At 67.3% G+C, this 114,035-nt stretch carries 98 protein-coding genes, 1 tRNA gene, 2 pseudogenes and 2 riboswitches (1 of these 103 only partly in view); of the genes and pseudogenes, 44 read left to right on the forward strand and 57 right to left on the reverse strand.

Translation table 11 applies throughout. The features are described from left to right. Positions 1–94: 94 nt before the first annotated feature. Positions 95–1,999 (reverse strand): DEAD/DEAH box helicase, encoded by a 1,905-nt coding sequence (locus tag ACFRJ8_RS09210; protein WP_377985806.1) that lies wholly within the window; start codon positions 1,997–1,999, stop codon positions 95–97. Between the two features lie 343 nt (positions 2,000–2,342). After that, the gene (locus tag ACFRJ8_RS09215) at positions 2,343–2,672 is read right to left on the reverse strand and encodes a hypothetical protein (RefSeq protein ID WP_377985807.1); all 330 of its coding nucleotides are present in this window, start codon (positions 2,670–2,672) and stop codon (positions 2,343–2,345) included. A 285-nt stretch (positions 2,673–2,957) separates the two neighbouring features. On the opposite strand from ACFRJ8_RS09215, the gene ACFRJ8_RS09220 reads away from it, so the two are divergent. The 3 genes from ACFRJ8_RS09220 (at position 2,958) to cycA (ending at position 6,092) form a co-directional block, all read left to right on the forward strand. After that, positions 2,958–3,647, forward strand: coding sequence for an SAM-dependent methyltransferase (locus ACFRJ8_RS09220; protein WP_377985808.1), 690 nt, complete (start codon positions 2,958–2,960; stop codon positions 3,645–3,647). 215 nt (positions 3,648–3,862) lie between these two features. Further along, entirely contained in the window at positions 3,863–4,039 is a 177-nt protein-coding gene (locus tag ACFRJ8_RS09225) for a CsbD family protein (protein ID WP_377985809.1), read from the forward strand. A 553-nt stretch (positions 4,040–4,592) separates the two neighbouring features. Further along, positions 4,593–6,092, forward strand: a complete 1,500-nt coding sequence (gene cycA / locus ACFRJ8_RS09230) for a D-serine/D-alanine/glycine transporter (RefSeq protein WP_377985810.1) — start codon at positions 4,593–4,595, stop codon at positions 6,090–6,092. A gap of 132 nt (positions 6,093–6,224) precedes the next feature. Here the strand turns inward: cycA and ACFRJ8_RS09235 are convergent, their stop codons facing one another. Continuing rightward, complete coding sequence (locus ACFRJ8_RS09235; RefSeq protein ID WP_377985811.1) at positions 6,225–7,691, reverse strand: MFS transporter; 1,467 nt, start codon at positions 7,689–7,691, stop codon at positions 6,225–6,227. Positions 7,692–7,885: 194 nt separating this feature from the next. Next, entirely contained in the window at positions 7,886–8,917 is a 1,032-nt protein-coding gene (locus ACFRJ8_RS09240; protein ID WP_377985933.1) for an Lrp/AsnC family transcriptional regulator, read from the reverse strand. A gap of 185 nt (positions 8,918–9,102) precedes the next feature. Between ACFRJ8_RS09240 and ACFRJ8_RS09245 the strand changes: the two genes are divergently transcribed. After that, positions 9,103–10,368, forward strand: a complete 1,266-nt coding sequence (locus tag ACFRJ8_RS09245; RefSeq protein ID WP_377985812.1) for a M20 family metallopeptidase — start codon at positions 9,103–9,105, stop codon at positions 10,366–10,368. 24 nt (positions 10,369–10,392) lie between these two features. Beyond that, positions 10,393–11,682: an MFS transporter gene (locus ACFRJ8_RS09250; protein ID WP_377985813.1), complete on the forward strand. Its 1,290-nt coding sequence runs from the start codon at positions 10,393–10,395 to the stop codon at positions 11,680–11,682. A gap of 78 nt (positions 11,683–11,760) precedes the next feature. Here ACFRJ8_RS09250 and ACFRJ8_RS09255 read toward each other — a convergent pair whose 3' ends face one another. Further along, on the reverse strand, positions 11,761–13,023 hold the full coding sequence (locus ACFRJ8_RS09255; RefSeq protein WP_377985814.1) for an MFS transporter: 1,263 nt from the start codon (positions 13,021–13,023) through the stop codon (positions 11,761–11,763). A gap of 95 nt (positions 13,024–13,118) precedes the next feature. Between ACFRJ8_RS09255 and trmB the strand changes: the two genes are divergently transcribed. Beyond that, positions 13,119–14,075 carry a tRNA (guanosine(46)-N7)-methyltransferase TrmB gene (gene trmB, locus ACFRJ8_RS09260; RefSeq protein WP_377985815.1) on the forward strand — a complete coding sequence of 319 codons (957 nt, stop codon included), beginning with the start codon at positions 13,119–13,121 and terminating at the stop codon, positions 14,073–14,075. A 103-nt stretch (positions 14,076–14,178) separates the two neighbouring features. Beyond that, the gene (locus ACFRJ8_RS09265) at positions 14,179–14,985 is read left to right on the forward strand and encodes a DUF1206 domain-containing protein (protein ID WP_377985816.1); all 807 of its coding nucleotides are present in this window, start codon (positions 14,179–14,181) and stop codon (positions 14,983–14,985) included. 76 nt (positions 14,986–15,061) lie between these two features. On the opposite strand, the gene ACFRJ8_RS09270 is transcribed toward ACFRJ8_RS09265, so the two are convergent. Both ACFRJ8_RS09270 and ACFRJ8_RS09275 read right to left on the reverse strand, forming a co-directional pair. Beyond that, positions 15,062–15,745 (reverse strand): zf-HC2 domain-containing protein, encoded by a 684-nt coding sequence (locus ACFRJ8_RS09270; protein ID WP_377985817.1) that lies wholly within the window; start codon positions 15,743–15,745, stop codon positions 15,062–15,064. After that, a complete protein-coding gene (locus ACFRJ8_RS09275) occupies positions 15,742–16,242 on the reverse strand; it encodes a sigma-70 family RNA polymerase sigma factor (protein WP_377985818.1) in 501 nt (166 codons plus the stop codon). Before ACFRJ8_RS09275 ends, ACFRJ8_RS09270 begins: the two co-directional genes overlap by 4 nt. A gap of 186 nt (positions 16,243–16,428) precedes the next feature. Here ACFRJ8_RS09275 and ACFRJ8_RS09280 point away from each other — a divergent pair, with 186 nt between their 5' ends. Further along, positions 16,429–16,959: a hypothetical protein gene (locus tag ACFRJ8_RS09280; RefSeq protein WP_377985819.1), complete on the forward strand. Its 531-nt coding sequence runs from the start codon at positions 16,429–16,431 to the stop codon at positions 16,957–16,959. A gap of 115 nt (positions 16,960–17,074) precedes the next feature. On the opposite strand, the gene ACFRJ8_RS09285 is transcribed toward ACFRJ8_RS09280, so the two are convergent. Then, positions 17,075–17,995: a hypothetical protein gene (locus tag ACFRJ8_RS09285; RefSeq protein WP_377985820.1), complete on the reverse strand. Its 921-nt coding sequence runs from the start codon at positions 17,993–17,995 to the stop codon at positions 17,075–17,077. 196 nt (positions 17,996–18,191) lie between these two features. Here ACFRJ8_RS09285 and ACFRJ8_RS09290 point away from each other — a divergent pair, with 196 nt between their 5' ends. After that, positions 18,192–21,644 carry an SNF2-related protein gene (locus ACFRJ8_RS09290; protein WP_377985821.1) on the forward strand — a complete coding sequence of 1,151 codons (3,453 nt, stop codon included), beginning with the start codon at positions 18,192–18,194 and terminating at the stop codon, positions 21,642–21,644. A 48-nt stretch (positions 21,645–21,692) separates the two neighbouring features. Here ACFRJ8_RS09290 and urtE read toward each other — a convergent pair whose 3' ends face one another. From urtE to ACFRJ8_RS09325, 7 genes are all read right to left on the reverse strand, one after another. Continuing rightward, positions 21,693–22,385 carry an urea ABC transporter ATP-binding subunit UrtE gene (gene urtE / locus ACFRJ8_RS09295; protein ID WP_377985822.1) on the reverse strand — a complete coding sequence of 231 codons (693 nt, stop codon included), beginning with the start codon at positions 22,383–22,385 and terminating at the stop codon, positions 21,693–21,695. Then, entirely contained in the window at positions 22,385–23,188 is an 804-nt protein-coding gene (gene urtD, locus ACFRJ8_RS09300; RefSeq protein ID WP_377985823.1) for an urea ABC transporter ATP-binding protein UrtD, read from the reverse strand. Before urtD ends, urtE begins: the two co-directional genes overlap by 1 nt. Continuing rightward, entirely contained in the window at positions 23,185–24,375 is a 1,191-nt protein-coding gene (gene urtC / locus ACFRJ8_RS09305) for an urea ABC transporter permease subunit UrtC (RefSeq protein ID WP_377985824.1), read from the reverse strand. Before urtC ends, urtD begins: the two co-directional genes overlap by 4 nt. Then, positions 24,372–25,256, reverse strand: coding sequence for an urea ABC transporter permease subunit UrtB (gene urtB, locus ACFRJ8_RS09310; RefSeq protein WP_377985825.1), 885 nt, complete (start codon positions 25,254–25,256; stop codon positions 24,372–24,374). The genes urtC and urtB overlap by 4 nt, the downstream gene beginning before the upstream one ends. A 43-nt stretch (positions 25,257–25,299) precedes the next feature. Next, positions 25,300–26,565, reverse strand: a complete 1,266-nt coding sequence (gene urtA / locus ACFRJ8_RS09315) for an urea ABC transporter substrate-binding protein (protein WP_377985826.1) — start codon at positions 26,563–26,565, stop codon at positions 25,300–25,302. A gap of 321 nt (positions 26,566–26,886) precedes the next feature. Further along, the gene (locus ACFRJ8_RS09320; protein ID WP_377985827.1) at positions 26,887–27,387 is read right to left on the reverse strand and encodes a hypothetical protein; all 501 of its coding nucleotides are present in this window, start codon (positions 27,385–27,387) and stop codon (positions 26,887–26,889) included. 9 nt (positions 27,388–27,396) lie between these two features. Beyond that, positions 27,397–29,331 (reverse strand): primary-amine oxidase, encoded by a 1,935-nt coding sequence (locus tag ACFRJ8_RS09325; protein WP_377985828.1) that lies wholly within the window; start codon positions 29,329–29,331, stop codon positions 27,397–27,399. A 118-nt stretch (positions 29,332–29,449) separates the two neighbouring features. Between ACFRJ8_RS09325 and ACFRJ8_RS09330 the strand changes: the two genes are divergently transcribed. Beyond that, positions 29,450–30,040 (forward strand): TetR/AcrR family transcriptional regulator, encoded by a 591-nt coding sequence (locus ACFRJ8_RS09330; RefSeq protein ID WP_377985829.1) that lies wholly within the window; start codon positions 29,450–29,452, stop codon positions 30,038–30,040. A 143-nt stretch (positions 30,041–30,183) separates the two neighbouring features. After that, positions 30,184–31,155: a helix-turn-helix domain-containing protein gene (locus tag ACFRJ8_RS09335; RefSeq protein ID WP_377985830.1), complete on the forward strand. Its 972-nt coding sequence runs from the start codon at positions 30,184–30,186 to the stop codon at positions 31,153–31,155. A 148-nt stretch (positions 31,156–31,303) separates the two neighbouring features. On the opposite strand, the gene ACFRJ8_RS09340 is transcribed toward ACFRJ8_RS09335, so the two are convergent. Beyond that, complete coding sequence (locus ACFRJ8_RS09340) at positions 31,304–32,317, reverse strand: isopenicillin N synthase family dioxygenase (RefSeq protein ID WP_377985831.1); 1,014 nt, start codon at positions 32,315–32,317, stop codon at positions 31,304–31,306. A 204-nt stretch (positions 32,318–32,521) separates the two neighbouring features. Next, positions 32,522–34,174: pseudogene (locus ACFRJ8_RS09345) on the reverse strand (APC family permease); the annotation flags it as partial. Between the two features lie 115 nt (positions 34,175–34,289). Here ACFRJ8_RS09345 and ACFRJ8_RS09350 point away from each other — a divergent pair. Continuing rightward, positions 34,290–35,699, forward strand: coding sequence for an aldehyde dehydrogenase family protein (locus tag ACFRJ8_RS09350; protein WP_377985832.1), 1,410 nt, complete (start codon positions 34,290–34,292; stop codon positions 35,697–35,699). Here ACFRJ8_RS09350 and ACFRJ8_RS09355 read toward each other — a convergent pair. Continuing rightward, positions 35,689–37,869, reverse strand: a complete 2,181-nt coding sequence (locus ACFRJ8_RS09355) for an elongation factor G-like protein EF-G2 (RefSeq protein ID WP_377985833.1) — start codon at positions 37,867–37,869, stop codon at positions 35,689–35,691. The two genes, ACFRJ8_RS09350 and ACFRJ8_RS09355, sit on opposite strands and share 11 nt — an antisense overlap. Positions 37,870–37,960: 91 nt before the next feature. Beyond that, positions 37,961–38,359 (reverse strand): hypothetical protein, encoded by a 399-nt coding sequence (locus ACFRJ8_RS09360; RefSeq protein ID WP_377985834.1) that lies wholly within the window; start codon positions 38,357–38,359, stop codon positions 37,961–37,963. Between the two features lie 413 nt (positions 38,360–38,772). Between ACFRJ8_RS09360 and ACFRJ8_RS09365 the strand changes: the two genes are divergently transcribed. From ACFRJ8_RS09365 to ACFRJ8_RS09375, 3 genes are all read left to right on the forward strand, one after another. Further along, a complete protein-coding gene (locus tag ACFRJ8_RS09365) occupies positions 38,773–40,131 on the forward strand; it encodes an NAD(P)H-dependent oxidoreductase (protein WP_377985835.1) in 1,359 nt (452 codons plus the stop codon). Positions 40,132–40,208: 77 nt separating this feature from the next. Continuing rightward, positions 40,209–40,949 carry a FadR/GntR family transcriptional regulator gene (locus tag ACFRJ8_RS09370; protein ID WP_377985836.1) on the forward strand — a complete coding sequence of 247 codons (741 nt, stop codon included), beginning with the start codon at positions 40,209–40,211 and terminating at the stop codon, positions 40,947–40,949. A gap of 90 nt (positions 40,950–41,039) precedes the next feature. Continuing rightward, positions 41,040–42,365 (forward strand): MFS transporter, encoded by a 1,326-nt coding sequence (locus ACFRJ8_RS09375; protein WP_377985837.1) that lies wholly within the window; start codon positions 41,040–41,042, stop codon positions 42,363–42,365. A 111-nt stretch (positions 42,366–42,476) separates the two neighbouring features. Here ACFRJ8_RS09375 and ACFRJ8_RS09380 read toward each other — a convergent pair whose 3' ends face one another. The 6 genes from ACFRJ8_RS09380 to ACFRJ8_RS09405 form a co-directional block, all read right to left on the reverse strand. Next, positions 42,477–42,899 (reverse strand): heat shock protein transcriptional repressor HspR, encoded by a 423-nt coding sequence (locus ACFRJ8_RS09380; protein ID WP_377985838.1) that lies wholly within the window; start codon positions 42,897–42,899, stop codon positions 42,477–42,479. Positions 42,900–42,914: 15 nt separating this feature from the next. Continuing rightward, positions 42,915–43,898: a DnaJ C-terminal domain-containing protein gene (locus ACFRJ8_RS09385; RefSeq protein ID WP_377985839.1), complete on the reverse strand. Its 984-nt coding sequence runs from the start codon at positions 43,896–43,898 to the stop codon at positions 42,915–42,917. Between the two features lie 326 nt (positions 43,899–44,224). After that, a complete protein-coding gene (locus ACFRJ8_RS09390; protein WP_377985840.1) occupies positions 44,225–44,899 on the reverse strand; it encodes a nucleotide exchange factor GrpE in 675 nt (224 codons plus the stop codon). Between the two features lie 2 nt (positions 44,900–44,901). Continuing rightward, entirely contained in the window at positions 44,902–46,776 is a 1,875-nt protein-coding gene (gene dnaK, locus ACFRJ8_RS09395; protein ID WP_377985841.1) for a molecular chaperone DnaK, read from the reverse strand. Positions 46,777–47,099: 323 nt separating this feature from the next. Beyond that, the gene (locus ACFRJ8_RS09400) at positions 47,100–47,564 is read right to left on the reverse strand and encodes a hypothetical protein (RefSeq protein WP_377985842.1); all 465 of its coding nucleotides are present in this window, start codon (positions 47,562–47,564) and stop codon (positions 47,100–47,102) included. 91 nt (positions 47,565–47,655) lie between these two features. Further along, positions 47,656–48,462 (reverse strand): TetR/AcrR family transcriptional regulator, encoded by an 807-nt coding sequence (locus tag ACFRJ8_RS09405; protein ID WP_377985843.1) that lies wholly within the window; start codon positions 48,460–48,462, stop codon positions 47,656–47,658. 124 nt (positions 48,463–48,586) lie between these two features. Here ACFRJ8_RS09405 and ACFRJ8_RS09410 point away from each other — a divergent pair, with 124 nt between their 5' ends. From ACFRJ8_RS09410 to ACFRJ8_RS09420, 3 genes and pseudogenes are all read left to right on the forward strand, one after another. Continuing rightward, positions 48,587–49,549 (forward strand): NAD-dependent epimerase/dehydratase family protein, encoded by a 963-nt coding sequence (locus ACFRJ8_RS09410; RefSeq protein WP_377985844.1) that lies wholly within the window; start codon positions 48,587–48,589, stop codon positions 49,547–49,549. 57 nt (positions 49,550–49,606) lie between these two features. Further along, a complete protein-coding gene (locus ACFRJ8_RS09415) occupies positions 49,607–51,187 on the forward strand; it encodes a hypothetical protein (RefSeq protein ID WP_377985845.1) in 1,581 nt (526 codons plus the stop codon). 81 nt (positions 51,188–51,268) lie between these two features. Further along, a pseudogene (locus tag ACFRJ8_RS09420) lies at positions 51,269–51,406 on the forward strand (epimerase); the annotation flags it as partial. 25 nt (positions 51,407–51,431) lie between these two features. Here ACFRJ8_RS09420 and ACFRJ8_RS09425 read toward each other — a convergent pair. After that, complete coding sequence (locus tag ACFRJ8_RS09425; RefSeq protein WP_377985846.1) at positions 51,432–53,666, reverse strand: MMPL family transporter; 2,235 nt, start codon at positions 53,664–53,666, stop codon at positions 51,432–51,434. A 228-nt stretch (positions 53,667–53,894) separates the two neighbouring features. Between ACFRJ8_RS09425 and ACFRJ8_RS09430 the strand changes: the two genes are divergently transcribed. Next, a complete protein-coding gene (locus tag ACFRJ8_RS09430) occupies positions 53,895–54,443 on the forward strand; it encodes a MarR family winged helix-turn-helix transcriptional regulator (RefSeq protein ID WP_377985847.1) in 549 nt (182 codons plus the stop codon). Between the two features lie 14 nt (positions 54,444–54,457). Here the strand turns inward: ACFRJ8_RS09430 and ACFRJ8_RS09435 are convergent, their stop codons facing one another. Continuing rightward, positions 54,458–55,828 carry an APC family permease gene (locus ACFRJ8_RS09435; RefSeq protein ID WP_377985848.1) on the reverse strand — a complete coding sequence of 457 codons (1,371 nt, stop codon included), beginning with the start codon at positions 55,826–55,828 and terminating at the stop codon, positions 54,458–54,460. Positions 55,829–55,977: 149 nt separating this feature from the next. Here ACFRJ8_RS09435 and ACFRJ8_RS09440 point away from each other — a divergent pair, with 149 nt between their 5' ends. From ACFRJ8_RS09440 to ACFRJ8_RS09455, 4 genes are all read left to right on the forward strand, one after another. After that, complete coding sequence (locus ACFRJ8_RS09440; protein ID WP_377985849.1) at positions 55,978–56,793, forward strand: class I SAM-dependent methyltransferase; 816 nt, start codon at positions 55,978–55,980, stop codon at positions 56,791–56,793. 129 nt (positions 56,794–56,922) lie between these two features. Then, on the forward strand, positions 56,923–57,375 hold the full coding sequence (locus tag ACFRJ8_RS09445) for a hypothetical protein (protein ID WP_377985850.1): 453 nt from the start codon (positions 56,923–56,925) through the stop codon (positions 57,373–57,375). Positions 57,376–57,546: 171 nt separating this feature from the next. Continuing rightward, positions 57,547–58,098 (forward strand): dihydrofolate reductase family protein, encoded by a 552-nt coding sequence (locus ACFRJ8_RS09450; RefSeq protein ID WP_377985851.1) that lies wholly within the window; start codon positions 57,547–57,549, stop codon positions 58,096–58,098. A gap of 61 nt (positions 58,099–58,159) precedes the next feature. Next, positions 58,160–58,783, forward strand: coding sequence for a LysE family transporter (locus ACFRJ8_RS09455; protein ID WP_377985852.1), 624 nt, complete (start codon positions 58,160–58,162; stop codon positions 58,781–58,783). A 49-nt stretch (positions 58,784–58,832) separates the two neighbouring features. Here ACFRJ8_RS09455 and ACFRJ8_RS09460 read toward each other — a convergent pair whose 3' ends face one another. After that, on the reverse strand, positions 58,833–59,759 hold the full coding sequence (locus ACFRJ8_RS09460; protein ID WP_377985853.1) for a PaaX family transcriptional regulator C-terminal domain-containing protein: 927 nt from the start codon (positions 59,757–59,759) through the stop codon (positions 58,833–58,835). 200 nt (positions 59,760–59,959) lie between these two features. Between ACFRJ8_RS09460 and ACFRJ8_RS09465 the strand changes: the two genes are divergently transcribed. The 3 genes from ACFRJ8_RS09465 to ACFRJ8_RS09475 all read left to right on the forward strand — a co-directional run bounded on the left by ACFRJ8_RS09465 (position 59,960) and on the right by ACFRJ8_RS09475 (position 63,692). Further along, positions 59,960–61,333 carry an MFS transporter gene (locus ACFRJ8_RS09465; RefSeq protein WP_377985854.1) on the forward strand — a complete coding sequence of 458 codons (1,374 nt, stop codon included), beginning with the start codon at positions 59,960–59,962 and terminating at the stop codon, positions 61,331–61,333. A 134-nt stretch (positions 61,334–61,467) separates the two neighbouring features. Next, positions 61,468–63,213: a CocE/NonD family hydrolase gene (locus ACFRJ8_RS09470; protein WP_377985855.1), complete on the forward strand. Its 1,746-nt coding sequence runs from the start codon at positions 61,468–61,470 to the stop codon at positions 63,211–63,213. Further along, positions 63,210–63,692 (forward strand): DUF3237 domain-containing protein, encoded by a 483-nt coding sequence (locus ACFRJ8_RS09475; RefSeq protein WP_377985856.1) that lies wholly within the window; start codon positions 63,210–63,212, stop codon positions 63,690–63,692. The genes ACFRJ8_RS09470 and ACFRJ8_RS09475 overlap by 4 nt, the downstream gene beginning before the upstream one ends. A 132-nt stretch (positions 63,693–63,824) precedes the next feature. Here ACFRJ8_RS09475 and ACFRJ8_RS09480 read toward each other — a convergent pair whose 3' ends face one another. From ACFRJ8_RS09480 to ACFRJ8_RS09505, 6 genes are all read right to left on the reverse strand, one after another. Next, entirely contained in the window at positions 63,825–65,417 is a 1,593-nt protein-coding gene (locus ACFRJ8_RS09480; protein WP_377985857.1) for a long-chain fatty acid--CoA ligase, read from the reverse strand. A gap of 41 nt (positions 65,418–65,458) precedes the next feature. Beyond that, on the reverse strand, positions 65,459–66,844 hold the full coding sequence (locus ACFRJ8_RS09485; RefSeq protein ID WP_377985858.1) for an MFS transporter: 1,386 nt from the start codon (positions 66,842–66,844) through the stop codon (positions 65,459–65,461). 53 nt (positions 66,845–66,897) lie between these two features. Continuing rightward, positions 66,898–67,353, reverse strand: coding sequence for a MaoC family dehydratase (locus ACFRJ8_RS09490; protein WP_090952699.1), 456 nt, complete (start codon positions 67,351–67,353; stop codon positions 66,898–66,900). Between the two features lie 64 nt (positions 67,354–67,417). Then, on the reverse strand, positions 67,418–68,617 hold the full coding sequence (locus ACFRJ8_RS09495; RefSeq protein ID WP_377985934.1) for an acyl-CoA dehydrogenase family protein: 1,200 nt from the start codon (positions 68,615–68,617) through the stop codon (positions 67,418–67,420). 100 nt (positions 68,618–68,717) lie between these two features. Beyond that, the gene (locus tag ACFRJ8_RS09500; protein ID WP_377985859.1) at positions 68,718–69,611 is read right to left on the reverse strand and encodes an amidohydrolase family protein; all 894 of its coding nucleotides are present in this window, start codon (positions 69,609–69,611) and stop codon (positions 68,718–68,720) included. 2 nt (positions 69,612–69,613) lie between these two features. Further along, the gene (locus ACFRJ8_RS09505) at positions 69,614–70,549 is read right to left on the reverse strand and encodes an SDR family NAD(P)-dependent oxidoreductase (protein ID WP_377985860.1); all 936 of its coding nucleotides are present in this window, start codon (positions 70,547–70,549) and stop codon (positions 69,614–69,616) included. 123 nt (positions 70,550–70,672) lie between these two features. Between ACFRJ8_RS09505 and ACFRJ8_RS09510 the strand changes: the two genes are divergently transcribed. The 4 genes from ACFRJ8_RS09510 to pabB all read left to right on the forward strand — a co-directional run bounded on the left by ACFRJ8_RS09510 (position 70,673) and on the right by pabB (position 74,408). Beyond that, a complete protein-coding gene (locus tag ACFRJ8_RS09510; protein ID WP_377985861.1) occupies positions 70,673–71,176 on the forward strand; it encodes a MarR family winged helix-turn-helix transcriptional regulator in 504 nt (167 codons plus the stop codon). After that, positions 71,173–71,721 (forward strand): NUDIX domain-containing protein, encoded by a 549-nt coding sequence (locus ACFRJ8_RS09515; RefSeq protein WP_377985862.1) that lies wholly within the window; start codon positions 71,173–71,175, stop codon positions 71,719–71,721. The genes ACFRJ8_RS09510 and ACFRJ8_RS09515 overlap by 4 nt, the downstream gene beginning before the upstream one ends. Positions 71,722–71,796: 75 nt before the next feature. Next, positions 71,797–72,357, forward strand: a complete 561-nt coding sequence (locus tag ACFRJ8_RS09520; protein ID WP_377985863.1) for a low molecular weight protein-tyrosine-phosphatase — start codon at positions 71,797–71,799, stop codon at positions 72,355–72,357. Beyond that, positions 72,354–74,408 carry an aminodeoxychorismate synthase component I gene (pabB, locus tag ACFRJ8_RS09525; protein WP_377985864.1) on the forward strand — a complete coding sequence of 685 codons (2,055 nt, stop codon included), beginning with the start codon at positions 72,354–72,356 and terminating at the stop codon, positions 74,406–74,408. The genes ACFRJ8_RS09520 and pabB overlap by 4 nt, the downstream gene beginning before the upstream one ends. A 59-nt stretch (positions 74,409–74,467) precedes the next feature. Here the strand turns inward: pabB and cls are convergent, their stop codons facing one another. Then, on the reverse strand, positions 74,468–75,898 hold the full coding sequence (gene cls / locus ACFRJ8_RS09530; protein WP_377985865.1) for a cardiolipin synthase: 1,431 nt from the start codon (positions 75,896–75,898) through the stop codon (positions 74,468–74,470). A gap of 139 nt (positions 75,899–76,037) precedes the next feature. Here cls and ACFRJ8_RS09535 point away from each other — a divergent pair, with 139 nt between their 5' ends. After that, complete coding sequence (locus tag ACFRJ8_RS09535) at positions 76,038–77,000, forward strand: aminodeoxychorismate lyase (RefSeq protein ID WP_377985866.1); 963 nt, start codon at positions 76,038–76,040, stop codon at positions 76,998–77,000. Positions 77,001–77,789: 789 nt separating this feature from the next. Here ACFRJ8_RS09535 and ACFRJ8_RS09540 read toward each other — a convergent pair. Then, the gene (locus ACFRJ8_RS09540; RefSeq protein WP_377985867.1) at positions 77,790–78,746 is read right to left on the reverse strand and encodes a hypothetical protein; all 957 of its coding nucleotides are present in this window, start codon (positions 78,744–78,746) and stop codon (positions 77,790–77,792) included. A gap of 359 nt (positions 78,747–79,105) precedes the next feature. Further along, a riboswitch (SAM riboswitch) is annotated at positions 79,106–79,221 on the forward strand. 45 nt (positions 79,222–79,266) lie between these two features. Between ACFRJ8_RS09540 and ACFRJ8_RS09545 the strand changes: the two genes are divergently transcribed. From ACFRJ8_RS09545 to ACFRJ8_RS09555, 3 genes are read left to right on the forward strand one after another with little or no spacing between them, the layout of a single operon-like run. Then, the gene (locus ACFRJ8_RS09545) at positions 79,267–79,578 is read left to right on the forward strand and encodes a DUF1737 domain-containing protein (RefSeq protein ID WP_377985935.1); all 312 of its coding nucleotides are present in this window, start codon (positions 79,267–79,269) and stop codon (positions 79,576–79,578) included. Next, entirely contained in the window at positions 79,575–79,985 is a 411-nt protein-coding gene (locus tag ACFRJ8_RS09550; protein WP_377985868.1) for a rhodanese-like domain-containing protein, read from the forward strand. The genes ACFRJ8_RS09545 and ACFRJ8_RS09550 overlap by 4 nt, the downstream gene beginning before the upstream one ends. After that, the gene (locus tag ACFRJ8_RS09555) at positions 79,986–81,194 is read left to right on the forward strand and encodes an O-succinylhomoserine sulfhydrylase (RefSeq protein WP_377985869.1); all 1,209 of its coding nucleotides are present in this window, start codon (positions 79,986–79,988) and stop codon (positions 81,192–81,194) included. 58 nt (positions 81,195–81,252) lie between these two features. Here the strand turns inward: ACFRJ8_RS09555 and ACFRJ8_RS09560 are convergent, their stop codons facing one another. The 5 genes from ACFRJ8_RS09560 to ACFRJ8_RS09580 form a co-directional block, all read right to left on the reverse strand. Next, positions 81,253–82,452, reverse strand: a complete 1,200-nt coding sequence (locus ACFRJ8_RS09560; RefSeq protein ID WP_377985870.1) for a glutamate--cysteine ligase — start codon at positions 82,450–82,452, stop codon at positions 81,253–81,255. Positions 82,453–82,570: 118 nt separating this feature from the next. Next, positions 82,571–84,094: a UDP-N-acetylglucosamine 1-carboxyvinyltransferase gene (locus ACFRJ8_RS09565; RefSeq protein WP_377985871.1), complete on the reverse strand. Its 1,524-nt coding sequence runs from the start codon at positions 84,092–84,094 to the stop codon at positions 82,571–82,573. A 163-nt stretch (positions 84,095–84,257) separates the two neighbouring features. Continuing rightward, positions 84,258–85,061, reverse strand: coding sequence for an energy-coupling factor transporter transmembrane component T family protein (locus tag ACFRJ8_RS09570; RefSeq protein ID WP_377985872.1), 804 nt, complete (start codon positions 85,059–85,061; stop codon positions 84,258–84,260). Further along, positions 85,058–86,707 carry an ABC transporter ATP-binding protein gene (locus ACFRJ8_RS09575; protein ID WP_377985873.1) on the reverse strand — a complete coding sequence of 550 codons (1,650 nt, stop codon included), beginning with the start codon at positions 86,705–86,707 and terminating at the stop codon, positions 85,058–85,060. The genes ACFRJ8_RS09570 and ACFRJ8_RS09575 overlap by 4 nt, the downstream gene beginning before the upstream one ends. A gap of 43 nt (positions 86,708–86,750) precedes the next feature. Continuing rightward, entirely contained in the window at positions 86,751–87,398 is a 648-nt protein-coding gene (locus tag ACFRJ8_RS09580; RefSeq protein WP_377985874.1) for an ECF transporter S component, read from the reverse strand. A gap of 64 nt (positions 87,399–87,462) precedes the next feature. Then, positions 87,463–87,606, reverse strand: a riboswitch (TPP riboswitch). 187 nt (positions 87,607–87,793) lie between these two features. Here ACFRJ8_RS09580 and ACFRJ8_RS09585 point away from each other — a divergent pair. Together ACFRJ8_RS09585 and ACFRJ8_RS09590 are read left to right on the forward strand one after the other, a co-directional pair. Then, positions 87,794–88,339: a heme-degrading domain-containing protein gene (locus tag ACFRJ8_RS09585; RefSeq protein ID WP_377985875.1), complete on the forward strand. Its 546-nt coding sequence runs from the start codon at positions 87,794–87,796 to the stop codon at positions 88,337–88,339. A gap of 39 nt (positions 88,340–88,378) precedes the next feature. Then, entirely contained in the window at positions 88,379–88,642 is a 264-nt protein-coding gene (locus ACFRJ8_RS09590; protein ID WP_377985876.1) for a DUF4235 domain-containing protein, read from the forward strand. A gap of 72 nt (positions 88,643–88,714) precedes the next feature. Here ACFRJ8_RS09590 and mnhG read toward each other — a convergent pair whose 3' ends face one another. Genes mnhG through ACFRJ8_RS09620 form a run of 6 tightly spaced genes read right to left on the reverse strand, consistent with a single transcriptional unit; the run spans position 88,715 to position 95,161 of the window. Then, positions 88,715–89,119 (reverse strand): monovalent cation/H(+) antiporter subunit G, encoded by a 405-nt coding sequence (gene mnhG / locus ACFRJ8_RS09595; RefSeq protein WP_377985877.1) that lies wholly within the window; start codon positions 89,117–89,119, stop codon positions 88,715–88,717. After that, positions 89,109–89,387, reverse strand: coding sequence for a monovalent cation/H+ antiporter complex subunit F (locus ACFRJ8_RS09600; protein WP_377985878.1), 279 nt, complete (start codon positions 89,385–89,387; stop codon positions 89,109–89,111). Before ACFRJ8_RS09600 ends, mnhG begins: the two co-directional genes overlap by 11 nt. Continuing rightward, complete coding sequence (locus ACFRJ8_RS09605) at positions 89,384–89,929, reverse strand: Na+/H+ antiporter subunit E (protein ID WP_377985879.1); 546 nt, start codon at positions 89,927–89,929, stop codon at positions 89,384–89,386. Before ACFRJ8_RS09605 ends, ACFRJ8_RS09600 begins: the two co-directional genes overlap by 4 nt. After that, positions 89,926–91,557, reverse strand: coding sequence for a Na+/H+ antiporter subunit D (locus tag ACFRJ8_RS09610; protein WP_277527181.1), 1,632 nt, complete (start codon positions 91,555–91,557; stop codon positions 89,926–89,928). Before ACFRJ8_RS09610 ends, ACFRJ8_RS09605 begins: the two co-directional genes overlap by 4 nt. Further along, complete coding sequence (locus ACFRJ8_RS09615) at positions 91,554–92,144, reverse strand: Na(+)/H(+) antiporter subunit C (protein WP_377985880.1); 591 nt, start codon at positions 92,142–92,144, stop codon at positions 91,554–91,556. Before ACFRJ8_RS09615 ends, ACFRJ8_RS09610 begins: the two co-directional genes overlap by 4 nt. Further along, the gene (locus tag ACFRJ8_RS09620) at positions 92,141–95,161 is read right to left on the reverse strand and encodes a Na+/H+ antiporter subunit A (RefSeq protein ID WP_377985881.1); all 3,021 of its coding nucleotides are present in this window, start codon (positions 95,159–95,161) and stop codon (positions 92,141–92,143) included. The genes ACFRJ8_RS09615 and ACFRJ8_RS09620 overlap by 4 nt, the downstream gene beginning before the upstream one ends. A 235-nt stretch (positions 95,162–95,396) precedes the next feature. Between ACFRJ8_RS09620 and ACFRJ8_RS09625 the strand changes: the two genes are divergently transcribed. From ACFRJ8_RS09625 to ACFRJ8_RS09635, 3 genes are read left to right on the forward strand one after another with little or no spacing between them, the layout of a single operon-like run. Continuing rightward, entirely contained in the window at positions 95,397–96,797 is a 1,401-nt protein-coding gene (locus tag ACFRJ8_RS09625) for an MFS transporter (protein ID WP_377985882.1), read from the forward strand. Between the two features lie 38 nt (positions 96,798–96,835). Then, positions 96,836–97,318 (forward strand): cation:proton antiporter regulatory subunit, encoded by a 483-nt coding sequence (locus ACFRJ8_RS09630; RefSeq protein ID WP_377985883.1) that lies wholly within the window; start codon positions 96,836–96,838, stop codon positions 97,316–97,318. A 5-nt stretch (positions 97,319–97,323) separates the two neighbouring features. Then, on the forward strand, positions 97,324–98,520 hold the full coding sequence (locus ACFRJ8_RS09635; protein WP_377985884.1) for a cation:proton antiporter: 1,197 nt from the start codon (positions 97,324–97,326) through the stop codon (positions 98,518–98,520). 66 nt (positions 98,521–98,586) lie between these two features. On the opposite strand, the gene dcd is transcribed toward ACFRJ8_RS09635, so the two are convergent. The 3 genes from dcd to ACFRJ8_RS09650 form a co-directional block, all read right to left on the reverse strand. Further along, complete coding sequence (dcd, locus tag ACFRJ8_RS09640; RefSeq protein WP_377985885.1) at positions 98,587–99,162, reverse strand: dCTP deaminase; 576 nt, start codon at positions 99,160–99,162, stop codon at positions 98,587–98,589. A gap of 344 nt (positions 99,163–99,506) precedes the next feature. Continuing rightward, a complete protein-coding gene (locus ACFRJ8_RS09645; RefSeq protein WP_377985886.1) occupies positions 99,507–100,817 on the reverse strand; it encodes an MFS transporter in 1,311 nt (436 codons plus the stop codon). A 144-nt stretch (positions 100,818–100,961) separates the two neighbouring features. Continuing rightward, the gene (locus ACFRJ8_RS09650) at positions 100,962–102,767 is read right to left on the reverse strand and encodes a thiamine pyrophosphate-binding protein (RefSeq protein ID WP_377985887.1); all 1,806 of its coding nucleotides are present in this window, start codon (positions 102,765–102,767) and stop codon (positions 100,962–100,964) included. Positions 102,768–102,863: 96 nt separating this feature from the next. Here ACFRJ8_RS09650 and ACFRJ8_RS09655 point away from each other — a divergent pair, with 96 nt between their 5' ends. After that, a complete protein-coding gene (locus ACFRJ8_RS09655; RefSeq protein WP_377985888.1) occupies positions 102,864–103,313 on the forward strand; it encodes an acyl-CoA thioesterase in 450 nt (149 codons plus the stop codon). Positions 103,314–103,335: 22 nt separating this feature from the next. On the opposite strand, the gene ACFRJ8_RS09660 is transcribed toward ACFRJ8_RS09655, so the two are convergent. From ACFRJ8_RS09660 to ACFRJ8_RS09680, 5 genes are all read right to left on the reverse strand, one after another. Beyond that, positions 103,336–105,717, reverse strand: a complete 2,382-nt coding sequence (locus tag ACFRJ8_RS09660; RefSeq protein WP_377985889.1) for a bifunctional salicylyl-CoA 5-hydroxylase/oxidoreductase — start codon at positions 105,715–105,717, stop codon at positions 103,336–103,338. A gap of 10 nt (positions 105,718–105,727) precedes the next feature. Then, positions 105,728–107,377 carry an AMP-binding protein gene (locus ACFRJ8_RS09665; protein ID WP_377985890.1) on the reverse strand — a complete coding sequence of 550 codons (1,650 nt, stop codon included), beginning with the start codon at positions 107,375–107,377 and terminating at the stop codon, positions 105,728–105,730. An 87-nt stretch (positions 107,378–107,464) separates the two neighbouring features. Further along, entirely contained in the window at positions 107,465–108,337 is an 873-nt protein-coding gene (locus tag ACFRJ8_RS09670; protein ID WP_377985891.1) for an acyl-CoA thioesterase, read from the reverse strand. Beyond that, positions 108,334–108,783 (reverse strand): cupin domain-containing protein, encoded by a 450-nt coding sequence (locus ACFRJ8_RS09675; RefSeq protein ID WP_377985892.1) that lies wholly within the window; start codon positions 108,781–108,783, stop codon positions 108,334–108,336. Before ACFRJ8_RS09675 ends, ACFRJ8_RS09670 begins: the two co-directional genes overlap by 4 nt. Positions 108,784–108,880: 97 nt before the next feature. Beyond that, a complete protein-coding gene (locus ACFRJ8_RS09680) occupies positions 108,881–109,753 on the reverse strand; it encodes a fumarylacetoacetate hydrolase family protein (RefSeq protein WP_377985893.1) in 873 nt (290 codons plus the stop codon). Between the two features lie 261 nt (positions 109,754–110,014). Between ACFRJ8_RS09680 and ACFRJ8_RS09685 the strand changes: the two genes are divergently transcribed. Next, positions 110,015–110,416, forward strand: a complete 402-nt coding sequence (locus ACFRJ8_RS09685) for a RidA family protein (protein ID WP_377985894.1) — start codon at positions 110,015–110,017, stop codon at positions 110,414–110,416. Between the two features lie 45 nt (positions 110,417–110,461). On the opposite strand, the gene ACFRJ8_RS09690 is transcribed toward ACFRJ8_RS09685, so the two are convergent. Continuing rightward, entirely contained in the window at positions 110,462–111,394 is a 933-nt protein-coding gene (locus ACFRJ8_RS09690; protein ID WP_377985895.1) for a PaaX family transcriptional regulator C-terminal domain-containing protein, read from the reverse strand. Positions 111,395–111,655: 261 nt separating this feature from the next. Between ACFRJ8_RS09690 and ACFRJ8_RS09695 the strand changes: the two genes are divergently transcribed. The 3 genes from ACFRJ8_RS09695 to ACFRJ8_RS09705 all read left to right on the forward strand — a co-directional run bounded on the left by ACFRJ8_RS09695 (position 111,656) and on the right by ACFRJ8_RS09705 (position 113,130). Next, positions 111,656–111,729, forward strand: a tRNA-Gly gene (locus ACFRJ8_RS09695). A 94-nt stretch (positions 111,730–111,823) separates the two neighbouring features. Next, complete coding sequence (locus ACFRJ8_RS09700) at positions 111,824–111,973, forward strand: hypothetical protein (RefSeq protein WP_167467922.1); 150 nt, start codon at positions 111,824–111,826, stop codon at positions 111,971–111,973. After that, positions 111,970–113,130: a N(5)-(carboxyethyl)ornithine synthase gene (locus tag ACFRJ8_RS09705; protein WP_377985896.1), complete on the forward strand. Its 1,161-nt coding sequence runs from the start codon at positions 111,970–111,972 to the stop codon at positions 113,128–113,130. The genes ACFRJ8_RS09700 and ACFRJ8_RS09705 overlap by 4 nt, the downstream gene beginning before the upstream one ends. Before the next feature lie 100 nt (positions 113,131–113,230). Here ACFRJ8_RS09705 and ACFRJ8_RS09710 read toward each other — a convergent pair whose 3' ends face one another. Next, positions 113,231–114,035, reverse strand: the 3' portion of a protein-coding gene (locus ACFRJ8_RS09710) for an MFS transporter (RefSeq protein ID WP_377985897.1). 569 nt of this gene lie beyond the right edge of the window; only the last 805 of its 1,374 coding nucleotides appear in the window; the start codon falls outside the window, past its right edge; the stop codon is at positions 113,231–113,233.

A 114,035-nucleotide genomic window follows, 5' to 3' on the forward strand; every position in this document is an offset into this window, starting at 1 on the left:
TCCCTCCCCCCTCCTGCGGGCGCTGCTGCTACTCCCCACGGACCCCGGCATTATGCGCGTCACCAGCTACTTTGAGTAGCGGGCAAGCGAAACCTTAGCGGCTGCGGCGTTCGTTCGAGGCCGGAGCCGACGCGCGGCGCGGGCCGGACCCGCGGGCCGGACGGCCTTCGCTGGAGCGGCCGTTGCCGCCGCCTGCGTAGGATCCGCCCGAGGTGCCACCGGTGTTGGAGGACCAGACAGCCGCGCTGCCTCCGGCTTTGCTTCCGCCGGACTTGGCGCCGGCAGCTGCACGCTGGCCGGTTGCCGGGCGGCCGTTACGCTGGCCACCCGCCGATGCGCCGGAGCGGGGTGCGCCGCCGGTGCGGGGTGCTCCGCTGCGGGGAGCCGAAGCGCCCCGGGCGTCGCTGCGTCCCTCAGCGGCGCGTCCGTCCGAACCGCGGCCGGCCGCGGCACGGCCGCCGGCTGCCGGAACATCGTTGTGGTGCGCGTAGGCGGTGGTGCGGCCACGGCCACGCGCATTCCGGCGCTCGGCGCGCTCGGCCTCGGCCCGGTCCTCGTTCTTCTCCGCGACGCGCTCTGCAGCGTTGCGGGCAGCAGCCTGGCCTTCATAGGCCACGGCGCGGCGCTCGGCGCGCGGCAGATCGGTGCGGGGGGCCTCGGCTCCGACGCGTCCGCGTCCGCCACGTCCACCACGGCCACCCGCGGTGGGTGCAGCCTGGGTGGTGCGGCGGGCGCGCTTGCGCTCGGCGTTGGCACCGGTGGAGCTACCGCCGCCGTGCTGTGCCGCCTTGGCCGCCAGCAGCGCGGCGCGGGTACGCGGATCGATCTTGTCGGCCATTTCGCCGACCAGTTCAGCAACCAGCGGGGAGTTGGCGGTGACGCGCTCGAAGTTGACCTCGACGCCGGCGGCCTTCATCAGCTTCTTGACGTCGGACTGCTGCTCGGGCAGGGTCAGCGTGACCACAGTACCGTCGGAACCGGCGCGGGCCGTACGGCCTGAGCGGTGGAGGTACGCTTTGTGCTCTGTGGGCGGATCCACGTGGATGACCAGTTCGACGTCGTCGACGTGGACGCCGCGGGCTGCGACGTCGGTGGCCACCAGGACGCGGACGTCGCCGGAGGAGAACTCGGCCAGGTTGCGGTCACGGGCGTTCTGCGAGAGGTTGCCGTGGAGATCGACGGCGGGGATGCCGGCGTCGGTCAGGGTCTTGGCCAGCTTGCGGGCGTGGTGCTTGGTGCGCATGAAGAGCACGCGGCGGCCGGCACCGGAAGCGAGCTCGACGATCAGCTGCTTCTTGACGGTCTGGTCGTTGACCACCAGCACGTGGTGTTCCATGGTGGTCACCGCGGCCTGCGGGTCGTCCACGGAGTGGGTCAGCGGGTTGGACAGGTAGCGCTGGACGATCTTATCCACGCCGTTGTCCAGGGTGGCGGAGAACAGCAGGCGCTGGCCCTGGGTGGGGGTCATGTCCATGAGCTTCTTGACCACCGGGAGGAAGCCAAGGTCAGCCATGTGGTCGGCCTCGTCCAGGACGGTGATCTCGACGGCTTCGAGGGTCAGGATGCGCTGGCGGATCAGGTCCTCCAGGCGGCCCGGGCAGGCGATGACAATGTCGACGCCGGCGCGCAGGGCCTTTTCCTGGCGGGCCTGGGAGATGCCGCCGTAGATCACGGTGGTGGTCAGGCCCATGGCCTTGGCCATCGGCTCGATGGTCGCGTTGATCTGCGTGGCCAGCTCGCGGGTCGGAGCCAGGACCAGGCCCATCGGGCGGCCGGGCTTGCGGAAGTGCTTGGCTTCCCGCTCGGCGAGTCGTGCCACAAGCGGGATGGCGAATGCGATGGTCTTGCCGGAGCCGGTGCGGCCGCGGCCCAGGACGTCGCGTCCGGAAAGGGTGTCAGGGAGTGTCTTGACCTGGATCGGGAAGGGCTCCACGATCCCCTGGGCGGTCAGGGTGTCGGCAAGTGCTTTGGGCGTGCCGAGGGCAGCGAATGTAGTCATGTGTTTCAAGGTCTTTCAGGCGGTATCCGTGTGGATATCGGCCCCCGATGCCGGTTGGCTCAAGGGTTCGCCGAAGAAAAGTCAGGTGATCAACCGGGCTGCTGCCAAACTTCAGCAAGCGGCCGCCGGGACCAAATGGAACGCGTTCATCGACGCAGGATGTGCCTCTCACATGAAAAAATCCCACTGCCTGCGTGGGAGTTCCCAAAGGAATCCGGCAGGGATTCGGATGACGGACCGAAGCCGGTCAACCGAATCAAAGTGGGCATCACTGCACATCAAGTACTAGTACTCTACCACCTGGCAGGGCCGGGTCCCGTATCCGCGGCCGCGGGCCCAGCCCCTAGCCCGCCAGGCTGGGTGCTTGGAACAACGGCATATGAGACGGTCCGGCTGCCGCGTGAGTGGCTGTGTGGACCGGCTGCCGTGACGCTTCCGGTGACTTGCCTGCGGCCGGGCCCGGGCCGGCCGGCCGCAGGATCACGAGCGCCTCGGCGTCGATGAGGCGGCGGGTTCCCGTGCGCGCGTCCAGGATCCAGAACAGGTCCACGCCGGTGACGGTCTGGGTTACCGGGCCCCGATGGAAGAGCTTCCCGTTGTGCCAGGCCTCGACCTCGTCCCCCACGTTCAACTCGGCGGAGCTGTGGATTTTCCGTGCTTCGTCAACGTCCATGATCATTGCCCTTCCCCCATGTACAACTTCTTGTGCCCAGCATTCACGACACAGGTTTCGGATTCGTTTCCGGGGCGTGATTTCTGCGTGTCCCTCCGCCTCGCGGCGTTCCAGGGGAAGCCCAGAGCGTGTATTGACCACCATTGCGTCCCGGAGGAGCATGGTGGGCGGGCACGGCGGCGAGAAGAGACGGGACCGGATGAGCCCTGCGGCCCGACTCATGGCGGTCATGCCGAATGTGTCCCAGGAAGGCTTCCGGCCGGAATACCGCGATGAGGGGAAACCATGACAAAACACAGCCAGAGCCAGCGCCACACCCACGAGCACGACGCCGACGGGCAGGCGGCGCCCGGCACCGCGGCCCAGATGTGGGATGAAAAATACAGCAGCCGGCCCAAGATGTGGAGCGGAGATCCGAATCCGCAACTCGTCGCGGAGGTGGCGGACCTGGCTCCGGGCGACGCTCTGGATCTGGGGTGCGGCGAGGGTGCGGACGCCATTTGGCTCGCTGCCCGCGGCTGGGCTGTGACCGGCCTGGACGTTTCGGCCGTCGCCCTGGAGCGTGCGGCCGCCCACGCCCGGGAGAGGGGCCAGGACGCCACCATCGAGTGGGTGCAGCAGGATCTTGCCACGTGGGTCCCGGACCGATTGTTCGACCTCGTCACGGCCCAGTTCCTGCATTCCACCCAGATGCCGTGGCAGCAGGCGCTGCAGCTCGCCGCCGCCGCGGTCCGGACCGGCGGGACGCTGCTGATCGTCGGCCATCACCCCGACGGGCTGCCTCCGTGGGGCGCGCACCATACGCCGGAGAAGTTCTTCACCGCCGAAGACCTTGCCCGGGAGCTCAGGATCGAGGAGCCACTGTGGCACGTCGAGGTCCTGGACAGCCGGCAACGCAGCGCCATCGGACCCGAGGGCGAGGCCGTGACCCTCGCCGATGCCGTGCTGCGGGCCACCCGCCTGGCCGCCCAGTAGCCTGCCGTGCAATCGGTCGAGGCAGCGACCCCGGAAATCACGGACGCCGCCGAACCGGTCCTCGGAATCGATCCATTGCCGGGCCATCCACTTCCGGTTCGGCTCCGAATCACCAGTGGCACCAGGGCTACGTGGCTGGACCCCGACCGCGCCCGTTGGCCCGGTTGGACGAACAGCAACAGCGCATGACCTAGGAATCATCGGAAGGGAACATCATGGGAATCGACGACAAGGCCCACCTCACGGTCATCCACCACATCGGCGCAGCCAAGGAAGGTACCGGCAAGGTGACGGGCGATGAGGACCTCCAGCGCGAAGGCCGGCATGAGCAGGCCCAGGCCGAGCTGCTGGAGACCGGCGAAGGGATCGAGGACAGCTTCGCCAAGGAGTAGCGGGCCCAACTGGGCTGCCCAACTGACCTGTGCAACGCAACTGAACCGCGCAGTGGAACGGCGCAACTGAACTGCAGAACTGAAATGTGCGACGCGACGGCCCCGCCCACGGCGGGGCCGTTTCCGTCGCCGTCGTCGCACCGTTGCCGAGCAAAAAATGTGACAAAAGACAGCGGACGACAACTGAAGCTAAGATGGTCGACAGTTGTCGAACCCGTCCCCGGGTGGCTGATTCGCGGAAACGCGGTACCGGAGCGGGCAGCGGGCGGACCTGCCGGCGTCGCATTTTTCCCCTAGAGCCCGCGAAGGATGCGGGTTCCGGACCCACTCCCCCGACTTCCGGGAGTTCCGTTCCGCCGGCAGCGCCACGGCACATCACCGGCCGGCCGGTCCGCCTGCGGGGGCCGTCGCGACACCAGGGACCACGAATTACCGGCCCTAACCTTGATTTACCCGCCAAAACTGTTACCTCCGTCACACCCTGACGGATCCGTGCGGCCCGCACTGCGGAACCCCCGCCCGCTGCGGCCGCCTGTGACAAGGAAGAAGCCTCATGTCTGAACGCACCACCTCGGCCGCTCCGGCCATTTCAGAATCTGACACTGCCGCCCCCGCCAATGGGGGCGCCGGGAACCGCGAACCGCACCTCGCCCGGGCCCTCGGCAACCGCCACATCCAATTGCTCGCCATCGGTGGCGCAATTGGCACCGGGCTGTTCATGGGGTCCGGCAAGACCATCTCGCTCGCCGGGCCGTCCGTCATCTTCGTCTACATGATCATCGGCTTCATGCTGTTTTTCGTGATGCGTGCGATGGGCGAAATCCTGCTCTCCAACCTGAACTACAAATCCTTCAGTGACTTCGCCGGCGACCTGCTCGGCCCCTGGGCCAGCTTCTTCACCGGCTGGTCCTACTGGTTCTTCTGGGTGGTCACCGGCGTGGCAGACATCGTCGCCATTTCCGGATACGTGGACAAGCTCGCGCCCGGCACGCCCCTGTGGATCCCGGCGCTGCTCACGCCCGTGGTATTGATCCTCCTGAATCTCCCCACCGTGAAGGCGTTCGGTGAAGCGGAGTTCTGGTTTGCCATCATCAAGGTGGTCGCCATCGTGGCCCTGATCATCACCGGCGCGGTCATGATCGCCACCCATTTCACGTCCCCGAGCGGCGCGGAAGCCAACCTCGCCAACATGTGGAACGACGGCGGCATGTTCCCGCACGGCATGTTCGGCTTCGTCCTCGGCTTCCAGATCGCCATCTTCGCCTTCGCCGGGATCGAACTGGTGGGCACCGCCGCCGCCGAAACCAAGGACCCGGAGAAGAACCTGCCGCGGGCCATCAACTCCATCCCGGTCCGCGTCCTCCTCTTCTACGTGGGCGCCCTGGTGGTCATCATGGCGGTCAATCCGTGGCGCACCATCGACCCCGCCAGCAGCCCGTTCATCGGCATGTTCACGCTGGCCGGGCTGGGGATCGCCGCAGTGGTCATCAACCTTGTGGTCCTGACCTCCGCCGCCTCCAGCGCCAACTCCGGTATCTACTCAACGTCCCGGATGGTCTACGGCCTCGCCCAGGACGGGAACGCACCCAAGGCATTCGGAAAGCTCAGCATCCGCAAGGTGCCGCAGAACGCGCTGCTATTCTCCTGCATCTTCCTGCTGGCCGGCCTGATCCTGCTCTATTCCGGCGACTCCGTGATCGGCGCGTTCACCATCGTCACTTCAGTGGCCTCCGTGCTGACGATGTTTGTGTGGTCCATGATCCTGATCAGCTACATCGCCTTCCGCCGCCGTCGGCCTGCCCTGCACGAGAGTTCGGCCTTCAAGATGCCCGGCTCCGCCTTCATGCCGTACGTGGTGCTCGCGTTCTTCGTCTTCATGCTGGTGGCGCTGGCGCAGGCCGATGACACCCGCCTGGCACTCTTCGTGGCCCCCGTGTGGTTCCTGCTGCTGGGTGCAGCCTGGCACTTCAACCGGAAGACCCCACTGCAGCAGGCCCGGATTGTGGAATGGAAGGCTGTCCGCTCACAGGAGGAAGCCCGCGCAGCTGCCTGATCCTTGCGCTGATACAAAGGAGCGCTGTTACGACAGAGCGCTGAGACCAAGGTGAGCTGATGCAAAGGAGCCCCGGCCGGATCATCCGGCCGGGGCTCTTTTTCCGTGCTGGACCGCTCCAGTGCTGGGCCGCTACGCGGGTGTCCTGATGGCGGCCGGGACGACGGCGACGCGGGGCGCGACGGCCACGGCACCGATCCCGATCACCGCCGTCAGCGCGAAGACTCCGGCAAACGACGCCGAAGGAGCCGCCGTCGCGAACGCGGCGAACACGATCCCAGTGCCGGCGAGGGCCAGGGCACCGCCGAGGGAATCCGAAATGGACATCGCCGAGCTGTTGAAGCCCTCGGTGTCCTTGGTGGAGAGGGCAAGCGTCATGACGCTCAGGCGCGGATACATCAGGCCCATGCCGCCTCCGGCGAAGATCCAACCAGCGATCGCGACGGCGGCCGGCCACGCCAACACCGTTGTCACGAGGGCAAGCACGACGGCGCCAAGGACGAGGACCGAACCGATCCGCACCGCCCTCCGGTGCCCCAGCCGGGTCCCCAGCTTCCCCTGGATGGCCGAGGCCCCCGCCCAGGCGATGGCGCCGCCGGTGAGCGTGAGGCCCGCAAACGTCGGGGGAAAAGCGTAGCGTTCCACGAGCAGGTACGGCAGGTAGACCTCGGCGCCGAAGAAAGCTGCGGACGCGAGCCCGCGGGTGAGGATCACGCTCGGCAGGCCGCGCCGGGCGGTCAGCGTGCCGCGCGGCATGAGGGGACGGACGGCCAGAAGTGCGACGGCGACGGCGGCCGCCGCCAGCACCGCCCCGGCCCCCGGTACCGTGGCGGACAGGTTCAGGCCCAGCACGGCGAGCGCGGCCAGCGCCGCCAGCCCCAACTTGGCCAGGCCGCCCGGCGGACGGCCGCCGGCTGCGGTCTCCACGTTTGCCGGCGGATCTCCGGCGGCGCCGCGTCTTCCGTTCAGGCCGCGCAGGGCCGGGGCCGTCAGGAGCAGGGCCGGGATCACGAGTCCGACCACGCCGAGAAAGACCCATTGCCAGCCGGCCAGCTCCGCCACGGCTCCGGCCGCGAACGGGCCCACCAGGGACGGGATGACCCAGGCCGCGGAGAAGGCGGCGAAGATTTTCGGATGCAGGACCGGCGGGTAGACCCGGGCGATGACCACGTACAGTGCCACGGTGAGCCCGCCCCCGCCGAGTCCCTGCACCAGCCGTCCGGACACCAGGACCGGCATGGTTCCGGCGGTTCCGGCGATGAGCAGGCCAAGCACGAACATGCCCACTGCGGCCAGGAGCGGCGCCACGGGCCCTTTGCGGTCCGACCAACTGCCTGCGGCCACCATCCCGATCACCCCCGTGGCCAGCGGCCCGGCGAAGGCCAGGGCGTAGAGGCCAGCGCCCTCCAGCTCCCGGCTGACGAGCGGCATGATGGTGGTCACCGCCAAGGACTCGAAGGCCGCCAGGAACACCAGCGCGCAGGCGCCGAGTGTCACCAGCAGGTAGCTGCGGTGAAAAATACCGGCCGATTCCGGGACGGACTTCGGACGGGCGGGCGGGTCGGTTCGGGACACGGGCGGGACCTGATCGGGAGACATGGACGCAACCCTAGAACCTCAACTCGGCATGAGGTCAAGGCCGGTCCGGGCGGGACGGGGCTGGCGGCGCGGCTCCTGGCGTAGCAAATCGGAGGCTGAAGCAGGTGCAGCGTGTCTAGTGGAAGCATCCCACAGCTTAGAACCGCGGCACGCCGTGCCCCGGTCCTGACCTGTCAGTCCGCCCGTCCGCCGCATCAGTCCGCCGCGTCGAACCCTTGGGCTGGAACCACGACGGCGCCGCTGGCCCTGGAGTCCGGGTTTAGCATCCAGCCCACGCGCTTAACGGTACTCAGCATGACGACGCTTTCCACGAGCACGATCCCGGGCACCTTCTGCTGCAGCGCCACCTCGATGTTCATGACGTCCGCCAAGGACTGCAGCCACATGATGATCACGAAGTTCGTGGGCCCCGTGGTGGAGGCGCTGAGCCGCACGTTCCGCATGGTCCTCAGCTCGGCGGCGGCCGCCTCGTGCCGCCCCGCGGGGACGTTGACGAACCACTGGCAAGTCACGGGAAAGGCCGATAGCTTCTGGGCCACCTCGCACCGGAATGAGAGGATGCCGCTGGCGAGCACCCGGTTGAGCTGACGTTGGACGGTGGCAGGGTGCCTGCCCAGCCCGCGGGCAATGTCCGCTGCCGAGGCCCGTCCGTCCCTGGCCAGGAACGGTAGGAGCGCCAGGTGGCTTTCCGGCAGCGCTTCGCGGGCGGCTGCCTGGGCAACCCCTGTGGCCTCGGGGCCGGCCATAGCCCGCACGGCGGCCTGCTGTGCGCGGCTCAACACATTGAGCCGCCAGGAGCCGCCACTCGTGTGCAACCTGGTGCACAGAGCGGTCTGATATTTGAGGAGGCCGTCGATCTCCTTCAGCCGCGAGATGACCTTCAGGCTGAAATCGTCCAGGGAGGGCGTAATGACGGTCAGCATGAGGTCCCGGTTGCTGGCAGCCTCCTCCACTGTGACGATTTCCGGCATCTCGGCGAGCCTGGCGGTGACCTCCTCGCGACGGTTCATCTCGCAGTCCACGGCAACGAAAGCCAGGCACATCTGCTGGGGGTCGCCGATCAGGTGGGCCGTGATCCAGGAAACGCCGGAGGCCAGCAGCCGCTCCCAACGGGCGGCGAGCGTGGTGGCATGAACGCCCAGCACCTGGGCCGCATCAGCCCAGCTCAGGCGCGGGGCAATCTGCAGGACGTTGATCAGGGCGAGGTCGTCCTCGCTAAGTTCCATCATTCTTCCCTTCATTCATGCACAAAACCTGCGGTAGCAGCACTTTTTTGCATTTTTTCTGGCCTTCAACGGCATGTGAACCATGTCACTTGAGAATAGACGCAGGACGTCCTCAGCGGACGCGAACCAAGCCAAATCACCAGCAAAAGCCACACCCCAGCGATTTCAACGAACAAGGAGAACACGTGCCGATCACCGCAGACGCCCGGGAAATGCAGGCGGACCTTGCCCGGCTCCGCCATGAACTGCACCGGGAACCCGAGATCGGCCTGACGCTGCCTCGCACTCAGGAAAAGGTGCTCAAAGCCCTGGACGGGCTGCCCTATGAGATCACCCTGGGCAAGGACACGACGTCGGTCACCGCGGTACTGCGCGGCCAGTCGTCCGGAACCGGAGAGGGCTCCGGCCCGGCTGTGCTGCTGCGCGCGGACATGGACGGCCTGCCGGTGCAGGAGAAAACGGGCGTGGACTACACGTCCCGGATTGACGGCGCCATGCACGCCTGCGGTCACGACCTCCACACTTCCATGCTGGCAGGAGCCGCCACGCTCTTGGCCGAACGGCGGCACCAACTCGCAGGCGACGTCGTCCTGATGTTCCAGCCGGGCGAAGAAGGCTTCGACGGTGCCAGCCACATGATCCGCGAAGGCGTGCTGGATGCCGCCGGCCGGCGTGTCGACGCCGCCTACGGTATGCACGTGTTCTCCGCACTGGAACCGCACGGCAGATTCTGCACCAAGCCCGGCGTCATGCTCAGCTCCTCCGACGGCCTGATGGTCACCGTCCTCGGCGCCGGCGGCCACGGGTCGGCCCCGCACTCGGCCAAGGACCCCGTGACGGCGGCCGCCGAAATGGTCACCGCCCTCCAGGTGATGATCACCCGCCAGTTCAACATGTTCGATCCCGTGGTCCTCTCCGTGGGGGTCCTCCAGGCCGGCACCAAGCGCAACATCATCCCGGAAACCGCGCGCATCGAGGCCACCATCAGGACCTTCTCCGAGGAGGCCCGGCAGAAGATGATGGAGGCCGTGCCGCGCCTGCTGAAGGGAATCGCCGCGGCGCACGGCCTCGAGGTCGACGTCGACTACCAGCAGGAGTATCCGCTCACCATCACGGACGAGGACGAGACGCACACTGCGGAGAACGTCATCGAGGGCCTGTTCGGCGATTCCCGGCTGGCCCGCTGGGCCACCCCGCTCAGCGGCTCCGAAGATTTCTCGAGGGTTCTCGCCGAGGTCCCCGGCACGTTCATCGGGCTGAGCGCCGTCCCGCGAGGCGCCGACCACGCCACCTCCGCGTTCAATCACTCCCCTTACGCCACGTTCGACGACGGCGTGCTGGCTGACGGCGCCGCACTCTACGCGGAACTCGCCATTTCGAGGTTGGCCGCGCTTGCGGCAGCCGACGCTCCCGCCGCGGCCAACCTGGCCGCCACCGCCACCCTTTCCTAGCCGCCACCCCCGAGGGAGAAGACCATGACTGCAACCGCAATTACACCGGCGGCAACCCGAACATCCACCCGCAAAACGCTCATCGGCACGGGCATCGGCAACGCCGTCGAATGGTACGACTGGGCCATCTACGCCACGTTCACGCCGTTCATCGCCAGCCAGCTTTTCAGCAAGTCGGACCCAGCGTCCGCGGTGCTGGCCACGCTGGCGATTTTCGCCGTCGGCTTCGTTGCCCGCCCCTTCGGCGGCTTCCTGTTCGGCTGGATCGGCGACCGGATCGGCCGCAAGGCCTCCATGACCCTGGCCGTGGGGCTCGCGTCGGTGGGCAGCCTGATGATCGGCATCGCGCCGACCTTCGCGGCGGTGGGCGTATGGGCGTCGCTCACGCTGCTGGTTGCGCGACTGATCCAGGGCCTGGCGCACGGCGGTGAGCTGCCGTCGTCGCAGACGTACCTGTCCGAAATGGCGCCGAAGGAACACCGCGGCTTCTGGGCCACCCTGATCTACACCTCCGGCACCGTGGGCATCCTGTTCGGAACCCTGCTGGGCGCCGTGCTGAACATGGCCCTGAGCACCGAAGTGATGAACGCGTGGGGCTGGCGCATCCCGTTCCTGATCGGCGCGGCCATGGGCCTCTACGCGCTGATCATGCGGTCCCGGCTGCACGAAACAGACGTCTTCGAGGGCGAGGCCGCAGCGGAGAAGCGCGCGCCGATCTGGCCGCAGATCGTCCGCCACCGCAAGCAGGCCCTGCAGGTGATCGGCCTGACCGTCGGCCTGACCGTCATTTACTACATCTGGGGTGTCGTCGCCCCCAGCTATGCCACCACCGCCCTGAAGATCGACCGCGGCGAGGCCCTGTGGGCCGGCGTGATCGGCAACATCGTGTTTATCGCGGCGCTGCCCTTCTGGGGCAAACTGTCGGACCGCATCGGCCGCAAGAAGGTGCTGTGGTCCGGCGCGATCGGCGCAGGCGTCATGCACTTTCCGATGACCGCCCTACTCAAGGATTCCGCCTGGCAGCTGGCCGTCAGCATGTCGGTCATGCTGATCTTCATCGCCGCCAGCGCCGCGATCGTCCCGGCCGTGTACGCGGAGCTGTTCCCCACGAGCATCCGCACAGTCGGCGTCGGGGTGCCTTACTCAATCTGCGTGGCACTCTTTGGCGGAACCGCGCCCTACCTGCAGCAGTGGCTCGGCACCACTGTGCAGATGCCGCAACTGTTCAACGTCTACGCCGTGCTGCTGCTCGCCATCTCGGCGGTCTTCGTCTTCACCATCCCGGAAACGAAGGGCAAGGATCTCACCCTCTGATCCCGTCCCGCCCGGTTGAGCTATCAGTTGTTGCTGTTCTGGACGCTCAGAACAGCAACAACTGATAGCTCAACCTGTTTAAACGAAGCGGTCCCGGCCGGCCCGGTACCCGAACACGGCGGCGAGCGAGCCCACCAGCAGGAACAGCACGCCCGCCGCGGCAAAGGACCCGGTGGACTGGTGGAGTTGGCCGACCAGGAGGGTGCCGCTGGAGCCAACTCCGTAGCCAACGCCCTGCATCATCCCGGAGAGGTGGGCCGCTGTGTGCCCGTCGCGGGTGCGGACCATGATCAGGGTCAGCGCCGCGGCAGTCAGGCTCCCCTGGCCCAGGCCCAGCAGCCCGGTCCACAGCCAGATCAAGTCCAGGGGCCCGAAGATGCTGAGAGCAAAGCCTCCGCCGGTCATGAGCGCCACCACCGTGTTGATGGCGCGCTGGTCCCGGAACCGGGTGGCCAGGGCCGGCGCGAACAGCGAGCCCAGCATCTGCAGAACAATCGAGGCCGAGACGATCAGGCCGGCCGTGCCGCCGTCCACGCCGCGTTCGCGCAGGATCGGGGCCAGCCAGGCAAAGACGCTGAAGGACATCATGGCCTGCAGGACCATGAACGCAGTCACCTGCCAGGCCACCGCGGAGCGCCAGACGCTGACGTCGCCGGCCGGCCGCGTCGGAGCGCCGGGACCTGCCCGGAGCGCCAGCGGCAGGAACAAGAGAAGGACGACGCCGGCCGGCAGCGCCCAGAACCAGAGCGCCGCCGTCCACTGCCCGGTCGCCCGGAAGACCGGGAACGTGAAGCCGGCGCCAAGGGCTGCCGAGGCGCAGATCGCGGTGGTGTACAGGCCGCCCATGAGGCCCAGCCGGTGCGGGAAGTCACGCTTGACGACGCCGGGCAGCAGCACGTTGCACAGTGAAATCGCGGCGCCGCACGCGGCGGTTCCGGCCAGCAGGGCCGGCAGAGGGCCGGCCGCGGGCAGCTCCACAGGCCGCAGCAGCAGCCCGGCCGTGAGCACAGCCATGGCACCGAGCAGCACCCGTTCGGCGCCGAACCGGCGTGCCAGCGCCGGGGCCAGCGGGGCAAACACGCCGAGCAGCGTCACCGGCACGGTGGTGAGCACCATGACCGCCCAGGCCGGAAGCCCGGCGTCGGCCGTCACCTCGGGCAGTACCGCCGCGAAGCTCGAAAACACGGTGCGGAGATTCAGCCCGATCAGGACCAGGCAGATGCCCATGTACGCGAGCATGCGGCGGCCACCGGCCCGCGGCGGTCCGGACGCGTCCCGGACAGCGACGCTGGCCGAAAGGTCCTGCTCGTCAGTTTTTCCAGCTGAGGTCACCCGCCCCATTCTTGCAGTCGCCCGCCCCCGCAGTCCCCTTCTTCGGGGGACCGCGGGATCCGCCGGGGCGCCCCGGTCCTGCAAACTCAACTATTCTGGAAGGGATGAGCGAATCCCCAGAATCCCCCGGCACGCCGGCAGACCCGGAGTCCGGCGCCCCTGAAGAGACCCGGCTGCCGCGCCCCGTCACCCCCGGCAGCCAGGCTTCGTTCGGCACGTACGGAGGCCGTCCGGTGAGCTTTGTGCGCCGCGGCACGCGCCTCCAGGGCCGCCGCCAGGCAGCCTGGGAGGAGCACTCGGACCGCTGGGCGGTTGAGGTCCCCCGCCATATCGCCAACACCTCCGTACACCCGGACTACGTGTTCGACGCGGAAGCCGAATTCGGCCGGACCGCCCCGCTGGTTGTGGAGATCGGCTCCGGCCTGGGCGACGCCGTCTGCCATGCCGCGGAAGAAAACCCGGACACGGACTTCCTGGCGGTGGAGGTTTACACCCCCGGCCTGGCCAACACTTTGATCAAGATCAACAGCCGCAAACTGCGCAACGTGCGGGTAGTGGAGGCGAATGCCCCCGAGGTGCTCGCGACCATGCTCCCGGCCGGCTCGGTTACGGAACTCTGGGTGTTCTTCCCGGATCCGTGGCACAAGTCCCGGCACCACAAGCGCCGCCTCATTCAGCCGGCCTTCGTGGATCTCGCCGCCCGGGCCATCAAGCCCGGCGGCATCTTCCGGATCGCGACCGACTGGTCCAACTACGCCGTTCACGTCCGTGAGGTCATGGCGGGCTCGGCGGAGTTCGAGAACCTGCACGAGGGCGAGCGCGCCGGTGCGGACAGCCCCCTGACCCAGGTGTGGGAATCCGGCGTCGAGTCCCGCGTGGGCGGTGCGCCCGTCAAGGAAGGCCGGGCGCCGGTCAGCACCGAACACACCGGACCCAACGAGGGCATCGACGGGACCGGCGGTTGGGCGCCGCGGTTTGAGGGCCGGATTCTGACCAGCTTCGAAAACAAGGCGCACGAAGCCGGACGCCTGATCTTCGACCTCAGCTACCGCAGAATCTAGGCACGCCGGGCCCGCGGGCATCTGTTCCTGAGCCGTTTGGCGTGACACGATTACGGAACAAACCGCGCTGGGTAGCACTAAGGACACGATCATCAAACGAGAAATGAAGGACGCCGCTGACGTCGCCGAGGACGTCACCAATTCCAAGCCGCTCGAAGTGGTGGCACGGGCCGGATTCGCCGTGTCGGGGCTGTTGCACTTCCTCATCGGGCTGGTCGCGATCCGGCTCGCCATGGGTGGCAAGGGCCAGGCCGATGTCAGCGGCGCGGTGCAAGAGCTCGCCAAGCAGCCGGCCGGGCCGCTGCTGCTTTGGACCTCTTTTGCCGCCTGCGTTGCGCTGGCCATCTGGCAGACGTCCGACGCCATCTTCGACTTCGAGCACCTGCCGGCTAAGAAAAAGGTCGGGAAGAAGCTCAAGGCAGCCCTGCAGGCCGTTGTGTACGCCGCGTTCGCGCTGACGCTCGCGTCGGTGGCCACCGGGGCCGGCTCTAACAACCGCGAGTCAACGTCCGATATGACGGTACACCTCATGAAGGCACCGGGCGGTGTTGCGCTCCTGGTGGTCATCGGCCTCGCGATAGCCGTCACGGGAATCATCTACGCGATCCGCGGCTTCAAGAAGTCATTCATCAAGTACCTGCGCATGCCGTCCCAGCCGCAGGCACGCACCGCAGTGACGGTCATCGGCGTGGTGGGCTACGTGGCCAAGGGCTTCGCCCTGCTGCTGGTGGGCCTGCTCATCATCATCGCCACGGTGACGGCACACCCCGAAGAGTCAACCGGGCTCGACGGCAGCCTGAAAGCCCTGCGGGAGCAGCCGTTCGGCGTGTATTTGCTGGCCGCAGTGGGTGCCGGGCTGATCTGCTACGGCATCTACATGGTGGTGCGGGCCAAGCTCGCGAAGATGTAGGCTCGCGCGGACTGTGGGGCGCACCCCGCCTGATGCGCCCGCCTGCACTGCGATACACTGCGCTACCTGGACTGCGCTAACCCTGCGGCACGGCGATAACAGCCACGGTCTTCTGCTGCTCGTCGCGCAGCGCGACGCTGGCGATCTTGGTCAGCTGCACAGGCGTCGCCCCGGTAATCCGGACCCTGCCGGAGGGCGTGGCCGTCCACGAGCAGGCGCGGTCCTCGCCGCCGTCGCGGTCCTTCACCCAGAGCGAGAGGGTACCGGCAACGGGCAGGCTGCGTCCGTCCACCGCCAGCTCGGTGCCCCAGGTTTTCTTGACCAGGCCCACCGTGACCTGCATCCCGCTGCTGGCCGCAACGGAATAGCTCGCGTCCGGTTTGGCGGGTTGGTTCAGCAGCGGAGCGGCCATGATCCCCAGCGCCAGGCATGCGGCGGCGGCTGCGGCTACCGCCGCCGTCCACCGGCGCCGCACTTTCCGGCGGCGGGCGGCGAGCTCGTCCAGAAGCCGGCGCGGGACGGGAACGGGTTCCGGCGGAACCAGGGTCCGCTCGTGGGCGGCAGCAGCCGCCGCGGTGAGCGCGACGGCGTCGGACACCGGGATCGCGTCGAGCAGCGCGGGGAGGCTGGCGAGATCGTCCAACTCCCGGCGGCACTCGGCACACACGGCAAGGTGCTGGTCGAAGGCTGCGGCCTCGGCCGGCTCCAGCCCGCCGAGCAAGTACGCGCCGAGGAGGTGATGCAGCTCGGTCCCGTTCACCGCTGCACCCCCATTTCGTCGAGGATTGACCGAAGGGCCCGCACGGCGTAGAACGCCCGGGACTTCACCGTGCCGCTGGGGATCTTCAATTGGGCGGATGCCTCCTGGACTGTGTAGCGGCGGTAATGGAGCGCAACAAGGACTTCGCGGTGCTCCGAACTGAGCCGCAGCAGCGCCTCTTCCATCAGGACCTTGTTGAGCAGGTCATCGATACGTCCGGCGCCGTCCGTTAGATCCGGGACATCGCGTTCGCCGGCTTCCTGCGGGCGCCGTTGGGCCTTGCGGTAGTTGTCGATCATGATGTTGCGGGCCGTCCGAAACAGATAGCTGCGCAGGCTGCCGGTGATCTGCGGCGCCTGCTGCCAGACCCGCAACACGGTCTCTTGGACGACGTCGTCGGCGAGTTGCGGATCCCGGGAGGCTCTGAGGACGAACCGCTTCAAAGCCGTCCCATGGTCGCGGTAAATCGCAGCCACGACGTCTTCATCCAGCGGCATTTCCCACCTCCCGGGGTTTCCTGTCCTGCCCCTGTATGACGTATAGGCGGACCCAATAGTTCAGTGTGCCTCAGGACAGCCCCAACACGAACAGGTCGACTCCGCCTTGAACCATTCCGCGCTCCCCGCCGTCGTATCGGGTAGCGCCGGCCTCTGAGTTGGGCTGGCTCGAGCCTAGGAGCAGCAATGAAGAAGCACCTCAGCATTGGCTTGTCCGCTTTCGCCCTTGCCGCGCTACTGTCCGGCTGCGGCGGCGGAGCGACCACCACGACGCCGACATCGGCCGCGCCGGCCACCTCCGCTCCCGCAGAGACCAGCGCGCCAGCCACCTCGGCGCCCGCGTCCATGGGCGCTGCGGTGCTTTCGGTGGCCCAGTCCAAGGCGGGCCAGATCGTGGTGGCCGACCAAGGACTGAGCGTCTACTACTTCACCAAGGACACGAAAGACTCCGGGACCAGCGCCTGCACCGGCGACTGCCTCGTGGCGTGGCCTCCGGTCACCTCGACAACGGCCACCCCCACCGTGAACGGCGTCACCGGCAAGATCGGAACCATTCAGACGGCTGACGGAAAGATGCAGGTGACCATCAACGGGATGCCAATCTACTACTACGCCAAAGACCAGGGCCCCGGAGACATCACGGGCCAGGGCGTCGGCGGGGTCTGGTACCTCGTGTCGCCCTCCGGAACGATGATCACCGCACCGCCCGCAGGCTAGGCCCAGAGGCTGGGGGTCCGGGCAATACGGACGGCGAACCGGGCGGGCCAGACTGTGGGGTACCGCCGGCGCCTGCTTTTTGGGGGGAGGCGCCGGCGGTACCAGGGAAAGCTGGTTACGCGCGGGCTTCTTGGACCTCTTCGAACTCCGCTGTGTCTTCGAACTCCACGGCCGCGAGGATTTCCTGGGTCCGGGGGTTGAGCATGAAGGCCTCGTCATCGTCTTCCAGCATGAGGAATTCGCCCTGTTCGGTGGTGAAGTGCCAGGCCAGGGTGGTTTGCCCGTTGTGCTCGTAGTTGGGATCGCCCATGGTGATCCGCTCTAGGCTGTGGCCGGCAATGTCGCACAGCTCCCGGATGATCTGTTCGAACTCCGGCGCGTCCAGGAGGGCTTCCTCGGCGGCGGCCGCCTGGCGCTCCGCGAGGTCGGAAAGCCGGGCCACCCGCCCCGCAATGTGGGCGTCGAGGTCGTCGTCGGCAAGGACCAGCAAGTCCGGCTGTCCGCGCAGCCAGGCGGCGTTCAGCGCCACAATGTCCTCTGTCTCGAGAACCGACCCGAATTCCCCGTCCAGTTCTTCAATGCCGCGAACCGCGTCGGAGACAGCGTCCCCCGGTTCGTCGCCCTCGGAGTCGGCTTCGGCGGTCCAGCCGCTGCCGCCGTCGAGGTACGTGTCGACGTCGGTGTCGGTCAGGGCACCGAAGGCGGCCACTGTCCGGTTGAAGAGGTCCAGGTGCGCGGCGGCACCCATGGCGGCCAGCCCTTCCCGGACGTAGGGATCGACTTCCTCGCGTTCGGGCGCAGTGAAAACGTACTGCGCGAAGCCGCCGGCCAGGGCCTGCGTCAGGTAGAAGTCCACGTAGTAGCTGCGCAGCGCGGCCGGGGAGATCTCGTCCGCATCCAGCAACTCCTCGAACATGGAGTTGACCACGTTGACGTTCGCATCGACAACGTCGTCGTTTCTGCCGTTGAGGCTTTCCGTGGTCAGCACGGTCGGGTAGCTGTGGGCGGACTGGGTGGTGGGCTCACCGTTGGTCATGGGGAATCCTTACTGCTGGCACTGCTGAAACTCCGGACGTCTCCACGGTAGGTCCGTCTTCACGGCGGGCAGCCCAGCCCCAGTTGAACGTCAGGCGAAGTTTGGGCGGCGGCTGCGCGGCCGCCGGCGAAGTTCCGGGGCCTGCGAAGGCTCGGTAAGATGGATCAGATGACCACCTGCCGAAAGTAGCGCGCACATGCCATCCCATCCGGACGAGAGTGCGGCACTGGCGATTCAGACCCCCGCGATTAACGACCGCTCCCTCGCGGCCGGGCTCGCCTACGCCATGGGGAGCCGCGTTTCCGGGATCTCCTTCGATGCCGCCACCGGCCTGCTGCTGGGCAAGGTGCGGGGCGGTTCCGACGTGCCTTATTCCACGACGGCGAAGCTTGTCCGGAAGGCGGGCGGCTGGAGCTGCACGGTGGGAGTCTGCAGCTGCCCGGTCCGCAAGGACTGCAAGCACGTGGCGGCCCTGCTCTTCTCGGCCGAAGACAACCCGGCCACCCGGCTGCAGCTGCTGGCCCCCGCCGAGGGCACTCGGCTGGCCCGCCAGAGCGCACCGCCGGAAATGGCCGACTGGGAGCAGGCCCTTAGCTCCCTGATCGCCCACCCGGGGATCACGCCGTCCGCCAACGGCACCCCGCTGGCGCTCCAGTTCGACATCGAGGAACCCGCCCCGCACTTCTCCTATACGGGCCGCCGCGATCCGCTCCGCAGCGTCCGCCAGCTCAAGGCACGCCCCGTCATCATGGGGGCCAAGGGCAAGTGGATCCGCGGCGACGTCTCCTGGAGCACGCTGAGCTACCTGAACTACCGACGCGAATGCAACGAGGCGCATGTGGAGTGGATGCAGGAATTCCTCGCCTCGCACACCGCCATGGCGAACCGCCAGCATTCCGGCACCGGCTTGTGGCTGGGGCTGAACACCTACGCCGGCAAGAATCTGTGGAGCCTGCTGTCCCAGGCCAAGAAGATCGGCGTCGCGCTGGTGCACAGCCGCGGCGATGAGCCGGTGCGGCTGGTTGAGCAGCCTGCCGCCGTCGGGCTGAACCTGGCGCGGCTCGGCGCCGAAGGGGAGGACGGCGGGCTCGAGCTCGCGCCGACCATCACGGTCGAAGGCGAGGTGGTGGATCCGGCGTCGGTCGGGACCATCGGCCGCCCGGCGCACGGGATCTTCCTGGCGTCCGACGGCGACAGCCTGCCCGGCGTCGCCCCTGCCGACCCCGTCATCACCCTTGCCCCGCTGGAGAGCGGTCTCAGCGAGGAACTGCTGACCTTCGTCACGGGCGGGACCACGCTGCATATCCCCGCGCGGGACGAAAGCCGCTTCCTGACCGGCTTCTACCCCAAACTGAAGCAGACCGCCCGGGTAACCGCCTCCGACGAGTCGGTGGAACTGCCCACCCTTGCCGTCCCCACCCTGTCCCTGCTGGCCAACTACGGGGCGGACCACCGGGTCCGGCTGCACTGGGAATGGCACTACAAGTCCGGGAACCTCGTCACGGCGCAGCCGCTGTGGCGGCATCCGGGCGATCATGGCTACCGGGACGACCCCGCCGAGGCACGCATCCTCGAGGAGGTCGGCCAGCCCTGGGACGTGGTCCCGGCCCTGGGCGAATCCGCGACCGGCGGCTGGGGCACGCCGCGCCTGGCGGCCTCGGCAGAACTGGCCGGTCTTGACACGCTCGCCTTCACCGAGGACGTGCTTCCCCGGCTCCGCGACCTCCGCGACGTCTCCGTGGATACCTCCGGCGAGATTGCGGACTACCGCGAAGCCGAAGAAGCCCCGGTGGTGGCAATCTCCACGAAGGCGACGGACAGCCGCGACTGGTTCGACTTGGGCATCGTCATCACCCTGGAAGGCCAGCCGGTTTCCTTCGCGGCGCTGTTTTCCGCACTCGCTTCCGGTCAGACCCGCATGCTGCTGCCCAGCGGGGCGTACTTCTCGCTGGACCTGCCGGAGCTGCACCAGTTGCGGGCGCTGATCGACGAGGCCCGCTCCCTGCAGGACAACCCCGGCGATAAAGATGCCCCGCTGCAGATCAGCCGTTTCCAGGCCGGGCTGTGGGACGAGCTCGCACGCCTCGGGATCGTCGACGAGCAGGCGGCGGCGTGGCGCGAGTCCGTGGGGGGCCTGCTCGAAGGAGACATCAAGGGCCTCCCCCTGCCCGAATCGCTGAACGCCGAGCTGCGCCCGTACCAGCTGGAGGGCTTCAACTGGCTGAGCTTCCTTTACCGCCACGGCCTCGGTGGTGTGCTGGCCGACGACATGGGCCTGGGCAAGACCGTGCAGGCCCTGGCCCTGATGTGCGCCGCGAAAGACGCCGCTGCCACCCCTGATGCACAACCCGCTGCCCCCTCCGAGGCACAGGCCGCCGGCCCATCCGCGGCCGGCCCCGCCGCCGGAACGGCCCCGTTCCTCGTCGTCGCCCCCACCAGTGTGGTGGGCAACTGGGAGGCGGAGACGGCACGGTTCGCGCCGGGGCTGAGCGTACGCGCCATCGGCGAAACCTTCGCCAAGAGCGGCTCGCAGCCGGCCGAGGCGATGGCCGGCGCGGACATCATCATCACCTCCTATGCCCTGTTCCGGATCGACTACGAGGCCTACGCCTCCCAGACCTGGGCCGGCCTGGTCCTGGACGAAGCCCAGTTCGTCAAGAACCACCAGTCCAAGGCCTACCAGTGCGCCCGCAAACTGCCTGCCGCCTTCAAACTCGCCATCACCGGAACCCCGCTGGAGAACAACCTGATGGAGTTCTGGGCGCTGACCTCGATTGTGGCCCCAGGGCTCTTTTCCAGCCCCAAGCGGTTCGCCGAGTATTACCAGAAGCCGGTGGAGAAGAACGGCGACAAGGGGCAGCTGGACAAGCTCCGGCGGCGGGTCCGGCCGCTCATGATGCGGCGCACCAAGGAGCAAGTCATCCGGGACCTGCCACCCAAGCAGGAGCAGATTCTGGAAGTCGTGCTGAATCCGCGGCACCAGAAGGTGTACCAGACGCACCTGCAGCGGGAACGCCAGAAGATCCTGGGCCTGATCGAGGACGTCAACAAGAACCGGTTCACCATCTTCCAGTCGCTGACCCTGCTCCGGCAGCTGAGCCTGGACCCGTCGCTGATCGATCCATCCCTGTCCGGGGTGCGCTCCAGCAAGCTCGATGTCCTCTTCGAGCAGCTCGCGGACCTGGTGGCCGAAGGACACCGGGCCCTGATCTTCAGCCAGTTCACCGGCTTCCTGGGCAAGGTCCGGGAACGGCTGGTCGAGGAGAACATCGAGTTCTGCTACCTTGACGGCGGCACGCGCAACCGCACCGACGTCGTGAACGAGTTCAAGAACGGCGCCGCGCCGGTGTTCCTCATCAGCCTCAAGGCCGGCGGCTTCGGCCTGAACCTGACCGAGGCCGACTATGTGTTCCTGCTGGACCCGTGGTGGAATCCGGCGTCGGAGGCCCAGGCCGTGGACCGGACGCACCGGATCGGCCAGGCCCGGAACGTCATGGTCTACCGGCTCGTCGCCAAGGACACGATCGAGGAGAAGGTCATGGCGCTCAAAGCAAAGAAATCCCAGCTCTTCGCCGACGTGATGGAAGGCGACGCGCTCACCGGCTCCGCACTGACGGCGGAGGACCTGGCGGGGCTGTTCAACAACTGACGCCTTTTGGCCTCCCGACGGACGCCGTTCAGACGTGGGCCCGGCCGCTCAGATCAGCATCGCCTCACGTACCTCCCCCGCGGATTCGACGCCGCCATGTCCGGAGGAGCTGACCCGGCCCGCGGCCAGCACGTAGTAGCCGTCGGCGGCCCTGAGGGCAAAGCCGATGTGCTGTTCCACCAGCAGGACCTGCATGCCTTTGCGCTGGGACAGCTGGATGATGGTGTCCTGGATTTCGGCCACGACGTTGGGCTGGATTCCTTCCGTGGGTTCATCCAGGATGAGGAGCCGGGGCTCCGTAATCAGCGCGCGGGCGATCGCCAGCTGCTGGCGCTGGCCGCCGGAGAGGAGACCGGCGCGCCGGGCCAGCAGCGGCCGGAGCGCCGGAAACATGTCCAGCGCCTCCGCCACCCGTTCCTTCCCGTTCTTCCGCCCGTCGGCTACCAGCTGCAGGTTTTCCAGGGCAGTAAGCTGCCCAAAGGACTGCTGGCCCTGCGGAACATAGGCCATCCCGCGCGCCACCCGCTGGTGGGGTGGGAGCGTCGTGATGTCCTCTCCGTCCAGGCGGATGCTGCCGCGGGTGGGCTTGAGGAGCCCGACGACGGCGCGCAGCAGCGTGGTTTTCCCGGCCCCGTTGTGCCCCAGGATGGAGACGAGGGCATTGTCGGGGACGGCGATACTGACCCCGGAGATGACCTGGGTGCGGCCGTAGCCGGTCTGCACGTCGGTGATTTCAAGCATCAGCGACCCTCCATTCCTGCAGCGCCCAGATACACGTCTTGCACATTTGTGTCGGCCTGAACCTGGGCTACGCTGCCTTCGCTGAGCACCTTGCCGGCGGCGAGCACAGTCACGGAGGTGGCGAACTCCCGGACAAACTCAATATCGTGTTCCACCACGATGGTGATGCGGCTGGCCGCGATCCGACGAAGCAGCTGCCCCGTTTCGTCGCGCTCGTCCTGGCTCATCCCTGCGATCGGCTCATCGAGGAGCAGCACATTCGAGTTCTGGACCAGCAGCATGCCGATCTCCAGCCATTGCTTCTGCCCGTGCGCCAGGGTTCCGGCCCGGCTGTCCGCCGCCTTTTCCAGCCCGATGATTTCCAGCGCCTCCTGCACGGCAGGGTCCACGCCCTTGCGCCGCCGCAGCAGCTCGCCGGCTTTCCGGCGTGAGCCGGCAGCGATGTCCAGGTTCTGGAGGACAGAGAGGTTTTCGAAGACGCTGGCCGTCTGGAATGTCCGCCCCACGCCCAGGCGGGCGATCTGGTGCACCTTGCGACCTAGGATTTCCGTGCCGGTGTGGTTGACGGACCCGGTTGCCGGAACCAGCCCGGTGATCGCATCGATGATGGTGGTTTTTCCGGCGCCGTTCGGTCCGATGAGGAACCTCAGGTCGCCCTGGACGACGCTGATGTCAACGTTGTCCACCGCCACGACGCCGTCAAACGCAACGGTGAGCCCGCGCACCTCAAGGTACTTGGGCCGGCCGTGCCGGTGCCCGCCCGCGCGGGGCACGCCGTCGGGCAGCAGGGTAGCTCTGGTCATCGGCTCGCCTCTTCCGGAATAGTCGTGGGGACCGCGGGGCCGGGCACCGGGGACCCCTCGGGTCCTGGGCCTGCGGGGTTTTGCCGTGCAGAACCGCCGGTCTCAGGATCCGGAACTGCTCGCTGCCCGGAAGGCCCGCGGCCCCGCAGCCGCGCGATCAGGCCCGGCAGGGAGGCCAGCCCGCCGGGCATGAACCCAATGACCAGGACAAAGAGGAGACCTTGGAAGTAGATCCAGAAGGACGGGAAGGTGGAGGACAGGCTGGTCTGGGCGATTGCCACGCTGAGTGCGCCGAGCACCGGTCCCAGCAGGGTGGCTCTGCCGCCGATGGCCACACCGATCAGGAAGGCGATGGACGGTATGACTCCCACGTCCGCCGGAGAGATGATCCCCACGAGGGGAACAAACAACGCCCCGGCGATCCCGGCCATCACCGCGGCAATCACGTAGGTGACAGTCTTGATGATGGCCGGGTCATAGCCGAGGAACCGGACCCTTTCCTCCTGGTCGCGTACGGCAACGAGCAGTTCTCCGAATCGGCTGTGCATCAGCTGCCGTACCGCCGCCAGCGCCAGCAGCAGGACCACCGCCGCGATCGAGTAGAGCATCAGTTTGTTGGACGGGTCCAACAGGTCGAAGCCGAAGAAGGACCGGAATCCGCTCAACCCGTTAGAGCCCCCGGTGGTGGCCTGCTGGCCGATCAGGAATACGGCGAAAGCCGCCGCGAGGGCCTGACTGAGGATCGCGAAGTAGGCGCCCTTGACGCGGCGTTTGAACACGGCCAGGCCAAGAATCAGCGCCACCAGTCCCGGCACCAGAACGACGGCGAACAGGGTCACCACGGGGTCTCGGAACGGCTCCCACCACGCCGGAACGTTGCCGGTGCCGTACAGGGACATGAAATCCGGGACGCCGGAACCGCCGAAGAGGGAGGCGTCCGCGAGCTTCAGGTGCATGGCCATGATGTAGGCGCCCAGGCCGAAGAAGACCCCCTGGCCCAAGGTCAGCATCCCGCCGCGGCCCCAGGCCAGACCGATTCCCACAGCCACGATCGCGAAGCAGATGAATTTCCCCAAGAGGGCGAGGTTGAAGACGGACAGCGCAGCGGGCGCCACCACCAGCAGGGCCACTGCGCCCAGGGCGAAGCCGGCCAGCACCCGCCAGCGGCTGGAAAGGAATTTGCTCATGCCAGGCTCCTTGTCTTGAGGCTGAAGATGCCCTGCGGCCGAAGCTGAAGGAACACCACCACGAGAACGAGGATCAGCACTTTCCCGATGCTGGCCGTCGTCGAAAATTCAAAGACGGATTGCAGCACGCCCAGCGCGAACGCGGCGATGACCGCGCCTTTGACCTGGCCGACGCCCCCGGCCACCACCACCAGGAAGGCGTCGACAATGTAGTTCGTTCCCAGGTACGGGCTCGTGGACCCGATCAGGGTGACGGCCACCCCCGCGACACCGGCAAGACCGGACCCGATGAAGAACGTCAACTGGTCGGTGCGGCGGGTGGAAACGCCGCTCGTCTCAGCGAGGTCCCGGTTCAGCACTACTGCCCTGATTCGACGTCCCAGCGGGGTCCCCTTCAAAACCGCCACCAGCGCGGCCACGCAGACGAGGGAAAGCAGCAGGATGAACAGCCGGGTCATCGGAATCGGTGCACCCAGCAGTTCGATATTGCCCTGTAGCCACTTTGGTGCCCGGACGTCCACGCTGGGCGCCCCGAAGATGTCCCGGGCGGCCTGCTGGAGGATCAGCGACACCCCGAACGTAACCAGCAGGGTGTCCAGGGGGCGGTGGTACATCCTGCGCAGCAGGACTGCCTCGAGGACCAGCCCCAGAAGCCCGCCCACGAGGAAGCCCACCGGGACGGATACGAGCAGCGAGAGGCCGGCGTCGGAGATGCTCCGCTGCACCACGAAGGCCGTGTATGCACCGGCCATCATGAACTCGCCGTGGGCCATGTTGATGACCCCCATCTGGCCAAAGGTCAACGACAGCCCGAGCGCCGCAAGCAGCAGCACTGAGCCGAGACTGAGTCCGGCGAACATCTGTCCAATCAGCACTTCCATTCCGGCGGGCCTTTCCTCGGATTTCCTGCAGGGATGACAGCAGCTATTTGGCCAGGTCCTTGGCCCAGTCGTAGCTGGTGAGGAACGGGTCAGGCTCCACCGCGGCCGGCGAGGACCAGACCGTTTCGATCAGGCCGTTGGAGGTGATCTTCCCGATCCGGGGGGTTTTGGTGATGTGGTTATTCTCCGCGTCCACCGTGACCTTGCCCTCAGGCGCATCAAACGTCACTCCGCCCGCGGCAGCCTGGACTTTATCCACCTCGAAGGATCCGGCCTTTTCCACCATGGCCTTCCACAGGTAAAGCGAGGTGTAGGCCGCTTCCATAGGGTCGCTCGTCACCCTGTCTGCCCCGAACTTCGCCTTGAATGCCGCCACGAATTTCTTATTGGCCGGAGTATCCAGAGTCTGGTAGTAATCCCAAGCGGTCAGTTGGCCCTCAACGTTTTCGAGTCCGACGCCGGGAACTTCCTCTTCGGCGATGGATACCGACACCACTGGCATCGACTCAGCTGTCAGCCCCACGCTCTTGTACTGCCGGAAGAATGCCACGTTGCTGTCACCGTTGAGGGTGTTGAACACAGCATCGGCTTTGGAATCGCGGACTTTGTTGACGATCGTTGAAAACTCCGTGGAACCCAGCGGAGCGTATTCCTCCCCCAGGACCTTCATGCCGTGTGCGGTGGCGTAGGCCTGGATGATCTTGTTGGCCGTGCGGGGGAATACGTAGTCGCTGCCTACCAGGAAGATCGACTTGGTGCCCTGTTCAGCGAGGTAATCCAGGGCCGGGATGATCTGCTGGTTGGTGGTTGCCCCGGTGTAGAAGATGTTCTTGGATGCTTCCAGCCCCTCGTACTGCACCGGGTAGAACAGCAGGGCATCGTTGGCTTCGAAGACCGGGAGCATCGCCTTGCGGCTGGACGATGTCCACCCTCCGAACACCGCCGCCGTGCAGTCCTGTTGGATCAGCTTCCCGGCGCGTTCGGCGAATTTCGTGGGTTCGCTGGCGCCGTCTTCACTGATGACCTGGAGCTGTTTGCCCAGCACACCGCCCGCCGCGTTGATCTCCTCGGCGGCCAAGCTGAGGGAGTCGAATACCGTGCTCTCGCTGATGGCCATCGTGCCGGACAGCGAGTTGATGAATCCGACTTTGACGTTACTGCCTGAAGTGTCGACGCAGGAACTGCCGCCGCTGGCGGAGGAACCGGCGGAGGCTTGATTCGAAATCTGACTGCCGCAGCCCGCGAGGGCCGTCGCCACGGCTGCCGCGGTCAAAGGGATGAAAGCGCGCTTTAATACCGAAACCTTCATGTTTACCTGCTTCTCGCTCCGCGCTACCTCAAGGCAGCGCATGGTCTCCAAGTCCGGGTGCCGGACCCAGCGAGCTCAATGTACGTGCGCAATGTTTCAGGTGGCGTTCGCATTGTTTCCGCTCAGTTTCAGCAGGTCCCCGCCCAGCGCGCCGCCGGGTTCGAGAAGCAAAGTTCACTGACAAAACCGCGGAAAACAGCCGCATAAAAGTTAACCTGTAGGAAACTTCGTGCCCGTCATTTTCACGTTCAGGGCGACATGAAAGTCACGGCTCGCCGCTCGGCCCCGGGTGAGGCCACGGCAGGAGACCCTGGAAGCGGTTCAATCCGGGCGGTGCACCCGGAGCCGGGCCAGAAGCGTCGCGGCGACCATCGCCGTCGTCAATTCCAGGGCGATGACCGCCAGCATCGCCGCAGAGCCTGCCGACGCCGATGCGGCCGCTGCGGGAGCGGCCGCATCGCCATGGTGGGCGTGGCCCGCGGCGCTTGCTCCGGCGCCCAGGAGCAGGACCGCGTGCACCCCCGTCATCACCAGGGCCGAGGCCATGATCTGGCGGACGGCACCCATCCTGGGAAAGACGCTGACCCGGCCAACGATGCTGACCTGGCGAACGGCGCAGACCCGCCCGTGGCGCCAGATGTGCACGGCGCACGGCAGACACACAGCCACCATGGCGAGCATGAGCAGGTTCAGCCATGTCCCGTGCTGGTTTCCGGCGGCAAGCCCCAGATGGGTGAGGCACGACGCCGCCGTCACGGCGGCGCAGATCCGCGGATGAAGCACGCTGCCGCCCCGCCGGCCCACGCCGCCTGCAATGCTCACGGCGCCGGACTAGCTGTGGCAGTGGCCGCCGGCCGGCTGTGCACTCGCTGGCACATCCAGCACGGGGCTGCGGTCAAAGAATCCCTCGGGCCGGAGCTTGAAGCCCACCGTGTCCACCGGCATGATGGGCCAGTCCTCGGGACGCGGGAAATGGGTCAGGCCGAAGGTATGCCACAGAACGATGTCCTGGCCGTCCAGCTCCCGGTCCTGTGCCGCAAACTGCGGCAGCCCGGCTCCCCCGGCGTGCTGGTTCACGAAGTCGCCGGTGGGGTACCGCTCGTCCTCCGCGAACCGGGTCACCCACAGGTCCTTGGTGGCAAAGGCGGCGCGCCGGGCGATCGAGGACTCCGGGTCTGCCAGCAGCGTGGGCTGGCCCTCGGCGTGGAGCTTGTATCCCACGGCTTCGCCGAGGCGGTTGCGTGAGCTCGGGTTGGAGATGACCCAGGTCCGGCCGCTGCGGGCATCGGCCTCGCGGGCACCCTCGGATTCGCGGGCGATCACTGTGCGCTTCCGGGAGAAGGCATTGCCGCGTTCATTGCCCTCGCCCATCGCCTGCCGGACCACGTCCTCTTCCTCCACCCGGTTGGTGAAGCCGTCGATCGCCATGTCCAGCCGGGCGCTGAACAGGTGCTGGTGGTACGGGGCGCCCAGGCCCGGGGCGAGCTGGGAGATGTTGGCCGAGCCGCCTTCCGGGTAGGCGGAGGTGAAGACGACGCCGGTGGCTTTGGCCTCGAACTCGATGGTGCCGTCGAGGTAGAGGTACCAGTAGAAGCCGTAGTCGTAATTGCCGATGGTGGTGAAGAAGGAGATCACCAGGCGGCGGTTGCGGCGGGTGTAATTGATGCCCGTCCAGAGGTCGCTGTGCTTGGCCAGGATGCCCCAGTCTTCCTCGTGCATGCAGATGCCGTTGCGGATTTCCCGGGGGTTGCCGAAGGCGTCGCTGATGACGGGGCTGAGGTAGGTGATCTCGCCGAGGCAGTCGCAGCCCAGTTCCAGCGAGTTGGCGTACTGGCCCACGAGGTATTCGCCGGTGTCGAAGTAGTTCTGCCAGGACCGAATCGGCGACGGGTCCCCGTAGGGAACCACCATTTCGGCGATGGATGCGCGGTTGATGATGGGCCGCTTGCGGCCGCCATCCCGGAAGGCAAGGTTGTGCAGCACCACGCCTTCGCGGACGTCGAAGCCGACGTCGACGCTCCACTTTTCCCACTCGACATGGTTCCCGCCGGTGACGGTGAAGCTGGGTCCGTCCGGCTGGGTGATGCTGATAGGTTTCTGCGTGGTGCGCAGCGGGCCGGTGAGCTCCGGATCGGTGTAGTTGCCGTGTTCGGCGGGAATCGGGACGGCTCCGGTGTCCAGCACTTGCGTGACTTCCTGGCTGACGACGTCGACGTATGCCACTAGCCCGTCCACGGGGTGCGCCCAGGCACTGTCTTCCGGGAAATCCTGCACGAAGGCCAGGCCGCGCAGGATCCGGCGGCCCTTTTCCTCCGGGTACTCGAACACTCCGGCGGACAGCGGGGCGACGCGGACCTTGCTGACGTCCAGGCCCCGGTCAGCCAGCGCCTTGAGCCAGCGTTCGTCGGTGGCCAAGAGCTGTTCGACGACCTCGAACTCCTCCTCCAGGACAGGAAGCTCGCCGGTCAGCGCGGTGTCCAGCTCGACGGCGGAAATCACCGTGCCGCTGGAAACCGAGACGGTCACGTCGGCCGGACGTCCTCCGGAGACGTCGTGCAGGAAGACCCGGAACCGCCGGTCCTCGCTTCCGGCCGGCGCGTTCCTGGCGGGGTCCACCAGGCCGAGGTAAGCGATGCGCTGCGTCTCGCCCAGCAGGCCCGCGGCACGCAGGATGACTTGGACTGCGGTGATTTCGGCGTCCGTGGCCAGACTGTACGGGCTGCACGGACTAAACGAGGTGCGGATGTCGGTTTGTGCGGTCATCATGACGGCCTTCGTTCGGGGACCCTGGCGGGTCGGAACTTTATTTTCTATAGTTGTAGAGAATACGGAAATGTAAGCTGTGCCACAAGAGTCCGACGAAAGAAAATTGGGGAGCTGCCCGGTGCCAAAGATTGTCGACCACGACCAGCGGCGGCTTGAACTCGTCGACGCGACGTGGCGGACCATCGCCCGGCTCGGCATTGAAAGCGCCACTATGCGCGAAATCGCCCTCGAGGCCGGCTTCGCGAACGGGGCGCTCAAGCCGTACTTCCCCACAAAGGATGACCTGTTGACGTTCGCGTTCGGGCACGTCTTCAACCGCACCAACGAACGCATCGCGGAGGTCACCGCCGGGCAGTCCGGACTCGTGGCCCTGAGGTCGTTTTGCGTCGAGGTGCTGCCCCTGGATGAGGAGCGGATCAACGAGGCCCGGATTGTCATTCCGTTCTGGCAAAAGGCCATCAACGATCCCGGCAAGGCCCGGATCCACAGGGATTCGATGGAGCAGTGGCTTGCGGCAATCCGCAGGCATCTTGCCGAGGCGCGGCAATCCGGCGCCGTCAGCACCGCCGTCGCCGACGCCGCGCTGGCCGGGCAGCTGCTCAACTTCCTTCTCGGCGCGCAGATCGCGGCCGCGCTGGCCCCCGAGGGCCAGGTGGAGCTCGGGCTGAACGAGCAGCTGGAGGGGCTCCTGGCCCTGCTGGGCAGCTAGGCGTCGGCACATTCTTTTTTCGCCGGTTGTCGAAAAAAGATGACAACGGCGGGCGTCGCCGCTACCCTGAAATGACTGTGTTCCACGGCACAGTCTCCGGAAACGGCACAGTCCCCGAATTACGACGGCGTCAGGATCTTTCGATGACCGCAGTTGCAGCCCGCCCATCCCTCAGCCCCACAGGGCAGGACGTCCGCACCAGCACGGCGGACTCGTTCGAGCACTGGAGGCACCTCGTCGCGGAGTCCTTCGTTCCCCTGGCCGCCTCAAGCGCAGATGCGGACAACTTCCGCGGCCGCATGCGGGCACGCAGGCTGGACCGTGTGGCGGTGGTCGAAGTCTCCTCCACCAGCCATGAGGTCCACCGCACGCCGGCACTGATCGCGCAGTCCAACCAGCGCTATTTCAAGCTCAATCTCCAACTGCAAGGCACCGGTCTCCTCATCCAGGACAACCGCGAGGCCCTCCTGCGCCCCGGCGACCTCTCCATCTACGACACCAGCCGCCCCTACACACTCGCGTTCGAGGGCGACGCCCGGCTCATGGTGGTGATGTTCCCCTGGGATGCGCTGTCGCTGCCGCCGGACTGCATCGCGCAGCTTTCGGCCGTGCGGATGGCTTCCGACGGCGGCCTCGCCGCGATCGTCGGGCCGTTCATCGCCCACCTCGCTGAGAATCTGGACGCGCTGAGCGGCCCCAGCGGATCCCGCCTCGCCACTAACGCCCTCGATCTCGTGTCCACCATGCTGCATTCGGAACTGGACATGTCCCCGGACCGGATGAGGCCGCAGGCCCTCCTGGCGGCCTCGGTCCGCGAGTACATTGACGCCAACCTGGCCGATCCGCTGCTCTCGCCCGCCTCCATCGCGGCGGCCCACTTCATTTCCACCCGGCACCTTCACAACGTGTTCCATGAATCCGGGACCACCGTGGCGAGCTGGATCCGGGCCCAGCGGCTGGAAGGGGCGCGCCGCGAGCTGCGGGATCCGCTCCTGGCCGGCATGCCGGTGGGGGCCGTGGCCGGGCGCTGGGGCTTCCTGGATGCGGCCCATTTCAGCCGCTCCTTCCGTGATGCCTTCGGCGAATCCCCCAGCGACTGGCGGCGCGGCGCCTGAGGATGACTGTCATCCGCGGCTGAACGCACCTGCTGTTGTCAGCACCTTCGATGGTCTTCGCCGCAGCCCGGCAGGGTTGCCGGGCTGCGGCGCGGACTAGTTTCGCCGGCGGGATTCCGGGCTTCAGATTGCGGCTCCCGCGGGGACCTCACTTTGTGATCAGATCCGCATGGTGAACTGCGGCGACGTTCGGGTGGGCCCGGAGCCGGTAGCGAAGGGCGTTGTCCCCGTACGTTTCCAGAATCGGGCTGTTGGTCGGGTCAACAGACAGTCCGCGGGCTTTGGCCTGAAACTCCGGGCTCACCGCGAGCTTGGGCATGGTCGCGTCCAACGCAGGATTGTAGAAGAACGGAAGAGAGATCCTGTCAGTGCCGCGCAGGGGCGAGATGACGCGGTGCAGAGTCGCCTTGAGGTAGCCGTTCGTGGCCAGCTCGAGCATCTCGCCGATGTTGACCACGAATGTTCCGGGCACCTGGGGTGCGTCGATCCACTTCCCCTGGTACTCGACCTGGAGTCCGCCCTTTCCGGGTTCGACCAGGAGGAGCGTCAGGACGCCGCCGTCGCGGTGGGACCCGACACCCTGCTTCGGCTCCGGGTTGGACTCCCCTGGATAACGCACCACCTTGAGCAGCGGGAAAGCCCGTGCGGCAAACGCCGCGTCGAAGGTGTCCTCGGGCGCCCCGAGGGACACGGCAAGCGCCCTCAGAAGAGCGAGGGAAATGGCGCTCAGACGCTCGGTCCATTCAGCAACAATCTCCCGCATTTCAGGCAGAGCATCCGGCCACAGGTTGGCCCCCTCCAGGCGCCAGTAATCAGCGACGCCGGCCCCCGGCTCCACAGCGTCACGCTCGACGCCGATGTCGATCTGCTCGCGCCAGTCGACCGCCCCGTCCGTGAGTTCGCCGCCGACGCGGGTGTAGCCGCGGAACTGCGGGCTGTGGACGTTCTCGACGGCGAGCTTCTGCTCCTCGGGCAGTTCGAAGAAGCGGCGTGAGACGTCGAGGATGGCGTCAGTGAGCTCCTGCGGAATGCCATGGCCCGTCAGATAGAGGAACCCGACTTCATGCATGGCGTTACGCAGTTCGTCCCGAAACTGGGAGGCCTCCTCCGGCCCTGCATTCAGTCGAGAGAAGTCCAGGACGGGCAATGATTCAAGTGACAATGCGTCTAGTCCTTTACAGCTAATTTGGCAAGCCAAAGCATCTATTGGCTCTAATGTTACGGACGGAGCTGCCGCGATGAGGACAAACGTGTCGAAATAAGACATCCGGAGCAGGACAGCGCACTCAGGCGGTGCCGGATCTGTCCGGCACCGCCTTCTGCTCCTTGGACGGGGTCCTTAGCCGGGGAGTCCCGCGAGGGCGGCCCTGCGTTCCACAGCGATTTCCACGAGCACGCCGGCCGCAAACACGATGGGGACAGCCACCAGCAGACCCACGGCCGTTTCTGCGCTGCCGCCGATCAGCGCCGTGAAGTTGCTGACCACGAGGTACAGCACCCAGGCAAGCAGCGCGGTGGCAAGCACCGGCGCCACTGCGGTCTGCCAGAGCTGTCCGGCCACTTTTTCGCGCCGGAAGTAAGCCACTACGGCCAGGGAACAAAGGATATACAGCACCAGCAGCGCCGCCACGGCAAGCCCGCTGAACCAGGAAAAGAGGGTCAGGACAGGATCCAGGGACAGCACGGCGAACGGCGCCACCAGCAGGAACGCGATCACGGTCTGGATCCGCGCGGCCACGGCGGGCGCCCGGTGCCTGTTGGTCCGGGCCACAACGCCGGGCATCGATCCGCGCAGGGCCAGCGAATGGAGGTAACGGTTGATCCCGTTATGGAAGGCAATGATGCCGGCCAGCAGGGATGTCACCAGCAGGATGCCGGTGGCAGTTCCGGCCCACGGCCCGAACAGTTCCACCATCGGTGTCAGTACGAAGGAGGTGGAGTCTCCTGATTCGAGGGCCGCGCCCGCAGCGTCCATAACGTGGGAGGGGCCGTAGTAGCTGACCAGCATCCACGAGATGAAGGAGAAGAACGCTGAGATGACCCCCACCGAAAGATACGTGGCGCGGGCTACGGTGCGGTGGGCGTCCTTGGCCTCGGCCGAGTAGATGGCCGTGGATTCGAAGCCGAACATGGACGCGACAGCGAACATGATGGCCACGCCCGGGGCTCCGGTGGCGATTGCCCCGGGAGAGAAGGACGCCGCCAGGCTGATTCCTTCCGGTCCGCCGCCACGGAACAGCACGGTGAACCCGAACAGAAGCAGGATTGCGACCTCCAGGCCGACGAGCAGCGCCAGAACCCGCGCCCCGAGTTCGATGTTGAGGGATCCCAGCACCTGTACGCCCGCCATGGTGATTACGGCCAGCAGCCACCAGGGAACCCCGATGCCGGCGGATCCGAGGACCCCCGAGAAGGCCGCACCGTACAGCCCGTACATCGCGGCCTGGATGGTGCTGTACGCGAGGAGCGCGAGCCAGGCGGCACCGGCGCCGGTCTTTCGCCCAAAGGAGGCGGTTATGTAAGCGTAGAAGGCGCCGTTGGCCTGGATCTTGCGGCTCATCGCGACGAACCCGACGGCGAAGATCACGATGACGATGCCCACCACCAGATACGCCCCGGGCGCCCCGGCACCGTTGCCGAGGGCCGCAGCCAGCGGTGATGCCCCGACGATACCGGTCAACGGCGCCTGGGCGGACAAGACAAAGAAGAGAATGCCCATGACGCCGACACTGCCGGCGCGCAGCGCGGTGGAGTGCTCCGTGCGGGGACGGGCTTCCGCGGTCCGGGACTCGGAATTTGAAATACTCATCGGATCCTTCTTAACGGTCATGAGTCTGGGAAATGGATGTCTGAGAAATGGGGGTGCTTTGCACCGTGAAATCCAGCATGGCAGGTGACGCCCGTCACTCTCTTGTCGATCCGTGATCGGTTGTTGATCCCTAGCGCAATCGAACACCGCGCAATCGAACACCGCGCAATCGAACACCGCGCAACGGCGGTCCGGGCCCCTGGCGATCATTCGCACCGGGTCAACTGCAGTTCGCGCAAAGACAAGACTGCGCCTCAGGCACCGGAGGACACTCGGACATGTGTCTCAACGACGCAGCGCCTCAACTACTCGATGTGGAGTACCCATGGAAACCTACGACGCCCTTCTCGCCTCGATCACCCCGGTGTCCGGTGAGACCCGCACAATTCTTGATCCGGCCACCGGTGAGCCGGTCGGCGAAGCCGCGGTCCATACTGTCGAGGACCTCGAACAGGCCATCGCCGCCGCGGCCGCCGCGCAGCCGGCCTGGGCTGCCCTGGGCCACGACGCCCGGTCCGCCGCGCTGCTCAGGGCCGCGGACGCCGTCGAACGCTCCGCCGAGGAACTGGCCCGGCTGCTCTCCCGTGAGCAGGGCAAGCCGCTCAACGGCCCGAACGCCCGCTTCGAGGTCGGCGCCTGCGCCGCCTGGCTCCGCGCAGCGGCCGCCACGCCCTTGGACCCGGAAACCGTGGTGGACGACGGCGAAACCCGCGCCGAACTGCACTACCGGCCCATCGGCGTCGTCGGCGCGATTGGCCCCTGGAACTGGCCCATGATGATCACCGTGTGGCAGGTTGCTCCCGCCCTGCGGATGGGGAACGCCGTGGTGGTCAAACCCTCCGAATTCACCCCGCTGTCTGTCCTGGCCCTCGTCGAAATCCTCAACCAGGAACTCCCGGAGGGCCTCCTCACGGCGGTCTCCGGCGGCCGCGAGGTCGGCGCCCGGCTGGCCGAACACCCGGCGATTGGCAAGATCATGTTCACCGGCTCCACGGCCACCGGCAAGGCCATCATCAAATCTTCCGCGGACACCGTCAAGCGCCTCACCCTGGAGCTCGGCGGGAACGACGCCGGCATCGTCCTGCCCGACGCAGACCCGAAGGCGATCGCCGAGGGCCTGTTCTGGGGCGCCTTCATCAACACCGGCCAGACCTGCGCGGCGCTCAAGCGCCTCTACGTGCACGACGCCATTTACGAGGCCGTCTGCGAGGAACTCACCAGCGTGGCCCGTGCCATGCCGATGGGCAACGGCCTGGACGAGGCCAACGTCTTGGGCCCGCTGCAGAACCGCCAGCAGTTCGACATCGTCGCCCGGCTGGTTGAAGATGCCCGCGAATCCGGGGCAAGGATTCTGCTCGGCGGCAACCCGGATCCGGACCAGCCGGGCCACTTCTACCCCGCCACGCTCGTGGCGGACATCGACAACAGCAACCCGCTCGTCGCCGAGGAGCAGTTCGGCCCCGCCCTGCCCATCATCCGCTACAGCACCGTGGACGAGGCGGTCGCCCTGGCCAACGCCCTCGACGTCGGACTCGGCGCCTCCGTCTGGTCCTCCGACACTGCGCAAGCCCGGAAGGTGGCGGCCCGGATCGAGGCCGGAACCGTCTGGATCAACAAGCACGGCGCCGTGGACCCCCGCGTCCCCTTCGGCGGGGCCAAGCAGTCCGGCTATGGCCTCGAATTCGGCGTCGAAGGCCTCAAGGCCCTCGGCGTGCCGCAGGTGATCAACGGCTGACACCGGCCGGCGCAGCTGTTGCGGGCACGGGTTCGTGCCGTAGATAGCTGCGCCGGAACCGGCCGCTGCCGGCGGTCAGTGCCCGTAACTCCACCGAGTACTTCAACAGTTCCTGGTCGGGAACCTCGGCGCTGATCTCGGTGCCGGCGGCCCCGGCGGAGGTGGTTCCGGTCAGGCGTGCCCGCCTGGAGGACAAGTCGCTCATCACCGCGCCCACATGATCCTCCGAAACGCTGATGGTCACGGACGAGACCGGTTCCAGGAATTGAATGCGGGTTGCAGCCGCCGCCTCCCGGAGGGCCAGCGCGCCGGCAGCCTGGAACGCCGCGTCGGAGGAGTCCACGCTGTGCGTCTTGCCGCCGATCAGCGTGACCTTGATGTCCACCACGGGGAACCCGGCGGAGACGCCTTTCTGCATCTGGGCCCGCACGCCCTTTTCCACCGAGGTGATGAACGGCCCGGGAATCACCCCGCCCACCGTCTTGTCGACAAACTCGAAACCGGCGCCGCGGTCAAGGGGTTCCACCTCGATGTCGCAGACGGCGTACTGGCCGTGGCCGCCGGATTGCTTGACATAGCGCCCATGCCCGGCCGCCGGCGCGGCAAACGTCTCCCGCAGCGGCGTGATCACCGGGACGGTCTGCAGGTTCACGCCCTGGTCCCGCAGCCTGCCCAGGACGACGTCGGCGTGCGCCTCGCCCATGCACCACAGGATCAGCTGGTGGGTTTCGGAGTTGCGTTCCACGCGCAGCGTGGGGTCCCCGGCGGTGACCTTCCCCAGGTTCCTGGCCAGGGCGTCCTCGTCGCCGTGCGTGGCAGCTTCGATGGCAACCGGCATGAGCGGGTCCGGCATGTCCCAGGGGGCCACCAGCAGCGGCAGTTCCTTGGCCGAAATCGTGTCCCCGGTCTCGGCGGTGCCCAGTTTGGTCAGCGCGCAGATGTCCCCGGCGACGCAGAACGGCACCGGCCGCAGTCCCGATCCCAGCGGTGAATACAGGTGTGTGACCCGCTCGTCGCTGTCGTGGTCCTCGTGGCCGCGGTCCGCCATCCCGCGGCCGCCCACATGGATGGCGGCGTCCTCGCGCACAACGCCGGAGAAGACGCGCACCAGGCAGACCCGGCCAAGGAACGGATCGATCGTCGTGCGGACCACTTCACCGAGCAGCGGGCCCTCGGGATCGCAGGCGACCGGGCCGGCCGGCACCCCGTCGAGGTCCGTCGCCGCGGGAACGCCGTGCTCCGCTGGCGTCGGAAACGCGCGCACCAGAACCTCGAGCAGCTCCGCCATGCCCAGCCCGGATTCCGCCGACGTCGCCAGCACCGGATGGAAGGACCCGCGGGCCACGGCCGTCTCGAGATCGCCGATCAGGACATCGGGGGCGATTTCTTCACCGCCGAGGTAGCGATCCATGAGCGTCTCGTCCTCGCTCTCGGCAATGATCCCTTCGATCAGCGCGTCCCGTGCGGCCTCCGCCGCGGCAAGTTCGGCGCCGGTCGCGGCCCGGGTGGCCGGCGCCGTTTCCGCCGGACCGTAATCGGACACCGTCCCGGTCAGCAGCCCCAGCAACCCGGTTACGGCACCGTCCGCGCGGACCGGCAGATAGAGCGGAACGATCGCGTCGCCGAATGCCAGCCGGCAACGGGCGACGGCGGCGTCGAAATCCGCGCGCGGATGATCCAGGCGGCTGATAACCACGGCCCGCGGCATTCCGAGCCGTTGGCATTCACTCCAGAGCGCAGTGGTGGCGGCGTCGACGTCGTCCGTGGCCGAGACGACAAACAGCACCGCATCCGCCGCACGAAGGCCGGCCCGCAGCTCGCCGATGAAATCCGTATAGCCCGGAGTGTCCAGCAGGTTCACCTTGGTCTCCCCCACCGTCACGGGCACCACCGCCAGGGCCACGGAGCGCTGCTGTGCGATGGCGGAGGGGTCCGAGTCGCTCACCGTGGTGCCCTCGGCGATCGAGCCTTTACGGGTGATGGCCCCCGTGGCTGCAAGCAAGGCCTCGGTAAGCATTGTTTTTCCGGAACCGGAATGCCCCACGAGGGCCACGTTGCGGATCTTGTCCGGCTGCTCCGGCGGCGCGGCGCCGTTGGTGTCGGCCCGCCGGAGGTCAGATGTACCCCGGGCCGGACCCCGTGACGGGGTCTTGGCGCCTTTCGACGGCATGAGAACCTCCCGGCGTCGCATCCACTCGTGCCCTGCAGGGCCTTGTGTTAAGGATTGGACACCCTGGGACGCCCGGACAGCAAGGGCTTTTTCACGCCGTGGCCGGAGCAGCCATGGAGCCGGAGGCTGCCCGGTTCCGGAGCCAGCGGCCCAAGGCCTGGCCTTTGCCCTTCCACCAGCTGTCCTCGTCGGTGTCATGGTGCCACCGGAAGATCACGGCGACCAGGATGAACATCCCTGCGCCAACGTCCTGCCAGGAGCCGGAGGCGGCATCGACGAGCACGCTGAACGCCATGACCAGGATGGAAGGAAGGGCCAGTGTCCGGAACGCGGTGTTGGCCACGTACCGGCGGTGGGACCGCGGCACGGACACCGCGCGGATGAAGTCGAAGCACAGGCATATGACCACCAGGGTCTGCCCCAGGGACATTAGGACGTGCCCCGGCAGCGAGCCGGCAAACAGGACGGCCGCCTGGAGCCCGGGGCTCACGGCGTGCCCGTCAATGTCGCCGGCCGCCAGGAATCGACAATGGACGGATCAAGCTGGACTGAATCATGCATGCGATGCCCCCCGGCGTCTACGCTGCTCCTGCGCTGGCTCTGCGCCCGTGCTTCCCGTGGGAGCTGTGAGCGTGTCATGCCAGCCTTTTCTGACACTCCAATTCAACGCGCGGCCCGGGCCTGAAGTCACGCAAATCAGGTACCCGACTATCGGATGGTCGGTTACCTGTTTGCCTTCCGGTGTACTCAGTTCGCCCTTGCGGCTACTTGCCCAAGAACCCGATGTCACCAAATACGTGATGGTTGACACATTCCCTCCGGCCGTGTCATGGTTACAACACCAGATGGTCTGACCAACTGACCACACAGAAAACTCCAGCGATACTACGAGGAAGTAGCCACATGAATCTCTACTCGCTTATGCAGAAGCGAACCGCAACGCACGGACCCATTAGGGTCGGCGTCATTGGCGCCGGAAAATTCGCCTCCATGTTCCTCACCCAGGCACTCAACACTGAAGGGATCCACGTTGTGGGCGTCGCCGACATCGACGTTCCCAAGGCCAGGGGCGCACTCCAGCGCACAGGCTGGCCGGCCGAGCGCTACGCCGCCAAGAACTTCGCCGAGGCGCTCCGCAACGGCACCACCTTCGTCACGGAAAGCTCCGCTGACCTGATCCGGCTCCCGGAAGTTGAGGTCATCCTCGAGGTGACCGGAAACCCGATTGTCGGCACCGCCCACGCCGTGCAGAGCATCGACAACGGCAAGCACATCATCATGGTCAACGTAGAGGCCGACTGCATGGTGGGCCCGATTCTCCAGCGCCGCGCCGAAGCCGCCGGCGTGGTCTACTCCATGGCCTACGGCGACCAGCCCGCCTTGATCTGCGAAATGGTCGACTGGTGCCGGACGGTCGGATTCGACGTCGTCGCCGCCGGCAAGGGCACCAAATACCTCCCCGAGTACAACTACTCCACCCCGGACACGGTCTGGAACTACTACGGCTTCAGCGACGAGCAGCTCGCCTCCGGCGACTTCAACCCCAAGATGTTCAACTCTTTCCTCGACGGCACCAAGTCGGCGATCGAGATGGCGGCAGTTGCCAACGGCACGGGACTCACTCCGCAGGACGAGGGACTCTTCTTCCCGCCAGCCGGGGTGGACGACCTGCCGCACGTTTACCGCGAGAAGTCGGCGGGCGGGATCTTGACCCGCCGGGGCACGGTGGAAATCGCATCCAGCCTCAACCGGGACGGCACTGAAGTAGAGCGGGACCTGCGCTGGGGCGTCTATGTCACGTTCGAGGCGAAGACCGACTATGCCGTGCAGTGCTTTGCCGAGTACGGGGTGAAGACCGACGCCTCCGGCCGCTACGGATCGCTGTACCGGCCGTATCACATGATCGGTTTGGAGCTGGGAGTCAGCATCGCCTCGGCAGTCTTGCGGGGCGAAGCCACCGGCGCGCCGACGGGTTTCCGCGGGGACGTCGTAACCACGGCCAAGAAGGACCTCAAGGCCGGCGAGGTCCTTGACGGGGAAGGCGGCTACACCGCTTTCGGGAAGCTGGCCCCGGCCCGGATCTCTCTGGAACGCAACGCCCTGCCACTGGGGCTCGCCCACGGCATGAAGCTCAAGCGGGACGTGCCGAAAGACGGCACCGTTTCTTGGGACGACGTCGACGCCGACGAAACGCTTCTCGCTGTACAGCTTCGTCGGCAGCTGGAATCGGAAGCCCGTGCAGAGTTGCTGCAGCCGACGTAGGTCAGACCTTCAGGCCGCTATTACGATGGAACTGCCGCCCGCGTCCAGCGACGGCAAACGATCAAGAGGTGGTCAGCATGAGCGCAGAAGCATGGGAACCGGTCCAGCGGGTCCGGACCTACGAACAGGTGATGGCCCAGATAGAGGACCGGATCCTCGACGGCCGGCTGAAGGCCGGAGACAAACTTCCCAGCGAGAGGGATCTGTCAGCCCTACTGGGCGTCTCCAGGCCCTCACTCCGGGAATCACTGAGAGTCCTGGAAGCCCTCGGAATCGTGGACATTCGGCCCGGCGGCGGGGCTGAAGGAGGAGCCGTCCTGGTGGGCGAGCCAGGATCCGGCTTCGTCAACCTGCTGAAACTCCAGCTCGCGCTGGGACAGTTCGACCAGACCGATGTACTCGAAACCCGGGTCGCGCTGGAAACCTGGTGCTGCGACGAAGCCGCAGTCCGGTCCACCGAGAAGGACCACCAGGACCTGGAACTGATTTTGGACCAGATGGATGACCCAAACATTTCCACCGCCGATTTCAACCGCCTGGATGCCGCCTTCCACGTCAGGATCGCTGAATCCACTGGCAATACGTTGACCTCCCACCTGATGGGCTCCCTCCGGACCGCCATCAACCGCCAGATGATCGAAGCCTACGCACGCCTGGCGGACTGGAGAGCGACGGCGAAAGTCGTTCGCAGCGAACACCGGCACATCCTCGAAGCCATCCGGCAGCGGGACGCAGATGAGGCCAGGCGCGCGGTGGGCGAGCACATCCACAGCTTTTACAACATTCAAAACGCCAAGGACCTGAACCAAACGCACTGATGCCGGCAGCCGGCGTCGGGCGGTGCAGAGCCTGGGCACCCCGGGACAGGGAAGACTTCCCGTCCCATATCGAAGGAGATATGGACGCTGATGAGCACCATGACGCAATCACACGCCAAGCAGGCCGAGCAGGGCTCGCCGGACAAACTTAAGGTCGCGATCGGCAGCGCCGTGGGAACGACCATCGAGAACTACGACTTTCTGGCCTATGGCACGGCCGCCGCACTGTATTTCGGCACAGCGTTCTTTCCCGGCCAGGACCCCGTCGCCGCCACCCTGCTTGCTTTCGCCACCCTCGCTGTTGGCTTTGCCATGCGGCCGCTGGGCGGACTGATCGGCGGCTACCTCGGCGACAAGTACGGCCGCAAACCGGTCCTGGTCGGTGCGCTGCTGGTGATGGGTGCCGCGACCTTCCTGATCGGCGTCCTGCCCACCTACCAGCAGGTGGGCGTCCTGGCACCGATCCTGCTCGTCGCGATCCGGATCATCCAGGGCCTGGCCTTCGGCGCCGAATGGGGCGGCGCCATCATGATGACCTTTGAGCATGCACCGTGGCGACAGCGCGGCCGCTACACCGGCATCCCGCAGGCCGGTGTCCCGCTCGGACTCCTGCTGGCCAACCTCGTCTTCCTTGCCACCACCGGCTGGAACAACGAATGGTCCTGGCGCGTACCGTTCCTCGCCAGCTCAATCCTGATCATCGCCGGCATCATCATCCGAATGAAGGTCAGCGAATCCCCCGAGTTCGAGGAAACGAAAGCCAAGGGCGAGCTCGTCAAGAACCCGCTCCTGACCGTCATCAAGAATGACTGGCGCACGATCCTGCGCGTCATCGGCCTTCGGCTGGCAGAGTCCGGCGGCTTCTACGTCATCGTCACCTACCTGCTCTCCTACATCGTCGCCAACAAGCTAGTGGACCGCCAGACGGGCCTGACCGGCCTGGTGCTCGCCGCAGCACTGGGCGTGGTGACCACCATCCTCTGGGGCCGGCTCACGGACAAGATCGGACGCCGGAAGCTCTACCTCGTCGGCACTGCCGGCATTATTCTCTTCGGCTTCCCGATGTTCCTCATGGTCAACACCGGCGTCCCGTTCCTGGTTATCCTCGTGTACATCATCGGGCTGCCGATCCTGCACGATATGCTCGCCGGTTCCCAGGGCGCATGGTTCTCCGAGCTGTTCCCCGCCAACACCCGGACCTCCGGCGCCTCGATCGGCTACCAGTTCTCGGCCGCGATCTCCGGCTTCATCCCCCTCATCGCAGCAGCCACGGCGGCCGCCTGGGGCTGGAGCGGCGTGGCAATCGTCTACATGGCATGCGGAGCCATAGGACTCATCGCGGCCCTGGTCACCCGGGAAACCTGGGGAAAGCGCGAGAGGGCCAGCGTCGACGAGCTCATCGCAGCCGGCAAGTAGGCGCCACCGGCAGCACCCGACCGCCAGCACCAACGACACTGCCCGGGACCATTGGTCCCGGGCAGTGTCGTTTATCCTGTTGTTTGTCCCAGAGCTTTCCTGGGGCCTGTCCTAGTCGAGGCCCCGCGGCCGCCACACCACCAGCGCCTGCGACCGCGCCTGCGGGCGCTTGCCGCGGGCCAGACTGACGACGTCGCCGGCAGTTCCGGCGGCAAAGATCCGCGAATCGGCGGCCTGGCGACGCCGGCCCACCTCCTCAGTCAGTTCGCTGACCCGGCGCTGCAGGGCGGCCACCTGGTTCTCCAGCTGCAGGATCCGCTTGATGCCCTCCAGCGAGACACCCTCCTGGGAGAGCCGCTGGACCTCGCGGAGCATGTTCACATCCCGCTGCGAGTAGCGCCTTGACTTGCCCGGGGCACGGCTGGGCGAGACGATGCCCAGCCGGTCGTACTGGCGCAGTGTTTGCGGGTGCATGTCCGCCAGCTCTGCGGCAACGGAGATGACGAAGATCGGCTGATCGAAGTCGATGGCCATGGCTGGATCCCGTTCCTAGAGCCGGGCCTTGGCTGCCAGGCCCGCGCGGACGTCCTCATCGGTGGTGGCCGCGGCGAAAGCCTTCACGGCCTCCTCCGCTTCCTTGTTCAGCCTCCGCGGAACAGCGACGTCGATTGTCACCAGCAGATCGCCGGTGGCTTTGGCGTGCTTGACGCCCCGGCCCTTGACGCGCAGCGTGCGGCCCGAGGGGGTCCCTGCGGGAACCCTGACCTTGACCTTGTCGCCGTCGATTGTCGGAACCTCGATGTCCGCGCCCAGGGCCGCCTCCGGGAAGGAGACCGGAACGTGGATCCGGAGGTTGTCGCCGTCGCGGACGTAGAACTCGTGGGGCTTCACCGAGACGGTGACCATGAGGTCGCCGTTGCCGGCGGCAGCGTACTGTCCCTTGCCGCGGACACGGACCTTTTGGCCATCCTTGATTCCAGCCGGGATGCGGACGTCGATGACCTCACCGTCCGGTTCACGCAGGCCGATCGTGGTGCCGCGGATTGACCCGGCAAACGAGATCGAGGTGGACGCGGTGCGGTCCGCGCCCTTCTGCGGAGCCCGCTGGAACGTCTGGCCCCCGCCGCCGAACCCGCCGCCGCCGAAGAGATCTGCGAACTCGGGCGGAATGCCGCCGGCCGTGCTGTAGCTTCCGGAATGGCGCCCCCCGCCGCCGGTGAAGAGCCCGCCGAAGAGGTCCTCGAAGCCAGCTCCGCCAGGGGCGCCGCCGCTTCCGCCGGGAGCAAAGCGTGCCCCGCCACCCATGGCCCGGATGGCATCGTACTGCTGGCGCTCATCGGGATCCGAGAGCACGGAATAGGCCTCGGAGATGTCCTTAAACTTCTTCTCCGACGCGACATCACCGGCATTCCTGTCCGGGTGGTGCTGCCGGGCAAGCTTGCGGTAGGCCTTCTTGATGTCGGCGTCGGAAGCGTCCTTGGCGACACCAAGGATCTTGTAGAAGTCCTTGTCCACCCAGTCCTGGCTAGCCAATGGCGTTTCCTCTCTAATTCTTTGTGTTGCGGGCTCTGAGCGATACATGGGCCCCCGCCCCTTCGCCGGATGGCTTGGGATCTGCGATCCCCCAGGCATCCGGCTCCGACAGGCCCGATGCCACTCCCGGGGCCCATGTATCGCTCCGAGCTTGTGATCATCTCACCTTAGGCGACGCGAACGCTGAACGCCGGAGCGGATGAGGGGCCCGGGAGTGGCATCGGGCCTGCCGGAGCGTGGAGGCAAAGTCCGTTAGGACTTTGCCTCCACGCGTAGGGGCGGGGCCCCTCATCAGCGAAGGCGTCGAGGCGCAGGGCCGAAGGTGACTACGCCGGAACCGCCACAATCACCTGGGCCGCGCGGAGGACGCGGTCACCGGACTTGTAACCCGAGCGCAGCACCTGGCTGACGGTGTCGATTTCGATGTCCGTGCCGGGCTGCTGGATGAGGGCCTCGTGGATGGTCGGATCGAACTCCACGCCGGTCTCATCAATGCGGACCAGTCCGTACGTCTTCAGCGCAGCCTCCAGCTTGGCGGCGATCGCGGCGAAAGGACCATCCGCGAGATCACCATGCTGGCGGGCGGCGTCGACGTCGTCCAGCACCGGAAGCAAGGAGTTCAGGACGCCGATGACGGCCATCTCCCCCGCCACGGCACGGTCACGTTCGACGCGCTTGCGGTAGTTGACGTACTCAGCCTGCAGGCGGCGGAGGTCATTCCTGAGCTCCTCCGCCTCAGCGGCACCCACGCCCTGGGCCACGGATTCCTCCGCAGGCACCTCGACGCTGTTCAGGATGTCCTCCGCCTGGGAGAGCGCGTCCCCCGAGTCGGACTCTGCCGCGGCTGCGCGCTCCTGGTCCGGGTGGCGGGCCTGGCCGGTCTTCGGGTCAACCTTGCGGTTGTCGTGGATGACCGGTTTCTGCGGCTCGCTCTCCTGCTCGTTGCCCTGGCTCCGGCTCTCGGAAGAACCGTGCTCTTCTTCGTTACCGTGGTGCGGCATGATTACTTCTTCTCGTCTTCGTCAACGATTTCGGCGTCGACGATGTCCTCGTCGGAGCTGGAGCTGGAGCCTGCTGCCGGCTCGCCTGCCGGGGCACCCTGAGCGCCGGCATGGCCGTCGGGGGAACCGGCGTGGGCGTAGATGGCTTCGCCGAGCTTGGTCTGGGAAGCCTGCAGCTTCTCAAACGCAGTCTTCACGGCGGCGTCATCGGTGCCTTCGAGGGCCTTCTTGAGGGCATCGACGTCGGCCTTGACCTCGGTCTTGACCTCTTCGGGCAGCTTGTCCGCGTTGTCCGCGATCAGCTTGTCCACGGAGTAGGCGAGCTGCTCGGCCGTGTTGCGGGTGTCGGTCGCCTCGCGGCGTGCCTTGTCCTCGGCTGCGTGCTCTTCGGCGTCGCGGACCATGCGGTCGATGTCTTCCTTGGACAGCGCGGTGCCGCCGGTGATGGTCATGGACTGTTCCTTGCCGGTGCCCTTGTCCTTCGCCGAAACGTGCACGATGCCGTTGGCGTCGATGTCGAAGGTGACCTCGACCTGCGGGACGCCGCGGGGAGCCGGAGCGATGCCTGTCAGCTCGAACGTGCCCAGCGGCTTGTTGTCGCGGGTAAACTCACGCTCACCCTGGAAGACCTGGATGGCCACGGACGGCTGGTTGTCATCCGCCGTCGTGAAGGTCTCGCTCCGCTTGGTGGGGATGGCGGTGTTGCGCTCGATCAGGTGCGTCATGATGCCGCCCTTGGTTTCGATGCCAAGGGACAACGGGGTGACGTCGATCAGCAGCACGTCCTTGCGCTCACCCTTGAGGACACCGGCCTGCAGGGCTGCACCGACGGCGACTACCTCATCGGGGTTGACGCCCTTGTTCGGTTCCTTGCCTCCGGCCAGTTCCTTGACGAGGTCGTAGACGGCCGGCATGCGGGTGGAACCGCCGACGAGCACGATGTGGTCGATCTCGGAGAGCTTGATGCCGGCTTCCTTGATGACGTCCTGGAACGGCTTCTTGGTGCGGCCCAGCAGGTCCTTGGTGAGGTCCTGGAACTTGGCGCGGGTCAGCTGCTCGTCCAGGTGGACCGGGCCGTCCGGGGTGACGGACAGGTACTGGAGGGAGACGTTGGTGCTCGAGGAGGAGGAGAGTTCCTTCTTGGCCTGTTCCGCAGCTTCACGGAGACGCTGCAGGGCGATCTTGTCCTTCGTGAGGTCGATGCCCTTGACCTTGAGCTGGTTCAGCAGGTACTCCACGACGCGCTGGTCCCAGTCGTCGCCGCCGAGGTGGTTGTCACCGGCGGTGGCGCGGACCTGGATGGTGGAGAAGTTGTCTTCGTCCTTGCCGACCTCAAGGAGGGAGACGTCGAACGTGCCGCCGCCGAGGTCGAAGACCAGGATGAGTTCATCTTCCTTGCCCTTGTCCAGACCGTAGGCCAGAGCGGCCGCGGTGGGCTCGTTGACGATGCGCAGGACGTTCAGGCCGGCGATTTCTCCGGCCTCCTTGGTGGCCTGGCGCTGGGCGTCGTTGAAGTAGGCCGGGACGGTGACTACGGCGTCCGTGACCTTTTCGCCAAGGTAGGACTCGGCGTCGTTCTTGAGCTTCATGAGGATACGGGCGGAAATTTCCTGCGCCGTGTACTTCTTGTCGTCAATGGCGACGGTCCAGTCAGTGCCCATGTGGCGCTTGACGGAGGCGATGGTGCGGTCAATGTTGTTGACGGCCTGGCGCTTGGCGATCTCGCCGACCAGGACCTCGCCGGACTTGGAGAAGGCAACAACCGACGGCGTGGTGCGGCCACCCTCGGCGTTGGCAATGACGGTGGGCTCGCCACCTTCGAGAACGGAGACGACGGAGTTAGTGGTTCCGAGGTCAATACCTACTGCACGTGACATGGATTGCTTCCTTACTTTCCTGGGAATCTTGCGGAGATGGCCGCGGACCACAGCAGCATCAACCGCATGGTCCGACCGTTATTGAGCGATCTAGACTCAACTTTACCGAGACGCCAACATAAGTCAATTCAAAGTTGAGCGACATTGACTCAACTTTGTTTCCGCATTCGGCCCGCGACCCCTCATCGCAGCCTAGATTCCCCGGATCACAGCCCCTGTGCGGCACTTCCCGGTAAGTGTTTCGCCCTGCGCGAACCTGTGCAGAGACCACACCGCAGGCCAGCCGGCGCCCGCGGCGGCTGGCCGCCTCCGCTTCATTCGCGCTAGTTGTCGCCCCGGGCGGTGTCGTCGCCGCCGTCGTCTCGGGCAGGCTCGCCCGCGGCGGGCCGGCCGGCCTGCTGGGGACGGGACGTTCCGGCGGTCCCGTAGTCGCCTTCGGGGTATTCCCCCTCCTCGGCCAGGGCCGGCTCACCGGAGACCCCACCCTCGCCGTAGTTACCCTCGGGATAGTCGCCTTCCACGTCGCCGACGGCGGCCGCTCCGGCCACGCCTGCGTTGCCGTAGTCCCCCGCCGCATACTCTCCCTCGACGGCCGTGGGCGGGACTTCGCCTGCCGTGCCGGCGGAGCCGTAGTCGCCCTCGACGTACTGCCCTTCTGGTGCCGCGGCCTCCGCTTCATCCTCTGCGGGACCCGCATCGGCGTTTCGGGACGCCGCTTTTCCGGACACGTTCGCTTCAGACATGCTCTCTTCAGGCCTGTTGTTTTCGGGCCTGTTCTGTTCAGACATGGATGGATCCTTCCTGGACGCATCGGGCGCGCCCGTGCGGGCGCAGGGGCAGTCTATCGAGCGCCACCGCGGGGCAACAGGGGAACCCGGTTCACGGGGCGGAGCCGGCCGGTGGCAGCCCGGCGACGTCGGCCAGCACGGCGAGGTGGTGGCCAAAGAGCTCCTCCCGGGCAGTGAACGTGCCGGCGCCGTACTGGCCGAAGACTTCGAAGCTGACGGCGCCGAAGAGCGACGTCCAGGCCAGGGCGCCGCGGGCCAGGAGGTCATCCGGCACCGCCAGGCCGAACTCGGTCCGGATTTTCGCCAGATCCCCGGCCAGCCCGGCGGCCACGGCAGGACTCCGCCCGCCCGTCGCGGCAAGCCGCCCGGCCCGGAAGGCGCCGTCGAGGATGCCAATGAGGGCAGTAATCACCCTGGTGCCGGGACCGGTGGTCCGCTCGGCCGGGGCCTGGTATCCGGGCACCGGACTGCCGAAGAGCAAGGCGTAGCGGGAGGGTTCGCGCAAGGCCCAGTCCCGCACCGCGCCGCCCAGCGCCGCAAAGCGTCCGCCGAAATCGGCTTCCGGCACCGCGGCGACGGCAGCATCGACTTCATCGCCAAGCTCGTTGTACGCATCGATCAGGAGAAGGGTCAGCAACTCCTCCCGGTTCTCCACGTAGCGGTAGACCGCCGAGGAGACGACGCCGAGATCGCGGGCGACGGCCCGGAGGGAGAGTGCGGCGGCGCCGTGCAGTGCCAGGTGCTCCCGGCCCAACCGGAGGATATCGGCGACGGTCTGGGCCCGGGCACGCTCGCGCGGGGTGCGGGGCCGGGAAGCCGCGGCCGCCGGGAGCGCATCAGCGTCCGCTTCAACACCTACATCAGCTTCATCCCCGGCTTCAATCCTGTCTTCTGGCATGAGTCCAGCATTTCACAAACAAGAGCACTGTCAACAAATGTGAGCACCGCTCTTGACTTTTTAACATCGCGAGTAGCATTCTGAATGGGAGAGCACTGCTCTCTACAATTCAAAGGAGATCGAAATGTCCCAACCCGTTGCCTCCGGGGGCCAACCATCCAGGCTCTATGCCGTCACCGGGGCCGGCCCGGTGGGCTGGACCGTCGCGGAACAACTGGCTACCGCGGGCCACCGAGTACGCATTCTGACGAGGTCCGGAAGCGGACCTACACGCCCGCTGGTCGAGAAGATGTCGATCGATGTGTCGGATCCTGCCCGCCTCGGTGAGGCATTCCACGGCGCCGCCGCCGTCTTCCACTGCATTCACGCTTCGCGGTACAACGCCGGCGTGTGGGCGAGGGAACTGCCGGGCGCCGAGCAGAACGTGCTCGCCGCGGCCGGGGCGGCGGGCGCCGTCGTGGTCTTCCCGGAAAGCCTGTATTCCTACAGCGCACCGGAACGGCCGATGACCGAGGAAGGCCCGCGGGAGGCGCAGGGCGGCAAGCGCGGTGTCCGGACTGCACTTCTGAAGGCCCGCGCGGCATCCGCCACGGACACGGTGAGCGTGGTGGCGAGCGACTTCTTCGGCCCTAGGGTCCGCGGCGCGCACTCCGGCGAGCGCATGGTGAAACCGGTACTGGCGGGCAAATCCCTGATGGTGATCGGAAGAACCGACCAGCCGCATTCCTTTACATACGTTCCGGACCTCGCGGCCGCCATGATCGCGGCGGCGGACAAGCCGCAGGTGTGGAACCGGGTGTGGCATGCACCCACCGGGCCCGCCCTGACCCAGCGCGAGATCGCGGGCGCATTCGCCACTGCGGCCGGCGCACGGGCGCCGCGTGTCACGGCACTACCCGGCTGGGTGCTGCGGACGATGGGGGTCTTTTCCGCCGACATGCGGGAACTGGCAGAGACCCTGTACCAGTTCCAGCGGCCGTTCGTGATGAAGTCCGCCGCAAGCCAGGCCGCTCTGGGGCTGGCGCCGACCCCGCTGCACGAAGCAGCCGCCGCCACCGTCGCCTGGTGGGGGGACCAGGGAAGGTGACGGCATCACCACACGAGCGCGGCGCTGAGGGATTCCATTCGATGGTTGAATGAGGCGATGACTGAGGCAGTGAACTTCTGGGGGATGCATTTCGCGGACTGGGTTTCGTTGGCACCTGCGGCGATAGCCGTCTACGCCGTCTACAGCGCATGGCGGGCCCAGCCGGCCTGGTTGATTCTACGCAGGCGCCACGCAGCCTTTAAGGCCCTGGGGATCACCCACCGCTCCTCAAAACGCCGAGTCCGGCAAATCATCCACGGCGGTCCAAACGCTCCTGCCGACGAACTCAATTGGCTCAGCACCGATTTCCCGGCCAACGCTTCCGGAGCCCCCCGGGGGACCGGCAAACCCATGCCGATTTCGTTCGCTGCTCCGGCCGCGGAATTGATCAGCTTGTCCCAGGCTTATTCGGCATATGCCGCGGATCTTCAGCGCGGGTCGTTTCTCGGGACGACCTCGGTTCCTGTCATTGAACGTGAAACCGACATGGCCCTCATGACGTCACGGCTCCTGGCCGAGGCTGCAGCGGGTGGCGGTTACGGCATCGAACGGAACTCCCGCCATGTCCGGATCAATTCACCGGCGATTGGCCGGGAGTTGGACTGGTGGCAATTGCCGGACACCAAGACCGGCACTCTCGCCTACGACACTTTCGTCAGCTATCGCAGGCACCGACTCAGGCCGGTGTACGAAACTCCGCAGAATGCGGCGCCCACACCGCCTGCACCGCTTGAACTGGCTGGGCTGGAAATAGAAGACCTCGCCGCTTCCGAGGCCGAGAAACGGTTCCTCCGGGAGAAATTCGCAACGCAGCATTCATTCGATGGTGTCCTGCCCCGGCTGGTCGGCTGGCGGACAGAGAGGGACAGCGGCAACGGAAGGCTCCGACTCCACCTCGCAATGGCCGAGACAACTTACGGCGCCGTGTTGCTCGATCACTATCCCCAGACGCTCGCCGAGGCCGACGGGACTCCTCCGGGGGCAACATCCGACTCCGCGGACCGCGAAGTTCAAGGAATGCAGGCACAGCTCCTGACCCTTTCCGCCATTGTCGTTACAACCGACCGTATGATGCTCTTCGCCGGCCGATCAAAACTTGCCGGCTCACACCCCGAGCAGTTTGGACCCGCGGTGAACGGGAATCTGGAGCTTAGGCGCCGCAAGGGAATTCTGGGGGACAGCGATGAGTTCGGCCTGCCGGACCCCCGGCGCGCTCTGGCTCGAGAATCTTCGGAAGAGCTCGGCTTGCAGTTGGATCCGGACAGGATCCACCCCCTAGGCATAGGCCGGTTCAGCGTCGAGGACAAGGAGCGCGGAACCCACGTATTCCTAGCCCTCGCCCAGCCGTCTCTCACAGCGGAGGAGGTTGTTGCCGGCGTCCGGAACGCCGACCCGATGGAAGGCCGTTGGGAACTCGGAGGCGAGATCTTGGCGGCCCCGCTGCCGACTGATCAGGAAAGGGTGAACGCCGTGCTCTCCTGGCTGCTGCACGATCCCACGCTCACGCCCCACGCGGTGCTTGCCGGAATCGCCACCGTGGCCCGGTTCTTCCATGTCACCCCTGAGCGGCTTCAGCAGGCGGCAGCTTCCCGGCAGGACACCAGCTACGTCCCCCTCAAGATCCGGCTCAACCACTGACCCACAGCCGGGCGACGGCGGCTGCAGCTGGGCACCCGGTTCATGACCTCGTTGATCGACTCGACGGTCAGGACCGGGCAGGCAGAGACCCTGTACCAGTTCCAGCGGCCATTCGTGATGGAGGCCGCCGCAAGCCAGGCCGCCCTGGGGCTTACGCCGACCCCGCTGCACGAAGCAGCCGCAGCCACCGTCGCCTGGTGGGGGGACCAGCGAAGGTGACGGCGGCTGCGGCATTCGGTTCCGCCTAGCGGACTCCGGCCTCCTCATTTGCCGCCGGCCGGGAGGACTTTGGGGAGGACAGGGCACCGCCACTGGCCGCGGCATCGTTCCCGGGCCGGCCCAGCCTGCCGGGCCACCAAATCCGCGGGCCGATGTCGTACGCCAGAGCCGGCACCAGGAGGGAACGGACCAGCACCGTATCCAGCAAGACGCCGAACGCGACGATGAAGGCCAACTGCACCAGGAACATAATCGGGATGACGCCCAGGGCCGCGAAGGTGGCGGCGAGGACCACCCCGGCCGAGGTAATGACCCCACCAGTCAGGCCGAGGCCGCGCAGGATGCCGGGCCGGGTGCCGTGCTTGAGGGATTCCTCCCGGACCCGGCTCATCAGGAAGATGTTGTAGTCAACGCCCAGCGCCACGAGGAAGACGAAGCCGAACAGGGGCACCGTTGCATCCGCCCCCGGGAAGCCGAAGACGTTGTTGAACACGAACGCCGAGACGCCCATCGCCGCCGCGTAGGACAGCACCACCGAGGCGACCAGCAAAACCGGCGCGAGCACCGAGCGCAGCAGCAGTATGAGGATCACCAGAATCACGCCCAGGACCACCGGGATGATGGTGACAAGGTCACGCTGGGCCGTGGTGTTCGTGTCCAGGGCCGTCGCCGTCACGCCACCGACCAACACGCCACCGTCAATCTCCTTCAGTTCCTGGCGGAGCGACACCACAACGTCTTCGGCTTGGATGGAGTCCGCGGCGTAGTTCAGGGTCGCGTTGATCAGGACCCTCCCGTCCCGGGCCGCCGGGACACTGGGGTTGCCCTGGTTGGCAGGGTTGGCCGGGCCGGTCATGATGGGGACGCCGCCATCGGCCAGCAGGTAGGCGTCCCCGACGCCGTCGCTCGCCCTGAGCCAATCCAGCACGTCTTGGGCCTTTGCCTGATCGGCCACGATCACCGCCGGGCTGCCGGACCCGGCGTCGAAGTGCCGGCCCAGGGCATCTTGCCCGTCGACGGCATTGGAGGCGGTGAGTATGACGTCAGTCTGGTCCACGCCGTTGGCCTTGAGCTGCAGGACGCCGGCACCGGCAACAAGGAGAAGCAGGACCGAGGCAACCCAGACGGTGCGCGGCCGGCGGGCCACCAGCGAACCGGTGGCCCGCCACAGTCCCTTCTGGCCCTCCAGCCCGGTGACCAGTTCCGGTTCACGCTGGGTTTCGGGCAGGAGCTTCGGCCGGAACGGCCAGAACGCCGCCCGGCCCAGCAGCGCCATCAGGGCCGGCAGCAGGGTCAGGGCCGCGAACAGCGCGCAGAGGATGCCCGCCGCCGCCACGGGGCCGAGGGCCTTGTTGGAATTGAGGTCGGAGAAGAGCAGGCAGAGCAGCGCGATGATCACGGTGGCGCCGGAGGCCAGGATCGGTTCCCAGGCCGCCTTCCATGCGGTGAGGGCGGCGGCCGTCCGGTCGGCGGTGTGGGGCAGGGCTTCGCGGAACCGTGCCACGTACAGCAGGGCGTAGTCGGTGGCCGCGCCGATCACCAGGATGGACAGAATGCCCTGGCTTTGGCCGTTCAGCTGGATCCAGCCGGCCTTCGCCATGCCGAACACCAGCAGGATCGCCGCGCACAGCGCGAACACGGACGTGAACAGCACCACGACGGGCAACAGCAGGGAACGGTAGACGATCAGCAGGATCAGGAACACGGCCCCGAGGGCCACGAGCAGCAGGATGCCGTCAATTCCGGCAAAGGCGCTCACCAGGTCCGCCGTGAGCCCGGCCGGTCCGGTAACGAAGGTCTGCATTCCTGCCGGCGCGGCCGCCTGAACCGCGGCGCGCAGTTCCTTGACCACCGCCTTCACTTCCGCCGAGGACGGAATGGGCACCACGAACTGGACTGCCTTGGCGTCCCCGGAGGGGAGGGGGCCGATCACCGTGCTGCCGACCTGCAGAGCCTCCAGCCTTTCCTTGAGTGCCGCGGCCTCGCGGAGCTGGGCCGGAGTGAAGGCGGAGCTGCTCTCAACCACGATCACCGCGGGGATCTCCTTGGAGTCCCGGAATTTGGCCTGCCAGTCCGCAGCCTCGGTCGCCTCCGCACCGGCGGGAAGGAACGATGCCTGATCGTTTGTTGTCACCTCACTCAACCGGCCGAATGTCGGGCCGCCGACGCCGGCAATCGCCAGCCAGGCCACGACGAGCACCGCGGGAACCAGCCACCGCAGCCAGAAAGGGACGCGCGTCTTGGGCGAAGTCGTTTTCATGTGTCCTTCCACGGTGGGCATCGGCACGAGGCCAACAATCAACTCCATAGTAGACTATCTCCACCATAGAGATAGCTGATGGGACGAAATACTGGAGGAGAATGGGGTAACGCCCGGTGTCAGACGGCTTCAGAAGACACTGAAGTAGACTCCGGGAGTCGCGTCGACAGCGCCGACCGGCCGAGGTCAGACCATAGCGGCCGCATCAAGGGATGAAGGAGGTCCACAGTGTCAGTCGAATCCCCTGGCCTGCCCGAACGCGCAGGCCGATCCGAGGGCGCAGGGCCGCCCGAAGCGGCCGGCCCGCCGCCGCTAGTCAGGCTCCTGCAGGAATTCACCCTCGAAGCCAACCGCTATGTGGATTCCGCCGGCGGACGCAATGACATGCACCGCACGGATCTCAACGCCCTCGCCGTGATCATGCGGCATACCGCGCGCCACCAGATCGTCACTCCGGGAGTGCTCCGGAAAGAGCTGAACCTCAGCTCCCCTGCCACCACCGCACTGATCGACCGGCTCCACAGTTCCGGCCACGTGGTCCGCGAGCGCGAGGGCGCGGACCGTCGCCAGGTGCAGCTGCGAATGACCCCCACGGCCTACCGCGACGGCAGCGCCATGTTCCTCCCGCTGGCCCGCCATATGGGCGCGGCGATGGAAAGCTTCACCCCGGACGAACTGGAGATTGTCACCCGGTTCATGAACTCAATGATCGATGCCACTGTCCGGGCCGCCGAGGAAGCCGCCCGCGGTCCGGCACCGGAGCACCGCCCCGGCTGATCCGCAGCGCGCCGTCACAGGCGCGCAGCAGCCTGCGGGTGGCCAAGAGCCGCCGCCTCCGGCTGCACAGGTTTCAGTGCCGCCTCCGGCAGCAGTACGTTCGGCGTCGCCTCCGGTTGCGGGCTCCTGCCGAAGCGCCCGCCGACGCCGACGGCGGCCGCAGCCAGTGCCAGCGGGACCCCGAGCGCCCAGCCGCTAAAGAGCAGGACGGCCACCATGACGGCCGCCGCCACGATCACGCCGTACCAGGCGACGGTCCGCGGCTGCAGCAGCCGGATGCCGGCGGCCAGGCCAAACGCGGTGACGGCCGTGAAGCACGCAGAGGCGGCCCCGATCTGGAACTGCATATCGGTGAGTCCGGCGACGGCCGCGGCGAAGGACAGCAGGGTCAGGGCGGCCAGTGTTGCCAGGCTTCCGGCGGGCACCTGACCGCGCCCGGCGCCGCGGGCGAGGGCGGGCGGGAGCACGCCGTCGGACGCCAGGGCGGCACCGAGCCGGCTGGCACCGGCCACGAAAGTGTTGATGGGCCCGAAAGTCAGCGCGGCGGCGGCGATCGCGGTGAGCGGGGCCGCCAGTGAGCCCAACCCTTTCTCCAGCAATGCCGCGACAGGCACCGCCGTAGCGGGCAGTTCCGGGCCGAGGACCGCCACCGAGGCGGCGACAACGCCGATGTAGACCGCGCCCACAACAATCAGGGTGAGCCACGTGGCCCGCCGGAGGTCGCGCCCGGGGTTGCGGAACTCCCCGGCCAGGTGGGAGACCGCTTCCCAGCCGGCGAAGCAGAAGAACAGCAGACTCGCGGCGCCGCCGACCGCCCAGTAGCCGTGCGGGGCAAAGGGCTGGAAATTTTCCGTCTTGGCGTGCGGGGCCGCCAGCACGACGGCGAGCGCGAGCAGTGCCACCAGCAGCACCATGAGCGCCAGTTGCATGCGGCTGGAAACCCTGATGCCGACGGCGTTGCTTGCGAAGGCGGCCAGCAGGATCACTGCCGCCGCGAGGACCGCCGCTTCCCGGCCGCCGCCGACGGCGTGGGCGATGTAATTGCCGCCGATCACGGCCGTTGCCGGGGCGCCGAAGGGGATCGAAAAGTAGAAGAGGTACCCGGCCACCACCGAGGCGCGGCGCCCGAAGGCGCGCTTGACGAAGTGGGCGATCCCGCCGGCGTCGGGCTGCTGGCGGCTCATTTCGGCGAAGCTGAAGGCCACCGGAATGCAGAACACCAGCAGGACGGCCCATGCCAGGAGCGATGCCGGGCCTGCCTCCTTGGCCGCGATGGCGGGAAGCACCAGGACACCCGAGCCCAGGATCGCCCCGACATAGATCCCGGTGGCCCGGAACAGGCCCAGTCCGCTGCCGCTGGTGTCATTGCTGCTGTTGTTTTTCACTCCTCCATTCATCCGCAGAAACTCCGGCGCCGGAAGCGGCAAAACTGACGGCCAGCCGCTAAATACTGCCTGCCGGCGGAGCCGACCCAAACGGCGAGCACACTGCGAGGGTCTGCACTTTTCCGATCGCGGGAGGGTAGCGTTCCACTATGAGTGCGCAGCAGCCTGACGACGTGTACACACACGGCCACCACGAGTCGGTGGTCCGTGCCCATGCCGCCCGCACGGCGGAGAACTCGGCAGCGTTCGTGATCCCGTATCTCATGCCCGGGGCGAACGTCCTCGACGTCGGCTGCGGGCCGGGCAGCATCACGTGCGACTTCGCAGAGCTAGTGGCACCGGGCAGGGTCACGGGCCTGGACCGCTCCGCCGACGTCATCGCCCAGGCCGGGGCCCTCGCCGTCGAGCGCGGCGTGGACAATGTCGGCTTTGCCGCCGGCAACATCTATGACCTCGACTTTCCGGACGAGTCGTTTGACGTCGTCCACGCCCACCAGGTCCTCCAGCACCTCACGGACCCAGTCGCGGCCCTGCGGGAGATGCGCCGGGCGGCCAAGGCCGGCGGGATCGTGGCGGTGCGCGACGCCGATTTTCACGGCATGAGCTGGTACCCGGCCATCCCCGAGCTGGACGACTGGATGGAGTTGTACCAGCGGATCGCCCGCCGCAACGGTGCCGAGCCCGACGCCGGCCGCCGGCTCGTGTCCTGGGCGCAGGCCGCCGGCTTCACGGACGTGGCACCGTCCAGCAGCAACTGGCTCTACGCCACCGGGCATGAGCGGCGCTGGCAGGCCCGGGTGTGGGGCGAGCGGGTGCTGCATTCGTCCTTTGCCGACCAGGCGCTCGAGTACGGCCTGGCCAGCGAGGCTGACCTCGCCCGGATTTCCGCGGGCTGGCACCGATGGGGCTCCACCGACGACGGCTGGTTCCTGATCCCCAACGGCGAGGTGATCGCCCGGGCGTGAGCGGACGCCGGCGGTCACAGCACCGGCACAGCCTGCCGAAAGTGCAGCCATAACTCCGCGGCTGAGGCTGGGTCCAGGCCGAAAACTCGGCCGGTCCGGCATCCGGGCCTCAGCAAAAGGAGTTCCACAATGGCAAAGACCAACAAAACCACCGCGGGCATCATGCTCGCCGCGGTGATCGGCGGCGGCGCGATCGGCGCGTCGGCCATCCCCGCGATGGCTGCCGATTCCACCAGCGGCTCGTCCTCGACCCAGGCCACCGACGGCTACGGCACCGGCGGCCAGCGCGGGCCCCACCAGGCCAACGGGAAGACGGAGGAGGTCCTCACCGGCGACACCGCGACGAAGGTCGAGGCGGCGGTGAAGGCCGCCCAGCCGAACGCGACGATCGAGCGGATGGAGACTGACGCCGACGGCGCCACCTACGAAGCCCACATCACGAAGGCGGACGGCACCCGCGCCACCGTCCTGCTGGATGCGAACTTCACCGTGACCGCAACCGAGGAAGGCCAGGGCGGACCCGGCGGAGGCCACGGCGGCCCGGGCGGCACAGCCACGGATGGCTACACGTCCAACGGCTAGACCCTAGCGGGCCTTGGGCGCGCCCCGGGCACGCCCAAGGCTCGCGGTACTGGCGGCACAGCCATCCTCCGGGGCAGCGGCTAACGAGTTTTCGGCAGCCATTCCCTGCTTCCGGGTCAGCGGATAGGGTGCACTGGAGACCTCACTCAAGACCCCCGTAAGGAGAACCCCATGCGCAAATTGACGGCCGGCCTTTTCTGCTCTGTGGACGGCGTGGTTGAAGACCCCTTCCTGTGGCAATTCGACAGCTTCGACGAAGAACTCGGTGCCGGGATGGGCGAGATGATGGGCCGGATCGACACCGCGCTCCTGGGACGCATCGGGTACCAGCAGTGGGCACAGTACTGGCCCAACGCCGAAAGCGATGCCGACTTCGCGGGGTTCATCAATCCGCTGCCGAAGTTTGTCGCGTCCCGGACCCTGACCGGGGAGCTGGAGTGGCAGAATTCGCGTCTGATCGAGGGCCCGCTGGAGGACTTCGTTGCAGGCCTGAAGGACAGGGACGGCGGCGAAATAGGCGTCTTCAGCAGCATCTCGCTGGTCCACCAGCTGCTGTTCGCCGGATTGCTCGACACCCTGATGCTGATCGTCCATCCCGTGATCGCGGGCGGCGGGCGGCGGCTGTTCAACGACGGCGATCCCCTCACCCGGCTGGAGCTGCAGTCGTCCCAGCAGACCAGCAAAGGCAACATGATCCTCAGCTACGGCCTGCGCCGCCACTGATCCCCGCCGGTTGTCCCGGCGTCCCGCCAGGTTGGCCACGCCCGGGCCGTAAACTTGGCTGGTGCAACCCTCCCTTTGGCTGGCCCTGGCCGGCGCCGGCGTCCTGATCAGCTTCACTCCCGGCGCGGGCGCCATCAACACCATGAGCAACTCCCTGAACTCGGGATTCCGCCGTTCCCTCTGGGGCATCCTGGGCCAGCAGGCCGCCCTCGTCGTGCACATCCTGGTCGTGGCCCTCGGCGTCGGGGTGCTCGTGGCGAGCTCGCCGGTCGCCTTCAACGTGATCCGCTACGCCGGCGCCGCCTACTTGGTCTACCTGGGCATCCGGCAGTTCCTGCACAAACCGGACCTGGACCAGGAGAAGGCCGCCGCCCTGCGCAACGAGCCGGGTTTCTCCATGTTCCGCCGCGGCCTCTGGGTCAATCTGCTCAACCCTAAAGCCGTGGTCTTCTTCCTGGCCTTCATGCCCCAGTTCATCCGGCCGGAGCAGCCGCTGCTGCCGCAATACGTCGTCCTGGCGGCCACGGTGATCGTGATCGACGTCCTGGTCATGTGGTTCTTCTTCGCGGCAGCAGCCCGGTCCTTCCAGCGCTTCACCCGCGACGCCGGCGGACAGAAGGTCCTGAACCGGACATTCGGCGGGCTCTTTGTCGGCGTCGGCATCCTGCTGGCCGCGATCCACTAGACGCCGCGGCCAGCCTCCGGCCAGCCCGGCAGCCCAGACCCCTTCCCGGTCAGAGCCCGGGTATTACCGATAACGCCCGCGCCGTGCCTGCCAGTTCGGGGGCTTCCCGGGCCACGACTTCCTCGACATAGGCAGTGGCAGCGTCCGCGAGCCCGTCGTAGAGCCGGACAAGGAGCTTCCTGGCCTCGGTCCGGGGCCAGGCCTCCGGCAGGAGCTCGGCGGGAAGGTCCGGGTCACTCCAAGGGAAGGCCCGCCACGCGTCCATGAGTTCGGTCCTGACCCTGAAGGCCTCCGCCGGAGTCAGAGTTCCGGCGTCGAGGCGTTCCGACCAGGGCGTGAATCTTTCAGTAAACGGCCGGTATTGTTCCTTGAACTCCTGCGGCGACCAAGCCTCGACGAGCCGTTTGCCGCGGAGACTGGACTCCGCGGTGCGGAAGATGACATAGTCGTCCACGCCAAACCCCCTGCAGGTCTCTTCGAGTTCTTCGGTGTGGTTGCGCGGAGAGACCCACAGCGCCCCGAACAGTGGCGCGAATCCGCGCCAGCGCAAGCGTGAGCGGAACATTTCGCGGACATCCCGCGACGTCTCCGGAATCGAAAAAGCGATGACCGTCCAGTGGCCATCCCATTGGCGGGACTCCTCGCCGAAGACGGAGACCTGCTCGAGGCCGTGGCGGAGCCGGTTGCGCGCCCCCTGCGTGATGCGGTAGCGCGATGTGCGTCCGGCACTGGACTGTTCGAGGACCCCCCGGGACGCCAGGCGGCTCAGCGCCGTCGCCGTCGCCGAGGCCGTGATCCCCAGGCCCGCAGCCAAGGCGGCGATAAGCCGGGACGGCAGCCATTCCTCGCTCTTGAACCAGTAGTCAACCAGCAGGGTGAGCAGCTGGTGCTGGGTGGACGGCCCCTTCAAGGGCCGCGGAAAGTCGATAGCCAGGTCCGGGTCCATGCCGGGTACCGAGGCCGGCCGCTCGCTCATCACGCCTCCATCATGCCAGTCGCGTCCGCCAAAATTTTTAGTTTGCACATAGATTGACGGACGCACGACTAAGTGCATACCATTGCATCCAGAGTGACGGAGGCCACAGCCGACCCCGCCGCCCTGCTCAGCATGCGAGCCCCAGATCTTCCCAGCCTCACCTTTCCCCGCTAGTTCCCTGCCCACCTAGGAGATCCGCAATGACCGCTGGTCCCATTGTTCCGCCGACGCCGTTGACGCCGCCCGCGGATCAGGCCCGCCCCGTTTCCATTGAGGGAACCAAACATGCCCGCCGCGCCGCGACCGCCAGCTTCATCGGCAGCACCCTGGAGTACTACGACTTCTTCATCTACGGTTCGGCGTCCGCCCTGATCTTCAACAAGATCTTCTTCCCCGGAATTGACCCCGCCCTCGGCACCATCTTGTCTATGGCCACCATCGGCATCGGCTACGTCGTCCGGCCCCTCGCGGCCAGCGTCATCGGCCACTACGGCGACCGCGTCGGACGGCGCCAGATGCTGGTCCTGACGCTCGTGGTGATGGGCGTGGCTACCTTCCTCATCGGCTGCCTGCCGCCGGCATCCGCCATCGGCGCGGCTGCCCCGGTCCTCCTGATCGTCCTGCGCGCCCTTCAGGGCGCCTCCGCCGCCGGTGAATCCGTCGGCGCCGTCACCATGACCATGGAACATGCCCCCAGCAACAAAAGGGCCTTCTACAGCAGCTGGGTCAACACCGGCGCCGTCGCCGGAATCATGCTCGCCTCCTTGGCGTTCCTCGCAGTGTCCCTCCTCCCGCAGGAGGACCTGCTCAGCTGGGGATGGCGGCTGCCATTCCTGGCCAGCATCCTGGTTGTTGCCGTGGGCCTCTACATCCGCCTCCGGCTGCCCGAATCCGAGGTGTTCGAAGCCGCGAAAGAAGCGGAAACCGAGAAGGAACTGCCCATCAAGGTGGTCCTCCGGGACCACTGGCGCACCATCGTCAAAGTCATCTTCTTCGGGCTCTGGAGCGTGGTCTCTTCGGTCTTCGCGGCCTTCGGGCTCGCCTACGCGACCGGAAAATTCGGCATCCCGTCCGCTGCCATGCTCGGTGTCACCATCGCCACGGCAGCCCTGGGCATCATCGCCCAGCCTTACGCCGGCATCCTGGCCGACCGCATCGGCCGCAAACCGGTCTTCATCACCGGCAACATCATCTGCGCAGTAGCCGCCTTCGCGTACTTCTGGTCCATCAGCACCGCGTCCATACCGCTGATTTTTGCCAGCGGCATCCTGTTCATGACCGTGGGCTACGGAATGGTCAACCCGCTGGGGCCGGCCATGACGGCCGAAATGTTCCCGACGAAGATCCGCTACTCCGGCGCAGCCACGGCCTCGCAACTTGGCCTCGTTGTCACCGGCTTCGCGCCGGCCATCGCCGCGGCCATCGTCCAGCCCGGCCCCACCGGATGGATTCCCGTGGCTGCCTTCACCGCGGCCTGCTGCCTTGCTTCGGCCGCCGTCACCGCCATCTGGGTCAAGGAAACCTACAACGTCCCCACCGAGGCGCTGGGGACCAAGGAATCCGCGAACGCCTAGATCCTGATTTCCGGACACGGCGTTGGGGAGCGGCCGGGCCGCACCTGGCCGCTCCCCCTCCGCACTGTCCCTGGACAACCCACAAGTCTTGAACAAACTACAGATCCTGAACAAAACTCGTAAGGAATCTTTCCGTGACACCCCGCCCCGTGCTAATTGAACAAGACATCGAAACCCAGATGCAGGATGGCACCATTCTGCGATCCACGGTGTACCGCCCGGCGGACGGGGAACCGTGCCCGGTACTGTTGACCAGGACACCCTACGGACGCGATCTCTCCGTCAACTCCGCCTATTTCAACCCCGTAACCGTCGCGGCCGCGGGCTACGTGGTTATCATGCAGGACTGCCGCGGGCGCTTCGGCTCCGACGGGGACTTCGACCCGTCCGCCAATGAAGCGTCCGACGGCGCCGCGACCGTCGAGTGGGCCGCATTGCTGCCGTACTCCAACGGTGCCGTGGGGATGTGGGGCCGGTCCTACTTCGCGGAGACGCAGTGGCGGGCCGCGTCCCTGGCCCCGACCGGCCTCGCCGCCCTCTCGCCCGGCATCTCCGCCGGGGCCAACGCCAACAACGGCTCCCTCTACCGCGGCGGCGCCTACGAGCTCGGCAGCCGGTTCAGCTGGGGCCACGCCTCTATCTCAGCCAACGAACTCCTCCGCGAATTTGCGGGCGACCCGGAACTGCAGGGCAAGGAATTCCAGACGTGGCTGGATCTGGACCGCTCATTTTCCGATGGCAGCGCCTTCGGCACCCTGCCCCTGCGGGGACTCTCCGCACGGCTCGGCACGTTCATGAACCGCCACGTTCTTCCCTCGGCCGGAGAATCGCCGGGGAACAGCTTCACGCGCCTGTGGGACGAGGCCTCCATCAAGCCAGTGCCGCTGCCCACGCTGCACATCGGCGGCTGGTTCGACATCTTCTGCCCCAGCACCCTGTCCCAGTACGCGATGCAGCTCCAGCACAGCCGCGCGGGGGCCGCGCCTGCGCCCCGGCTGATCGTGGGCCCTTGGGCCCACACGAACTTCTCCGGCGGCTACCCCGAGGTGAGCTTCGGACTGAACGCGGCAGGCGGCATGGTGAACGGCCTCGGTGACCTGTCCGGGCTCCAGACCGCCTGGTTCGATGCCGTGCTCAAGGACGAACCCGAGCGGCTCCTCAACGTCCCGGCCGTGCTGCTCTATTTCATGGGCGAAAACCAGTGGCGCGGTTTTGATGAGCTGCCCTCGCCGCGCAGCCACCGCTCCTGGTTCCTCGGTGCGGACGGATTGCTGCAGGACACGCCGGGATCGGCCGGCACGACCGAATACGACTACGACCCCCTGGACCCAGTCCCCACCGTGGGCGGCGCCACCATGATCCACGGCGCCTTTCCCGCGGGGCCGGCCTTGCAGCCTGCCGTGGAGGATCGCGCCGACGTCCTCACCTTTACCTCAGAGTCGTTCGAGGAGCCGGTCACGCTGTTCGGCGAGGTCAGCGCCACGTTCTTCGCTGCCTCCACCGCCGTGGACACGGACTTCGTAGTGCGGCTGTGCCGGGTCGCCCCGGACGGAACATCCCTGAGTATTGCCGACGGCATTATCCGCGCGTCCTGGCGGGAAAGCCATGCCCGGACGGGGCTGTACCAGCCGGACCACGCGCCGTCACTGATCGAACCCGGCAGACCTTATGAGTACACCGTGAGCCTCTGGCACACCGCCTACACTTTTGCCCCCGGCGAGCGGCTCCGCGTCCAGGTCACGTCCAGCTCCCACCCGCGCTGGGATCGGAACCTCAACACGGGCAACCTGGCCTATGACTCCGCGGAAGCGGTTGTGGCCACACAGACCATACTTTTCGGCGCCGACTACCCCAGCCGGCTGACGGCTGGAATTCTGTGAGCGCGGCATCCTCTGAAGTCCCGGAAGCTCCGGGGCTGACCTTCCTCGCGGAACTCTCGGTCACCGTCGGCGAGCCGATCGACGTCGGACCCACACCCGAGGGCCACCGGCGCGTCATCCCCATCACCGGCGGAACCGTCCTCGGGCCGGCCTTCAACGGGCGTGTCCTCCCGGGTGGCGCGGACTACCAGCTCCTCCGGAGCGCCACCCTGACGGAACTGGACGCCCGGTACGTCCTCGAAACCGACGACGGCCACCGGATCTTCGTGCACAACACCGCCCTCCGGCATGGCTCGGCCCGGGACATCGAACTGCTGAACTCCGGCGCCGCCGTCGATCCGGCAAAGATCTATTTCCGCTGCTGGCCACGGCTCACTACCGCCTCCCCGGCACTGGAATGGCTGAATACATGCCTCACAATCGGGACGGGCGAACGGCAGCCCGGCCGGGTGGTCATCAGGATCTTCACGATCGACTAGCGGCCGCCCGCTTCCCTGCACAAGGCCTACCGGGCACAACGAAGGCCGGAGGCCGCGTCACGCGGCCCCCGGCTTTCCTTGTGCCTGCTGTTGTCCGGTTCGTACTCCCGTGCCGGAAGTGTCCCGCTCCCGTCAGACGTGGCCTGGCGTGAGCTTCCTCAGGTCCGCCTTCCTGATCTTGCCGCTCGCCGTCCGGGGCATCTCGTCCACGAAGACCACCGACTTGGGAATCTTGTACCGTGCGAGTCTTCCCTCCAGGTGGGACCGCAGCTGCTCTTCGGTGAGCCGGGCCCCCTCCCGTAGCAACACCACGGCCCGCGGCACCTCGCCCCATTTCTCGTCCGGCATGCCGATCACCGCGACACTGCCGACGGCGTCGAGCTCGGCGATCGCCTGCTCCACCTCGGCCGGGTAGATGTTCTCCCCGCCGGAGATGATCATGTCCTTGAGTCGGTCAGAAATGAACACGAATCCGTCCGGGTCCTTGTAGCCCATGTCACCGGACTTGAACCAGCCGTCAGCGGTGTAGGAATCCGCGGAGGCCTCGGGCCGGTTCCAGTACTGGTGGATGACATTGGGGCCCTTGATCTGGATCTCCCCCACGGTCCCGGGCGCGGTGGGGCCCGCCGCCGGGTCCAGGGGATCGGCCACCCGGACATCGGTGAAGAAGTGCGGCAGCCCCGAGGATCCGGCCTTGTCCCGGGACCTGGCCGCTGGCAACGTGGTGGCGCCCGGCGCCGTCTCGGTCATGCCGTATCCGTTGGAGAACCGCAGCCCTCGCCGTTCGTAGGCTTCCAGAACCCGCATGGGCACGGCGGAGCCGCCGCACGTCAGTTTGTTCAGCGAACTGAGGTCCGTGCCGTCCCAGTCCGGATGCTCGCACAACATCTGGTACGTGGTTGGCACCCCGCTGATGGTGGTGGCACGGTGCCGTTCGATCAGCTCCAGCGTCCGGCGGGGATCGAACTTGGCTTCCAGCACCACGGTGCCGCCCTTCAGGAGCGTCGGCAGGACGCCCATGTCAAGGGAGGCGACGTGGAACATCGGGGAGATCATGAGCGCCACATCCGTGGAGGCAAAATCGAAATCGACCAGCACGTTGACGCAGTTCCACGTGATGTTGCCGTGTGTCAGGAGCGCCCCCTTGGGGTTTCCCGTGGTTCCGGACGTGTAAAGGACCATGGCGGCGTCGTCCAGGCCCACAGGTTCGTCCGGCGGAAGCGTCGAACCGGAGGCGATCACCGCCTCAAACGCCTCCACGTCGGGTCCCCCGGCCGCGGCGCCGGCGTCAACGCCGCCGTCGGACCCTCTTGTGTCAGGCACTGATGAATCGCCGACGACGATCCGGGAACCTACCGAGGTCTGCGCCGAACCACGTGCCGCGAGCACCGCGAGCGCAGCCGAGTGGACCAGCAGGACAGCGCCGCTGTCCCGGAGCTGGAACTGGACTTCGGGCGGTGCGAGCCGCGTGTTCAGCGGGACGAAAACCGCCCCGGTCAGGCCCGCGGCGAAGAGGGTCTCCAGGAAGGAGGGATCGTTTTCGCCCAGGTAGGCCACCCTGTCGCCCTTGGCCACGCCGCGGTCCCGGAAGGCGTTGGCGAGCCGGGTTGAACGTTCCGCGAGTTGGACGTAGCTGAGCTCCCGGTCCCCTGCGATGACGGCGATGCTGGTGCCGGACTTCGGGCGGCGCCGTTGCAGCCACGAGCCGATGCCAAAATTCTCCACGGCGAATCCTTTCTAGTTAGACGGTAGCGCTTGCGGGCCGGTCAGGACCCGACAGCCTGCAGATCGTTGTTCTTGGGCTCCCGCGTCAGCAGGATGAAGACGATCGACACGACGGACATGACGGCCAGGTACCAGACCACAGAGGCAGTGTTTTGTCCGGAATCCTTGAAGATCTGCGCCACGATGCCCGGCGTGAAGCCCGCGCCGAGAAGCGTGGCGAGCTGATAGCCCAGCGAGGCGCCTGTGTAGCGCGAGGTGGTGCCGAACTGCTCGGACACGAAGGCCGCGAGCGGGCCGAACAGGGTGGAGTGGATCATCAGGCCGACGGCGAAAGCGACGAAGATCAGCCCGATGTTGTTCGAGGACAGGAGCTGGAACATCGGCGTGAGGTAAACGATAAAGAGCACCAGGCCGCCGATCATCACGGGCCGCCGTCCCAGCTTGTCGGAGAGCCGCCCGCCCATGATCACGAAGGCGATGGACACGAAGGACGCTGCCGCGAAGGCGTAAAGCACGCCCTGCCGGTCCGCACCCTTGGACACGGCATAGGTCACGGAGAACGTCGCCAGCACCACCTGGAGCGCAAACCCGGCCGCACCGGCCAGCATGGTGAAGATCAGGGTCTTGGGCCGGCGAAGGACCTGCAGGAGGGGAATCTCGCGGCGCACGGGCGCGCTGCCCGGCACTGCCTGCCGCAGCCGGGCGTTGTCCCGTCCGGCTTGCTCCTGCTCGGCCTTCTCTTGTTCCAGCGCCGCCTTGAAGATGGGGCTTTCGGAGACCTTGAGCCGGACGAACATCCCGACGCCCAGGAGGACGAAGGACAGCAGGAACGGCACGCGCCAGCCCCAGGCGAGAAACTGCGCGTTGGGCAGGGCCGCGAAAGCGCCCATGACCAGGGTGCCCAGCACGGCGCCGGTCGGGGCGCCGGCGTTGACGAACGAGGCCGCGAAGCCGCGCTTGCCCGATTCCGAGTGCTCCAGCGCCATGAGGGCGGCGCCGCCCCACTCCCCGCCGACGGCAATGCCCTGGCAGACGCGGAGGATCACGAGCATCACGGCACCCCAGGCACCGGCGACCGAGGCGTCGGGCACCAGCCCGATCAAGGTGGAGGCGATGCCCATGACCAGCATCGACACAATCAGCATGTTCTTGCGTCCGAGCCTGTCGCCGAAGTGGCCGAAAATGATGCCGCCGAGGGGCCGCGCCACATAGCCGGCCGCGAACGTCCCGTAGGCGGCCACCACGCCCACCCACTCGTCCGTGCCGGAGAAGAACACCTTGGGAAAGACCACGGCGGCGGCTGTGGCATAGAGCAGGAAGTCGTAATACTCGATGGTGCTGCCGAGGTAGCTGGAGGCAATGACGGTCCGTGCTTCACGGCGACGCGTACCTGCGTCCATGGCCTGCAACTGCGAAATTTGGGACATCGTTGTTCCTTATGGCAGAGGGATGTGGCAGAGGGAGGGGCGGTCGGCGCGGCTTACTTGTAGAAGCGGGCGAGGAACTCGGCCACAACGGCAGGGCGCTCCTGGCCTTCGATCTCAATCGTGTTGGCCACCTTGATCTGGGCGCCGCCCTTGACCTCGGTGACCTCTGCGATGGTGGCCCGCATGCGGATGCGTGAACCCACTTTGACCGGGGAGGTGAAGCGGACCTTGTCGAGGCCGTAGTTGACCTTGGTGGTAACGCCGTCGACGTCGAATAGCTCGCCCCAGAACGGGATGATGAGCGAGAGGGTGAGGAAGCCGTGGGCGATCGGGGCGCCGAAGGGGCCGTCCTTGGCGCGTTCCGGGTCCACGTGGATCCACTGGTCGTCCCCCGTGGCGTCGGCGAATTTGTTGATCTGTTCCTGGGTGATTTCCCGGTAGTCGGTAGCACCGAGGTCGGTGCCGGCGAGGGTGAGCAGTTTGTCGAAATCGACGACGAGGTTGGGCATCGTTGGCTCCTGTGATGGTTTGGATGAAATCGAGCGACGGCGGCGGGACGCGCCGTCGGGGGGGTCAGCGGGTGAAGGCGCTTTCGCCGGTGAGGGCGCGGCCGACGATCAGGGCGTTGATCTCGTGGGTGCCCTCGTAGGAGTAGACGGCCTCGGCATCGGCATGGAACCGCGCGACGTCGGTCGCGAGCGTGATGCCGTTGCCGCCCACCACTTCGCGGGCCAGGGCTACGGTCTCGCGCATCAGCAGGGACGTCTGCATCTTGGCCAGGGCGGAGTCCTGGTCGCGATAGGTGCCCTTGGCCTGCTGTTCCGTCAGCCGGACCACGAGGGACAGTGACGCGGTGACGTTGCCGAGCATCCGGGCGAGCTTTTCCTGGACCAGCTGGAAGGAGCCCAACGGACGGCCGAACTGCTGCCGCTCCGCGACATACTTCAGCGCGGCTTCGAAGGCCCCGGCCTGGATGCCGGTGGCGATCCACGCGACGTCCGAGCGCATGGCCCGCAGCATCGCGGCCACGTCCCTGAACGAGTTCACGTTGTGCAGCCGCCAGGCCTCGGGAACGCGGACGCCGTCGAGGGTGATGTGGGCGTTCTGCATCATCCGCAGCGATGTCTTGCCGCCGATCTTCTCCAAGGTCACGCCGGCCGCCTCGCGGTCCACGAGGAAGGCCTTGACCTGCCCGTCGGCCGCGTCGCGGGCGAAGACGGCCAGGACGTCGGCCGTTGCCGCACCGCCGATCCAGCGCTTGGCGCCGTCCAGGACCCACGTTCCGCCGTCCGGGCCAGACTCACTCCCCCTTTCCCTGCGGGCTGTGGTCGCCAGACCCCCGGCGATGTCCGATCCCGACTCCGGTTCGGTCAGCGAGAAGACGCCCTTGAGCGAGAAGTTGATCACCCTGGGCATCCACTCGGCCTGCTGTTCGGCGGAGGCGCCGACCCGGATGGCGGTCCGGAACAGTCCCGCCTGGGCCGTGTAATAGGTGGCCAGGGAGGCGTCCGTCCGGGCGAGTTCGAAGATCCGGAACCCCTGGTAGATTCCCCGGGCGGGCACCCACCCGGCGCCCGGGGCGCCGGTCAGTTCTGCCGGTTCCATGAGGTCCAGATCGATCAGCGGGCGGGCCAGCTGGTCCGGGAACTCGCCGCGCTCCCAGTATTCGGCCAGGAGCGGACGGGCCTGGGTGTCCAGGAACTCCCGCAGCCGGCCCAGCACCCTCCGCTCCCCGTCCGTGAGGAGGGACTCGGCATCGTAGTAGTCGCACACGCTGTAGAGGCGCCCCTGCGCGGCGGGCGTGGCCTGGGCACCCTGCTTGGCGGTGTCCCCAGCGGGCGAACCCTTGGCCTGGGCTGCGCTAACGCTCACCTCAACCACCCAGCCCGAGCAGGCGGACGGCGTTGTCCTTGAGGATCTTGGGCCGGACCTCGTCCTTGAGCGGCAGGTCCGCGAAGGCGCCGAGCCATTTCTGCGGGGTGATCAGGGGGAAGTCGGTGCCGAAGAGGACTTTGTCCTGCAGGACCGAGTTGGCCGCGCGGACCAGGGACTCCGGGAAGTACTTGGGCGACCAACCGGAGAGATCGATGAACACATTGGACTTGTGCGTCGCGATCGAGTTGGCCTCGTCCTGCCATGGCACCGAGGGGTGGGCCATGATGATCTGCAGTTCCGGGAAGTCAGCGGCCACGGCGTCGAGCAGGAGCGGGTTGGAATAGGCCAGCTTGATGCCGTACCCGCCGGGGAGGCCGGCGCCCATGCCGTTCTGGCCGGTGTGAAAGACGGCCGGCAGGCCCAGCTCCTGCAGGGTTTCCCAGAGCGGGTAGAACCGTTCGTTGGACGGGTCGAAGCCCTGCAGGCTGGGGTGGAACTTGAAGCCGCGCGCGCCGAGGTCGATGGCCTGGTGCTTGGCGCCCTGGATCGCCGCGGCGCCGGTGCGCGGGTCCACGCTGCCGAAGGGGATCAGGACGTCGTTGTTGCGGGCGGCGCCGGCGATGAGTTCGGGGATGCTGTTGGGTTCGTGCTTGAGCTGGGTCCGGGCGTCAACGGTGAAGACGACGGCGGCCATGTTCAGTTCGCGGTAGAGCTCGGCGATCCGGTCCAGGGACGGCGTCCGGTCCTCTGCCTTGAAGTATTTGGCCGAGGCCTCGGTCAGGGCCGCGGGCAAGGACCCGTGGCCGTGGCCGTCCACCTCGAGGTGGACGTGCATGTCGATCGCATCCAGGGCGGCGGCGCCGATGCCAAGTTCGTAGCGCTGCGCGGGCATGGCTAGCCGACCTCCGCCGGTTCGGGCTTCAGTTCTTCCGGCAGCGGCAGGAAGTCCTCCCCCACGCTCTGCAGCTTGTCACCGAAGAGCCCGCCGAAGTTCTCGACGAGGTCCTGGTAGCCCCAGCCGCCGTCGCGGTATTCGGTGGCGGCTGCCTCGGGGTGGCTCCAGAGCTGCAGCCGGTCACCGCCGGCGCCGATCGCCTGGCCGGTGACTGAAGACGCCGCATCCGAGGCCAGGAACGCCACCAGCCCGGCGACGTCGCCGGCCGTGCCGAAGCCGAGGTCGTGGCGGAAGAAGGCCGGCATGGCCTCGCCGTGCTCGTCGGCCTCGACGGCCTTCTGGAAGTACGGGACGGTCTTGGTCATCGCGGTGGCGGCCACCGGGATGACAGCGTTGACCGTGACGCCGGCCTTCTTCATTTCCAGTGCCCACGTGCGGACCATGCCCACAATTCCGGCCTTCGCGGCGGCGTAGTTGGTCTGGCCGAAGTTGCCGCGCTGCCCGGTCGGGGAGCCGATGGTGATGATCCGGCCGGGAATGCCATGCTCCTTGAAGTAGCCGAAGGCCTCCCGGGCGCAGGTGAACGTGCCCTTCAGGTGGACGTTGATGACGGCGTCGAAGTCCTCGTCGGTCATCTTCAGCAGACTCTTGTCCCGCAGGATGCCCGCATTGGTGACCAGGATATCCAGCCGGCCGAACTCCGTGACGGCTGCCTGCACCAGCTGCCGGGCGACCTCGGTGCTGCCGACGGCGGCAACGACGGCGGCGGCCCGGCCGCCGTCGGACTCGATGGTCCGGACCGCTTCCGCAGCGACGTCGGCGTCCACATCGTTGACGATGACGGCGGCACCCTGGCGGGCAAGTTCCCGGGCGTAGGCCAGGCCGAGGCCCCGGCCGCTTCCGGTGACGATTGCTACTTTTCCTGACAGGCTCATTGCCGCTCCTTTGCTAGCTGCCGTGTGCATCCGGCCCTGCGGCGTGGGATGCTGTTCTACATCCATGAAAATATGGATAGTTGAAAAAGTCAATGATTTATTTTTTGGACTATTGGAGTGGGCATGGCGACCGAGGCAGACGAACAGCTGGGCACCGAACCGGCAGCAAAGCTCAAGGCGGCGACCATCAGCCGGGATGCGGGCTTCCTGCTGGCCAAACTCCATGCCGCCGGCTCGGTCCTGAACAACCGCGCGCTGGCCCGGTTCGGCCTCAAGGAGCGCTCCTACTCGGTGCTCGCCCTGGCCAACAGCGAGCTGGAGCCCACCCAGCGGGAGATGGCCGAATTCCTCAGCCTGGATCCCAGCCAGATTGTCGCCTTGATTGACGAGCTCGAAAAGCGCGGGCTGGTGATCCGGGCGCCCGGGAAGCAGGACCGGCGCGCCAAGATCGTCTCAGCTACAGCGGAAGGGGCAACCATTTTCCGGCAGGCCGAGGCCGCGGCGCGGGAGGCGGAATCCGCCGCGCTGGCCGGACTCAGCGGCCGCGAGATCGCGGCACTCAAAGGGCTGCTCCGCAAGGCGCTGTGGGGTTCGGAGGGAATAGCCTTGGGGCAGGAGGAGCCATGACCGTTCGGAGCGCCGGCATTCTGCTGTACCGGCTGAGGAGTACATCCCGGCCCAGCAACGCGCCGCCCCAACCCGGCGCCGCGCCGCAGCTGGAGGTCTGGATAGCCCACATGGGCGGGCCGTTCTGGGCGCGCAAGGAGGCCCAGGGCTGGTCCATCCCCAAGGGTGAATACCCGGCCGACGAGGACCCGCTGGCGGCGGCGCTCCGCGAATTCGCGGAGGAAATCGGCACCCCGGCACCTGCCGCGGACTACCACCGGCTCGGCGACTTCCGCCAGCCCTCCGGCAAGATCATTACGGTCTTTACGGCCGAGTCGGACTTTCAGCCCGAACAAGTCGTGAGCAACACCTTCACGCTGGAGTGGCCGCGAGGATCCGGCACTATCAGCAGTTTCCCCGAAATCGACCGCGCCGAATGGACCGCCGAGCCCGAAGCCCGGTCCAGGCTGGTGAAGGGCCAGCTGCCCGCCCTCGACGCGCTGGTCCGGCACCTTGGGCTGGGCCCGGCAGCAGCACACGACAAATCCGGTCATGACAAAAACTAAATGTCGGTTGACATTTTTTGTAATACTTCGCGGGGGCCAGCTAGCCAAGAGGACCGGGATCGTTCATGCTTAGCTATGATCTCAATGTCGAGCCAGTACCGGATCATCGCGGTCTGCACCGGGAACATCTGCCGGTCTCCGATGGCCGAACTCATGCTGGCGGAGGCATTCCGGGCCGAGCGACTCACCCGGGCCGTGGTCGATTCCGCCGGGACCACAGCGTATGAGGCCGGCCGGCCCATCGATCCCCGGGCCGAGCGCAAACTCACAGCCCACAACATCGCATCGGACCGCCACGTGGCGCGCGAATGGCGGCCCGAATGGTTCGCCAGCCGGGAGTTGATCCTGGCCCTCGACGTCGACCACTACGGCTGGCTCCGGCAGGCAGCGCCGGACCAGGACTCCCTGGCCAAGATCCGCATGCTCCGCAGCTTCGACCCCGCCGTGGCGGACAAGGACCCGCTGGAGCAGGGGATCGAGGACCCGTGGTACGGCGGCCACACCGACTTCGACGCCACCTGGAACCTCATCAGGGCGTCGATTCCGGGGATTGTGCAGCACGTTCGCACAGAGCTTGAGCGGCGGGACGGGCAACATCACGGCAGCGAAGGTCAGCGGGTACGCTCTATTTCATGAGCCCCGCACCCGTCATCATCGCAATCGACGGGCGGTCCGGCTCCGGCAAGACCACCCTGGCCATCGAACTGGCGGCGCGGCTCAGGGAACACCGCAAAGTCTCACTGTTCCACCTCGAGGACATCTATCCCGGCTGGAACGGGCTCGCCGCCGGGATTGAACGCTACGTCACCACCGTGCTTTCTCCCCTGCGGCGCGGGGAGAGCGCGGAGTGGGTCAGCTGGGACTGGGAGCGGCACTACGACGGCGACGCCCGCATCACACGCCCGGCCGAAATCGTCCTGGTGGAGGGCGTCGGCGCCGCCGCAGCAGCGGCACTCCCCCTGCTGGACGCAGTGATCTGGGCGGACTCCTCCGACGCCGACCGCCGCGCCAGGGCGCTGGCCCGGGACGGCAACACCTACGAACCGTTTTGGGACCAGTGGGCTGCCCAGGAAGCGGAGTGGCTGGCGGCCGACGACGTCCCGGCCCGCGCCGATGTGCACGTGTTCAACCGTGCCGACGGCACCGCCCCCGACGACGTCCTGCAGGCCCTCCAGTACATCCCGGCAGTGGCCCCCGCCCTGCTGCCCGAACTCGCTGCCCGGCTTGGCCTGCAGTTGCTGGCAGAACGGATCGATGCCCAGCCCGAGGCCGGGCAGCTGTTTGCGGAACTCTTCGGTGGGTCCGCCAACGCCGTGTGGCTCGACTCCTCCCTCGACCCCGCGGGCCTTGCCCCGGAGGCCGCGGAGCGCAGCCGCTTCAGCATCCTGGCCGACGACGGCGGCCGCTTCGGCCAGGCCGTCCGGCACAGTTCCGGACGGACCCGTGTCAGTACGGGCCAGGCCAGCGTGACCACCGACGGCCCGTTCTTCCGCTGGCTCGACGGCGTGTGGGGGCGCCGGGCGCTCCGGGCGCCGGAGGCCTACCCGTGCGAGTTCACCCTGGGCTGGCTCGGGTACCTCGGCTATGAGCTCAAACGCGAAACCGGCGGCAATGACGTGGCCGCCGCCACCCCGGACGCCTGCCTGCTCTTCGCCGGCCGCGCCGTGGTCCTTGACCATGCCGAGGGCACCACCTGGCTGCTGAGCCTGGACGCGCCCGACGCCGGGGACTGGCTCGAGATGGCCCGCGCGGCCGTCGCTGCGGCCGCCTCGGCGCCCGGGTCCGCGCCACAGGGCAATGCTCCCGGGCAACCGACTGCCCCCCGCTTCACTGCCCGGGACACGGAGGCAGGCTACAAGGCCAAGGTCACCGAAGCCCAGCGGGAGATTGCGGAAGGCAACACGTACGAGGTCTGCCTGACCACGGCGCTCACCGCCGCCTCGCCCGCTGGCCCCCAGGGCACGGATCCGTGGCCCACCTACCTGGACCTGCGGCGCCGCAATCCGGCCCCCTTCGCCAGCTTTCTGCGCTTCGGCGAACTCGCCGTGGCCAGCACGTCCCCGGAGCGCTTCCTGCAGATTGCCGCGGATGGCAGGATGCGGGCGGAACCGATCAAGGGCACGCGTCCCCGGGATACGGAACCGGACGTGGACGCTGCCCTGCGGCAGGAACTGGAGTCCTCGGCCAAGGACCGTGCGGAAAACATCATGATCGTGGACCTGCTGCGCAATGACCTCAGCCATTTCGCCGTGCCGGGATCGGTGGCCGTCAGCCGGCTGTGTGCGATCGAGAGCTACGCCACCGTGCACCAAATGGTGAGCACCATCGATGCCCGGCTGCGGCCCGGACTGCCGCGGGCCGAGGCGGTGGCCGCCTGCTTCCCCGCCGGCTCGATGACCGGCGCCCCGAAGGTCAGCACCATGGCCATCCTGGAGCGGCTGGAGGCCGCGCCGCGGGGCGTGTACTCCGGGGCAATCGGCTACTTCTCCCTGAACGGGGCCGCCGACCTTTCGGTGGCGATCCGGACCCTCGTGATCAGCGCGCTGGACGACGGCGCGGCGGACCTGAGCCTCGGCGTCGGCGGCGCCGTCACCGCCGACTCGTCCCCGCAGGAGGAGTACGAGGAAGTCCGGACCAAAGCGTTCGGCGTCCTCTCGGCGCTCGGCGCCCAGTTTCCCAGCGCCTGAGTTCCCCAGGCCGACGTTCCCGGCCGACGTTCCCGGTCGCTGTACCGCGAGCGGCGAGGCTACTGCAAGGTTGCGCTCAGCCTCGCCACATTGTCCACGTATTTGACCTGCATGGGCCGTTTCATCCAGTCTTCAAGCACAAGCTCGTGCGAGATGGTGCGGTAGGTGTCCTCCACGGCACGGATCCGCTGCACGATGTCCTCACCGAGGAGCATGACGGAGACCTCGAGGTTCAGCGAGAAGGAGCGCATGTCCATGTTGCTGGAGCCCAGCACGGCAACCTCGTCGTCAATGGTGAAGTGCTTGGCGTGCAGCACGAACGGCGCCTTGTACAGGTAAATCCGCACCCCGGCCTCGAGCAGAGCCTGGTAGTAGGACTGCTGCGCGTGGTGGACCAGGAACTGGTCGCCCTTTTCCGAGACGAAGAGTTCCACCTCGACGCCGCGCTGCGCCGCCGTGGTCACCGCATAGAGCAGCGAGTCGTCCGGGACGAAGTAGGGGCTGCAGAGCGACACCTTGTGCTGCGCCGAGTAGATCAGGGTGTTGAAGAGCCGCAGGTTGTTCTCGGTAATGAACCCGGGGCCGCTGGGGACCACCTGCGCCGTGATGTTTCCGGGGTGGGACTCCGGCTGGTGCTCGAGCTGCTCTTCCAGGGATTCGTCGGTTTCGCTGAGCCAGTCGGTCGCGAAGACCACGTTCAGGGTGGTGACAATCGGCCCCCGCATGCAGGCCATGAGCTCCACCCATTCGCGGCCCACCTTGCGGTGCTTGGGATTGTTGTAGGACGGCTCGATCAGGTTCTGGGATCCGGTGAACGCGATTTCGCCGTCGATCACCATGATCTTGCGGTGATTGCGGAGATCCGGCCGGCGCCACTGGCCGTGCACCGGGCTTAGCGGCAGCATGGGCCGCCAGCGGATCTTGCTGGCATTGAGCCGTGCCTTCAAGCCGCGGTAGCCCTTGATCCGGAGCGTGCCCAGGTGGTCGAACAGGACGCGGACCTCGACGCCGCGCTCCGCCGCCTCCTCCAGTGCGGAGAGCAGATCGTCCGTGACGTGGTCCGAGCTCATGATGTAGAACTCGGCATTGACGAAGGACTTGGCACCGCGGACCGCCGCGGCCATCGCTTTCATGGAATCGGGGTAGCCGGGCAGCAGCTCCACGCTGTTGCCATCCACCATCGGCAGCGATCCCAGCGTCTTGTTCAGTTCAGCGGCAGACGCCACCCATTCGGGACCGGCGTAGCGGCTTTCTACAGCCTGCAGCTCCGAGGTTCCGGCCCGGATGCGGGTGTTGACCGCATCCTGCTGGGCACGGCGGCGGCGGGAGAGACGGAAGTTGCCAAACAGCAGGAACAATACCAGGCCCAGGACGGGCACGATGAAGATGCCCAGCAGCCACGCCATTGCCGTGGTGGGCCGCCGGTTTCCGGGGATGATGCCCAGGGCAAGCACCCGGATGGCGAAGTCGATCACGGTCAGGATCATCATTGCCCAGGACGGTAAAGTTTCCGCCAGCGGAAATGGCCACAGCACAGGCGAACCCCTCAAAGTACAAGGCCCGCGGAACAGTTCCGGAACGGGCAACCAGCAAATCCTATCCCGCGACCACCGAGACTAAGCTGTAGCCATGACCACTCCTGCCTCTGTTCCTGCGCCCGCGACCGTGCTGGTCTTCCTGGACCCGGCGTTCGAAGGCGGCCGGGTTGCCGACCCGGCGCAGCCTCAATTGATGGCCACGGACCTGGGCGCCACCCGAGGCGACGGCGTTTTTGAATCGCTGCTGGCCGTCGGCGGCCGGCCCCGCAAGATCCAGGCACACCTGACCCGGCTGGCCGGTTCGGCGCGGCTGCTGGAACTGGACATCCCCGCAGAGGACGCCTGGCGGCGCGCGGTGGACACCGCCATCGGCGAGTTCCGGCGCCAGGACCCGGCCACGGCGCCAGGGGGCGGCACGGACGAGGTTGTGGTGAAGCTGCTGGTCACCCGTGGGCCGGAGGGCGCCGCCGCCCCCACGTGCTGGGTCCAGGCCTCCCCACCCGCGGCCGCAGGCCGACGGCAGCGCGAGACCGGGATCGACGTCATCCTGCTGGACCGCGGCTATGACAGCGAAGTCGGCGAGCGCGCGCCGTGGCTCCTGCTCGGCGCCAAAACCCTCTCCTACGCCGTGAACATGGCAGCGCTGCGCTACGCCCACCGGCACGGCGCCGACGACGTCATCTTCACGTCCGCGGACGGCCGCGTCTTGGAGGGGCCGACGTCGACCGTTCTGCTGGCCCACCTGGAAACCGCAGACGACGGCGCAGGCGGCGTCCGCACCATCCGGCGGCTCATCACGCCGCAGCTGGACAGCGGCATCCTGCCCGGCACCTCACAGGGTGCCCTGTTCACAGCCGCCAAGGCTGCCGGCTGGGAGCTGGGCTACGGCCCGTTGGAGCCGAAGGACCTGCTGGACGCCGACGCGGTCTGGCTGATCTCCAGCATCCGCCTCCTGGCCCCGGTGAACCACATCGACGGACAGGAAATCGGTACCCCGGAACTGCGACGCCAGCTCACGGCCGAACTCAACGCCTTGTTCTCCACGATCGAATAGTTCGCCACGATCGAGTAGGTCGCCCTGCCCAATAGTTCGACCCCGCCTAGTAGCAACCGTGGCTTGCAGGAAGGCCTGAAGACCCTGTCCGCCGCAGTGGCCAAGTGGGACGATCCATCCATGAGCGTGAGCCAGGAACCGTCCGCGCGGAACAGTGCGCGCGGCGCGGCAGCCAAGAATTTTCCGGAGGCGGCACCGACCACCCGGCAGTTGAGGACCTTTGATCAGCGGCGCCGGGAAGCTGAATTGAAAACCGAGCAAGTCCTGCAGGGGCCCCGGCATAGACGCGAACCGCACAGCGGGGCGCGCGGGCCCTCGCCGTTCTGTCTTTAGGGCACGTGGTTGACGGGCCGGCTCCGGGAGGAGCTGACCCCGTAACAGCCGACGGCGCGGGATCTTGCTTGGCCCAAAGCTGTCCGGAACCGCGGAAGTGGCCCGGGGCCACATGCCGCACAGCTGCCGCAGGTATCGGCAGAATTCAGGGAATCGGCCCTATCGCTACGAACGGCAGTCCAATGGATCAGGCAACCCTTGTTGGCTACGCATTCGGCTATGTTGTTACCCTCGTCGCCGTTTTCATGTTGTGTTTGCCCCTCATTTTCGGATTAGTGCTGCTCATGCTCCTGGCAGGTGCCGTGCGGCTGATCCTCCTCCTGGCGACTGCCCTGACCGTTGGGCTGATCCGCTTGCTAAGGAGCCCCGCTGGCAGCCCACCCAGGCCCCGACATGGATCCCATCTCATCACGCACTGACCGGACCGTGGCGGACATTTTCATCTACGCTGGCGCCTCACCCCAGGGCGTCCGCGGGAATTGCCGGGCACCGCCGGAACGAGGCGGGGTTGAACGCCGGGAGCATGAACGTTGCCAGCACGGCGTCGAGCATTTCCGGGGCCCACGTGCTGTTCTCCCCGAGGGTCGCGCAGACGCCCAGCACCACGGGGGTTCCGTCCGCGCGGCGGCGGATCTGGACCTGGACTGGCCCGGTCAGCCCGAGCGTGCGGACGGCGGCCAGGCCCAGCTTGCGCACGTCCCCGGCCTCGCTGGCCGGCACCCTGCGGCTTACCTCGTCGCTGCCGGCGCGTCCATACGGAGTCCTGGTCTTCTCCAGGACCACCGCTACTGGCGCCATCGCGTTGCGTGCCGGGGTGCCGAACACCAGGCAGACGTAGTCGGCGCCCGGGATAAACTCCTGGACAAGCTGCCCTGTGGGCATGTTCTTCCAGGTGACGGAGGCGGTTCCGGCCAGCACGTGGACCCCACGGGAGCCTTCGAAGACCCGCGGCTTGACCACCACGGGGCCGCTGAGGCCGGCGAGGGATGCCGGCGCGGCGGCGAGGTCGCCCGGAACGCCGAACCGCGGCACTGGAATGCCGGCTGCCTGCAACGCCCAGGTGGTAAACAGGTGGTCGTTGGCGAGCGCCACCGCAGCAGGGTCGCCCACGATAATTCGCACGTCCTGGGCGAATCCGGCACGGGCCGCGGCCAGGGCCGGAAGTTCCACGGTGAGGGTCGGAATGATGACGTTGATGGCTTCGCGATCCACCACCCGGCGCAGGTCCAGGATCATGTCCGGGTCCGTCGCGGGCAAGAGCCTGACCGCGGCTGCGGAGGGAGCAGGCTCCGCGTGGCGTGTGTCGGCGCGGGCGTCGGAGCCGAGATACGGAAGGCCGCGGGCTTCGAGTTGCGCCGCGACCGTCCGGCCGGCGGCGCTTGCTATCCCGGTAACCAGTATGCGCGGGCCCACAGTTGCTCCATTCCGCCGTCACCGGCCGGGCCGCGGCTGCGGCTCCGACGGTTCCGGCCACCGATTCACGGACTTGGTGACGGACAGACGACTCGTTTTACGGACTGCTTGATTGACGGACTGCTTGATTGACGGACTGCTCGAGTCAGCCGCGACTCCGGCCGACACGCACGACCATTCCCCTAGTAGACGGCGAAACGTCGGCGCACACACGAGTGGGCAATACCCGAAGTTGGAGCCCGCTACTACTTGCTTGAGGTGCACGCATACGATCCGCCAGCCCGTTGGGCGTGACCCGGTTACGGAACATGACGACGGCGGCCGTGCGGGCCGGCGTCGTTGGTGTTACGTTTTTGGGGAGTAATGAGAACCGGTGCCAAGCCCTGACTGGCCGGTCGGCAACCCTCCCTTTTCGCGGCGGGGTGCCTCAGGTGAATACTCGGCATATCGACCATTCGAGCTGCAAGCGTGAAAGAGGAGATCCGTCGTGCCCGACACGTCAACACCCGCTGTACCCGAAATACTCAGTACCTCAGCCGCCCCCGCTGCAGCCCCCAGTGCGGCGACCGGCGGCGAGGAAAGACTGGCTTACCGCCTGTTCACCGGCGCAGATGACCGCGCCTTTTGTGAGCGCGTGTCGGCCGCCTTGGCCGAGGGCTATGTCCTGCATGGAAGCCCCGCCGCCAGCTTCAACGGCAGCACCGTGATCGTGGCGCAGGCGCTGGTCCTGCCGGCTGCCATTGCGAGCGCGGACGCCGCCGTGGCCAATGCGGTTGATGAGCTCGACGCCGACGAGTTTGACGCTGTTGGGGCATTCGAGGGCCACGCATGAGCTACGCAGGAGACCTCAGCCCCGCTGAGGCGTGGACCAAGCTTGAGGCTGGAGCCATTCTGGTGGATGTCCGGACCGAGGGCGAATGGGCCCATATCGGCATCCCGGACACGAAAGCGACGGAAAACGATCCGCTCTTCATCCAGTGGACCCTCGCCGGCGGCGCGCCGAATCCGCACTTCGTGGAACAGCTAAAGCGGCAGGCACCGGAGGACACCGCCGTCGAGCTGGTGTTCCTTTGCCGCTCCGGTGCCCGCTCGATCGCCGCCGCGACGGCCGCGACAGCCGCCGGCTACACCTCGTACAACGTTCTTGAGGGCTTCGAAGGCGAGACCGACCGCTTTGGCGAACGCACTGTCAACGGCTGGAAGAACCGCGGCCTGCCCACCAACCTCGGAAAGATCTAAGTGACTTTCAATCCCGACGCCGCCGGCTGGGCCGCCGACACCCAGGCCGTCCGCGGCGGCCTGGACCGCACCGGCTTCCAGGAAACCACCGAGCCAATCTTCCTCAACTCGGGATTCGTCTACGAGTCCGCGGCCGCCGCCGAGCGCGCCTTCACCGGGGAGGACGAGCGCTTCGTCTACTCCCGCTACGGCAACCCGTCCGTCGCGACGTTCCAGGAGCGGCTCCGGCTGCTCGAGGGAACCGAGGCGTGTTTTGCGACCGCGTCCGGCATGTCCGCCGTCTTCACCGCCCTGGGCGCGCTGTTGGCTGCCGGCGACCGCGTGGTTGCAGCCCGCTCGCTGTTCGGCTCGTGCTTTGTGATCCTCAACGAAATCCTGCCGCGCTGGGGTGTCGAGACGGTCTTCGTGGACGGACCGGACCTGGAGCAGTGGCAGGCCGCGCTGTCCGAGCCGACCACGGCGGTGTTCTTCGAGTCGCCGTCGAACCCCATGCAGGAAATCGTGGACATCGCCGCCGTGAGCAAACTGGCGCATGCGGCCGGCGCCACCGTGGTGGTCGACAACGTCTTCGCTACCCCGCTGCTGCAGCGCTGCGGAGACCTCGGCGCGGACGTGGTGGTCTACTCCGGCACGAAGCACATCGACGGCCAGGGCAGGGTCCTGGGCGGGGCCATCCTGGGCACCAAGGAATTCATTGACGGGCCCGTCAAGCAGCTCATGCGGCACACCGGTCCCGCGCTGTCGGCCTTCAATGCCTGGGTGCTCACCAAGGGCCTGGAGACCATGGCCCTGCGCGTCAACCATTCCTCGGCCTCGGCCCTGCGGCTGGCTGAATGGCTCGAGGGACAGCCTGCGGTCGGCTCGGTGTTGTACCCGCTGCTGCCCTCCCACCCGCAGTACCCGCTCGCGGTGAAGCAGATGAAGGCCGGCGGGACCGTGCTCACGCTGGAGCTTTCGCCTTCGCCGGGACGCACTGCGAAGCAGGCCGCCTTCGCGCTGCTGGACGCGCTGCGGATCATCGACATCTCCAACAATCTTGGCGACGCCAAGACGCTCATCACGCACCCGGCCACCACCACGCACCGCGCGATGGGCCCGGAAGGCCGTGCGGCGATCGGGCTCAGCGACGGCGTGGTCCGGCTTTCGGTGGGCCTGGAGGACGTCGAGGACTTGATCCGCGACCTCGGCCAGGCGCTCAAGCAGGTCTAGCGGGCAGGTCTGGCGCTCAGGTCTACCCCCCGAGCGGAACTGACGCTGCCGGCTCCCGTCAGCCCCTGCGCACCGGGCCCAGGGGCGAGCCCTCGTCGGCTCGCCCCTTGGGGGCGGTACCCCGCGCGGGCCCCTGAGCCGTCAGTTCGATGGCCCGTTCGACGACGGCGGGCAGTCCGCCCGCCCGGAACGGCCCGCGCTGCAGCTGCGAACCGGTGCCCTCCGCCAGGATCCGTTCGACGCCCGCGCGCACCAGCTCCAGCTCGCCCTGCTCCTCAAGCACCGGGGCCACGAAATCCACCAGCGCCCTGGCCACGTCGGCGGCCGGGGCAGGGGTGAAGGTTCCAAAGTCCAGGAGCTCCCCGCGCAGTCCGCAGTTGCTGGCCTGCCAGGCGGCCATCCGCAGCAGCAGCGTGGGCACCGGGGCCGGGTCGACGCCTTCGTCCCACTCCCGCGCCGCCGACTCCACGAGGGCGCGCACCAGGACGGCAATCAGGGCAGCGTCCTCGGCCCGCAGGCACACATCGGCGACCCGGATCTCCACGGTGGGATGCTGCCGGCACAGCCGCGCGTCAAAATAGACCATGCCCTCATCCATCAGGACCCCGCTTTGCACCAGCCGGGTCACCACCCGGCGGTAGACGGGCAGGCTGCCGAAGATCATCGTGGGACCGGACCCCGGCCAGCGGTTCCACGCCTGGGTGCGGTAGCTCTCGAATCCGGTCTCGGCCCCGTTCCAGAACGGGGAATTCGCGCTGAGTGCTATCAGCACGGCAAGCTTGTCGCGGATCCGGTCCATCACGGCCACGCCCTCCTCCGGGGACTGCACAAAGGTGTGCACGTGGAGGCCGCAGGTCAGTTGGTTCCGGACGGTGAGCCCGAAGCGTTGCTGCATGGTCATATAGCGCGGATTCGGCGTCAGGTGCGTGGCGGAGCCTTGGGGCGACGTGGCCAGGGCTGCGACGCGGCCGCCGTGCGCCCGCGCCGCCTGGTCCGCCAGGTCCCGGCCCCGCCTGAGCTGCCGGAGCAGCTCGGTGTAGTCAAGGCACGGATGCGTCTGGGTCTCGATCTGCTCGAGCTTGAGCTCATAGCTGAAGTCTGCGCCCTCGTGGACCGGTTTCTCCGTCGCGTGAATCCTGGCGGCGTCCGGCTCCTTCGGCGGCACCAGGCTGGGCAGCATCAGGTCGGCGAGGGCAAGCAGCATCCCCGATTCGGGGTCAACTATCAGCAGTTCTTCCTCCACGCCGAACGTGCGCATGAATCTATTGTGCGTCAGGATCGGCAGAAACGCCCCTCGCCCAACGGGCTCACTCCGCACCCAGCTCACCCTTTTGGATGGGCGCGGAGTGACCCCGCATTACTTGGGCTCAGTGGAATTAGTCTTGGAAATACTCGATCTTCGCGCCGATGGTGTTGAGCCGTTCGGCCAGGTCCTCATAGCCGCGCTCAATGACATAAATGTTGCGCAGCTCCGAGACGCCACGGGCCGCCAGCATGGCCAGCAGGAGGCAGGCGGCGGGGCGGAGTGCCGGCGGGCAGCCCACCTCGGCGGCACGCCACTTGGTGGGCCCGTTGACGTAAATCCGGTGGGGATCGAGCAGCTGGACCTGGGCGCCCAGTTTGTTCAGTTCCGTCAGGTAGATGGCCCGGTTCTCGTAGACCCAGTCATGGATCATGGTCTGGCCGTGGGCGTTGGCGGCGATCACCGCGAAGAAGGGCAGGTTGTCGATGTTCAGGCCGGGGAAAGGCATCGGGTGGATTTTGTCCTCCGGCGCCCGCAGCTCCGAAGGCTTGGTGGTAACGTCCACCAGGCGGGTGCGGCCGTTGCGGGCAAAGTATTCCCCGGAGACCTCGAGCCGCTGGCCCATCTGCTCGAGCGTGGCGAGTTCGATTTCCATGAACTCGATCGGGACCCGGCGGATGGTGACTTCCGAGTTCGTCACGATGCCGGCGGTGATGAGGCTCATCGCCTCGATCGGGTCCTCGGACGGGAAGTATTCGACGTCGGCGTCGATCGACGGGCGGCCGGTGATCTCCAGCGTGGTGGTGCCCACCCCAGCGATCTCCACCCCGAGCATCTGCAGGTAGAAGCAGAGATCCTGCACCATGTAGTTGGGACTGGCGTTGCGGATGATGGTGGTGCCGCGGCGGTGGGCTGCGGCCATGATGGCGTTCTCGGTGACGGTGTCGCCGCGTTCGCTCAGCACGAAGGAGCGGTCATGGGCGTCCGACGGCGGCGCCTGTACCGCGTAGAATCCGGACTTCGCCTCCACGCTCAGGCCGAACTGGCGCAGTGCCTGCATGTGCGGCTGCACTGTGCGGGTGCCGAGGTCGCAGCCGCCGGCGTATGGCAGCCGGTAGATGTCGGTCTCGTCCAGCAGCGGGCCTAGGAGCATGATGACGCTGCGGGTCCGGCGGGCCGCCTCCACATCCATAGATGCCAGGTCCAGGACCGCGGGGCGGCGGATCTGGAGGTCGTTCGCGTTGAGCCAGGTGCATTCGACGCCGATGCTGGTCAGCACCTCCACGATCCGGTTGACTTCCTCGATCCGGGCCAGCCGGCGCAGGGTGGTGGTGCCGCGGTTGATGAGGCTGGCGCACAACAGCGCGACGCCGGCATTCTTGCTGCTGTTGACCTCCACCGCACCGGCGAGCGTGCGGCCGCCCTCTACCCGGAGGTGGGTCATCTGGGGCCGGCCCACCTTGACGATGCTGTGCCCGACGATCGCCTCCAGTCGCTGGATCATTTTCAGGCTCAGGTTCTGCTTGCCCTGTTCCATCCGGGCTATGGCGCTCTGGCTGGTGCCCAGCTCGGCGGCGAGTTGTCCCTGGGTCCAGCCCTTCGCCCCGCGGGCTTCGCGGAGCAGGAGGCCTACATGTTCAGCAGTCGGTTGAGTCATGTCCCGAAAATATCACGGATGATCTATTGGCGCCCGGCTTTCCGGCCGGAATGCCGTTAATCTCACAGGGATACCCGCATCATGCGATAACCCGCGGACTGCGGTGCGCAATGGCGCGTTGACTCGGTGGCGTCGGTAGTTGCGCCGACAGTGGCGGCGCCGGCTACTGGCGCGTGAGGAAGACGAGGTTCCAGGTGCCCGCACCGATGGCGGCGGCGGCGGCGACGGCCGCGATGCCGAGCCCGCCCAGCAGCACCCAGGCGTCGAGTCCGCTGAAAGTAGACGGCCTGGCCCAGGTTCGCGCGGCGCCGCCGAAGCCGCGGGCCTCCATGGTCACCGCGAGCCGTGAGGCGCTCCGGATCGCCTGCACCAGCAGGCCGAAACTCTGGCCCAGGGTGGCACGGAACCGCTGATAGGGGTTGCCGCTCGAGCCCACCCCGCGGGCCCGCCGGGCCATGCCGATCGTCTGCCATTGCTCGGCCATGATCCCGACCAGCCGCATGGCGGCCAATGTGCCCAGGACGAACCGGTGCGGCAGTTTTGCGTTCTGGGCGAGGGCGTCGGCCAAGTCTGTGGGGTCGGTGCAGCTCATCAGCAGCACCGCAGGCAGCGCGATGGCAAGCCCGCGGAGCATGAACCCGATCCCCAGCTGCAGGGAGCCGGCGCTGATGGACCAGATCCCGGCGTCCACCAGGATGGAGCCGGCGTCGGGCGCCAGAATGGCGGTGCTCCACCCGCCCAGCGCCGCCGCGAGGATCAGCGGCCAGCCCCGCTGCCACAGCAGTGCCAGGGTCAGCCCCGCCAGCGGCAGGAGCAGCAGTTCGAAGGCCAGCGCCACTGACGCCGAGACCCAGTCAATGGACAGCGCCAGGACCAGCGTGATCAGGGTGACCGCCGTGAACTTGGCGAGCGGGTTGGCGCGGGTCAGCAGCGCGTGGTTGCCGCGCAGGCTCAGTGCGGCCCTCATGGCGAGGCCCCTTCCGGCAGCTCAAGTTCCGGGCCGGGAACAGCGGCTGCACTTTCCCGTGGCCGGAGGCGGAGTTCGGTGCCGCCGAGGACGGCGCTGAATTCGGCGTCGTGCGTCACGGAGACGACGGCGGTGCCGGCGTCCAGGAGCTCGGACAGGAACGAGGCGAGTTCGGCCCAGGTGTTGGCATCCTGGCCGAAGGTAGGCTCGTCCAGGACCAGAACCTGCGGGTGCGCCGCCAGCACCGTGGCTACCGAAAGGCGGCGCTTCTCGCCGCCGGAGAGCGTGTAGGGGTTGGCGTCCACGAGCTCTGTCAGCCGCAGCCGCTCCAGCAGCTCGTCCACGCGGTCTTCGCCGTAGCCGAGGTGGCGGGGGCCGAACATGAGCTCGTCCAGGACCCTGCCGGTGACGAACTGGTGCTCGGGTTCCTGGAACACGGCGCCTATCCTGGCGATCAGCTGCTTAGCCTTCCACCGGTACGGATCGGTCCCGGCGGCGCTGCCTCCGCGGCCAGGGGCATGGCCAGTGGCGCCACCGCTGAGCTCCGGCGCGGCGGAGACCGTCCCGGCGACGGGCCGCAGGAGACCCGCCAGCGTCAGCGCCAGGGTGGACTTCCCCGCGCCGTTCGGTCCGGTAATGGTCAGGGCCTCGCCGGCGCGGACCTGGACCGAAACCCCGGCCTGGACCGGGCGCGGCGCGATCGTGCGGAAGCCGCCGCGCAGCCCGGCACGCCGCGGCCGCTCGCGGGACACCGCGAGCCCGTCGGCCGAGAGCAGGAGCTGCCCCAAGTCCCGCGCCGGCCGCCGCGTCCGGGTCGCCGGGACGTGGCCCGGCACCCACACGCCCGCACCGATGAGCATGTCCCGCGCCTCGGCCAGGACCCGGTCCGGCGGCCCGTCAATGAGTACGGCGGAGTTAAATGCCGCGGAGCCTGCGGCGGAGCCGGGCTGCAGCACCACAATCCTGTCCACCAGGTCTTTCCAGACCCCCACCCGGTGCTCCACGACCACCAGGGTGCCGCCGGTCTTGTCCAGGCAGCGGCCCACGGCGTCGCGGACCTCCAGGACGCCGGCGGGGTCGAGGTTGGCGGTCGGCTCGTCGAGCAGCAGCAGCCCCGGCCGCATCGCGAGGATCCCGGCGAGCGCCAGCCGCTGCTTTTGTCCGCCGGAGAGGGCCGAGGTCGGGTGGTCCAGCGGCAGCCGGCCCAGCCCGACGTCGTCGAGCGCCTCGCGCACGCGCGGCCAGATCTCCGCCGCCGGGACGGCGAGGTTCTCCGCCCCGAAGGCGACGTCGTCGCCGAGCCGGGAAAGCACCACCTGGGTTTCCGGGTCCTGCTGCACAAGCCCGGCGCGGCCGCGCTGCGCCCGTGGCGGGGCGCCGTCGATTAGCAGGCTTCCGGTCTCGTCAGCGTCCTCGGCGTCGCCGGCTGTCCCGGAGGCGCCTGCCGCGCCGTCGCCCAACACGCCGGCCAGGGCGTGAAGCAGCGTGGATTTGCCGGCGCCGGAGGGACCCAGCAGAAGCACGCGCTCCCCCGGCCGAATGTCCAGGTCAAGGCCGCTGACTGCGGGCCGGGGCCGTCCGGCATGCCGCCAGCCCCAGCCGCGTGCCGTGACGGCGGCCGGCCGGACGCCTGGTGAAGATCTCATAGGTTCTCTGCAGGATTCAGGGTGAGAGGTTCAGGATGTGAGATCAGGAGAACACGGGCTCCGTGGCGGCCTTGCGGGAGGCAAAGGAAGCCAGCACTCCGGTCTTGGCCAGGCCGCGGGTGGCGAGCCAGGCCAGCCCGCCGGCAATAATTGCGCCCGAGATTGTGGTGAAGACGATGTAGGCGAGCTTGTCACCGGCCGCGTAAGCGATGTTCCAGCCCCACGGCAGGAAGGAATCGTTCAGGCCGCAGAAGAGGCCAGCGCCGGCTCCGGCCAGCAGCGAGACCGGAAGGTTGAACTTCTTGTAGAGGAAGGCCGCGAAGACCAGTTCCGCGCCGAGGCCCTGCAGGATGCCGGAGATCAGCACCGTGGTGCCGTACTGCGAACCCATGATGAGCTCGCCCGTGGCCGCGACGGTTTCGCAAAAGAGCGCTGCGCCCGGCTTGCGGATGATGAGCATGCCCAGCACCGCCGGGATCATCCAGCCGCCGGCGTAGAGTCCGCTCAGCGGCGGGTAGAGCGCGTTCACGGGGGCCGAAATCAGGTTCGCGCCCTGGGACCAGGCCCAGAAGATGACGCCGCCGGCAACGGCGATCAACGCGGCCACCACTATGTCCACCACACGCCAGCTGTAGTTGCGCCGGGCGGATGAACGGCTGGCGGAACCATGCTGCGCTGAAATATCTGTCATGTCGTCCTCCTGAGGAACAGGAGGGGAGGGTGCTCCGGCCGGCCGGCTTCCGCCGCCCTCCGCGCACCCTGAGAACTCGACTCCCTTGCGCCGGTACTAACCGGATCAGGTTCGAGGGTCTGCGGCTGTCCGCACTCTCAGCGCCCACCAACGGTTTCCCCGGATTTTTCCGGCGATGCCCGGCGGCGGCGCTCCCCTGTCGTAAATTATTTCGCCCTTGTGGGCTGGCTCAGTTTACACCCGGGCGGCCGGGTTTTCAGTGCTGTGCCGTCACAATCGGGGACCTGGCAGAGCCAGCCGCCGCGGCCGGGAAAAGCCGCTTGGTAGAGTCGACGTGTCGGACACCCGGACCCGCCAGCGGGCGGCCGCGTCACCTACGGGAAAGCTGGATTATTTTGACGCAGACACCAGCCACACATGGTCCCTCCGGGGACTACGACCCAGACTCGGGCGAGCCGCAGCCGCCGGGGTCACTGGCGGCGCTCATCGGCCGCGTGCTGGCCGAGATGGAGGCGCTCCAGTTCGCGTCGTTCAGCAAGGACGACGCCCTGGACCTGGGCCTCCTCCTGGTCGAGCTGGGCAGGCAACGCACGCTGCCCATCGCCGTCGACATCACCAAAGGCGAGCAGGTGCTCTTCCACGCCGCGCTGGACGGCGCCACGCCGGACAACGAGCGCTGGATCAACGCCAAGAAGCGCACCGCCCTGCGGTACGAGGTCCCGTCCCTGCTGGTGGGCCTCCGGGCCCGGGCTGCCGGCGGAAGGATCGAAGACAACGCCTGGTGGGATCAGACGGAGTTCGCCGCCCACGGCGGGGCGTTCCCGATTTACGTGCGCGGCACGGGCGCCGTCGCCGTCGTCACCGTGTCCGGCCTGCCCCAGAAGGCGGACCACGACCTCGTGGTCGAGGCCCTGCGGATGGTCCTGACACCGGAACGCTAGGCTAGGGGAAATCCGTTCCCGTCCCAAGGAGACCGAAGAATGAACATCGTCATCAAGCTGCTCGGCACCGGCATCAGCCTCGTGGCCGGCTTTGCCGGCACCAAGCTGGTGGACGCCATCTGGGAGAAGTCCACGGGCAACAAGCCGCCCACGGGCCACGACGACGATGTCCCCACCACGCTGCGCTCGGCCCTGACGTTCGCCCTGATCTCCGCATCGGTCAGCGCCATCATCCAGGTGCTCGCCAACCGCGGTACCCAGCGCGCGATCACCCGCTTCGCCAAGACCCAGGACATCGTCTGACCAGATTCGGCTAGCCGCGGCTCCGGTCGCGGTATGGCCGACAGCGCCGGCCGCCGTCAGCCCCGCACGGGCTCAACGGCCGGCGTCGTCGTCCGCCCCGTGGTTGGCCGCCTGCTGGGCGGCCTTTTGGGCCGCCTTCTGGACTACGGCCTCAAGCTCGTCGGAGCTCAGCAGCTCCGGGTGCAGGTGCTTGGTCCGGTAGCCGGCCCGGCCCACCATGTGGGCGGACACCGGGACGGTGAGCAGCTGGAAGAGCCAGGCCACCACCAGGACGGGCCACACCCACCAGGTGCGCATCTGCAGGCCCAGGGCCGCCAGCAGCAGGAACAGGCCCAGGACCTGCGGCTTGGTGGCGGCGTGCATCCTGCTCATGAGGTCCGGGAACCGCAACAGCCCGATCGCGGCGCCGAGGGACATGAGCGCGCCGACCACCATGAACACGGCGGAGACGGCATCGATCACTGTTTCAGGATTCACGGATGCCCTCCCTCCGCTCAGCCACGAACCGGGCCACGGTGACCGAGCCAACGAAGCCGATGAGGGAAATCGCAACGAGCAGCATCAGGTTGTTGAGGTGCCGGTTGACGGCCATGTCGATGCACAGGGCCGCCCCGAAAATGGCCAGCAGCACGTCGGCGGCGAGCACCCGGTCCAGCAGCGAGGGGCCCCGCCCGATCCGGATGATCGCCCCCGCCGCGGCCAGGGAAAGTACGACGGCGGTCACCGTCAGGACGGTCTGCATCATGCGACGGTCTCCTGTGTAAGGGCGGACAGTTCGTCTTTGGTCCCCATGATCCTGATCAGCCCGGCCTCAGTGTCCCGGACCTCCTTGCGCAGCTTGGCCGCGTCCTCGGCATTGCGGACGTTGATGCCGTGGATGTAGAGCGTGGACGTTGACCTGTCCACCTCCACCACGAGGGATCCCGGAATCAGCGAGATCACATGACCGGTGGCCGTGACCAGCAGGTCGGAGTGGCTCCGCAGCGGCACGGCGACGATGGCGCTGACCACGTTGGGGCCGCGGACCACGGCGAGGTACAGGACCTGGAAGCTTGCCGCGACCACCTTTCCTAGGAAGATAAGGGCGAAGGGCGCGGCGCGGAGCACGTTGAAGCGGCCGCCGAGCTCCACCGGGGGCAGGTAAAAGATGCGCGCCACGAGCACGGCGATCAGGGCCCCGAAGAGGAGATTGCCCGGGCTGAAGTTCTGCCACAGCGCACCCCAGACAAAAACGAGCCACACCAGCAGCGGCAGCTCCTGGCGCAGCGAGATCCTTTTCCGGTTCATTTGCCGCCGCCCTGCTGCTGGGCCTGCCCGGGCTGGGCCGCCGGAGGCACGGGCGGCACCGGTGCGTCCTCGCCCAGCACAGCCTGGATGTACGAGGACCTGTCCAGCATCTCCTCGGCAGACTGGTCGGCCACCCTGAACAGCGGCCCGGCGAAGACCGTCAGGGCCACGCCAAAGACCACCAGGCCCAGGGTGGAGCCCACCATGGTGCGGGGCAGCAGGGTCACGTTGGTCTTCCCGGCCCGGTCCCCGGTGGCGGAATCCGCCGGTGCCGCCAGGAGCACCGGATCGGGGTGCTCAGCGTCCTCGGGCTTGCGCCAGAACGCCCGGTTCCAGACCCTCGCGATGGCCAGCAGGGTCAGCAGGCTGGTCAGCACGCCGCCGATCACCAGGGCGTAGGCCAGCGGCGTGCCCAGTTCGACGCCTGCCTGAAGCAGCCCCAGCTTGCCCAGGAAACCCGAGAACGGCGGGATTCCGGCCAGGTTCATGGCGGGGACGAAGAACAGGACCCCCAGCACCGGGGAGAGCTTGGCCAGCCCGGCCACGCGGTCCATGGACGAGCTGCCGCCGCGGCGTTCAATCAGGCCGGTCACCAGGAACAGGCTGGTCTGGATGGTGATGTGGTGGGCCACGTAGAACACCGCGGCGCCCAGGCCGGCCACCGTGGACATGGCCAGGCCGAATACCATGTAGCCAATGTGGCTGACCAGGGTGAAGGACAGGAGCCTCTTGATGTCGCTTTGGGCCAGGGCGCCCAGGATGCCCACCACCATGGTCAGCAGCGCCGCGACCATGAGCGGGGCGTTAAGCGCATCCCCCGGGAACAGCAGCGTCTCCGTGCGGACCATGGCGTAGACGCCCACCTTGGTCAGCAGCCCGGCAAACACCGCGGTGACCGGGGCCGGTGCGGTGGGATAGGAGTCCGGGAGCCAGAAGGACAGCGGGAAGACGGCGGCCTTGATGCCGAAGGCCACCAGCAGCATGACGTGCAGCAGCGTCCGGGTGCCCTGGTCCAGGTCCCCGAGCTTGATGGCGAGGTCCGCCATGTTGATGGTTCCGGTGGCGCCGTAGATCATGGCGATCGCGATCAGGAACAGCACCGAGGACACAACCGAAACCACCACGTAGGTCACGCCGGCCCGGATGCGCGGGCCCGTTCCGCCGAGAGTGATGAGCACGTAGCTGGCCGTCAGCAGGATCTCAAAGCCGACGTAGAGGTTGAAGAGGTCTCCGGAGAGGAAAGCGTTGGACACCCCGGCCACGAGGATCAGGTACGTCGGGTGGAAGATCGAGACTGGCGCGTCCCGGTCGCCGTCGGCCATACCCTGTCCTGTTGCGTAGATCAGCACCGCAAGGCTCACGGTCGAGGACACCACCAGCATGAGCGAGGAGAACTGGTCCACCACCAGCACGACGCCCCAGGGCGGCAGCCAGCCGCCGATGTCCACCGCGGCGGTCCCGCCTTCCCAGACCGAGGCCAGCAGCCAGCATTCCAGCAGCAGGGTCAGGGTCAGGACGGCGATGCTGATCGCGCGCTGGGCCCGGGGGTAGTGGATCAGGAGGAAGGTCAGGGCGGCGCCCATGATGGGGAGTACGACGGCGAGCGGGGCAAAGCTGGTGATGTTCACTCTTCGCCTCCTTCCGGTCTGGGGTCAACGTTCAGGGAGCCGGGCTGTTCTTCAGAGGCGGCTTTGTCGGCCCGCATGGGGCGGCCACCGGTCATGACCGCGGCCGTGCCGTTGGTTACTGCGCCCTTGGTTTCTGCGCCCTTGGTTACTGAGCCGTCGGAGCCGACCATGGCCAGCGGGAATTCTGATGTCTCCACCGGGATGATGGAGTCGTCCTCGGCGTCGAAGCTGGGTGTTTCCGCGACGCGGCGGTCCTCGGCGTCGTCCTGGATTTCGTCCTGGCGGGCCAGGACCCAGGTGCGGTAGATGATGCCCAGCATGAACGCCGTCACGGCGAAGGAGATCACGATCGAGGTCAGGATCAGGGCCTGCGGCAGGGGGTCGTTGTAGTCCTCCGCCGGGGTGGCCTTGTCGAAAATGGGCGCCAGCCCGGCGTAGCCGCCGGTGGCGAGGATCAGCAGGTTGGTGGCGTTGGCCAGCAGCATGAGGCCGAGCAGCACCCGGGTGAGGCTGCGCTCAAGGATCAGGTAGATGCCGCAGGCGTAGAGGGCGCCCATCACCGTCAGCAGGGTCAGGTTGACGCTCATGTTCTCCCCTTGGAAGTGGTTTCGGCGTCCTCGGCCTCGACCGTGGCTTCGGCGGGGATTCCGCCGCTGTCCTCGTCTTCGGAGGGGCCGTCCTCTTCTTCGGAGGGCTCTTCGAAGTGCTCGTCGATTTCCGCACCGAGGCTGCGCAGCACGTCCAGGGCCAGGCCGACCACCACGATGTACACGCCGATGTCGAAGATGGTCGAGGTGACGAACTTGATGTCGCCGAAGACCGGCAGCCACAGCTCCACGATGGCGCTCTGGAACACCTGGCCGCCCAGCAGCAGCGGCGTCATTCCGGCAGCCGCCGCCGTGGCCAGGCCGATCCCCAGCAGGGTGCCGGCGCCGACGGGGGTGGCTTCGCGGAGTTCGAAGCGGCCGCCGGCCAGGTAGCGGATGGTCAGGGCGAGGCCGGCGGTGAGGCCACCGGCGAAGCCTCCGCCGGGCAGGTTGTGGCCGGCGAGGAGCAGATAGAGGGAGAAGACGATGATCGAGTGGAAGATCAGGCGGGTGACCACCTCGAAGATGATCGAGCGGCGCTCGGGTGCCAGAGTCCGGCCGGCCACCAGCCAGGCGTCGCTCGTGGCGGCAGCAAACCGCCGGGACATCGCCAGGGCGGCGTCGTCCCGGGTGGTGCCCCTGGCCCCGGTCCGCCGGCCCACGGTCCCTTCCGCGACAGTCGCGGACGTCCGGATGCGGTCGCCGCGGCCCCGGACGAAGATGAGGCTGGCCACGCCGGTGGCGGCCAGGGCCAGGACGGAGATCTCGCCGAAGGTGTCCCAGGCCCGGATGTCCACCAGGGTCACGTTGACGACGTTGAGGCCGCCGCCGCCCTCATAGGCCAGCTGCGGGAACTGCAGGGAGACCGGCGTTGCCACCCGGGCGCCGAGAGCGTAGATGGCCACGAAGATCATGGTGACGCCGAAGGCCAGGCCGATCACGACCCGGATGACCCGGTATTTGCCCCCGGTGCGGTCCCGAAGCCCCGGCGGAAGGCTCCGCATGGCCAGCACGAACGCCACCAGGATGATGGTTTCGACCAGCATCTGGGTCAGGGCTAGGTCCGGGGCCCCCTGCAGCGCGAACATCATGGCGATCCCGTAGCCGGTGACCGACACCATCAGGACGGCCAGGAACCGCTTGTTGGCGCGGACCGCGGCCAGCGCCCCGATCACGATCCCGGCGCCGGCCACCAGTTGCAGCGGCGCTCCGGGATCGATGAAATAGAGACCGTCCGGCAGCGGCTTGTTGGCCAGCAGCAGGGCCGTCAGCGGCAGGACGAACGCCACGGTCAGGATGACGGAGAGGTAGAAGAACAGCGAGCCTCGCTGGGTCCGGCCGGTGATCCAGACAGCGGTGTCGTCCAGGGCGCCGATCGTGTTCTGGTACGCGCGGTCGCTGTCGATCCAGCCCGGCACCAGTGCCTGCAGCCGGGCCACGGCGTTGCGGCCATAGAACATGGCCAGGCCCAGGACGAACGTCACCGCGGTCAGCCCCAGGGCCGGGGTGAGGCCGTGCCACAGCGCCAGGTGCCCGGGCGCGGACTCGGAGCTGTCCACAAAGAGCTCCGCATACGGCTGGATCCAGCCGTCAACGGGGGCGGGCCACAGTCCGTACAGGACCGTGAGGAGGCTCAGGATCGCCGGCGCGGCAAGGAAGGCGGGCTTGACCGGCTTGAAGTCGGTGGGTTCCACGCCGGGCTTGACGGCGAAGGCGCCCCACATGAAGCGGGCGCTGTAGGCGAAGGTCAGGATGGAGCCCAGGACCACACCTCCCAGCAGCCAGGGCCCGGTTCCGGACGCCGAGGTGTACTGGATGAAGGCCTCGAACACAGATTCCTTGGCGACGTAGCCGGCCAGCGGGGGTACGCCGGCCATCGAGGCCGCGCCGATCGCCGCTACGATCGCCAGTGCCCGGGCCGAGCCGTAGACGCCGGAGAGCTCGCGGATGTCGCGGGTCCCGGCCTGGTGGTCGATGATGCCCACCACCAGGAAGAGCGTGGCCTTGAACAGCCCGTGCGCCAGGAGGAAGGCCAGCCCGGCGAGCGCAGCCTCGGGGGTGCCCAGGCCCACCACCATGGTCATGAAGCCCAGCTGGCTCACGGTGCCGTAGGCGAGGATGAGCTTGATGTCGGTCTGCCGCAGGGCGCGGTAGCCGCCCACAAGCATGGTGGCCAGGCCCAGGCCGAGCACGATCGGCAGCCACGGCGGTGTTTCGGCGAATCCGGGGGCCAGCCGGGCAACCAGGTAGATCCCGGCCTTCACCATAGCCGCGGCGTGCAGGTAGGCGCTCACGGGCGTGGGGGCAGCCATCGCGCCGGGGAGCCAGAAGTGGAACGGCACCAGGGCGGACTTGGTGATCGCGCCGATCAGGATGAGGACGACGGCGGCGTTCACTGCCCCGCCCGCGGGGCCGGCGATCAGGGCGGGCGCCAGGTCCAAGATGGCCTGGATCCGGTAGGTTCCGGCCGCCGCACCGAGGATGATGAGCCCCACAAGCATGGCCAGCCCGCCGGCGGTGGTCACCACCAGCGCCTGCAGCGCCGAGCGCCGCGCCGACAGCCGGGTGCGGGCGTAGCCGATCAGCAGGTAGGACAGCACCGTGGTCAGTTCCCAGAAGATGAACATCAGCAGGAGGTCATCAGCGGTAACGAGGCCGAACATCGCACCGGCGAAGGCCAGGAGCTGCGCCCCAAAACCGCCGAGGTAGTCGTCCTTGTCCTCGAAGTAGCGGGCGCAGTAGACCAGCACCAGCGCCCCCACCCCCAGCACCAGCAAGGACATGACCCAGGCCAGGGCATCCATCCGGAATGCGAGGTCGAGCTGCAGCCCGGGAATCCAGGGCACTACTTCGGTGATCGCCCCGTCTGTATAGACGGCGTCGTGCTGCAGCAGCAGCCAGACAAAGGAGGCCGCGGGGACCGCGGCCAGGGCAAAGAACGAATTCCTGCCAAACTTTCGGAACAGCAGCGGGGCCACAGCAGCCACCGCAAAGTGCACGGCAAGGACTGTGATCACTGGTATCTCCGCAACGTCAGAAAGTCGATTGTCAGCAAGTTGGAGCAGGCGGGTCATTTGTTAGGTTCGGTGCCGACAGTTTACCAAGCGTGTACAAATTCTTTTGGCAGGGACCCTAGCCGCTGCACAATTCGAAGCCAAAGCGATGCCGAAGCTTAACAAAGCCCGGCAAAACCCGCCGGAGACCCCGCACGCTGCCCCGCCAAGGACACCCTGGGCGGTTACCATTCAGGCTATGAATACTGCCGCCGCCCCAGAGGCCATGCGCCCCTCGGAACTGGAATCGGGAAGTCCTGTCACGCACAGGGGCCGGATCCTCGCGTGGGCCGCGTGGGACTGGGGTTCGGCAGCCTTCAACGCCGTCATGACAACGTTTGTCTTCACCGTCTATCTGACCTCCAAGGCCTTCGGCGGGGAGGACCAGGCCTCGGCGGTCCTGGGCGCCGCGCTGGCCGTCGCCGGCGCGGCCGTTGCGCTTCTGGCCCCGGTCACCGGGCAACGCTCGGACACCGGCGGCCGGCGCAAGCTGTGGCTGGGGGTCAACACGGCCGCCGTCGCGCTCCTGACCGGGCTGTGCTTCTTTGTCTTCCCGCGGCCGGATTTCCTGATTCTCGGCGTCACGCTGATAGCACTGGGCAACGTTTTCTTCGAATTTGCCGGGGTCAACTACAACGCCATGCTCGCCCAGATCTCCATCCCGCGGAACATCGGCAAGGTCAGCGGATTCGGCTGGGGAATGGGGTATCTCGGCGGCATTGTGGCGCTGCTGATTGTGCTCCAGCTCTTTGTCCAGCCCAGCTTCGAGTGGTTTGGCGGCTCCACCGCGGACAGCCTGAATATCCGGCTGGTGGCAGTGTTCTCGGCCCTGTGGTTCTTCATCTTTGCCTTGCCCGTGCTGTTCGCGGTGCCGGAGCTGCCACGCTCCGAGCGGGGTGCGGGCATTGGCTTCCTCGCCTCCTACGGCCTGCTGGTCCGGCGCATCAAGGCGATCTACCGGACCAGCCCGCACACCATCTACTTCCTTCTCGCGAGCGCCATCTTCCGGGACGGGCTGGCCGCCGTTTTCACCTTTGGCGGGGTGATCGCGGCCGGCACCTTTGGCTTTGAACTCAAGGACGTTATCTTCTTCGCGATCTTCGGAAATGTCGTGGCCGCCGTCGGCGCCATTCTCGGAGGCTTCCTGGATGACAAGATCGGGCCCAAGGCCGTGATTATCGCGTCCCTCGCGGGCCTGCTGGTGGCGGGCACCGCAATCCTGGTCCTCGGCAACGGCAGCTACGAGTTCTTTGGCAGGGACTGGGCCGGGACCACCACCTTCTGGATTTTCGGCCTGCTGCTGTGCCTCTTCGTGGGACCGGCCCAGTCGTCGTCCCGCGCCTACCTCGCCCGGCTCGCCCCCAACGGCGAATCCGGCGAGCTCTTCGGCCTCTACGCCACCACCGGCCGGGCCGTGAGCTTCCTCGCTCCCGCCCTGTTCACGCTGTGCATCACCGTCGCCACCCCCTTCGTGGCAACAGGCGAGGCCCAGCGCTGGGGCATCCTCGGCATCATGGTGGTGCTGCTCGCGGGCCTGCTGGTGCTCTTGCCGGTCAAAGCCCCGGACCAGACCGAAATCGCGGTGGTCCCGGACGCCTGAGGCGGCCGAAAATCCGGTTCGCGCACTAGGCTGATGATATGAACGTGGATGAGACGGACCTCCCCGGCCTCGGCCGGCGCAAGGACTTCATGACTGCCTCCGGACGCCGGATCGGCGTGGTGGAATACCGGGAGGGCCAGACGGAACTCATCGTCTCCACCTGGGACGATCCCGACACCTGCCAGGCCTCTGTGCCGCTGACCGCGGACGAGGCCGCCACGCTGGGCAACCTTCTGGGCGGCCAGCGCCTTGCCATGAAACTCTCCGAAGAGCACCGGGAAATCCCCGGGATCGTCACGCGCCAGTTTTCGATCAGCGCGGAGTCCCCCTTCCAGAACCAGCCGATGGGCAAGGCGTGCATCCGGACCCGCAGCGGGGTCTCGATTGTGGCCATCATGCGTGAAGGCGAGGTCCTGCCCTCCCCGGGGCCCGACGTCGTCCTTCACCCGGGTGACCTCCTCGTTGCGGTGGGAACACAAGAAGGCCTGGACACGGCGGCCAGCATCCTGCGCAACGGATAAGCGGCATGGATCCGCTCGCCCTGACCCTGATCGAGCTGGGGGCCGTCGTCTTCTGTCTCGGCCTGCTGGCCAGACTGGCCGGGCGGATCGGCATGTCTCCCATCCCGCTTTATCTGGTGGGCGGGCTGTTCTTCGGGGCCGGCGGGCTCGTCAAACTCGAAGGCATGCACGAGTTCGCCCATCTTTCCGCCGAGATCGGCGTGATCCTGCTCCTGCTTATGCTTGGACTGGAATATACGGCAGCCGAGCTGGTGACCGGGCTGCGGAGGTCCTGGCAGGCCGGCATCCTGGACCTGCTGCTCAATTTCCTGCCCGGGGCGTTGCTTGCCGTGATGCTGGGATGGGGCGGCGTGGGGGCGATGGTGATGGGCGGCGTCACCTACATTTCATCCTCCGGGATCGCGGCCAAGGTGATTACCGATCTCGGCCGGATCGGCAACCGGGAAACCCCGGTGGTCCTTTCCATCCTGGTCTTCGAGGACCTGGCCATGGCCATATACCTGCCGGTCCTGACCGCCACGCTTGCCGGCGTCAGCTTGCTGATGGGCCTGCAGACCGTGGGCATCTCCCTGGCCGTCGTCACCCTGGTCCTGGTGGTGGCCCTGCGGCACGGCCATCACGTGTCCAAGGCCGTGCACAGCGAGAACTCCGAGGTCTTCCTGCTCAACCTGCTGGGCGCGGCGCTTCTCGTGGCGGGGCTCGCCGCCGCCATGCAGGTTTCCGCGGCTGTCGGAGCGTTCATGCTCGGCATTGCCATTTCCGGCGCCACGGCCCACAGCGCCACCCGCGTCCTGGAACCCCTCCGTGACCTCTTCGCGGCGATCTTCTTCGTTGTTTTTGGCCTCAACACCGATCCCCGGTCCATCCCTCCGGTCCTCGGCTGGGCCCTGTTGCTTGCGGTGGTGACGGCAGCCACCAAGATGATCACCGGGTTCTGGGCGGCCAAACGGGCCGGGATTGGCGTTCCCGGCCGCTACCGTGCGGGGGCTGCCCTGATCGCGCGTGGCGAGTTCTCCATTGTGATCGCCGGACTGGCCGTCGCCTCCGGCGTGGTGCCCACGGATCTGGCAGCCCTCGCCACCGCCTATGTCCTGATCATGGCGATCGTGGGGCCGCTGGCGGCCCGCTTGGTGGAGCCGCTCGTCCGGGCCCTGCGCCGGCCCGTGCGGGGACCCGCTTTCCGGACCTCCGGCCCGGCGTAAGCCTGCCGCCGGTACGAGCCGCGGCGCTGGATCCGGGGCCTACCCGCCAGGGCGCTAAGTGTCTGCCTAGATGTCGGTGAGGTGGAAATTCAGATGGCTGCGGCTGGCAGTGGGGCCGCGCTGGCCCTGGTAGCGGTTGCCGTATTCCCCCGAACCGTAGGGGTGCTCCGCGGCCGAGGACAGCCGGAAGAAACACAGCTGGCCGATCTTCATGCCGGGCCACAGCTTGATGGGCAGCGTGGCCATGTTGGACAGTTCCAGCGTGACGTGGCCGGAGAATCCGGGATCGATGAAGCCTGCCGTCGAGTGCGTCAGCAGGCCGAGCCGGCCAAGTGAGGACTTGCCCTCGAGGCGGGCCGCGATGTCATCCGGCAGCGTCACGGTCTCATAGGTGGAGCCAAGAACGAACTCACCCGGGTGCAGGATAAACGGTTCGCCGGACTCCACTTCCACCAGGCGGGTCAGCTCGGGCTGTTCCTCGGCCGGGTCAATGTGGGCGTATTTGTGGTTGTCGAACAGCCGGAAGAACCTGTCGATCCTGACGTCCACGGAGGACGGCTGGACCATGGCGGGGTCGAACGGTTCGAGGACAATACGCTCGGAGTCAATTTCGCTTCGAATGTCGCGGTCAGAGATCAGCACAGGTTCAAAAATACCGTACGGCGCCCGGCCGGGCCGCATGAACGGGCGCAGCCGCCCAGTGTGACTTCACCGGCGTCTTCACTGGCATCTTCACCGCGGGGTCTTCAGCCATGCGTCTATTCCGCGGCGGGCATATCTTCGAGGAGGGACTTGAGCCGCCCCACCTCGGCCTTCGTCCGCCGGCGGAACGGGTTAGTCATCCGGACCATGTAGCCCTTGGGCTAGTAGCTCAGGGCGAGGCGGACAATATCAGGATAGACAGCGGGGCCCGCCCCGCGCGGTGGCGGGACGGGCCTATATCGAAGAGTTATGGGCCTCCCCGCGCCGGTGCTACTTCGCAGGGGCTACTTTTCGGTCAGTTTCGGCACCGAGAACACCACGATGGCCCCGACCACGGCGAACGCCGCGAACATGTAGAAGTTGAGCTGCCAGCCGAAGGCCATCCCGGCAATCAGCCCGCCGATCAGCGGCCCGCAGATGGCGCCGATGCGTCCGATGCCGAGAGACCAGCTCAGGGCGGTGGCGCTCAGGGACTGCGGGTAGTGGGTGGCGCAGTAGCCGCCCACCAAGATCTGGGTGCCCACCGAGCCGAGGCCGGCGAACGCGACGATCACGAGCAGCATGGCCAGCGGCAGCTGGAGGCTCAGCATGAGGATCGCCGCGAAGGCCAGGACGAAGGAACCGGTGACCACCTTGCGGATGCCGATCTTGTCCGCCAGCACGGAGGCGCTGATGGAGCCGACGATTGCGCCGGCGTTGAGGACCAGCAGGAACGTCAGGGCATCCCCGAGCTGGAAGCCTGCCTGGCGCATGATCTGCGGGAGCCAGGTGTTCAGCCCGTAGACCAGCAGCAGTCCGCAGAAGTTCGCGAGCGCAAACAGGACGGTGGAGCGGACCCACTTGCGGGTAAACAGGGTCTTCATGGCTGATTTCGGCGCCTCGGCGCCGGTCTTGACGTCCTCGGCGGTGACGATGTCCGAGTACACCAGGCCGTAGCGGTCCGCGGTGGCCTTGGCTTCTTCGATGCGCTGCTTGCGGGCCAGGTACGCCACCGATTCCGGCAGGACCTTCCAGGCGATGGGGAGCAGGGTCACCAGGGGCAGGGCGCCGATGGCGTACATCCAGCGGAAGTCGATGTGCTGCAGGAGGTTGATGGCGAGCAGCGAGGCGCCGACGCCGCCCACCGAGTACCCGCTGAACATCACGGCGTTGGCGATCTGGCGGCGCTCCTTGCGGGCGTATTCGACCGTCAGCGCAATGCAGGTCGGCACAATGCCGCCCAGGCCCAGACCGGTCAGGAACCGCAGGAAGCCGAACACCTCGGCGGACGGCGCGAACGCCGTGAGCAGCATGCAGATGGAGAACCACGCGATGCAGGCGAGCATGATGCGGCGGCGGCCCAGCTTGTCCGTCAGGATGCCGACCGAGAGCGTGCCGACCAGCATGCCGACCAGGGCGAGGCTGCCGATCAGGCCGGCCTGCGCGGGGGTGACGCCCCACTCCTGGAATTTCAGGATCGTCGGGACGGTGGATCCGTAGACCACCAGGTCGTAGCCATCAAAGACGATGGCCAGGAAACACAGGATGAGGACAGAGTGGCCCTTCCAGTGAGTTGTGGCCTCGTTGCGCAACTCAGTCGACATTGACTGCGTCATGGATGTACCTCTCGTTGAGATTTCGTGGGGGATTTGTGCGGTGGCTCACATGCTGTGCCCACCGTGTCACGCTTTGTTTCCGACAGTAAACAAATCAGCATATATCGTTTATGTAACGATCGTCAGCGATTCGGGTGGACGGCGTCAGTGGCCCTTGAACGCCTCTGCGAGCCACCAGGCGCCGCCGTCGGACGCGATCTTGGCATCGATGACCAGCGGGCGGGGCGGACTCTCGCGGACCCAGGCGCGGACCTCCTCGAGATCCGCCACGCTGCGGACCGTCACTGCGTCCGCGCCGAAGCCGCGGGCGATCGCGGCGACATCCGTATCCGGGAAGGTAACGGTACTCAGATCAACGGCAGGGCCAACGAAGGGGTCGACGGCGGACCCGCCGTCCGCGGCTCCCGCGCCGAAGTGGTGGACTTCCGCCCCGTAGCCGGCGTCGTTGTAGATAATGCAGACCAGCGGCAGCTCCAGCCGGACAGCGGTCTCCAGTTCACTGATGCCCATCAGGAAGCCGCCGTCCCCGGCGCCAAGCACGGCCAGCCGGTCCGGCCGGGCGAGCGCGGCCCCGATCGCGGTGGAAAGCCCGAGGCCGATCGATTGGAAGGCCTGAGTGAAGCAGAACCCGAACTCGTCCGGGACCTTCAAATAGGTGCTGGGATAGCCCATGAAATTGCCGGAATCGATCGAGACGATCCTTTCCGCAGGCAAAATGGCGTCCAGTTCGCGGCTCAGCACCCGCGGATCGATCCGTCCGCCACCGGAGAGGTCCGGTGTTTCGACGTCATTCCAGCGGGAGCGTTCTGCGATGGCCGCCGCGTTCCGCGCGGTGCGGTATTTGTCCTCCGGGGCCGGCTGGAGTGTCCGCAGTTCCGTTAGGACATCCGACGCCGTCAGCGCGGCATCCCCCACCACGCCCAGGCCAATCGGCCGGTTGGCACCAAGCGCGGAGTCCTCGACGTCGACCTGGACCACGGCGGTCCCGTCCGAGATCAGGTGGCCGTGCCGCATGGTCCACATGTTCAGGGCGCAGCCCCAGCCGACGATCAGGTCCGCGCCCTGGATCAGCTCGGCGCTGAGCGGTGAGGAGAATCCGCCCGAGATCCCGAGGGCGAATTCCTCGTCCTGGAACAGTCCGTTCGCCACCGCGGACGTGGCCAGGAGGGCACCGGCGTGGGCGGCGAGGCTGAGCAATTCCTCCCGCGCATTCCGTGCCCCGCGGCCTGCCACAAAGACCGGGCGCTCCGCGGCGTTGATCAGGTGAGCCAGGCGCCGGACGCTCGGGGCGGCGGGGCGGACCGGCTGGGCTTCGGCGACAGTGGCCGGCTGGGCTGCCGCGGCCCGTACGGATGCAGGGGACGGGGCGGACTGGACGTCCAGGGGCAGGTTCAGCACCACGGTGCGGCGTTCGTTCCGGGCCGTGCGGAAGGCCCGGAGGGTGTCCGCGACGGCGGTGGCCGGGGAATGGATCCGCTCACTCACGGCTCCGACGCTGCGGGCGAGGGCATCCTGGTCGATCTTGAAGTTGGAGCGGACCGCGGAGGCCTGGGTGTCGGCCGTCAGCACGATCAGCGGTGTACGGCTCTTGGCGGCTTCCCCGATCCCGGTGACGGCGTTGCTCAGCCCGCATCCCTGGTGTGTGCTCACCACGCCCACCCGGCCGGACATCCGGGCGTAGGCGTCGGCCATTGTGGCAGCGCCGCCCTCGTGCCGGGCGGCGGTGAAGGGCACCCCGGCCAGGCGGAGGGCGTTGGTCACCTCGAAGTTGCCGCTGCCGACGACGCCGAAGACATGCCCGACGCCGAGCTCCGCCAGGGTCCGGCCGACCAGCTGGGCGACTGTCCCGGCTGCCTGCTGCGCCAGGCCGCCCGCGGCGTCCCGGCCCGCGTCGGCGGGCACGGCGGATGCCTCCGGGGCGCCGGGGGAAACGTGTGAAGCTACTACCATGGACTTACCTTCCATTGAGTAATGCATCGGTTGAGTACTGCGCTGGTTGAGTACTGCACTTCTGCTGACTGCTCTTCGAACTTCCAGGCGGCATCCATGAACCCCACCCAATCCCTCACTTGCACGGCCACGGCGGCAACTCTGGAACGGACCATTGAATGGGTGGATACGGATGCCGCGGGGCACCAGCACAATTCGGCGGTGCTCCGCTTTGTTGAGGCCTGCGAGGCCAAGTTGTTCCGGGACCTCGATCTGCCCGCGTATTTCCCGACGGCACCGAGGGTTCGCCACGAGCTCAACTACCGGGCGAAGTTGTACTTCGGCCAGCAGGTCACCACCACCGTAGTGGTGGAGAAAATCGGCCGCACGTCCATGACGTTCAGCTTTGAAGTGTGGGGCGAGGAGTTCCGCGGCGAACCCCGCGCCCTGGCCGCCCACGGGACCTTCGTCACCGCCCACGTGGCCCACGGCGGCACGGCCGCCAGCCCGTGGCCGGCGGAGCTGACGGCCAAGGTCACCGCCCGCGACGCCTCCGGTCGGGCCTAGCCCGCCCGGAGGCTGTCCGGGTCTAGACCGACGCCGGCACCTTGGCCGGCGTCCAGCGCAGATGTGTCGGCAGTTCGGCGGCTTCCGGCTCCCGCACGAGCGCCAGCCGGGGCCGGACCGCGTCGGTGCGGGCCGCCGGCGGCTTCCGGCTGCCGGCCCGGTACTGCTGCGGCCAGTCGGCGCCGGGCCCCCGGTAGTCCTGCTCGATCGCCGCATGCAGGGTCCACTGCGGATCAAACAGGTGCGTGCGGCCGAGGGCGCAGAGGTCCGCACGGCCTGCCAGCAGGATTGAGTTGACGTCGTCGTAGGAAGACACCGCCCCCACTGCGATCACGGCCACGCCTGCCTTGTGCGCCACTTCCTGCCGGATCCGGTCCGCGAACGGCGTCTGGTAGCTGCGGCCGTAGGCGGGCTTCTCCTCCTTGACCACCTGGCCTGAGGAGACGTCCACGCCGTCGGCGCCGTGCTCCACGAACGCCCGGGCAATCGCGACGGCGTCGTGCTCGTCGTTGCCGCCGGGGGCCCAGTCGGTCGCCGAAAGCCGCACCGTCAGCGGTTTGTCCGCCGGCCAGGCGGCGCGGACGGCGTCGAACACCTCCAGCGGGTAGCGCAGCCGGTTCTCCAGCGATCCGCCGTATTCGTCGCTGCGCCGGTTGGCCAGCGGCGAGAGGAAGGAGGAGAGCAGGTAGCCGTGCGCGCAGTGCAGCTCCAGCAGGTCGAAGCCCGAGGCGGCCGCCCGGACGGTGGCGGCGACGAACTCGTCCCGGATCTGGTCCATTTCAGCGCGGCTGATTTGGCGCGGCGCCGGGCTGCCGGGGCCGTACGGGATGGCCGAGGGCCCCACCGGCTCCCAGCCTCCGTCGGGGAGCGGCTCGTCGATGCCTTCCCACATGAGTTTGGTGGAGCCTTTGCGGCCGGAATGGCCCAGCTGGACGCCGATGGCCGCCGTCGAGCGGTGGTGCACAAACTCGACGATCGTGCGCCAGCTCTCCTGCTGCGCCTCGTTGTAGAGGCCGCTGCAGCCGGGCGTGATGCGGCCAGTCTCGGAGACGCAGACCATCTCGGTCATCACCAGGCCGGCGCCGCCTAGGGCCTTGCCGCCGAGGTGGACCAGGTGAAAGTTGCCCGGGACGCCGTCGGTGGCGGAGTACATGTCCATCGGCGAGACGACGATCCGGTTCTTCAGCTCCAGCCCGCCGATCCGGAACGGCTGGAACATCGCGGGGGCACTGCCCGCGATGCCCTGTGTGCGGGCGAATTCCTCGTCCACCCGGGCCGCGAACTCGGGGTCGCGCAGCTTGAGGTTGTCGTAGGTGATCCGGCGGCTGCGGGTGAGCAGGTTGAAGCAGAACTGCACCGGGTTCTGGTCCTTGTACATGCCGATGTTCTCGAACCATTCCAGCGAGGCCTGGGCGGCGCGCTGGGTGGATTCGACCACGGGCCGGCGCTCGGTTTCGTAGGCTTCCAGGGCGGCCCCGAGCTCGTCGTGCTCGTGCAGGCAGGCGGCCAGAGCGAGGGAGTCCTCCATGGCCAGCTTGGTGCCGGAGCCGATAGAGAAGTGTGCGGTGTGGGCGGCATCGCCGAGGAGCACGATGTTGCCGTGCCGCCAGGACTCGTTGCGGACCGTGGTGAAGTTGATCCACTTGGAGTTGTTGACCAGGACTTCGTGGCCCTCAAGCTCCTCGGCGAAGAGGGCACGGATCGCGTCCACGGCCGCCTCGTCGCTTTCGCCGGGCCGGAAGACCTGGTCCTCGGTGGCGTCGAAGCCGGCGTTGCGCCAGACGTCCTCGTGTATTTCGACGATGAAGGTGCTGCCCTCGTCCGAGTACGGGTAGCCGTGGATCTGCATGACGCCGTGCTTGGTGTCCTTGACGAAGAACTTGAACGCCTCAAAGACGAGGTCGGTGCCCAGCCACATGTACTTGGACTTGCGGACGTCCAGGCTGGGTCGGAACACGTCGGCGAAGCGGGAGCGGACGGCGGAGTTCAGTCCGTCAGCGGCGAGGACCAGGTCGTAGTCCCGGCTGAGTTCCTCGACGTCCGGCGCCAGCGTGCTGAAGCGCAGGTCGACGTCGAGCTCGGCGCAGCGGCGCTGCAGCAGCTCGAGCAGCTCTTTCCGGCTCATGGCGGCGAAGCCCTGCCCGCCGACGGTGTGCTGCCCACCCTTGAAGTGGATGTCAATGTCGGTCCAGCGGGCGAAGCGCTCGGACATGTACTCCGCGATCACGGTGTCCGCGTTGCCGATTCCGCCGAGGGTCTCGTCGCTGAAGACGACGCCGAAGCCGAACGTGTCGCTCGCGGCGTTGCGTTCCCAGACGGTGACGTCGTGGTTCGGGTCGAGCTGCTTCATGAGGGCGGCGAAGTACAGTCCGCCCGGGCCGCCGCCGATGATTGCGATTTTCATGTGGTGCCTCTCAAGCGTTCTGGGGTTCGGGGGTGGCGGCGTCAGCGGCCAGCTGCTCGCGCAGCCGGAAGTGCTGGAGTTTGCCGCTGGGGTTGCGGGGCAGGCCGTCAACGAAGTTCACCTGGCGCGGGTACTTGTACGGGGCGATGGTCCGCTTGACGAAGTCCTGGATTTCCTTGCGCTTGGCGGCATCGGCCTCGACGCCCTCGCGCAGCACGATGAAGGCGCAGACGACGCTGCCCCGGTCCGGGTCGGGCTTGCCGACGACGGCGTTTTCCATCACATCCGGGTGCTGGTCAATCGCGGCTTCGACCTCCGGGGCGCCGATGTTGTAGCCGGAGGACACGATCATGTTGTCGGAGCGGGCCTGGTAGTAGAAGTAGCCCTGGCTGTCCCGGCGGAAGGTGTCGCCGGTGACGTTCCAGCCGTTGACCACGTAGTCCAGCTGGCGGGAATCGTTGAGGTAGCGGCAGCCGGTGGGGCCGATCACGGCGAGACGTCCGACGGCGTCCGGGCCGAGTTCCCGGCCGTCCTCGTCCAGGATCGTGGCCCGGTAGCCGGGGACGGCCGTGCCGGTGGCGCCGGCGCGGATGTCCTCCCCTGCCGCGGAGATGAAGACGTGCAGCATTTCGGTGGCGCCGATGCCGTTGACCAGCTTCAGGCCGGTGCGTTCGTGGACGGCGCGCCAGGTTTCGGCCGGCAGGTGCTCGCCGGCCGAGACGGCCGTGCGCAGGCTGGCGAGCAGCCCCTCGGCGCCTTCCTTGAGGATCGCCTTGTAGGCCGTCGGCGCGGTGAACAAGATGGTGGCCTTCGCCGCGTGCACCGCCTGCGCCAGTTCGAGCGGGGTGGCGCGTTCGGTCAGCAGCGCGGCGGCGCCGAAGCGCAGCGGGAAGACCACCAGGCCGCCGAGCCCGAAGGTGAAGGCCAGCGGCGGGGACCCCGCGAAGACGTCCTCCGGCGTCGGCTTCAGGATGTGCCGGGCAAACGTGTCCGCGTTGGCGAGGATGTCGCGGTGGAAGTGCATGGTGATCTTCGGCGTCCCGGTGGTGCCCGACGTCGGCCCAAGCAGCGCGACGTCGTCCGCCGCCGTCGGGACGGTGCTGAACTCGCCGCTCTTTCCGGCACAGCGGGCGACGAGGTCCGTGCCGGTGCTGCCCCCCATGGCCAGCACCGGCACGTCGTTTCCGGCTGCCTCGGCCAGGTCGTCCAGGAACCGGCTGTCGCAGAGGGCGGCGGCCGGCCGGGTCAGTTCCAGCAGGGTCCGGATCTCGCTGGCGCGCAGGGCCGGCATGATGGTGACCACCACGGCGCCGGCCTTGAGCACGCCAAGCCACGCCGCGACGAGCCACGGGTTGTTCGGCGAGCGCAGCATCACGCGGTTCCCCGGGACCACGCCGAAGTCCTCGACCAGGACCTGAGCCACCTGGTTGGCGTGGCGCTGCAGCTCGCCGTAGCTCCAGGTGTTGCCGTCCGGGGTGAGCAGGGCCGGACGCTCGGCACCGAAGCGGCGGACGGCGTCGTCAATCAGCGCGCTGGCGGCGTTGAGCTGCTGCGGGTACTGCAGTTCCGGGAGGGTGAACTCCAGTGCGGGCCACTGCTCCGCCGGCGGCAGATTGTCACGCGCAAAGGTGTCCTGGTGCGCCGAGGGCGTCAGTTCCATTGCAAACCTTTCGTATCGTCATTGATATGAGGTGGAACGGCTCATCGATTGCTCCGTTACGGCCGTTATGGCGGCCCAAAAGGGCAGTTACGGAGCAGTCGACATCCGGATCATGCCTTCCTGCACCACGGTGGCCAGGAGCCGGCCTTGCCGGTCGTAGAAGTGGCCCTGAGCCAGGCCGCGGCTGGCCTGGGCGGAGACTGCTTCCTGGACGTACAGCAGCCAGTCGTCCACCCGGCCTTCGCGGTGGAACCACATGGCGTGGTCCAGGCTGGCCGTGACCAGGCCCGGGTCCCCCCACGCGTAGCCGTGCACCCGGAGGACCGGTTCCAGGATGGTGTAGTCGCAGACGTAGGCCAGCGCCGCGCGCTGCAGGTCCGGGTCGTCCGGCAGCCGGTCGAAGGCCTTCACCCAGACGGCCTGGTGCGGCACCTGCTCGCCCTCAACGCTGAGGTAGACGGCGCCGGGCACGTGCCGCATGTCGAAGCTGCGGCCGCCGGACCAGTAGGCCGCGGCGTCGCCCTCGACGCCGTCGAGCACGTCGGCGGAGGACGGCAGCGACACCGGATCCGGAATCCCGGCCGGCATGGCCCGAGCAAATTCCTCGCCGGATTCCTCCGCGTGGAAGGAGGCCATGGCCACGTAGACGGTCTTGCCGCCCTGGTAGGCGCGGACCTGCCGGGTGGAGTAGCCGCGGCCGTCGCGGAGCCGCTCCACCTCATAGCGGACCTCGGCGCCGATGTCCGCCGGCCGCATGAAGTAGCTGTGCATTGAGTGCAGCGAGCGGTCATCCCCCACCGAGCGCATCGCCGCGGCAGCGGCCTGGGCCACCATGTCTCCGCCGTAGGCCTTGGGCCACGGCACGTACTGCGTCGTGGCCGTGTAGGCCTCGTCGAGGAAGTCCGGTTCGACCGGCGTCAGCTCGAGGGCGGACAGCAGGATCTCCGACGTCGGGGTCATGCCCGGCGGTACCCGGCGAGCATTGAGTCGTCGACGTCGTCGAGGTTCACCACGATGTTTTCCGGCGTGCGCGCGGTGAGCCAGACGAGCTCCTCGGTGATGCTCATGTTGGCTTCCACGTGCGGCATGTACGGCGGGACAAAAACCCAGTCGCCCTCGGTCATGTCGATGAACTCCTTGTAGTCCTCGCCGAAGTAGATCCGGCCGTGGCCGCGCAGCACGTAGCCACCGGTCTCGGCCTCGCCGTGGTGGTGCGGGAAAGAGCGGTAGCCGGGCTCGTTGCTGACCTGGCCGTACCAAATCTTTGTAGCAGGGGTGTGCTGCGGACTGACACCGGAGATCCGGACGGCTCCGCCGGACTGTCCGGTGTCGCGGTGCTCAGCACCCTTGCGCGTCACGACGGGGACAACCTGCCCTGTCAGCTGATCGGCGATCTGTTCGGTCATGATGTTTCCTCTCTGTCGGCGGCAGCCTGGGCGCCGCCACTGGGTGGTGTTCGGTGAGTGGTGTTTGCTGGGTGGTGTTCGGTGGGAGCCGGAGGCGTCAGACACGGACCGTATTGGTGAGCGTGCCGATGCCCTCGATGTCGGTGGTGACGACGTCGCCGTCGTGCAGGAAGCGCGGCGGGATGACGCCCATGCCGACGCCGCCGGGGGTGCCGGTGAGGACGACGTCGCCCGGGCTCAGCCTGGTGAAGGTGGAGATATAGGACAGCAGGGCGGCTGCGGTGAAGACGAGTGTCTTGGTGTTGCCGTTCTGGACCTCTTCGCCGTTGACCAGGCAACGAACCCGGACGCCGGTCTCGGGGTCGCATTCGTCCGGGGTCACCAGCACGGGGCCCAGCGGGGTGGTGCGGTCGAAGGCCTTGCCCTGGAACCACTGCAGGGTGCGGCTCTGCCAGTCGCGCATGGAGATATCGTTCGCCGCGGTGTAGCCGGCGATCGCCGCGGATGCCTCCTCCGGCGAGGCGTTCTTGAGCGGGGCGCCGACGACGACCGCCAGTTCCGCTTCCCAGTCCAGCCGGGCGCCGTGCCCGGCGGCGTCGATGACCTCGCCGTCGCCGATCAGGGTGTCCGCGTACTTGGCGAACAGGGTGGGGTACTCCGGCAACTCCCGGCCCATTTCCGCGATGTGGTCGGCGTAGTTCAGGCCGCAGCAGATGACCTTGGACGGGCGCGGCAGCACGGTGCCGAAGCGGGCGGCGCCTACGGGGATGGAGTCGGCCGGGAGACCGCCAGCACTTTCCGCGGCGGCAACCGCAGCAGCTGCCCGCTCCCGCCAGTTGGCGCTTCCCAGCAGTTCACTGAGGTCCTGCGCGTCCAGCAGCACGAACCGGTCCCCCGACTGGACGGCGGCGCGGGTGGCAGGGCCGCCCTTGGCGTCGCGGGCTGCCGTAATGACGGTCGCAAGGCGCATGTTTTCTTCACTTCCGGTTCGACGGCGGAACCGGCCCCTTTGCCGATTCCGGTGACGTGTCCGCTGCGGCATCCCCATTTTTTGGGTATGTCGACATTTTTACGGTCGTCACATATGCTCAAGTTAACACGTATTCACCGGTTTGGGTAGACCGGCCGGGGTTCTGAATCCGGTCACCGGCCCCACGCCGACCGGTCCCTAGTTACCCGCAAGGACCAAAGCACCGCCGACTCAATCCCGCCGACTCAATGAGGAGCCACCATGAACCACAAGGTCATCAACCCCGCAGCCCTGGCCAAGCCCTCCGGCTTCGCCCACGGCATCCTGGCCGGCAACACCGTGTACCTGGGCGGCCAGACGGCCATGGACAGCAACGGCACCATTGTTCCCGGCGGCATCGTGGAGCAGTTCCGCCAGTGCTTCTCCAACGTCCTCACCACGCTGGCCGAGGCCGGGGGCGCGCCCTCGGACCTGGTCAACGTCACCATTTACCTGACCGACGTCGAGGACTACCAGAAGAACGGCCGCGAAATCGGGCGGATCTGGCGCGAGATGGCGGGCACCGACTATCCTGCGATGGCCGGCGTCGGCGTCACGCGGCTCTGGCAGGCCGAGGCGCTGATCGAGATCCAGGCCATCGCCGCCGTGTCGGGCCAGGGCTAGGGCCAGTACTAGGGCTAGGGCTAGGGCTAGGTCCAGTACTACCCGCTATGCCGTAGCGGAACTCCCGGAAGCCCCCAGCAGCCGCTCGGCATGCTGGCGGGCCGGGCCGTTCAGGAGACGGTGCAGCTCCGCGAAGATCCGCTCCGCGGTCAGCCCGTGCCAGCCCGGCGGCAGGAAGTCCTCGGGCAGGCCGGGATCCAGGTAGGGCAGCCGACGCCACTGGGTGAGGAGCTGGACGTAGTCCGCGAAGGCCGCACGGTCGGCGTCGGGCCCGGACGCCGACGCGCCCGCCGATTCCCAGCGTTCCAGCACCGGAGCGAAACGGTCGATGAATTCCGCGTAGAGCGATTCCAGGGCAGGCAGGTCCCACCATCGGGAGACTTTGTCCTTGACGTCCCCGGCGGTCAAGTGCTCCGCCTTGAAGAACTCCACGTATTCCGTCAGCCCTGTCCGCTCAAGCTGGTGCCTGATGTCCTCATAGGTGTTGCCCGGGGCAATCCAGAGCCCCGGGGTCACAGAACCGAAGCCCATCCGGGTCAGCATGCTGCGCAGCTGGTGGCGAAGGTGGCGCTGCGATTCCGGGACGGAGAAGGCGATGAGGAGCCAGCGGTCGGCCGCCGTCGCACGCCGGGGCGAAAAGATGCGGCGGTCGCCCTCCTGGAAGACATCCTCCAGGTTGGGGGCCAGCCGATAGGCGGCCACGCCGCCCTGTTTGACGCTCTCCAGCACACCGCGGCGCTTGAGCCGGGACACGGAAGAGCGCACCCCGGAAGATTCGACCCCCAGGTCATCCAGCATGGAAATCAGCACCGAGACGGGCAGGGCGCCACCGTTGGAGCGCCCATACAGGCCGTAGATCGTGACGATTAGCTGCTGGTGCCGCGGGGTCAGCCGGGGTACGGCGCTTCCGCCGGCAGGCTCGGAGTCCGGCTCGGGGTCCAGCTCGGCGTCCAGCGCCGGCGCCGGGTCTTCTACCACCGTCGGCCTTCCCTCGGGAGATCAGTCATGGATCTAGGCTATAGAGGTCTGCGCGCCCCGACCGCCAGGACGCTCCGCGAACCGTTGCGTGCCGCGTCCGGCGAGGATGTAGCCCGCCTGGTACGGGCCGGGGAACCAGCCGGCTCGCAATTTCGCCGCCGGACGTGTTCAACGACGCCGCCAGACTGGGGTAATGTAAATCTCGTTGTTTCGCAGGGTTGTTTCACCGGGGCAAAGTCCAGCACTCTGACTGGCCCTACTGCGGCTGTAGCTCAATGGTAGAGCGCTAGCTTCCCAAGCTTGATACGCGGGTTCGATTCCCGTCAGCCGCTCCAATCCACTCCCGCGCCGCTCCCCGGGCCTGCCATTAGGTTGCTACCTGTATGGTCAGAAGTCAGGAACCTCTTCGGTTCCGCTACAGGAGCAATCATGGCTGACAAGTCCCCCCGTCAAGCAGCATCCAAAAAAGCCGGCAAATCCATCAAGGAAAAGCGCGCTGACAAGAGGGCCGCTTCTGCGCCGGCCAGCTCCCTGGACAAGGTGACCGCCGCGAAGACGGCGAGCCCCAAAAAGAAGTGACCGGTTCCTCGAACCACCTCACCCTCGGCGTCCTCGCCAGCACACGCAAACCGGACGAGCGACGCCTCCCCATCCACCCCCTGCACCTGGACCGCATCGCGCCGGAAATCCGGGAACAGCTGATTCTCGAAGAAGGCTACGGCGAGCGCTTCGGCCTTTCCGACGCCGAGCTCGCGCCCCTCGTGGGGCGGATCGCGCCGCGAAAGCAGCTGCTGGCCCACGCCGACGTCGTCCTCCTGCCCAAGCCGCAGCCCGAGGACCTGGCCGAACTCCGGGACGGGCAGGTCCTTTGGGGCTGGCCGCACTGTGTCCAGGACCGGGCCATCACCCAGCTGGCCATCGACAAGAAGCTCACGCTCATCGCCTTCGAGGCCATGAACCACTGGGCCAGCGACGGCGGGTTCGGGCTGCATGTCTTCCACAAGAACAACGAGCTCGCCGGCTACTGCTCCGTGCTGCATGCCCTCGCGCTGACCGGCTCGACCGGCGACTACGGCCGCCGGCTGAGCGCCGTCGTGATCGGCTTCGGGGCCACAGCCCGCGGCGCCGTCACGGCATTGAATGCCCACGGCGTCCATGACGTGCAGGTGCTGACCAACCGTGGGGTTGCCGCGGTTGGCTCACCCATCCACTCGGTCCGGATCGCACAGTTCGACCACGACAACGAGGCCCCGTTCCTAAGCGAGGTCATCACCGAGCGCGGGCGCGTGCCGCTGGCACCGTTCCTCGCCGGCAGCGACATCGTGGTCAACTGCACGCTGCAGGACCCCAACGCGCCGCTGACCTACCTGCGCACCGAGGACCTTGACGCCTTCCGGCCCGGCAGCCTGATTGTGGACGTGTCCTGCGACGAGGGCATGGGCTTTAGTTGGGCGAAAACCACCACCTTCGCCGAGCCGATGTTCCAGGTGGGCCACCACATCGACTACTACGCCGTGGACCACAGCCCGTCCTATCTCTGGAACTCCGCCAGCTGGGAAATCAGCGAGGCGTTGCTGCCGTTCCTCGAGACCGTGGTCTCGGGTCCCGGAGCCTGGGCGGACAACGAGACCATCCGCCGCGCAATAGAAATCCGTGACGGCGTGGTACTCAACCCTGATGTGCTGCAGTTCCAGCAGCGGGAGCCGGAGTTCCCGCACCGCCCCCTGGCGCTTTAGCGGCTTCCGCACGTCTCCCGGGTTTCCGCGACGAAATAGGGCAGCAGCTGCGTGGATCCACGCAGCTGCTGCCCTTTTTTCGGTTTATTCGGTGCGACAGCTAGGGCCTGGCGACTGCCGGCCGCCCGCCCTGGTTCCGGACGATCCGCAGCAGCCGGCGACGGTCCTTCAGGTCAACCTTGAGCATGAGCTGCCCGCGCCGGGCGAGGACAACCCCGACAGTCGCGGCGGCCAGCATCGGCACGCTCCCGGAAACCAGGACTGCGATGTGGGGGTTGGTGTGCTCGGCCAGCCAGCCCATCATCGGCCCGCCGATTGCCTGGCCGCCGATCAGCACCATGATGTACAGGCTCATGACCCGCCCGCGGATGGCCAGGTTGGAGCTGACCTGGACCAGCTGGTTGGCGGCGGTCAGGAACATCAGGCACCAGAATCCGGCCAGCACCATGGCCGCGCCGAACCACACCATCGACGGCGCCAGGGAAGCCAGGCACAGCATCAGTCCGTACATCCCGGCGCCCAGGACCACCGAACGCAGCCGCAACGCGCGCCGCCGGGCCGAAGTGATGGCGCCGGCCAGCGCACCGAGGGCCACCAAGGTGTTGAGCAGCCCGTAGCCGCCGGCACCGGCGTCGTACACGTGGTCGGCGAACGCCGCCAGCAGCACGGGCAGGCTCATCGCGAATACCGCAATGAACCCTGCCATCAGCCAGGGCCAGTAGATGGTGGGTTTGCTGAGCGCATAGTCCAGCCCTTCCCGCAGCATGCCCCGGCGCTTGGGGACCGGCGTACTGACATGCAGCTGGTCCTTGCGCAGGCTCAGGAGCATCGCGACCGTGAAGCAGCAGGCCACCGCGTTGCCGGCAAAGGCCCAGCCGGCGCCCACGGCGGTCAGCAGGATCCCG

This window comes from Arthrobacter sp. NPDC056886 (assembly GCF_042788715.1).
In the GTDB taxonomy this organism is placed as follows: Bacteria; Actinomycetota; Actinomycetes; order Actinomycetales; family Micrococcaceae; genus Arthrobacter.

Bases quoted from the DNA above. Each gene is read 5' to 3' on its own strand.
- ACFRJ8_RS09210 (WP_377985806.1), bottom strand. From the start codon at position 1,999: ATGACTACATTCGCTGCCCTCGGCACGCCCAAAGCACTTGCCGACACC.
- ACFRJ8_RS09215 (WP_377985807.1), bottom strand. From the start codon at position 2,672: ATGGACGTTGACGAAGCACGGAAAATCCACAGCTCCGCCGAGTTGAAC.
- ACFRJ8_RS09220 (WP_377985808.1), top strand. From the start codon at position 2,958: ATGACAAAACACAGCCAGAGCCAGCGCCACACCCACGAGCACGACGCC.
- ACFRJ8_RS09225 (WP_377985809.1), top strand. From the start codon at position 3,863: ATGGGAATCGACGACAAGGCCCACCTCACGGTCATCCACCACATCGGC.
- cycA (WP_377985810.1), top strand. From the start codon at position 4,593: ATGTCTGAACGCACCACCTCGGCCGCTCCGGCCATTTCAGAATCTGAC.
- ACFRJ8_RS09235 (WP_377985811.1), bottom strand. From the start codon at position 7,691: ATGTCTCCCGATCAGGTCCCGCCCGTGTCCCGAACCGACCCGCCCGCC.
- ACFRJ8_RS09240 (WP_377985933.1), bottom strand. From the start codon at position 8,917: ATGGAACTTAGCGAGGACGACCTCGCCCTGATCAACGTCCTGCAGATT.
- ACFRJ8_RS09250 (WP_377985813.1), top strand. From the start codon at position 10,393: ATGACTGCAACCGCAATTACACCGGCGGCAACCCGAACATCCACCCGC.
- ACFRJ8_RS09255 (WP_377985814.1), bottom strand. From the start codon at position 13,023: ATGGGGCGGGTGACCTCAGCTGGAAAAACTGACGAGCAGGACCTTTCG.
- trmB (WP_377985815.1), top strand. From the start codon at position 13,119: ATGAGCGAATCCCCAGAATCCCCCGGCACGCCGGCAGACCCGGAGTCC.
- ACFRJ8_RS09265 (WP_377985816.1), top strand. From the start codon at position 14,179: ATGAAGGACGCCGCTGACGTCGCCGAGGACGTCACCAATTCCAAGCCG.
- ACFRJ8_RS09275 (WP_377985818.1), bottom strand. From the start codon at position 16,242: ATGCCGCTGGATGAAGACGTCGTGGCTGCGATTTACCGCGACCATGGG.
- ACFRJ8_RS09280 (WP_377985819.1), top strand. From the start codon at position 16,429: ATGAAGAAGCACCTCAGCATTGGCTTGTCCGCTTTCGCCCTTGCCGCG.
- ACFRJ8_RS09285 (WP_377985820.1), bottom strand. From the start codon at position 17,995: ATGACCAACGGTGAGCCCACCACCCAGTCCGCCCACAGCTACCCGACC.
- ACFRJ8_RS09290 (WP_377985821.1), top strand. From the start codon at position 18,192: ATGCCATCCCATCCGGACGAGAGTGCGGCACTGGCGATTCAGACCCCC.
- urtE (WP_377985822.1), bottom strand. From the start codon at position 22,385: ATGCTTGAAATCACCGACGTGCAGACCGGCTACGGCCGCACCCAGGTC.
- urtD (WP_377985823.1), bottom strand. From the start codon at position 23,188: ATGACCAGAGCTACCCTGCTGCCCGACGGCGTGCCCCGCGCGGGCGGG.
- urtC (WP_377985824.1), bottom strand. From the start codon at position 24,375: ATGAGCAAATTCCTTTCCAGCCGCTGGCGGGTGCTGGCCGGCTTCGCC.
- urtB (WP_377985825.1), bottom strand. From the start codon at position 25,256: ATGGAAGTGCTGATTGGACAGATGTTCGCCGGACTCAGTCTCGGCTCA.
- urtA (WP_377985826.1), bottom strand. From the start codon at position 26,565: ATGAAGGTTTCGGTATTAAAGCGCGCTTTCATCCCTTTGACCGCGGCA.
- ACFRJ8_RS09325 (WP_377985828.1), bottom strand. From the start codon at position 29,331: ATGATGACCGCACAAACCGACATCCGCACCTCGTTTAGTCCGTGCAGC.
- ACFRJ8_RS09335 (WP_377985830.1), top strand. From the start codon at position 30,184: ATGACCGCAGTTGCAGCCCGCCCATCCCTCAGCCCCACAGGGCAGGAC.
- ACFRJ8_RS09350 (WP_377985832.1), top strand. From the start codon at position 34,290: ATGGAAACCTACGACGCCCTTCTCGCCTCGATCACCCCGGTGTCCGGT.
- ACFRJ8_RS09355 (WP_377985833.1), bottom strand. From the start codon at position 37,869: ATGCCGTCGAAAGGCGCCAAGACCCCGTCACGGGGTCCGGCCCGGGGT.
- ACFRJ8_RS09365 (WP_377985835.1), top strand. From the start codon at position 38,773: ATGAATCTCTACTCGCTTATGCAGAAGCGAACCGCAACGCACGGACCC.
- ACFRJ8_RS09370 (WP_377985836.1), top strand. From the start codon at position 40,209: ATGAGCGCAGAAGCATGGGAACCGGTCCAGCGGGTCCGGACCTACGAA.
- ACFRJ8_RS09375 (WP_377985837.1), top strand. From the start codon at position 41,040: ATGAGCACCATGACGCAATCACACGCCAAGCAGGCCGAGCAGGGCTCG.
- ACFRJ8_RS09380 (WP_377985838.1), bottom strand. From the start codon at position 42,899: ATGGCCATCGACTTCGATCAGCCGATCTTCGTCATCTCCGTTGCCGCA.
- ACFRJ8_RS09390 (WP_377985840.1), bottom strand. From the start codon at position 44,899: ATGCCGCACCACGGTAACGAAGAAGAGCACGGTTCTTCCGAGAGCCGG.
- dnaK (WP_377985841.1), bottom strand. From the start codon at position 46,776: ATGTCACGTGCAGTAGGTATTGACCTCGGAACCACTAACTCCGTCGTC.
- ACFRJ8_RS09400 (WP_377985842.1), bottom strand. From the start codon at position 47,564: ATGTCTGAACAGAACAGGCCCGAAAACAACAGGCCTGAAGAGAGCATG.
- ACFRJ8_RS09405 (WP_377985843.1), bottom strand. From the start codon at position 48,462: ATGCCAGAAGACAGGATTGAAGCCGGGGATGAAGCTGATGTAGGTGTT.
- ACFRJ8_RS09410 (WP_377985844.1), top strand. From the start codon at position 48,587: ATGTCCCAACCCGTTGCCTCCGGGGGCCAACCATCCAGGCTCTATGCC.
- ACFRJ8_RS09415 (WP_377985845.1), top strand. From the start codon at position 49,607: ATGACTGAGGCAGTGAACTTCTGGGGGATGCATTTCGCGGACTGGGTT.
- ACFRJ8_RS09425 (WP_377985846.1), bottom strand. From the start codon at position 53,666: ATGAAAACGACTTCGCCCAAGACGCGCGTCCCTTTCTGGCTGCGGTGG.
- ACFRJ8_RS09440 (WP_377985849.1), top strand. From the start codon at position 55,978: ATGAGTGCGCAGCAGCCTGACGACGTGTACACACACGGCCACCACGAG.
- ACFRJ8_RS09445 (WP_377985850.1), top strand. From the start codon at position 56,923: ATGGCAAAGACCAACAAAACCACCGCGGGCATCATGCTCGCCGCGGTG.
- ACFRJ8_RS09450 (WP_377985851.1), top strand. From the start codon at position 57,547: ATGCGCAAATTGACGGCCGGCCTTTTCTGCTCTGTGGACGGCGTGGTT.
- ACFRJ8_RS09460 (WP_377985853.1), bottom strand. From the start codon at position 59,759: ATGAGCGAGCGGCCGGCCTCGGTACCCGGCATGGACCCGGACCTGGCT.
- ACFRJ8_RS09465 (WP_377985854.1), top strand. From the start codon at position 59,960: ATGACCGCTGGTCCCATTGTTCCGCCGACGCCGTTGACGCCGCCCGCG.
- ACFRJ8_RS09485 (WP_377985858.1), bottom strand. From the start codon at position 66,844: ATGTCCCAAATTTCGCAGTTGCAGGCCATGGACGCAGGTACGCGTCGC.
- ACFRJ8_RS09490 (WP_090952699.1), bottom strand. From the start codon at position 67,353: ATGCCCAACCTCGTCGTCGATTTCGACAAACTGCTCACCCTCGCCGGC.
- ACFRJ8_RS09500 (WP_377985859.1), bottom strand. From the start codon at position 69,611: ATGCCCGCGCAGCGCTACGAACTTGGCATCGGCGCCGCCGCCCTGGAT.
- ACFRJ8_RS09505 (WP_377985860.1), bottom strand. From the start codon at position 70,549: ATGAGCCTGTCAGGAAAAGTAGCAATCGTCACCGGAAGCGGCCGGGGC.
- ACFRJ8_RS09510 (WP_377985861.1), top strand. From the start codon at position 70,673: ATGGCGACCGAGGCAGACGAACAGCTGGGCACCGAACCGGCAGCAAAG.
- ACFRJ8_RS09515 (WP_377985862.1), top strand. From the start codon at position 71,173: ATGACCGTTCGGAGCGCCGGCATTCTGCTGTACCGGCTGAGGAGTACA.
- ACFRJ8_RS09520 (WP_377985863.1), top strand. From the start codon at position 71,797: ATGATCTCAATGTCGAGCCAGTACCGGATCATCGCGGTCTGCACCGGG.
- pabB (WP_377985864.1), top strand. From the start codon at position 72,354: ATGAGCCCCGCACCCGTCATCATCGCAATCGACGGGCGGTCCGGCTCC.
- cls (WP_377985865.1), bottom strand. From the start codon at position 75,898: ATGATGATCCTGACCGTGATCGACTTCGCCATCCGGGTGCTTGCCCTG.
- ACFRJ8_RS09535 (WP_377985866.1), top strand. From the start codon at position 76,038: ATGACCACTCCTGCCTCTGTTCCTGCGCCCGCGACCGTGCTGGTCTTC.
- ACFRJ8_RS09550 (WP_377985868.1), top strand. From the start codon at position 79,575: ATGAGCTACGCAGGAGACCTCAGCCCCGCTGAGGCGTGGACCAAGCTT.
- ACFRJ8_RS09560 (WP_377985870.1), bottom strand. From the start codon at position 82,452: ATGCGCACGTTCGGCGTGGAGGAAGAACTGCTGATAGTTGACCCCGAA.
- ACFRJ8_RS09565 (WP_377985871.1), bottom strand. From the start codon at position 84,094: ATGACTCAACCGACTGCTGAACATGTAGGCCTCCTGCTCCGCGAAGCC.
- ACFRJ8_RS09570 (WP_377985872.1), bottom strand. From the start codon at position 85,061: ATGAGGGCCGCACTGAGCCTGCGCGGCAACCACGCGCTGCTGACCCGC.
- ACFRJ8_RS09575 (WP_377985873.1), bottom strand. From the start codon at position 86,707: ATGAGATCTTCACCAGGCGTCCGGCCGGCCGCCGTCACGGCACGCGGC.
- ACFRJ8_RS09580 (WP_377985874.1), bottom strand. From the start codon at position 87,398: ATGACAGATATTTCAGCGCAGCATGGTTCCGCCAGCCGTTCATCCGCC.
- ACFRJ8_RS09590 (WP_377985876.1), top strand. From the start codon at position 88,379: ATGAACATCGTCATCAAGCTGCTCGGCACCGGCATCAGCCTCGTGGCC.
- ACFRJ8_RS09600 (WP_377985878.1), bottom strand. From the start codon at position 89,387: ATGATGCAGACCGTCCTGACGGTGACCGCCGTCGTACTTTCCCTGGCC.
- ACFRJ8_RS09605 (WP_377985879.1), bottom strand. From the start codon at position 89,929: ATGAACCGGAAAAGGATCTCGCTGCGCCAGGAGCTGCCGCTGCTGGTG.
- ACFRJ8_RS09615 (WP_377985880.1), bottom strand. From the start codon at position 92,144: ATGAGCGTCAACCTGACCCTGCTGACGGTGATGGGCGCCCTCTACGCC.
- ACFRJ8_RS09625 (WP_377985882.1), top strand. From the start codon at position 95,397: ATGAATACTGCCGCCGCCCCAGAGGCCATGCGCCCCTCGGAACTGGAA.
- ACFRJ8_RS09630 (WP_377985883.1), top strand. From the start codon at position 96,836: ATGAACGTGGATGAGACGGACCTCCCCGGCCTCGGCCGGCGCAAGGAC.
- ACFRJ8_RS09635 (WP_377985884.1), top strand. From the start codon at position 97,324: ATGGATCCGCTCGCCCTGACCCTGATCGAGCTGGGGGCCGTCGTCTTC.
- ACFRJ8_RS09645 (WP_377985886.1), bottom strand. From the start codon at position 100,817: ATGACGCAGTCAATGTCGACTGAGTTGCGCAACGAGGCCACAACTCAC.
- ACFRJ8_RS09650 (WP_377985887.1), bottom strand. From the start codon at position 102,767: ATGGTAGTAGCTTCACACGTTTCCCCCGGCGCCCCGGAGGCATCCGCC.
- ACFRJ8_RS09655 (WP_377985888.1), top strand. From the start codon at position 102,864: ATGAACCCCACCCAATCCCTCACTTGCACGGCCACGGCGGCAACTCTG.
- ACFRJ8_RS09660 (WP_377985889.1), bottom strand. From the start codon at position 105,717: ATGAAAATCGCAATCATCGGCGGCGGCCCGGGCGGACTGTACTTCGCC.
- ACFRJ8_RS09665 (WP_377985890.1), bottom strand. From the start codon at position 107,377: ATGGAACTGACGCCCTCGGCGCACCAGGACACCTTTGCGCGTGACAAT.
- ACFRJ8_RS09670 (WP_377985891.1), bottom strand. From the start codon at position 108,337: ATGACCCCGACGTCGGAGATCCTGCTGTCCGCCCTCGAGCTGACGCCG.
- ACFRJ8_RS09675 (WP_377985892.1), bottom strand. From the start codon at position 108,783: ATGACCGAACAGATCGCCGATCAGCTGACAGGGCAGGTTGTCCCCGTC.
- ACFRJ8_RS09680 (WP_377985893.1), bottom strand. From the start codon at position 109,753: ATGCGCCTTGCGACCGTCATTACGGCAGCCCGCGACGCCAAGGGCGGC.
- ACFRJ8_RS09685 (WP_377985894.1), top strand. From the start codon at position 110,015: ATGAACCACAAGGTCATCAACCCCGCAGCCCTGGCCAAGCCCTCCGGC.
- ACFRJ8_RS09700 (WP_167467922.1), top strand. From the start codon at position 111,824: ATGGCTGACAAGTCCCCCCGTCAAGCAGCATCCAAAAAAGCCGGCAAA.